The sequence below is a fragment of the uncultured Chryseobacterium sp. genome (genome assembly GCF_936933875.1).
In the GTDB taxonomy this organism is placed as follows: Bacteria; Bacteroidota; Bacteroidia; order Flavobacteriales; family Weeksellaceae; genus CAKZIK01.
In genome coordinates this window covers 57,672-149,839 of record NZ_CAKZIK010000030.1, presented here as the reverse complement: position 1 = coordinate 149,839, position 92,168 = coordinate 57,672, and the positions used below count along the sequence as shown (strand labels likewise).

Annotated in this window: 93 protein-coding genes (1 of these 93 only partly in view); 50 read left to right on the top strand and 43 right to left on the bottom strand. The window is 36.3% G+C overall.

What is annotated here, in order from left to right; genetic code table 11:
* The 8 genes from Q0252_RS05870 to Q0252_RS05835 all read right to left on the bottom strand — a co-directional run.
* Positions 1-956: acyl-CoA dehydrogenase family protein (locus Q0252_RS05870; protein ID WP_297984602.1), on the bottom strand; the 956-nt coding region annotated here is incomplete at its 3' end.
* 99 nt (positions 957-1,055) lie between these two features.
* Positions 1,056-2,237: an acetyl-CoA C-acyltransferase gene (locus tag Q0252_RS05865; protein ID WP_297984601.1), complete on the bottom strand. Its 1,182-nt coding sequence runs from the start codon at positions 2,235-2,237 to the stop codon at positions 1,056-1,058.
* A gap of 147 nt (positions 2,238-2,384) precedes the next feature.
* On the bottom strand, positions 2,385-4,790 hold the full coding sequence (locus tag Q0252_RS05860) for a 3-hydroxyacyl-CoA dehydrogenase/enoyl-CoA hydratase family protein (protein WP_297984600.1): 2,406 nt from the start codon (positions 4,788-4,790) through the stop codon (positions 2,385-2,387).
* Positions 4,791-4,799: 9 nt separating this feature from the next.
* Positions 4,800-5,243: a MarR family transcriptional regulator gene (locus Q0252_RS05855; protein ID WP_297984599.1), complete on the bottom strand. Its 444-nt coding sequence runs from the start codon at positions 5,241-5,243 to the stop codon at positions 4,800-4,802.
* Positions 5,244-5,410: 167 nt separating this feature from the next.
* A complete protein-coding gene (locus Q0252_RS05850; protein WP_297984598.1) occupies positions 5,411-6,334 on the bottom strand; it encodes an ABC transporter ATP-binding protein in 924 nt (307 codons plus the stop codon).
* A 78-nt stretch (positions 6,335-6,412) separates the two neighbouring features.
* The gene (locus Q0252_RS05845) at positions 6,413-6,790 is read right to left on the bottom strand and encodes a GxxExxY protein (protein WP_297984597.1); all 378 of its coding nucleotides are present in this window, start codon (positions 6,788-6,790) and stop codon (positions 6,413-6,415) included.
* Positions 6,791-6,884: 94 nt separating this feature from the next.
* Positions 6,885-7,856, bottom strand: a complete 972-nt coding sequence (locus Q0252_RS05840; protein ID WP_297984596.1) for an iron ABC transporter permease — start codon at positions 7,854-7,856, stop codon at positions 6,885-6,887.
* Between the two features lie 8 nt (positions 7,857-7,864).
* Positions 7,865-8,470: a TlpA disulfide reductase family protein gene (locus Q0252_RS05835; RefSeq protein WP_297984595.1), complete on the bottom strand. Its 606-nt coding sequence runs from the start codon at positions 8,468-8,470 to the stop codon at positions 7,865-7,867.
* A gap of 34 nt (positions 8,471-8,504) precedes the next feature.
* Here Q0252_RS05835 and Q0252_RS05830 point away from each other — a divergent pair, with 34 nt between their 5' ends.
* The 12 genes from Q0252_RS05830 (at position 8,505) to Q0252_RS05775 (ending at position 19,918) form a co-directional block, all read left to right on the top strand.
* Positions 8,505-9,629: a 2Fe-2S iron-sulfur cluster-binding protein gene (locus tag Q0252_RS05830; protein ID WP_297984594.1), complete on the top strand. Its 1,125-nt coding sequence runs from the start codon at positions 8,505-8,507 to the stop codon at positions 9,627-9,629.
* A gap of 30 nt (positions 9,630-9,659) precedes the next feature.
* Positions 9,660-10,280 (top strand): ElyC/SanA/YdcF family protein, encoded by a 621-nt coding sequence (locus Q0252_RS05825; RefSeq protein WP_297984593.1) that lies wholly within the window; start codon positions 9,660-9,662, stop codon positions 10,278-10,280.
* 82 nt (positions 10,281-10,362) lie between these two features.
* Positions 10,363-10,980, top strand: coding sequence for a uridine kinase (gene udk, locus Q0252_RS05820; RefSeq protein ID WP_297984592.1), 618 nt, complete (start codon positions 10,363-10,365; stop codon positions 10,978-10,980).
* 2 nt (positions 10,981-10,982) lie between these two features.
* Entirely contained in the window at positions 10,983-11,336 is a 354-nt protein-coding gene (locus Q0252_RS05815; protein ID WP_297984591.1) for a septum formation initiator family protein, read from the top strand.
* Positions 11,337-11,341: 5 nt separating this feature from the next.
* Complete coding sequence (locus Q0252_RS05810) at positions 11,342-12,508, top strand: methylmalonyl-CoA mutase family protein (RefSeq protein WP_297984590.1); 1,167 nt, start codon at positions 11,342-11,344, stop codon at positions 12,506-12,508.
* Positions 12,509-12,585: 77 nt separating this feature from the next.
* The gene (locus tag Q0252_RS05805) at positions 12,586-13,656 is read left to right on the top strand and encodes a class I SAM-dependent methyltransferase (RefSeq protein ID WP_297984589.1); all 1,071 of its coding nucleotides are present in this window, start codon (positions 12,586-12,588) and stop codon (positions 13,654-13,656) included.
* 56 nt (positions 13,657-13,712) lie between these two features.
* Positions 13,713-14,378: an OmpA family protein gene (locus Q0252_RS05800; protein ID WP_297984588.1), complete on the top strand. Its 666-nt coding sequence runs from the start codon at positions 13,713-13,715 to the stop codon at positions 14,376-14,378.
* 91 nt (positions 14,379-14,469) lie between these two features.
* The gene (locus Q0252_RS05795) at positions 14,470-15,852 is read left to right on the top strand and encodes a dipeptidase (RefSeq protein WP_297984587.1); all 1,383 of its coding nucleotides are present in this window, start codon (positions 14,470-14,472) and stop codon (positions 15,850-15,852) included.
* A 73-nt stretch (positions 15,853-15,925) separates the two neighbouring features.
* Entirely contained in the window at positions 15,926-16,621 is a 696-nt protein-coding gene (locus Q0252_RS05790; RefSeq protein WP_297984586.1) for an SDR family oxidoreductase, read from the top strand.
* A gap of 97 nt (positions 16,622-16,718) precedes the next feature.
* Positions 16,719-17,465 (top strand): electron transfer flavoprotein subunit beta/FixA family protein, encoded by a 747-nt coding sequence (locus tag Q0252_RS05785; RefSeq protein WP_297984585.1) that lies wholly within the window; start codon positions 16,719-16,721, stop codon positions 17,463-17,465.
* A 61-nt stretch (positions 17,466-17,526) separates the two neighbouring features.
* Positions 17,527-18,474 carry an electron transfer flavoprotein subunit alpha/FixB family protein gene (locus Q0252_RS05780; RefSeq protein WP_297984584.1) on the top strand — a complete coding sequence of 316 codons (948 nt, stop codon included), beginning with the start codon at positions 17,527-17,529 and terminating at the stop codon, positions 18,472-18,474.
* Positions 18,475-18,847: 373 nt separating this feature from the next.
* Complete coding sequence (locus Q0252_RS05775) at positions 18,848-19,918, top strand: pseudouridine synthase (protein ID WP_297984583.1); 1,071 nt, start codon at positions 18,848-18,850, stop codon at positions 19,916-19,918.
* 234 nt (positions 19,919-20,152) lie between these two features.
* Here Q0252_RS05775 and pncA read toward each other — a convergent pair whose 3' ends face one another.
* Complete coding sequence (gene pncA, locus Q0252_RS05770; RefSeq protein WP_297984582.1) at positions 20,153-20,758, bottom strand: bifunctional nicotinamidase/pyrazinamidase; 606 nt, start codon at positions 20,756-20,758, stop codon at positions 20,153-20,155.
* A gap of 126 nt (positions 20,759-20,884) precedes the next feature.
* On the opposite strand from pncA, the gene Q0252_RS05765 reads away from it, so the two are divergent.
* From Q0252_RS05765 to Q0252_RS05750, 4 genes are read left to right on the top strand one after another with little or no spacing between them, the layout of a single operon-like run.
* Entirely contained in the window at positions 20,885-21,424 is a 540-nt protein-coding gene (locus Q0252_RS05765; protein WP_297984581.1) for a YfiT family bacillithiol transferase, read from the top strand.
* A gap of 1 nt (position 21,425) precedes the next feature.
* Positions 21,426-21,881, top strand: a complete 456-nt coding sequence (locus Q0252_RS05760; protein WP_297984580.1) for a DUF1569 domain-containing protein — start codon at positions 21,426-21,428, stop codon at positions 21,879-21,881.
* A complete protein-coding gene (gene ytxJ, locus Q0252_RS05755) occupies positions 21,878-22,252 on the top strand; it encodes a bacillithiol system redox-active protein YtxJ (RefSeq protein ID WP_297984579.1) in 375 nt (124 codons plus the stop codon). The genes Q0252_RS05760 and ytxJ overlap by 4 nt, the downstream gene beginning before the upstream one ends.
* 2 nt (positions 22,253-22,254) lie before the next feature.
* Positions 22,255-22,845: a Crp/Fnr family transcriptional regulator gene (locus Q0252_RS05750; RefSeq protein ID WP_297984578.1), complete on the top strand. Its 591-nt coding sequence runs from the start codon at positions 22,255-22,257 to the stop codon at positions 22,843-22,845.
* A 150-nt stretch (positions 22,846-22,995) separates the two neighbouring features.
* Here the strand turns inward: Q0252_RS05750 and Q0252_RS05745 are convergent, their stop codons facing one another.
* Entirely contained in the window at positions 22,996-23,862 is an 867-nt protein-coding gene (locus Q0252_RS05745) for an RNA polymerase sigma factor RpoD/SigA (RefSeq protein ID WP_297984577.1), read from the bottom strand.
* Between the two features lie 514 nt (positions 23,863-24,376).
* Here Q0252_RS05745 and Q0252_RS05740 point away from each other — a divergent pair.
* From Q0252_RS05740 to Q0252_RS05715, 6 genes are all read left to right on the top strand, one after another.
* Complete coding sequence (locus Q0252_RS05740; protein WP_297984576.1) at positions 24,377-25,219, top strand: CPBP family intramembrane glutamic endopeptidase; 843 nt, start codon at positions 24,377-24,379, stop codon at positions 25,217-25,219.
* Between the two features lie 5 nt (positions 25,220-25,224).
* A complete protein-coding gene (locus Q0252_RS05735) occupies positions 25,225-26,565 on the top strand; it encodes a M28 family metallopeptidase (protein ID WP_297984575.1) in 1,341 nt (446 codons plus the stop codon).
* Positions 26,566-26,704: 139 nt separating this feature from the next.
* A complete protein-coding gene (uvrA, locus tag Q0252_RS05730; protein WP_297984574.1) occupies positions 26,705-29,533 on the top strand; it encodes an excinuclease ABC subunit UvrA in 2,829 nt (942 codons plus the stop codon).
* Between the two features lie 19 nt (positions 29,534-29,552).
* Positions 29,553-30,065 carry a DUF421 domain-containing protein gene (locus Q0252_RS05725; RefSeq protein WP_297984573.1) on the top strand — a complete coding sequence of 171 codons (513 nt, stop codon included), beginning with the start codon at positions 29,553-29,555 and terminating at the stop codon, positions 30,063-30,065.
* A 51-nt stretch (positions 30,066-30,116) separates the two neighbouring features.
* The gene (locus Q0252_RS05720) at positions 30,117-30,614 is read left to right on the top strand and encodes a GNAT family N-acetyltransferase (protein ID WP_297984572.1); all 498 of its coding nucleotides are present in this window, start codon (positions 30,117-30,119) and stop codon (positions 30,612-30,614) included.
* Positions 30,615-30,738: 124 nt separating this feature from the next.
* Positions 30,739-31,182 carry a hypothetical protein gene (locus Q0252_RS05715; protein WP_297984571.1) on the top strand — a complete coding sequence of 148 codons (444 nt, stop codon included), beginning with the start codon at positions 30,739-30,741 and terminating at the stop codon, positions 31,180-31,182.
* Positions 31,183-31,240: 58 nt separating this feature from the next.
* On the opposite strand, the gene Q0252_RS05710 is transcribed toward Q0252_RS05715, so the two are convergent.
* The 4 genes from Q0252_RS05710 to Q0252_RS05695 form a co-directional block, all read right to left on the bottom strand.
* Positions 31,241-31,492, bottom strand: a complete 252-nt coding sequence (locus Q0252_RS05710; RefSeq protein WP_297984570.1) for a hypothetical protein — start codon at positions 31,490-31,492, stop codon at positions 31,241-31,243.
* A 51-nt stretch (positions 31,493-31,543) separates the two neighbouring features.
* Entirely contained in the window at positions 31,544-31,852 is a 309-nt protein-coding gene (locus tag Q0252_RS05705; RefSeq protein WP_297984569.1) for a co-chaperone YbbN, read from the bottom strand.
* A gap of 85 nt (positions 31,853-31,937) precedes the next feature.
* The gene (locus Q0252_RS05700; protein WP_297984568.1) at positions 31,938-32,570 is read right to left on the bottom strand and encodes a peroxiredoxin; all 633 of its coding nucleotides are present in this window, start codon (positions 32,568-32,570) and stop codon (positions 31,938-31,940) included.
* 162 nt (positions 32,571-32,732) lie between these two features.
* The gene (locus tag Q0252_RS05695; RefSeq protein ID WP_297984567.1) at positions 32,733-33,932 is read right to left on the bottom strand and encodes a pyridoxal phosphate-dependent aminotransferase; all 1,200 of its coding nucleotides are present in this window, start codon (positions 33,930-33,932) and stop codon (positions 32,733-32,735) included.
* A 79-nt stretch (positions 33,933-34,011) separates the two neighbouring features.
* Here Q0252_RS05695 and Q0252_RS05690 point away from each other — a divergent pair, with 79 nt between their 5' ends.
* Positions 34,012-35,040: an aminotransferase class I/II-fold pyridoxal phosphate-dependent enzyme gene (locus Q0252_RS05690; protein WP_297984566.1), complete on the top strand. Its 1,029-nt coding sequence runs from the start codon at positions 34,012-34,014 to the stop codon at positions 35,038-35,040.
* Between the two features lie 305 nt (positions 35,041-35,345).
* On the opposite strand, the gene Q0252_RS05685 is transcribed toward Q0252_RS05690, so the two are convergent.
* Complete coding sequence (locus Q0252_RS05685; RefSeq protein ID WP_297984565.1) at positions 35,346-35,678, bottom strand: hypothetical protein; 333 nt, start codon at positions 35,676-35,678, stop codon at positions 35,346-35,348.
* Positions 35,679-35,818: 140 nt separating this feature from the next.
* Here Q0252_RS05685 and Q0252_RS05680 point away from each other — a divergent pair, with 140 nt between their 5' ends.
* Positions 35,819-36,376, top strand: coding sequence for a DNA-3-methyladenine glycosylase I (locus Q0252_RS05680; RefSeq protein WP_297984564.1), 558 nt, complete (start codon positions 35,819-35,821; stop codon positions 36,374-36,376).
* A gap of 191 nt (positions 36,377-36,567) precedes the next feature.
* Here the strand turns inward: Q0252_RS05680 and Q0252_RS05675 are convergent, their stop codons facing one another.
* Complete coding sequence (locus Q0252_RS05675; RefSeq protein WP_297984563.1) at positions 36,568-37,422, bottom strand: nucleoside phosphorylase; 855 nt, start codon at positions 37,420-37,422, stop codon at positions 36,568-36,570.
* Between the two features lie 92 nt (positions 37,423-37,514).
* Complete coding sequence (locus Q0252_RS05670) at positions 37,515-37,838, bottom strand: translation initiation factor (RefSeq protein WP_297984562.1); 324 nt, start codon at positions 37,836-37,838, stop codon at positions 37,515-37,517.
* Positions 37,839-37,945: 107 nt separating this feature from the next.
* On the opposite strand from Q0252_RS05670, the gene gpmI reads away from it, so the two are divergent.
* From gpmI to Q0252_RS05630, 8 genes are all read left to right on the top strand, one after another.
* A complete protein-coding gene (gene gpmI, locus Q0252_RS05665; RefSeq protein WP_297984561.1) occupies positions 37,946-39,475 on the top strand; it encodes a 2,3-bisphosphoglycerate-independent phosphoglycerate mutase in 1,530 nt (509 codons plus the stop codon).
* Positions 39,476-39,578: 103 nt separating this feature from the next.
* The gene (locus Q0252_RS05660) at positions 39,579-42,209 is read left to right on the top strand and encodes an ATP-binding protein (RefSeq protein ID WP_297984560.1); all 2,631 of its coding nucleotides are present in this window, start codon (positions 39,579-39,581) and stop codon (positions 42,207-42,209) included.
* Positions 42,210-42,272: 63 nt separating this feature from the next.
* On the top strand, positions 42,273-42,941 hold the full coding sequence (locus tag Q0252_RS05655; protein WP_297984559.1) for a response regulator transcription factor: 669 nt from the start codon (positions 42,273-42,275) through the stop codon (positions 42,939-42,941).
* A 316-nt stretch (positions 42,942-43,257) separates the two neighbouring features.
* Entirely contained in the window at positions 43,258-44,235 is a 978-nt protein-coding gene (locus Q0252_RS05650) for an acyl-ACP desaturase (protein WP_297984558.1), read from the top strand.
* 92 nt (positions 44,236-44,327) lie between these two features.
* Positions 44,328-44,759, top strand: a complete 432-nt coding sequence (locus Q0252_RS05645) for a BT0820 family HAD-type phosphatase (protein ID WP_297984557.1) — start codon at positions 44,328-44,330, stop codon at positions 44,757-44,759.
* Between the two features lie 75 nt (positions 44,760-44,834).
* Entirely contained in the window at positions 44,835-45,350 is a 516-nt protein-coding gene (locus Q0252_RS05640; protein WP_297984556.1) for a hypothetical protein, read from the top strand.
* A gap of 64 nt (positions 45,351-45,414) precedes the next feature.
* The gene (gene map, locus Q0252_RS05635; protein ID WP_297984555.1) at positions 45,415-46,224 is read left to right on the top strand and encodes a type I methionyl aminopeptidase; all 810 of its coding nucleotides are present in this window, start codon (positions 45,415-45,417) and stop codon (positions 46,222-46,224) included.
* On the top strand, positions 46,224-46,988 hold the full coding sequence (locus Q0252_RS05630) for a class I SAM-dependent methyltransferase (protein ID WP_297984554.1): 765 nt from the start codon (positions 46,224-46,226) through the stop codon (positions 46,986-46,988). Before map ends, Q0252_RS05630 begins: the two co-directional genes overlap by 1 nt.
* Here the strand turns inward: Q0252_RS05630 and Q0252_RS05625 are convergent.
* Positions 46,985-47,938, bottom strand: a complete 954-nt coding sequence (locus tag Q0252_RS05625) for an alpha/beta hydrolase (protein ID WP_297984553.1) — start codon at positions 47,936-47,938, stop codon at positions 46,985-46,987. The two genes, Q0252_RS05630 and Q0252_RS05625, sit on opposite strands and share 4 nt — an antisense overlap.
* A gap of 100 nt (positions 47,939-48,038) precedes the next feature.
* Here Q0252_RS05625 and era point away from each other — a divergent pair, with 100 nt between their 5' ends.
* The 4 genes from era to Q0252_RS05605 all read left to right on the top strand — a co-directional run bounded on the left by era (position 48,039) and on the right by Q0252_RS05605 (position 52,496).
* Entirely contained in the window at positions 48,039-48,920 is an 882-nt protein-coding gene (gene era / locus Q0252_RS05620) for a GTPase Era (RefSeq protein WP_297984552.1), read from the top strand.
* Positions 48,921-49,009: 89 nt separating this feature from the next.
* A complete protein-coding gene (locus Q0252_RS05615; RefSeq protein ID WP_297984551.1) occupies positions 49,010-49,432 on the top strand; it encodes a DoxX family protein in 423 nt (140 codons plus the stop codon).
* A 94-nt stretch (positions 49,433-49,526) separates the two neighbouring features.
* Positions 49,527-51,929, top strand: coding sequence for a prolyl oligopeptidase family serine peptidase (locus Q0252_RS05610; RefSeq protein WP_297984550.1), 2,403 nt, complete (start codon positions 49,527-49,529; stop codon positions 51,927-51,929).
* Between the two features lie 69 nt (positions 51,930-51,998).
* Positions 51,999-52,496, top strand: a complete 498-nt coding sequence (locus tag Q0252_RS05605; RefSeq protein WP_297984549.1) for a hypothetical protein — start codon at positions 51,999-52,001, stop codon at positions 52,494-52,496.
* A gap of 417 nt (positions 52,497-52,913) precedes the next feature.
* Here the strand turns inward: Q0252_RS05605 and Q0252_RS05600 are convergent, their stop codons facing one another.
* From Q0252_RS05600 to holA, 4 genes are all read right to left on the bottom strand, one after another.
* A complete protein-coding gene (locus tag Q0252_RS05600; RefSeq protein WP_297984548.1) occupies positions 52,914-53,216 on the bottom strand; it encodes a hypothetical protein in 303 nt (100 codons plus the stop codon).
* Between the two features lie 71 nt (positions 53,217-53,287).
* The gene (gene crcB / locus Q0252_RS05595) at positions 53,288-53,650 is read right to left on the bottom strand and encodes a fluoride efflux transporter CrcB (protein WP_297984547.1); all 363 of its coding nucleotides are present in this window, start codon (positions 53,648-53,650) and stop codon (positions 53,288-53,290) included.
* A 57-nt stretch (positions 53,651-53,707) separates the two neighbouring features.
* Entirely contained in the window at positions 53,708-54,646 is a 939-nt protein-coding gene (gene trxB / locus Q0252_RS05590) for a thioredoxin-disulfide reductase (protein WP_297984546.1), read from the bottom strand.
* 329 nt (positions 54,647-54,975) lie between these two features.
* Entirely contained in the window at positions 54,976-56,013 is a 1,038-nt protein-coding gene (gene holA / locus Q0252_RS05585) for a DNA polymerase III subunit delta (protein WP_297984545.1), read from the bottom strand.
* Between the two features lie 2 nt (positions 56,014-56,015).
* On the opposite strand from holA, the gene Q0252_RS05580 reads away from it, so the two are divergent.
* From Q0252_RS05580 to Q0252_RS05570, 3 genes are all read left to right on the top strand, one after another.
* On the top strand, positions 56,016-56,450 hold the full coding sequence (locus Q0252_RS05580; protein WP_297984544.1) for a type I restriction enzyme HsdR N-terminal domain-containing protein: 435 nt from the start codon (positions 56,016-56,018) through the stop codon (positions 56,448-56,450).
* Positions 56,451-56,525: 75 nt separating this feature from the next.
* A complete protein-coding gene (locus tag Q0252_RS05575) occupies positions 56,526-57,815 on the top strand; it encodes a Na+/H+ antiporter NhaC family protein (protein ID WP_297984543.1) in 1,290 nt (429 codons plus the stop codon).
* Positions 57,815-58,426 carry an HAD family phosphatase gene (locus tag Q0252_RS05570; protein WP_297984542.1) on the top strand — a complete coding sequence of 204 codons (612 nt, stop codon included), beginning with the start codon at positions 57,815-57,817 and terminating at the stop codon, positions 58,424-58,426. The genes Q0252_RS05575 and Q0252_RS05570 overlap by 1 nt, the downstream gene beginning before the upstream one ends.
* 39 nt (positions 58,427-58,465) lie before the next feature.
* On the opposite strand, the gene Q0252_RS05565 is transcribed toward Q0252_RS05570, so the two are convergent.
* The 5 genes from Q0252_RS05565 to ccsB all read right to left on the bottom strand — a co-directional run bounded on the left by Q0252_RS05565 (position 58,466) and on the right by ccsB (position 65,386).
* Positions 58,466-60,355: a peptidase M61 gene (locus Q0252_RS05565; RefSeq protein ID WP_297984541.1), complete on the bottom strand. Its 1,890-nt coding sequence runs from the start codon at positions 60,353-60,355 to the stop codon at positions 58,466-58,468.
* 136 nt (positions 60,356-60,491) lie between these two features.
* Entirely contained in the window at positions 60,492-60,851 is a 360-nt protein-coding gene (locus Q0252_RS05560; RefSeq protein WP_297984540.1) for a cupin domain-containing protein, read from the bottom strand.
* Between the two features lie 20 nt (positions 60,852-60,871).
* Positions 60,872-61,024: an Arc family DNA-binding protein gene (locus Q0252_RS05555; RefSeq protein WP_367174821.1), complete on the bottom strand. Its 153-nt coding sequence runs from the start codon at positions 61,022-61,024 to the stop codon at positions 60,872-60,874.
* A 51-nt stretch (positions 61,025-61,075) separates the two neighbouring features.
* The gene (locus Q0252_RS05550; RefSeq protein ID WP_297984538.1) at positions 61,076-61,942 is read right to left on the bottom strand and encodes an SPFH domain-containing protein; all 867 of its coding nucleotides are present in this window, start codon (positions 61,940-61,942) and stop codon (positions 61,076-61,078) included.
* 156 nt (positions 61,943-62,098) lie between these two features.
* On the bottom strand, positions 62,099-65,386 hold the full coding sequence (ccsB, locus tag Q0252_RS05545; RefSeq protein WP_297984603.1) for a c-type cytochrome biogenesis protein CcsB: 3,288 nt from the start codon (positions 65,384-65,386) through the stop codon (positions 62,099-62,101).
* Between the two features lie 160 nt (positions 65,387-65,546).
* On the opposite strand from ccsB, the gene Q0252_RS05540 reads away from it, so the two are divergent.
* From Q0252_RS05540 to Q0252_RS05530, 3 genes are all read left to right on the top strand, one after another.
* Positions 65,547-68,069 carry a DNA translocase FtsK gene (locus tag Q0252_RS05540; RefSeq protein ID WP_297984537.1) on the top strand — a complete coding sequence of 841 codons (2,523 nt, stop codon included), beginning with the start codon at positions 65,547-65,549 and terminating at the stop codon, positions 68,067-68,069.
* 71 nt (positions 68,070-68,140) lie between these two features.
* Entirely contained in the window at positions 68,141-68,788 is a 648-nt protein-coding gene (locus tag Q0252_RS05535) for an outer membrane lipoprotein carrier protein LolA (protein WP_297984536.1), read from the top strand.
* Positions 68,789-68,895: 107 nt separating this feature from the next.
* Positions 68,896-70,347: an LptF/LptG family permease gene (locus Q0252_RS05530; RefSeq protein ID WP_297984535.1), complete on the top strand. Its 1,452-nt coding sequence runs from the start codon at positions 68,896-68,898 to the stop codon at positions 70,345-70,347.
* A gap of 57 nt (positions 70,348-70,404) precedes the next feature.
* Here the strand turns inward: Q0252_RS05530 and frr are convergent, their stop codons facing one another.
* Positions 70,405-70,959, bottom strand: coding sequence for a ribosome recycling factor (gene frr / locus Q0252_RS05525; RefSeq protein ID WP_297984534.1), 555 nt, complete (start codon positions 70,957-70,959; stop codon positions 70,405-70,407).
* Between the two features lie 26 nt (positions 70,960-70,985).
* Complete coding sequence (gene pyrH / locus Q0252_RS05520) at positions 70,986-71,693, bottom strand: UMP kinase (protein WP_297984533.1); 708 nt, start codon at positions 71,691-71,693, stop codon at positions 70,986-70,988.
* A 123-nt stretch (positions 71,694-71,816) separates the two neighbouring features.
* Between pyrH and porQ the strand changes: the two genes are divergently transcribed.
* The 5 genes from porQ to Q0252_RS05495 all read left to right on the top strand — a co-directional run bounded on the left by porQ (position 71,817) and on the right by Q0252_RS05495 (position 74,898).
* A complete protein-coding gene (gene porQ, locus Q0252_RS05515) occupies positions 71,817-72,821 on the top strand; it encodes a type IX secretion system protein PorQ (RefSeq protein ID WP_297984532.1) in 1,005 nt (334 codons plus the stop codon).
* A 16-nt stretch (positions 72,822-72,837) separates the two neighbouring features.
* Entirely contained in the window at positions 72,838-73,512 is a 675-nt protein-coding gene (cmk, locus tag Q0252_RS05510; RefSeq protein ID WP_297984531.1) for a (d)CMP kinase, read from the top strand.
* 105 nt (positions 73,513-73,617) lie between these two features.
* Entirely contained in the window at positions 73,618-74,001 is a 384-nt protein-coding gene (locus Q0252_RS05505; protein ID WP_297984530.1) for a YtxH domain-containing protein, read from the top strand.
* 86 nt (positions 74,002-74,087) lie between these two features.
* Positions 74,088-74,396: a hypothetical protein gene (locus Q0252_RS05500; protein WP_297984529.1), complete on the top strand. Its 309-nt coding sequence runs from the start codon at positions 74,088-74,090 to the stop codon at positions 74,394-74,396.
* A 4-nt stretch (positions 74,397-74,400) separates the two neighbouring features.
* Positions 74,401-74,898 (top strand): phosphoribosyl-ATP pyrophosphatase, encoded by a 498-nt coding sequence (locus Q0252_RS05495; protein ID WP_297984528.1) that lies wholly within the window; start codon positions 74,401-74,403, stop codon positions 74,896-74,898.
* Between the two features lie 278 nt (positions 74,899-75,176).
* On the opposite strand, the gene Q0252_RS05490 is transcribed toward Q0252_RS05495, so the two are convergent.
* Both Q0252_RS05490 and Q0252_RS05485 read right to left on the bottom strand, forming a co-directional pair.
* On the bottom strand, positions 75,177-76,106 hold the full coding sequence (locus tag Q0252_RS05490) for a diacylglycerol kinase family protein (RefSeq protein ID WP_297984527.1): 930 nt from the start codon (positions 76,104-76,106) through the stop codon (positions 75,177-75,179).
* The gene (locus Q0252_RS05485) at positions 76,084-76,830 is read right to left on the bottom strand and encodes an RNA methyltransferase (RefSeq protein ID WP_297984526.1); all 747 of its coding nucleotides are present in this window, start codon (positions 76,828-76,830) and stop codon (positions 76,084-76,086) included. Before Q0252_RS05485 ends, Q0252_RS05490 begins: the two co-directional genes overlap by 23 nt.
* On the opposite strand from Q0252_RS05485, the gene Q0252_RS05480 reads away from it, so the two are divergent.
* Together Q0252_RS05480 and Q0252_RS05475 are read left to right on the top strand one after the other, a co-directional pair.
* Positions 76,816-79,386, top strand: coding sequence for a BamA/TamA family outer membrane protein (locus Q0252_RS05480; RefSeq protein ID WP_297984525.1), 2,571 nt, complete (start codon positions 76,816-76,818; stop codon positions 79,384-79,386). The two genes, Q0252_RS05485 and Q0252_RS05480, sit on opposite strands and share 15 nt — an antisense overlap.
* Positions 79,387-79,450: 64 nt before the next feature.
* A complete protein-coding gene (locus tag Q0252_RS05475; RefSeq protein ID WP_297984524.1) occupies positions 79,451-81,658 on the top strand; it encodes a M20/M25/M40 family metallo-hydrolase in 2,208 nt (735 codons plus the stop codon).
* Positions 81,659-81,714: 56 nt separating this feature from the next.
* On the opposite strand, the gene Q0252_RS05470 is transcribed toward Q0252_RS05475, so the two are convergent.
* The 10 genes from Q0252_RS05470 to Q0252_RS05425 all read right to left on the bottom strand — a co-directional run bounded on the left by Q0252_RS05470 (position 81,715) and on the right by Q0252_RS05425 (position 89,320).
* Positions 81,715-82,014, bottom strand: coding sequence for an ATP-dependent Clp protease adaptor ClpS (locus Q0252_RS05470; RefSeq protein ID WP_297984523.1), 300 nt, complete (start codon positions 82,012-82,014; stop codon positions 81,715-81,717).
* Positions 82,015-82,023: 9 nt separating this feature from the next.
* Complete coding sequence (locus tag Q0252_RS05465; RefSeq protein ID WP_297984522.1) at positions 82,024-83,367, bottom strand: hemolysin family protein; 1,344 nt, start codon at positions 83,365-83,367, stop codon at positions 82,024-82,026.
* Between the two features lie 142 nt (positions 83,368-83,509).
* A complete protein-coding gene (gene atpG / locus Q0252_RS05460; protein ID WP_297984521.1) occupies positions 83,510-84,367 on the bottom strand; it encodes an ATP synthase F1 subunit gamma in 858 nt (285 codons plus the stop codon).
* An 88-nt stretch (positions 84,368-84,455) separates the two neighbouring features.
* The gene (gene atpA / locus Q0252_RS05455) at positions 84,456-86,033 is read right to left on the bottom strand and encodes a F0F1 ATP synthase subunit alpha (RefSeq protein ID WP_297984520.1); all 1,578 of its coding nucleotides are present in this window, start codon (positions 86,031-86,033) and stop codon (positions 84,456-84,458) included.
* A gap of 17 nt (positions 86,034-86,050) precedes the next feature.
* Positions 86,051-86,590, bottom strand: coding sequence for an ATP synthase F1 subunit delta (gene atpH, locus Q0252_RS05450; RefSeq protein ID WP_297984519.1), 540 nt, complete (start codon positions 86,588-86,590; stop codon positions 86,051-86,053).
* A 1-nt stretch (position 86,591) separates the two neighbouring features.
* The gene (locus Q0252_RS05445; RefSeq protein ID WP_297984518.1) at positions 86,592-87,089 is read right to left on the bottom strand and encodes a F0F1 ATP synthase subunit B; all 498 of its coding nucleotides are present in this window, start codon (positions 87,087-87,089) and stop codon (positions 86,592-86,594) included.
* Positions 87,090-87,195: 106 nt separating this feature from the next.
* Positions 87,196-87,384: an ATP synthase F0 subunit C gene (atpE, locus tag Q0252_RS05440; protein WP_031503230.1), complete on the bottom strand. Its 189-nt coding sequence runs from the start codon at positions 87,382-87,384 to the stop codon at positions 87,196-87,198.
* 24 nt (positions 87,385-87,408) lie between these two features.
* Positions 87,409-88,536 carry a F0F1 ATP synthase subunit A gene (atpB, locus tag Q0252_RS05435; protein ID WP_297984517.1) on the bottom strand — a complete coding sequence of 376 codons (1,128 nt, stop codon included), beginning with the start codon at positions 88,534-88,536 and terminating at the stop codon, positions 87,409-87,411.
* 120 nt (positions 88,537-88,656) lie between these two features.
* Positions 88,657-89,052, bottom strand: a complete 396-nt coding sequence (locus Q0252_RS05430; protein ID WP_297984516.1) for a hypothetical protein — start codon at positions 89,050-89,052, stop codon at positions 88,657-88,659.
* Positions 89,042-89,320, bottom strand: coding sequence for an AtpZ/AtpI family protein (locus Q0252_RS05425; RefSeq protein WP_297984515.1), 279 nt, complete (start codon positions 89,318-89,320; stop codon positions 89,042-89,044). Before Q0252_RS05425 ends, Q0252_RS05430 begins: the two co-directional genes overlap by 11 nt.
* 160 nt (positions 89,321-89,480) lie before the next feature.
* On the opposite strand from Q0252_RS05425, the gene ffh reads away from it, so the two are divergent.
* Positions 89,481-90,848 (top strand): signal recognition particle protein, encoded by a 1,368-nt coding sequence (gene ffh / locus Q0252_RS05420; RefSeq protein WP_297984514.1) that lies wholly within the window; start codon positions 89,481-89,483, stop codon positions 90,846-90,848.
* Positions 90,849-90,941: 93 nt separating this feature from the next.
* On the opposite strand, the gene Q0252_RS05415 is transcribed toward ffh, so the two are convergent.
* Positions 90,942-91,427 (bottom strand): hypothetical protein, encoded by a 486-nt coding sequence (locus Q0252_RS05415; protein WP_297984513.1) that lies wholly within the window; start codon positions 91,425-91,427, stop codon positions 90,942-90,944.
* Positions 91,428-91,659: 232 nt separating this feature from the next.
* On the bottom strand, positions 91,660-92,168 hold the 3' portion of the coding sequence (locus Q0252_RS05410; protein ID WP_297984512.1) for a PhoH family protein. Its footprint extends 451 nt past the window's final position; 509 of the gene's 960 nt are visible here — the last part of the coding sequence; the start codon falls outside the window, past its right edge — the gene reads right to left on this strand; the stop codon is at positions 91,660-91,662.

Sequence of the window (92,168 nt, the reverse complement as noted above, 5' to 3'; positions counted from 1 at the left end):
GTTGCCATTTCAGCCAGTTTCTTACGGATTGCCCCAAAAGTTGAAATAGAAACGCCAAACTGTTTTCTTTCGTTAGCATAACGGATAGAGTGGTTCAAAATTCTTCTCTGTCCGTCCAAGTTTGCGGCAGCCAGTTTAATTCTACCAACGTTCAAAGCGTTCAAAGCGATTTTGAAACCGTTGTTTCTTTCACCCAAAAGATTTTCAACAGGAACTTTCATATCGTTGAAGAAAACCTGACGAGTAGAAGAGGAACGGATTCCTAATTTGTGTTCTTCCTCGCCGAAAGTCAAAGATTCAGGATTCTCTAATTCGCTTCTGTTTACAACAAAACCAGTAATGTTTTTATCGTCATCAATTTTCGCGAAAAATGTGAAAGTATCTGCAAAACCTGCATTGGAAATCCACATTTTCTGTCCGTTGATGATGTAGTGTTTTCCGTCTTCAGACAATCTTGCTTTTGTTTTTCCTGAATTGGCATCAGAACCTGCATCAGGCTCAGTTAAACAATACGCCCCGAATTTTTCGCCCATTGCCAAAGCCGGAAGATATTTTTTCTTTTGCTCTTCAGTTCCGTAAAGTAGGATAGGAAGCGTTCCGATTCCGGTGTGTGCTCCATAAGCCGTTGCCAAAGAACCGTTTGCTCCGGAAGCCACGTCGCAAGCCAACATTGTGGTTACGAAGCCCATTCCAAGTCCACCGTATTCTTCTGGAACTGCAACTCCCAAAACGCCCATTTCGCCCAATTTACGCATACATTCTTCAGTCAATGCATAATCTTTATGTTCGAAACGTTCGTGGTGAGGAACTACTTCTCTGTCAATAAATTCGCGAATAGAATCGCGAAGCATTTTTTGTTCTTCAGAAAGTTCTTCAAGTGTGAAGATTTCTGCAGCCGGAGTTTCTGTTATTAAGAAGTCACCTCCAACTAATGATTTTTTTGTTGATGTATTCATTTTTTGTAATATGTACAAAGTACAAAGTACAATGTACGATTAGTTGTTAATAATTTTTTATAGAAAATACTTGTACTTAGTACATTTTACATTGTACAATTATAGTAGTTCAAAAATACTCGCCGCTCCTTGTCCTGTTCCAACACACATGGAAACCATTCCGTATTTGTTGCCGCGTCTTCGCATTTCATCCAACAATTGAACAGTTAATTTCGTTCCTGTGCAACCAAGTGGATGTCCAAGTGCGATTGCGCCTCCGTTTACATTTAAAATTTCAGGATTTAAATTCAATTCTTTTTTAATCGCAACGGATTGAGAAGCAAATGCCTCATTCAGTTCAATTAAATCAATATCTTTCAGTTCTAAGCCTGCCTGTTTTAATGCTTTTGGAATGGCGTAAATTGGTCCCATTCCCATAATTCTCGGTTCTAAACCTGCGGCTGCATAAGCAACCAATCTTGCTTCGGGTTCCAAACCTAATTCTTTCACCATTTCTTCCGACATTACCACTACGAAAGCTGCACCGTCCGACATTTGCGAAGAATTTCCTGCTGTAACAGAACCTCCCGCTGCGAAAACTGGTTTTAATTTTGCCAAACCGTCAATTGAGGTTCCCTGTCTTGGTCCTTCATCCTGAGCAAAATCAAACTTTTTAGTCTGAACTTTTTGATTTTCATCCAAGTAATTGTATTCTACAGGAATTGGAACAATTTGGTTTTTGAATTTTCCATCTTCCAGGGCTTTCAACGCTTTTACGTGAGACTGAAAAGCAAATTCATCCTGTTCTTCACGCGAAATATTGAATTCTTTTGCTACGGCTTCTGCGGTGTAACCCATTCCCCAATAATAATCAGGGTTGGATTTTGCAGTATCTGGTTCGGGAACCGGTTTGTAACCGCCCATCGGAATGTAACTCATTGATTCTGTTCCACCTGCAATAATGCAATCCGCCATTCCTGCCTGAATTTTTGCAGAGGCAATTGCAATCGCTTCCGAACCGGATGCACAATATCTGTTTACGGTAACTCCCGGAACTTTGTCGGTGTTTAATCCCATTAAAGAAATTAAACGTGCCACATTCAAACCCTGTTCTGCTTCAGGCATTGCGTTTCCTACGATAAGGTCGTCAATTCTGTCTTTGTAGAGTTGTGGAACTGCAGCCATCAATTTTTCAATGACTGTCGCCGCCATTACATCGGGACGCGTAAAGCGAAGAGAACCTTTCGGTGCTTTTCCCACCGCTGTTCTATATCCTTTTATTATGTATGCTTGTTTTGACATTTGTTATATTTTAATAATTTTAATATCGCCACTTCGTGGCTTTTTAACATTGGCTTTTTTGATTTTTCAAAGGGCTTCACCCTTTGCTAATGATTTCGCCACTTTGTGGCTCCTCAAAACTTGTATCTTTTGCCTTGTATCTTGTTCTTAATTACGAAGCGGTTTACCGTTTTGAAGCATATACTGAATTCTCTCTAAAGTCTTTCTCTCGCCGCAAAGTTGCAAGAATGCTTCTCTTTCCAAATTCAATAAATACTGTTCGTTCACCACTGTTGGTTCTGAAAGATTTCCGCCGACCATTACATACGCTAATTTGTCTGCAATTTTTTTATCGTGTTCAGAAATGTAATTTCCGGTCAACATTTGGTCGGTTCCCACGTAGAACATTCCCAATGCATCTTTACCAAGAACGGTTACTTTTTGCTCAATTGGTTGCGTGTAACCCTGTTCTGCCAACAATTTTGCGACTTTTTTCGCTTCAGCAATTTGACGGTTTTTATTCACAACAACGATATCTTTATGCTGTTCTAAAATGTGCATATCGTAGGCTTCGTAAGCAGAAGTCGCCACTTTACCCATCGCAATATTCATAAAGGCATCACGAAGACGGTTGGTTTTTACGTCGTCTTTTGCAAAATCTTTGCACGTTCTCAACGTTAATTCTTTCGTTCCGCCGCCACCAGGAATTACACCAACTCCTGTTTCAACCAAACCAATGTAAGTTTCTGCGGCTGCCACAACTTTGTCGGCGTGCATCGTCATTTCGCAACCACCGCCTAAAGTCATTCCGAAAGGCGCCACCACAACAGGAATTGAGGAATAACGAACTCTCATCATCGATTTTTGGAAGTAGGCAATTGCCATATTCAAATCGTCCCAATCTTGGTCGATTGCCATCATTAAAATCATCGCTAAATTCGCTCCAACAGAGAAATTCGCGCCTTGATTTCCGACAACCAAACCGTCGTATTCCTTTTCAGCAAGGTCGATTGCACGGTTCAAGCCGTCTAAAACGCCGCCTCCAAGTGAGTTCATTTTGGAACGGATTTCAAAATTGATAATTCCGTCGCCCAAATCTTGAATGGCACTTTCGGAGTTGCTCCAAAGTGTTTTATTTTTTCTAATATTATCTAGAATGATAAATGCATCTTGTCCCGGAATATTGCTGTAATTTCCTGAATTTTTATCAAAGAAAATGCTTTGTCCTTCGTCGTTTACCTTATAGAATGTTTCGCCTTTTTGAGCCATTTCTTTCACCCAATCCGAAACTTCGTAACCGGCTTCTTTAGCCAGTTCAATTCCCTTCTGAACTCCAACAGCGTCCCAAATTTCAAACGGACCGTTTTCCCAACCAAAACCGGCACGCATCGCGTCATCAATTTTGTAAACTTCGTCAGAAATTTCAGGAACTTTATGCGAAACATAAGCGAACAATGCGCCTAAAGATTTTCTGTACAATTCGCCTGCTTTATCTTTTCCACCAATCAAAACCTTAAATCTGTCGATTGGTTTGTCGATATTTTTGGTTAATTCAAGAGTAGGGAAGTTGGATTTGCCCTGAAGTTCATATTCCATTGTATCCAAATTCAGTCCGTGAATTTCAGATTTTCCTTCAGCGTTTTTCACTTTTTTGTAGAAACCACCATCAGTTTTAGAACCTAACCATTTGTTATCTACCATTTTCTGGATGTACTCCGGCAACTTAAATACATCATTGAAATTTTGTGCTTCAACACCCGATTTTTCAACACCTTGAGCAACATGAACCAACGTATCCAAACCAACCACATCCGCAGTTCTAAACGTCGCAGATTTTGGGCGACCAATTACAGGACCTGTTAATTTATCAATGTCGGAAACATTCAAACCCAAATTTTTCACTTCGTGAAGCAAATTCATCATAGAGAAAACACCGATTCTGTTCGCAATAAATGCAGGTGTATCTTTTGCTAAAACGGTAGTTTTACCCAACATTTTTGCACCATATTCCATGTAGAATTTCACGATTTCCGGATCCGTTTCTTTGGTTGGAATAATTTCCAAAAGCGGAAGATATCTTACCGGATTGAAGAAGTGCGTTCCCGCAAAATATTTTTTAAAATCGTCGCTTCTGCCTTCTACAAGCATGTTAATCGGAATTCCGGAAGTGTTGGAGGAAACCAAAGTTCCCGGTTTTCTGAACTGCTCAATTTTTTCATAAACCGATTTTTTGATATCCAATCTTTCAACTACCACTTCAATAATCCAGTCTGTATTTTTGATTTTTTGCAAATCATCATCGAAGTTACCCACCTTAATTCTGTCCGCAAATTTTGGTGTGTACAAAAGTGCAGGACTGGCTTTTTTCAGTTTTTCAAAATTTTCTGTGGCGATGCGGTTTCGCACGGCTTTGTCGTCTTTGGTAAGACCTTTTTTCTGTTCCGTTTCTGTCAGTTCAAAAGGAACAATGTCAAGCAAAAGAACTTCAACGCCAATGTTTGCAAAGTGCGCTGCAATTCCGCTTCCCATAATTCCCGAACCAAGAACTGTAACGTGTTTAATTCGTCTTTTCATTTAAGTATATTATTTCTTTTTATTCAGTTCATTGGTGATTCTCTGGATTTCTCCCATCACTTCTTTGAAGGTTTCCAACTTTTCAGCAGGAATTCTTTCTACAATCCTTTTATTGAAATTCACTACAACTTCTTTAGACATGTTGCGCGAATTCAAACCTTTATCAGTTAATTTAATAATCACTTCACGCTTATCATTTGTCGTTTTTTCTTTGTAGATATATCCGTTATCTTCCAGAAGTTTGATGATTCTGGTGAGAGAAGTGGGCTCAATTGCCATTTTCGGACCTAAGTTCGTGCTTCTTGTTCCTTCTTTTGGATCAATTTTTAAAAGAGTTAATCCCTGTACAACGGTTGCATCGTGGTCTTGCGCTAAATCGGAGTACATTTTAGACACAGCAAGCCATGTCTGTTTTAGAATTAAATCGATTTCAAATTTTTCTTTGATATCCATATGTAAAAATTAAAATGTGGATTAGCCAAATATAATAAATATTATGCATGCATAGTATTTATGAAAGTTAAAATTTGTTAAATATTTAATAATCAATCATTTAAAATTTATGACAAGCATAATACTATGCATGCATAATAAATCAAACAACTACTTAAAATTTAGAATTAATGAAGGTTTTGAACTAAATCAGCGATTTGAGCAAAATTTTCTGCCTTTTGTTGAAAATTATCAGTTGAAATCACCCAAAATGTTTCCTGAAATTCAAATTTGAAATTGGAAAGGTCTTTTTTGAAGTTTTTTTGCAGAAAAGAGTAGAGCAATTCTTTCTGAAAATCAGTAGCAAAAATTTGAGGTGCCACAAAATTTTCGTGAATATCGAAAAGATGTGGGGAAGAAAGTTCCTGATTTGAGATTAAAATATCTTCAGCAATTCCCGACTGCAGTTTTTGGTCTTTTACATACCAGATTTTATCCGAAAATTCTTTTGCTAATCGCCAATCATGGGAAGAGAAAAGAATGAGTTTGTTGTGTTCTTCGGCAAGTTTTCGAAGTATTTTCAGAATGATGATTTTGTTTTCCTCATCTAAATGAGTTGTAGGCTCATCCAGAATAATCATGGGAGAATTCTGCGCTAAAGCACGACCAATAAATGCTTTCTGAAGATTTCCGTCGGAAAGTTTATTTAATGTGAAATTTCGGTAATGGCTTAAATTTAGACTTTCAATGATATTTTCAACTTCCTGTTTATCCGCATCATTTAATTCAAAATAATAAGGATAATGAATGTATTTTCCGAGCGAAATTAAATCCACCAAAGTATAATTCACCGGAATTTGTGCTTTAGAGAAAACGACTGCGATTTGTTCTGCGATTTCCTTTAATGAAACATTCTTAATATTCTTTTGATTCAGGAAAATTTCGCCTTCCAAAACTGGTATTTGAGTAAGAATACTCTTAATTAAAGTGGTTTTCCCAACACCGTTATTTCCAATAAGCAGACAAACTTCTCCTAACTTCAAAGAAGTTTCAACTCCTTTTATTAAAGGAGTTTTGTAACCAATGTCTGTATTTTTTAGTTGTAAAAACATTAATTCAACGCAATGGCGCTATTTTTCCTTTTGTTTTTTTTATGCTTTTAAGGCGCAAGAAAATCAAAGATTTTCATTTTAAAGTCCATTCACTACGCGTTTTACTCCATCTTTAAAAACGTCAGTTCTGAAATTTACGATTAAGCCTAATTTACAATTTGTCAGTTTTAGATAGGTTAAGATTTGCGCTTTATGGACCTCATTAATAAAGTCTACAGTTTTAATTTCAAGAATCAGTTTGTCTTCAACAATGATATCAATTCTGAACGCATTTTCTATTCTTAATTCTTCGTAAATGATAGGAAGAATTTTTTGCTTTTCAACTTTCAAACCTGTTTTTTTCAATTCATAGTGCAAACATTCTTCATAAACATTTTCAAAAAGTCCCGCTCCAAATTTTTTGTGAATTTTTAATCCTAAATTAAAAACCACTTTTGATAATTCATTTTCATTCATATTACTGTTATATTTTTCTAAATTGTCATTTTCAATGACTTGCGCCTTGAAGACGGAATTTTATCAAATAAAATTTGCGCCTTTGCGATAAAAATTAAACATTTTTATTCTTTAAAAGCATCATCAATATCACGGGAATTCCAAACAGTGAAGTAATGACATTCAAAGGAAACTGTGAAATTTCCGAAACGGATGAAAAAACTTCCATGATTAAAATTCCCAAAACCATATTCAAAATCCATTGCTGCCATAATTTTGCGGGATTGTAAATCATTCTTGCAAAATGCGGAACGACAATTCCTATAAACAAAACAGGTCCTAAAAACGCCGTAACTGACGCAGAAAGCAGGGAAGAAGCAATGATAATTAAATATTTTAAAGCGTGAAGATTAACACCCAAACTTTGTGCGTAATTCGTTCCTAAAGCATTTCCAATCAAAGGTTTGATGGATTTAAAACTTAGAAAAAGTCCAACCAAAACAATAATCGTCAAAATCAAGATTTGATTTCTCGTCACCGAATTATTCGCACCAAAACTCCATAAAATGTAATTTTTTAAACTTTGATCATCTGCGTAAAATTGTAAAACAGAAACAATTGCTCCCGCTAAAGCAGAAACTAAAAACCCGAAAATAATCAGGAAAGATTTATCCTGAAAACGGTTCGAAAAAGCCAACAAAACCAACATCAACAAAAGACTTCCAATAACGGCTGAAATACTCAGAAAACTGTTCTGCAAAAATTCGGGAAGAATAAGATTCTGCGAAAAGAAAATGTAAAAAGCGACACTCAAACTCGCCACAGAAGTAATTCCCAAAACCGATGGTCCTGCCAAAGGGTTCTGAAAATATTCCTGCAGCAAAAACCCGGAAGTTGGAATGGAAATTCCTGCCAAAAGCATTACTAAGACACGGTTAATACGCAATTCAGCAATTTGTGAGTTTTCTGTATTTCCGAAAAAATCCAAAAAAGAAAGTTTTAGAAATCCTATGTTAAGGTTGAGCAAAATCGACAATATGACAAGCGCAACCAGAACAGCAATAAGATTTCTAAAACTTAAAGACATTTACAAAATTATTTTGTAGCTTCTGTTTTTGAAGCTTCGTTGGATGCCAAGAACAAATTAATTTTTTCATCCAACATTTCCTTGCTCATCATTCCCACCGTTTCGTCTGTTTTGTCGCCTTTTCTGATAAAGGTGAAAGGAATAGAACCACCGTCCCATTGTTTAAAATTGGTTCTGAAAAATTCCGGAGCCAATTGAGCACCGTCTAAAAGAACAATATTATTAGATAAATTATTTTCTTCTGCAAAGTTCTTTACCGCTTCAGGCCAATCAGTTTTTTGGTCTAAACTGATGAAGGTAAATTTCACAGGTTTGCCCTGAAGTTCAGCCATTTTTTCTTTGAAATGTGGGATTTCACGCATACAAGGTCCACACCAGGTTGCAAAAAAATTGTTTACATACAACGTATCATTTTGTTTAGCAGCCAAATATTCAGAAGCTTGAGCCGGAGAAAGTTCTACCTGTTTGAAAGGTGCGGTAACCTCCGTAATTTCGTTGGATTCGGGTACCACTACAGAATCGGTTTCATAGTTTTCTTCAGCAGCGACAGTTTTTTCCTTCTTACAGGCTGTTAAAACTCCCAATAATGCAAATCCGAGTATCAGTTTTTTCATTTTATTTTTATTACTTTTGATTTTGAAAATCGATATGGAAAAACTTCTACCGAAGCAAAAGCAAGCCCGTTTTCATCGGCTAAAAATAACGAAAAAAAAACAACTGACCAAAAGCACTTTCGGGCTAGAATTCGAGGTTCCGGAAAGCCTGAAATCTTTGTATCATTTTGAAGCAGGACAGTTTGTTACTTTAAAATACCTTTCGGACGGTAAAGATTTTTACAATGATTATTCCATTACTTCCGCACCTTTTGAGGAGAAGATTTCACTAGGAATTAAAATCAATTCCGAAAAAAGTTCCACTAAAGATTTATTTGAAAATTATCAGATTGGTGATGAACTAGAAGTTTCCGAACCACAGGGAAGGTTTACTTTGGTTTCCAAACCGCACGAATTCCGAACGATTATTGGTTTTGCGGGCGGAATTGGAATTACTCCGGTTTTAAGTCATTTCAAAAATATTCTTCACAACGAACCAAGATCGAGGCTTTTGCTTTTTTACGGAAACAAAAGTATGGATGAAGTCGTTTTTAAAAAAGAACTCGACGAACTGCAGAGCAAATATTCCAACCGACTAGAAATTCATTACTTTTTTTCAAGGGAAAAAATTGGAAACGCCCTATTTGAGGGCAGACTCAACGAAAAAAAACTTAACCTGATCATTAACCAAATGATGATGATTGATGACACGGATGAGGAAGTTACGCTTTGGGATTCTGTAGACGAAGTGTTAATTTGCGGAAAAGGAGAGATGATAAAATCTCTGGCTAATGCCTGTTTCAATAACGGAATTCCAAAGAAAAATATTCATTTTGAACTGTTTGAAGAATTTAATGAAGATATTTATCCTCAGGAAAAAGAATTTCCTTTGGTAGAAGATATTTCGGTGGATTTTAAGATTTTTGGGAAACAATATCAAACCCAGCTACAAGACAATAAAACCCGACTATTACAGCAACTTCTCATTCAGAAATTTCCGGTTCCTTATTCCTGTAAATCGGGAATTTGCGGAAGCTGCGAATGTAAATTAATTGAAGGCGACGTTGAACTGTTGGAAAATGAATACCTTACCGAAAAAGAAGAAGAAAAAGGACATATATTAGCTTGTATGTCAGTAGTTTTAAGCAAATCTGTTAAAGTAGATTTTGATTTAATTTAAAAGAAATTTTGATTTAATTTAAAAGAAATTTTGAAAATAATTCTCGACATATTCAAATCATTTTTTGCGACCATTGAGTTGGCTGTTTTGCTGATGCTTTTGGCAAATATTTGGGTATTTGCTTTAACGAATGGTAGAAGTTATAACAAGATTTCTAAAATTCCACCTCGCGAAACTGCCTTAGTTTTGGGAACATCTCCGAAAATGAAATCCGGACTGGCAAATCCTTATTTTGTTTACCGAATGGACGCTGCAGCATTGTTGTATCATCACGGAAAAGTGAAAAAAATTATCGTAAGTGGTGAAAAATCGAAAGGCTATGACGAACCAACTGCGATGAGAAATTATTTGGTTTATCAGGAAGGCGTTCCGGAAGAAATTATAACGATGGACACGAAAGGCTTTAAAACTCAGCTTTCTGTTAAAAGATGCAAAGAAATTTACGAGCAGAATAATATCATCATTGTTTCACAGGGATATCACAATCTTCGTGCGTTGTTTTTCGCGCGTTCTATTAATATGAATGCGCTTGCTTTCGACGCTCAAGAAAGTCAAAGACCTGAAAGTTTTTACCGGAACCAATCGCGAGAATTTTTAGCCAGGGTTTTGGCTGTTTTCTATTATATTTTGGGGCTTGAACCGAACGGTTAAACCTATACTTTTTCAGCCCAAAAAACTGCTGCTTTTTATTTGCGGAAGTACTGCAAAATACTATATTTGTAAAAACTTATCAATGCTTGTAATAGGAATTGCAGGAGGCACCGGTTCCGGTAAAACTACTGTTGTTAATAAAATTCTTCAGCAACTTAATGTCGAAGGCGTGAATGTTCTTTCTCAGGACAATTATTATCATGACAATCAACACCTTACCCTTTCTGAAAGAGAAATGCTGAATTATGACCATCCAAAATCCATCGATTTTGACCTTTTGATTTCCCACGTAAAAGCTTTAAAAAACAACGAAGCCATTGAACAGCCTTTGTACAGTTTTGTAACCCATTCCAGAACCGGAGACCACGTTACAGTGGAGCCTAAAAATGTTCTGATTGTGGAAGGAATTTTGGTTTTAACCAACAAAGAGCTTTTGAAGGAATATGATTTGAAAGTTTTTGTACACGCAGACTCAGACGAAAGGTTAATCCGAAGAATTCGTCGCGATACGCAGGAAAGAGGTAGAGATTTGCAGGAAGTTTTACACCGCTATCAAACGACTTTGAAACCAATGCATCAGGAATTTATTGAACCTTCAAAAAACGAAGCAGATTTAATTGTTCCGAACATGAAGCAAAATACGGTTGCGATTGATTTTCTATCAACGGTTATCAACAATACCCTCAAAAAAACACACTAAAAATGGAAGAGAACCTAATTAAAGATATCAAACCGAGGACACCACTCATGAAATTTGCCAGGAAATATGTTCTGAACAAATATTTCATCACGATTTTTTTATTTTTAGTTTGGATGGTCTTTTTCGACAGCACTTCATTCCTCGTAATTAATGAGTTAAACGGCGAAATTAACAAATATGAGGAACAGCTGGATTATTACAAAACCGAATACAAAAAGAACGACGATTTCTATAAAAAACTCATGAACAACAAATCCGAGAAGGAGAAATTTGCCCGTGAAAATTATTTCATGAAAAAACCGAATGAAGAAATCTTTATTTTGGTTGTGGACAGTTCTAAAATTGCAAAAAAATAACAAAAATGTCTTCGAAAATTTCACTTCAGGATTGGGAAAGCCTCGTACAGAAACAGTTGAAAACTGATGATATTTATGCAGTACTGAAAAAGGAAAATCTTGAAGGTATCACTGTAAAACCCTACTACGATAACGTTTCAAAGCCTTTGAAAAATCTTCCGAAGGTTGAAGAATCCACGCAGTTGGTTTCTACCTATCACGAAGGTGCCGAAGAAAATATTTTCGCTTTTCTTTTGGATGAAAATGTTGAGGATTTAGACGAAAAATCAATATTCATCAATAATAAAGATTTAGCAGAACACCTTACACCGGACGATAACAACAGCTATTTTTGTTTGGTTGACCTTTTTTCTGATAATGAAAAAGGCGAAATCAATCTCAATTTAGGAAAGGAACTTTTAGCAAAATCTTTTGACAGAAATATCGGCGTTGATGTTTCACTTCATCAAAATTCGGGAGCTGCAATTTACCAACAGCTTGGAATTGCTTTAGCTAAAACAAAAGAACTGACAGAGAATTTCGGTTCGGAAGTTTTGCGACATATCGTTTTCAGATTTGCTGTTGGTGGAAATTATTTCTTTGAAATTTCTAAAATCCGGGCTTTTAAACTCGTTTTCAATCAACTTTCCAAAGAATTTGGCTTGAATGAAGTTCCGTATATTTTTGCGGAGACTTCTTTAAGGAACAAAGCGAAAAACGACGAAGAAAATAATCTCATCCGTTCTACACTTGAGCTTTCTGCAGCCATGATTGGAGGTGCAGATGCAGTGTTTTCCAATAATTATAAATTAGAAAACCAAAACGAACTTTCTGAAGAAATTTCTTTCAAGCAGCAGATTGTTTTGGCTTACGAAAGTATCATTAATGTATTTGAAGATGCCGGAAACGGAAGTTATTACATTGAAGATTTAACGATGCAGTTCGCAGAAAAATCTTGGCAATTCTTCCTTGAAATCGAGGAAACAGGAGGTTATTGTGAAATTTTGAAAACAGGTTTGATTCAGAAAAAAATATATGAACAAGCTGTAAAAGAACAAAATTGGGTAGAAGAGGGGAAACTGAAAATAATTGGTGTCAACTTATACCCAAAACTTAACAAAACAAAATCTGCAGGAGATTTATATTCTGAAAGAGAAATAAAATCCGTGCGTTTGGCTGAAATGTTTGAGTAGTGAATTCCAAAATTTTAAATACAGAAATACAAAAATTTATCAATGCAAATCTTAACACGGATTTGCATTCTTTGTTATTGAAAAAATCGCCTTTTCCGGACGTTACGATGCAGGAAATTGTTCAGCAGATTAAAGGAAAAAAAGTCGCTGTCAAAAAGTTTCCATTTTTAATGAAAGACGACATCATTTTTCCACCAAACCTCAATCTGGAGCAGGCTTCTTCAGAACCAACAGCCATATACAAAGCCACAAATCTCAAAGGAAAAAATTTTATCGATTTAACTTGTGGTTTCGGGATTGATGCTTATTTTCTGTCTGAAAATTTTGAGAATATTACTTTAATTGAAAAAAATCCTGAACTCATCAAAATCGTTGAAAACAACTGGAATATTTTAGGTCGAAAAGCCCAATTTCTAAATACCAATCTCGAAGATTTTTTAGAAAATAATAAAGAAAAATTTGATTTAATTTATCTAGATCCGGCAAGACGCGACGAAAATAAAAACAAGAAATTTCTGCTCGAAGATTTATCGCCAAATATTATTGAAATTCAGGATAAACTGTTTGAAATTTCGGACGAAATAATGGTGAAACTATCGCCACTGATTGATATTTCCTATCTCATTTCAGAAATAAAAAACATCTCGGAAATACACATTATTGCAGTTCGAAACGAAGTGAAGGAATTAGTTCTTTATCTCAAAAAAGAATTTAAAGGTTCTATTGCAATTAAATGTATTAATTTAGAAAGCGATGATGCTGATTTTGAATTCAATTTTGATGAAGAAAAACGCGCACAATCCGAATTTTCAGAACCATTGAAACACCTTTATATTCCTAATAATTCAGTTTTAAAATCAGGTGCATTCAATTCGGTTTCTGAGAAATTTAAAGTGAAAAAACTTCATCCCAATACTCATTTTTATACCTCAAATGAAAAAATAGAAAATTTCCCGGGAAGAATTTTGGAAGTTGAAGCAGTAGATTCAAAACTAATCAAGAAAGGAGAGAAGTATAATATTATTTCGAAAAATCATCCTTTGTCGCCGGAAGAAATCAAGAAAAAATATAAAATTTCGGATGGAGGAAGTTCTTATCTCATTTTTACCCAGAGTACAAAAGGAAAAATTATTTTAAAATCGAGATAAAAATTTTGTTGAAAATTGCAATATTTCGTAGTTTTGGGGCAATCAAAATAAACAGAATGAAAAAAGTAATATTGGCTGTAGCCGTTGCAGGATTGGTATTAAGCTGTAAAAAAGTTCCTCAAAGCGGAAACAAAGACGTTCTTAAACTTGAACCGGGTGTTGAAAGATACAGTGATGATCATCAAGTTGGTGGTGCTCACGGAAACACTGCTGCACAAGGACACGGAGAACATGGTTCTGCTGAAGCTGCACCCGAAAAAGAAATTGAAATTGAAGGTATTACTTTGAAAGCTCACGCGAATGGTCTTGAAGACAAAATGGCAACTTACCTGAAAGGTGGAGCTTACGCAACTGCAACTGAAGAAGGGTTGAAAGATGTGTGGTACAATTTCGATCAGGTAAATTTCAAAATGGGTTCAGCAAATCAGTTGGAAGCAGGTTCTCGGGAACAGTTGGATAACCTTGCAAAAATTTTGAAAGCTTATCCTGATGCAAAAATCAAAATCGGTGGTTATACTGATAAAACCGGTAACGAAGCTGCAAACGTAAAACTTTCTCAGGACAGAGCCAACTTCATCAAAGGAGAGCTTTCTAAATTGGGCGTTGGTGGACAGGTTGTTTCTTCAGAAGGTTATGGAAGCAAATTTGCAACCGTAGATGCTAAAGCTTCTGATGCTGAAAGAGCAGTTGACAGAAAAATGGCAGTAAGATTTACCAAGTAAATCACTCTTAATAAATATTAAATGTCTTGCTTCTGCAGGACATTTTTTTTATTTTTACAACACTTCAAATAATTAAAAAATTAAAGTAAAAATGCAGGAAACACTTAATTACATTAACGAAAATAAACAACGCTACGTTGACGAACTTTTCGAGTTGATAAAAATTGCATCCATCAGTGCAGACCCGGCTTACAAAAACGATGTTTTAAAATGCGCTGAAGTTTGTGCTGAACATCTTAAAAATGCTGGAGCAGACAACGTAGAAGTTTGTCATACAAAAGGAAATCCTATTGTTTTCGGTGAGAAAATCATCAATAAAGATTTGCCAACTGTTTTGGTTTACGGACATTACGATGTACAACCTCCGGATCCTTTGGATTTATGGAAAAAACCTCCTTTCGAACCTTATATTGAAAAGACAGAACTTCATCCTGAAGGTGCTATTTTTGGGCGTGGTTCTGCGGATGATAAAGGACAGTTTTTTATGCACATTAAAGCTTTTGAAGCGATGATGAAAACCAACGGCGTTCCTTGTAATGTTAAATTTATTTTGGAAGGCGAAGAAGAAGTTGGTTCTGTAAGTTTGGGAGATTTCGTCAATGAAAACAAAGAAAAATTATCGTGTGATGTTATTCTGATTTCCGATACTCACATTTATTCTTTGGAACAACCGACGGTTACAACTGGTTTGCGTGGTTTAAGTTATATGGAAGTGGAAGTGGAAGGTCCTAACAGAGATTTGCATTCCGGGCTTTATGGTGGTGCAGTTCCGAATCCAATTCATGTACTTTCGAGGATGATTTCAAAACTAATTGATGAAGACGGACACATCACGATTGATGGTTTCTACGATAACGTTTTGGTAGTTTCTGACGAAGAAAGAGCCGAAATGAACAAACTGAAAGACAACCCTGAAGAATTCAAAAATTCTATTGGTTTGAAAGGCGTAGAAGGTGAAAAAGGATATACTACTTTAGAAAGAACTTCTATCCGTCCAACTTTAGATTGCAACGGAATTTGGGGAGGTTACACAGGAGAAGGTGCGAAAACGGTTATTCCAAGCAAAGCTTTTGCAAAAATTTCTATGCGTTTAGTTCCTTACCAAACGGATGATGAAATCACAGAAAAATTCACCAAATATTTTGAGAAAATCGCTCCGGACAATGTGAAAGTAAAAGTAACCCCACATCATGGTGGAATGCCTTATGTTTTACCAAGCGATACTAAAGAATTTTTAGCAGCTAAGAAGGCTATGGAAACTGCTTTTGGTAAAGAAGTTTTGCCTTACAGAAGTGGTGGAAGTATTCCGATTACTTCGATGTTCGAAAAAGTTTTGGGAGCAAAATGTGTTTTGATGGGATTCGGTTTGGATTCTGATGCGATACACTCTCCAAATGAACATTATGGATTATTTAATTTCTATAAAGGAATTGAAAGTATTCCATTGTTCTTTGAAAATTACGCAAAAATGTAATTTGCAGATATTAAAAAACGTTAAAACGTCCCACAATTGGGGCGTTTTTTTTATCTTTAGGGAAATTAAGAATATGAAAGTAGCATACATTACAGGAGGTACAAAAGGAATCGGATACGGCGTTGCAGAAGTGCTGTCGAAAGCCAATATTGCAGTTGCGATTAGCGGAAGAAAAGAAGAAGATGTTGCAAAAGCAGTTCAGGAACTGCAAAAAATTTCACCCAATGTTATAGGCATCGTGTCGAATGTAAAAAATCTTTCGGATGAAGAAAACGCTGTTGCTCAAATCAAAGAAAAATTCGGAAGCTTAGATTATGTCATCGCGAATGCCGGAATTGGAATTTTTAAGTCGGTGGAAGAACTTTCCTCGGATGAATGGAACCAAATGATTGATACCAATCTCACCGGAGTTTTTCATACTTTAAAAGCTTCTCTTGAAGAATTAAAAAAAGCTGAAGGTTATTATATTACGATTGCAAGTTTAGCCGGAGCCAATTTTTTCGAAAACGGAACGGGCTACAATGCATCAAAATTTGGGGTGGTTGGTTTTACACAGGCAGCAATGCTCGATTTAAGGAAGTACAACATCAAGGTTTCTACGATTATGCCGGGTTCAGTTTCCACCAATTTCAATGGAAATGAGCCTTCCGAAAAAGACGAATGGAAAATTCAGCCCGAAGATATCGGCGAATTAATTTTGGATGTATTGAAGATGAATCCTCGAACGTTACCAAGTAAAATAGAGGTAAGACCATCAAAACCAAAATGATAACCTATGTATCAAATAAAAATTTATGAAAATATTATGCATGCATAGTACTTTTATTTTTATCTTAGCGAAAATTAAAAAGAATAATTATTAAAACATGAAAATATTAGTTTGTATCAGTAGTGTTCCGGATACTACTTCCAAAATCAACTTTACAGCAGACAAGTCTGCTTTCGACAAAAACGGAATTCAGTGGGTTATTAATCCGTTGGACGAATTTGCTTTAACAAAAGCGATCAAGTTGCAGGAATCTCAGGGAGCAACCGTAACGGTATTGAACGTTGGAGGTGCAGAAACGGAGGCTGTTATCAGAAAAGCTTTGGCCATCGGAGCAAATGACGGAGTTAGAGTAAACGTTGAGCCGAAAGACAGTTTCCAAACTGCAAAAGAAATTGCTGCGATCGCGCAAAACGGAGGTTACGATTTAGTACTTTGTGGAAAAGAATCTATTGATTATAACGGAGGTTCAGTTCCGGGCATGTTGGCTCAGTTATTAAACCAGCCATTTGTAAACGCTGCTGTAGGTTTAGAAGTTAACGGTGCAGAAGCAACTGCTGTAAGAGAAATCGAAGGCGGTAAAGAAACCATTTCTGTAAAACTTCCTGCAGTTATTGCCGGACAAAAAGGCTTGGTAGACGAAAAAGAACTCATTATCCCAAACATGAGAGGAATTATGTCTGCAAGAACGAAACCTTTGCAGGTTGCAGAACCAACTTCTTCTGAAGTAAAAGTTCAGGGTGTTTCTTTCGATGCAGTTCCACCAAGAGCAGCAGTGAAATTGGTTTCTCCTGATAATTTGGACGAATTGGTAAGATTACTTCACGAAGAAGCAAAAGTAATCTAATTGTCATCCTGAGCGAAGTCGAAGGATTTTTAATTAAAACTAAAATTTAAAAAATCAAAAAATGGCAGTATTTGTTTACGCAGAAAATATAAACGGAGTATATAAGAAAGCAGCATTAGAAGCTGTTTCTTATGCAAAATCTATTGCAGACCAATTGGGAGATACCGTAACAGCAGTTTCAGTAAATCCTACAGATTCTTCAGACAATCTTTACAAATATGGAGCGTCTAAAGTCATCAATATTAAAGATGAAGGACTTAAAAACTTCAGCGCAAAAGCTTATGCACAGGCTGTAAATGAAGTTTCAGACGGAAACATCATTGTTTTCCCTCATACTACAGATGCATCTTCTATTGCACCAATGTTGGCAATTCAAAAGAATTTTTCATTAATCACCAATGCATTGGCTGCTCCGGAAAGCCTTTCTCCGTTCCAGGTAAAGAGAAGAGCGTTCTCCGGAAAAGGATTTATGCATGCAAAAGCAGAGGGAACAGGCGTTATCGTTACGGTTTCTCAAAACGCTTTCGGTATTAGGGAAAATGCGGTTGCAGGAACTGAAGAAGTAAAAGATTTGGCAGTTGCCAATGAAGATACCAAAGTTCTATCTCACGAGCAAAGTTCAGGGAAATTGGATTTGAAAGAAGCTGAAGTGGTAGTTTCTGCAGGTCGTGGTATGAAAGGTCCTGAAAATTGGGGAATGATTGAAGATTTGGCGAATACTTTGGGAGCGGCAACAGCTTGTTCGAAGCCGGTTTCAGATATCGGTTGGAGACCTCACACGGAGCACGTTGGACAAACCGGAAAGGCAATTTCTCCAAACCTGTATATTGCGGTTGGGATTTCGGGCGCAATTCAGCATTTGGCGGGAGTTAACTCTTCAAAAACCATTGTAGTAATCAATAACGATCCAGAAGCTCCTTTCTTCAAGTCCGCGGATTACGGGGTTGTAGGAGATGCGTTCCAGATTATTCCTGCATTGAACGAGAAAATCAAAGCACTGAGAGGATAATTTTTCCATCATAAAATTTCAAAGTCCGGACTTCCTGTTCGGACTTTTTTTGTGACTTTTTTGGGCGGACAATTGACTTCGTCGAATGACATCTTCTACTATTTTTATGGCGGTCATTTCCGGCTGTACGCTCATACTCCTCGTTTCGCCGCTCCGCTTCGCTCCGCGGCTTCACTGTGGGGTAACCGCTTCCATCCGGGCCGCAGTTCCGTCTTCAAAACAATAATTTGGCTTTTTAAAAACCACTTTTCACATCAGAACTTTTTTCTTTCCGCTTCATGCTCCAAACTTCCATCACCCTTCATCAAGCACCCAACATCCAACATCCATCGTTCCTCACAAAAAATCCCTATCTTTGCAAAAATTTCAGAACATGAGCCGAGATAAAAGCAGTAACGAGAGACCAAGAAGACCAAGAGTTTCCAAAACAGGAAGTTCGGGACCATCACGTGCTCCAAAATCTGAAACATCAAAACCCAAAACATCTTCAAAGCCGCCACGCGAACCAAGATTAATGTCCGAATCTGAGGCAAAATCTTTCGAAAAATCTTTCAGGAAACCTACTACAGGCAGAAAGACAGGAAGAAATTTCGATTCCCGCGAGAAGTACGAAAAAGGCGACCGTAAATTCGGTCCAAAAAAACCTTTCAACAAATTTGGAGATAAGGATGAAGACCGCGCAAAATCTTTCGTACAGCGTCGTAAGCTGAACAAAATCGATAAAGATTTACATAAAGACACCATCCGTCTTAATAAATACATTGCTAATTCCGGAATTTGCAGCAGGAGAGAAGCTGATGAACTAATCGAACAGGGATTGGTAACAGTCAACGGAAAAGTGGTGAACGAAATGGGTTACCAAGTTCAGAAAACTGATAAAGTAGTTTTCGACGGACAAAGCATCACTCCTGAAAAACCGGTTTATGTTTTATTGAACAAACCTAAAGGTTATATTTCCACAACAAAAGACGAAAAAGCAAGAAAAACGGTAATGGATTTAGTTGCCAACGCTTCTCCATACAGAGTTTTCCCAGTCGGGAGATTGGACCGTTCTACCACCGGAGTTATCTTGTTGACGAATGATGGACATTTAACCAAAAAATTAACGCATCCTTCCTTCAACATGAAGAAAATTTACCATGTTACTTTGGACAGAAAATTGGACAGAGCCGACATGAATTCAATTCTTGAAGGAATTCGTTTGGAAGAAGGTGTAGCAGAAGTGGACAGCATTTCATATATTGACGGTAAACCGAAAAACGAAATCGGTATCGAAATCCACATTGGTTGGAACCGCGTTATCAGAAGAATTTTCCAAAAATTGGGTTATGAAGTGGAAGCTTTGGACAGAGTAATGTTTGCAGGTTTAACCAAGAAAAACATCAAGCGTGGACATTGGAGAATCCTTACCGAATTGGAAGTTAACAACTTGAAAATGCTTTAGAAAAAATTGCATTGCACAGCATAATAAAAGAGTGGAAAATTTGGTTTTTCACTTTTTTTATTTTTAACTTTACTACAAGAAATTTGGGGATTATAAGAAAAGAGCAATCCGAAAACGAACAATGCAGAAAGTAGTTCTGCTTATTACAAACGAATTCTATATTTGAATTCATCCCTTGAAACGGGAATTAAAAGAGAAGTCCGACATTAATGAAAAATGCCGGACTTTTTTATTTTATCCTAAAACCGTAACGCCGTTTTCAACCATCTGATAAACCGCATCACGACCATTTTCAGGTTTTACGTTGACCGCTTTTGTTCCGTTGAAATGAAGACACGTAATATAACCGTTCTGAACAGCATCAAGACACGTAAATTTTACGCAGTAATCCATCGCCAAACCTGCAATTTCAACTAACTGAATATCATGATATTTTAAGAAATCGTCCAAATCAGTTTTAACAAAATGGTTATTGTCCTGAAATCCGCTGTAACTGTCAAACTCCGGATTTTTTCCTTTCTGAACGATGTGTGCACCTTCAGGAATTTTCAAATCTTTATGAAATTCAGCGCCAAAAGTTCCCTGTACACAATGGTCTGGCCACATAAATTGTGGAACTCCGTTTAAATTAATGGTGTCACCAACTTTTTTTCCATTCGTGGAAGCAAAACTTTTATGGTTTGCAGGATGCCAATCCTGAGTAAAAATGATCTGGTCGTATTCGTTTTGTTCAATCAGTTCGTTGATGTAAGGAATTACAGCATCTGCTCCCGGAACCGCCAAAGCGCCGCCTTCACAAAAATCATTCTGAACATCAACTACGATAAGTGCTTTTTTCATTTAAATAATAATTAAATTTAATATTTTGTAAATGGATACAAAATTTTTCAGGTAAATTTACGCATCAAAACTCAAAATTGCTGCCAAAGAAATTTTACAGCCAAAAAGTCAAACTTTACAATAAAAATGGACAATTTAGAACATAAAAAATATCCCATCGGGAAATTTGAGATTCCAAACAATATTTCAGACATTGATATTGATGACAACACTAAAATCTTGAAAAACTTTCCGTCAAAACTAAAAAATTTGGTAGAAGACTGGAACGATGAGCAACTGGATACACAATATAGAGAAGGTGGTTGGACAGTTCGTCAATTGGTCAACCATCTTTCGGACAGTCACATGAATTCTTACATTCGTTTCAAACTGGCTTTAACGGAAAATAATCCAACGATTAAACCTTATGACGAAGCAGCTTGGGCAGAACTTCAGGATAGCATAAATATGCCTATTGAACCGGCATTGCAAATTCTGAAAGGTTTGCATAAACGTTGGGTAAAAGAGCTAAAATCTTTAACCAACCGCGAGTTTGATGAAAGCACTTTCTTTCATCCTGAACAGAAAAAATCGATCACTTTGCGCGAAAGTTTGGCTTTTTACGCATGGCATTGCGACCATCATTACGCGCACATCGAAAACTTGAAAAAAGAGAAAGGCTGGTAAAATGAAAAGTCTTTTTAATCCAAAAGATTTTGAGGAAATTAAACGTAGGATTTCTTTGGTTTCTGAAAAATCTGAACCGACGTGGGGAAAGATGAATTCAGCGCAAATGTTTCGCCATTGCGATAAAATTTTGCAGGTAGGTTTAGGGAAAATTATTTTACCGAAAAGAAATTTCATCATCAAGACAATCGGAACCATCACAAAATGGGAAATGAAAATCTTCAACAACGGAATTCCACATAACATGCCTACTTTTAAGGAAGTAAAAGTCTCGGAAAACTGTAATTTTGAAAAAAGCAGAGCAGATTTACTGACCACTTTGGACGAATTTTTAGAAAGATCAGAAAAAGGAAACCTGCTTTCACATCACGAACTTTTCGGGAATATGACGAAATACGATTGGGGATTTTTAGAACACAAACATTTAAATCATCACTTAAAACAATTTGGGGTATGAGCTTTTTAGATAAAATTTTTGGAGGAAGCAGCGAAGAAAATTCGAAACCTGATTTCTGGAAAAACATTTCATCAGAAGCAGATCTGGAAACAGCTGTGAAAGAATCTTTCGGGAAAAAAGTGGTGCTTTTTAAGCATTCAACAAGATGTTTTATCAGCAAGACGGTGTTGAAAAATTTTGAAAGGGAAGTACAGAATTCAGATAAGGCTGTTTCATTTTACTTGCTGGACTTATTGGCTCACAGAAACATTTCAAACAAAATTGCGGACGATTTTGAAGTAGAACATCAAAGTCCACAAATGATTGTTCTGGAAAACGGAAAAGCCGTGAAAGACGCATCGCATCAAAGTATTTCGCTATCTTTGGTTTAGCTATGACGAATATTCATCATTATTTATCCGAGATTCTGGACATTCCTTTGGAAAGTGCAGCTCAATGTCAGTCGCATTACACCGAAAAGCAGGTGAAAAAAGGCGAATTTTTGCTGCAGGAAGGCGATGTTTGTCATCACACTTTTTTTGTAGAAAAAGGCTTGTTGAGAATGTATTCCATCGACAAAAACGGGAAAGAACACATCATTCAGTTTGCACCGGAAAAATGGTTAATAAGTGACCGTGGTTCTATGTTTTTCAGCGAAAAATCCAAATATTATATTGAAGCAGTGGAAGATTCAACCATTATGCTTTTGGAACCGGAATTTTTCCCGGAATTAAAATTGAATTTTCCCGGAACCATTATCAATAATGATTTGTTGCTTCAAAAACACATCCGAAATCTTCAAAATCGCGTGAATTCTTTACTCGCGGAAACAGCCGAAGAACGCTACATGAATTTCATCAAAATGTATCCGGATTTAATGCTGCGCGTTCCACAATGGATGGTCGCATCATATCTGGGAATTACGCCGGAAAGTTTAAGCCGCGTTAGAAAAGAACTGGCGAAGAAAAATTTCCAAGTGGGGTAAAAAGATTCTGCACAATCAGCGGGAGGAATGATTGCCACGTCATTCCACTGCGTTTCATTCCTCGCAATGACAAATCCGTTAAAATCTGTTCAGTCTGTGGAAAAATAAAAAAGCCGCGATAAATCGCGGCTCCTCAATATTTTCTGAAAATTATTTCCCAAGATAAGATTTCAAAATCTTGCTTCTTGTGTTATGCTTAAGTCTTTTGATTGCTTTTTCTTTAATCTGACGAACACGTTCTCTCGTCAAATCGAAAGTTTCACCAATTTCTTCCAAAGTCATGGGATGTTTACCGTTCAAACCGAAATACAGTCTTACCAAATCTGCTTCTCTTGGCGTTAAAGTTTGAAGTGCTCTTTCAATCTCGATTTGCAGAGATTCCAACATCAAATCTTTATCCGGACTTGGAGATTCACCCGAACGCAAAACGTCGTAAAGGTTAGAATCTTCACCTTCCACCAATGGAGCATCCATTGATAAGTGACGACCGGAATTTTTCATAGATTCCTTAATGTCTTCCTCGCTCATATCCAAAACTTCAGCCAATTCTTCCGGAGAAGGTGGTCTTTCGTTTTCCTGCTCCAGGTGAGCATAAGCTTTGTTGATTTTATTGATGGAACCAATTTTATTCAGTGGCAATCTTACAATTCTCGACTGTTCAGCAAGTGCCTGCAAAATACTTTGACGAATCCACCAAACGGCGTAAGAGATAAATTTGAAACCTCTTGTTTCGTCGTATCTTTTTGCAGCTTTCATCAAACCTAAGTTCCCTTCATTAATTAAATCCGGAAGAGAAAGTCCCTGATTTTGGTACTGTTTCGACACAGAAACCACGAAACGAAGGTTGGCTTTAATTAATTTTTCAAGAGCGGCTCTGTCTCCGGCTCTAATGCGCTGTGCCAATTCCACTTCTTCGTCGGCTGTAATTAGATCTACTTTACCAATTTCCTGAAGATACTTGTCTAATGATGCAGTTTCCCTGTTGGTTACCTGCTTTGTAATTTTAAGCTGTCTCATTCTAAAAATTCGCCCTGTTTTAGGGTTACAATTTATTATACGATGAATAATTACAAAAGGTTACACATTCTGCTTTTATTTTTAAATTAAATGATTTTTCTCTCATTAAATTCTCATTTTATCATTCTGAACAAAAAGTAAAAGTTTGCGAACGAAGTTCAGAAGTAGAGTGAAGAATCTGTTATTATTAAAAGATTCTTCCTACGTCAGAATGACAAATTTTATCCATATATTCTTTATTTTACCCCGATGTGCATTTAGAAAAAAAATAACTTTCTGATTAACAGAATTATAACGCAAAGGACGCTAAGGCATTTTAAAAAATACTTTAGAAGAGTTCGCAAAGTTAGCAATTGAAATTTTTTCTTTTGATTCTTAGTTTTGCTGAACGAAGTGCCTTTGCGACCTTAATATAATGATTTACAATAAGATAAATTCTTTGCAAACTTTGCGTTAATATTTAATCTTAAATGCACAAAAGGTTTTATTTTATACATTTAAATAAAATTTAAAAATGAAACTCTTTCTCAGAATCTTTTTATATATCATCGGTTTCTTTATTTGCTTCGGATTAGGGCAATCGCTTGGAGCTTTGATTAGTGGTTTGTCTTATAAAGAAATGATGGCAAAATCGTTTGACAGCAATCCCTTTCAAATGATGTGGATGGAAATTTTTGGGGCTGCTTTCACACTGCTTTTAACCTGGCTTTTTCTGAGCTTTGATAGAGAAAAACTGAACAGTTTAGGCTTTAGTTTTAATCCAAATCAATGGTTGCAGGGTTTTGTTTTGGGCGGAATTTTTATCTGGCTGTTTTTTGTTCTACTTTTATTTTTGAATCAGATTGAATTGAAAGATGATTTAGTTTTTAATTCAGATTTTATTTATATTTCAATTGCACTTTTCTTCGCAGCTTTTATCGAAGAAATCGTCTTCCGTGGGTACATCATGACCAAATTCTTTCAGAAAACTACTGAAATTAAAGCATTGTTATTTTCTTCCTTCATATTCGCAGCATTTCACTTAATGAATCCCAATCTAAGTGTTATTGCCATTCTCGAAATATTTTTCGCAGGAATTATTATTGGTTATGCTTATTTAAAAACAAAAAACATTTGGTTCGTTACCTGTCTTCATTGGGGTTGGAACTGGCTTCAAACCATGGTTGGCTACAATGTTTCGGGCCAAGATTTTTATTCGGTTCTGAATTTTTCTCATCTCGAACAGAATGTTTGGACGGGAGGAAATTTTGGTTTTGAAGGTTCTATTCTTTCAGTCATTTCAATGATTTTAATGTATGGAATTTTAGCCACGATGAAAACCAAGAAATTGACTAATTTTAATGATTCAAACTACTAAAAAAAATGAAAAAGCTTTGCGTCCTTTTATTATTTCCAACTTTACTTTTCGCTCAAACTAAAACTGATAACGATGCGGAAATCCGTCAATACGTTTCGCAAGTCAATGCAGATTCTTTAAAATCTCACATTACAAAACTGGTTTCTTTCGGAACACGACATACATTGAGCTCAACAACCGATAAAAAGCGGGGAATTGGTGCAGCAAGAAATTGGGTTTTAAAAAAATTCAGAGATTATTCTAAAAATTCGGGTGGAAGAATGGAAGTTTTTCTACAAAATCAAGACATTCAACCCGATGGAAAACGCGTTGACAAAGCCATTAATCTTGGAAATTCTGTTGCTATTTTAAAAGGAACAAATCCAGAAGACAAAAGAGTGTTTATTATTGGCGGTCATTTGGATTCCCGTGTTTCTGATGTAATGAATTCCACTGCAATTGCACCCGGCGCAAACGACGATGGAAGTGGAGTTGCTGCTGTTATTGAAGGTGCTAGAGTTTTAAGCAAATCCAAATTTCCAGCGACGATTATTTTTGTAGCATTTTCCGGTGAAGAACAGTCGCTTCTTGGTTCGAAAATGATGGCCGAAAAATACAAAGCGGAAAACTGGCAAATTGAAGGCGTCTTAAATAACGACATGATTGGAAATACCAAAGCCGGAGAAACGGGAGAAATTAACGATAAAGTTCTTCGTGTTTTCTCCGAAGGTTTACCTCAATTTGAACTCGATAATAGAGCACAAGCGGTCAGAAATCTAGGTTTGGAAAACGATGGAGATTCCCGACAGTTGGCTCGATACATCAAAGAAACCGGAGAAAATTATGTGAAAAATATTGAAGTGAAACTCATTTACAGAAACGACCGTTTTCTTCGTGGTGGCGACCATACTTCATTTGTAAATGCAGGATTCCCAGCTGTTCGCTTAACCGAGTATTTTGAAAATTACGACCATCAACATCAGGATTTAAGAACTGAAAACGGCAAAATGTTCGGAGACTTAATCGAGTTTATGGATTTTGAATATTTAAGAAAAAACACTGCCATTAACGTTGCCACTCTTGCCAATCTCGCCAAAGCGCCATCTAAACCCGAAAATGTAAAAATGGATGTGAAAAATTTAACGAACACCACCACGTTGAGTTGGGAACAACCAAAATTCGGAAAAGTTCAGGGGTATCATATTTTGGTCCGAGAAACAGATTCTTCCGTTTGGCAAAAGAAAATTTTCACCAAAGATGTACAGATGAAACTGCCATTTTCTAAGGATAATTACTTCTTCGCTGTGCAAAGTGTAAATGAAACCGGCAATGTAAGTTTGCCTGTAATTCCTGCGGTTTCAAGATAGTATTTTAATGTAATTTCGTTCAGAAGTTATGTAACTTTTCTTCTTAAAATTCCGTATTTTTGCAAGATTCTGAATTTCACTTTGTCAAAGTTTTACCTCTTTGACAAAGTTTGATTTTCGGATGAATTTTAAAGTGAAAATGAAAGAAGAAAAAGAATATATCGAAGTTTACGGTGCCCGTGAACACAACCTCAAGAACATCGACGTTAAAATTCCGCGCAACGAACTCGTGGTCATAACCGGACTTTCAGGTTCGGGAAAATCTTCACTGGCTTTTGATACCATTTTTGCGGAAGGACAAAGGCGTTATATCGAAACGTTTTCTGCCTATGCGAGACAGTTTTTGGGCGGTTTGGAAAGACCGGATGTCGATAAAATTGAAGGACTTTCTCCCGTAATTGCAATTGAGCAAAAAACAACGAACAAAAATCCACGTTCTACCGTTGGAACTGTGACGGAATTGTACGATTTTTTGCGTTTGCTTTTCGCCAGAGTTTCCGATGCTTATTCTTTGACTTCGGGAAAAAAATTGGTGAGTTACACCGAAGAACAAATTCTGGAAACCATCAAAGAAAATTACAAAGGCGAAAAAATTATGCTGTTGGCGCCGGTTGTTCGTTCCCGAAAAGGACATTATCATGAACTGTTCGTGCAAATGGCGAAAAAAGGTTATGGACAGGCAAGAATTGATGGTGAACTTCAGGATATTGAATACGATTTAAAACTCGACCGATACAAAACCCACGATATTGATATTGTGATTGACCGTTGGATTATCGGCGAATCCGCCACAGAAAATCGCATGGAAAAATCGCTGCGAACCGCGATGGAAATGGGAGAAGGAATTATCGGAATTCAAAAACTCGGAAGCGACAATATTGAATATTTTTCAAAAAATCTCATGGACGACGATACCGGTGCTTCTTTAGCTTTGCCGGAACCGAACACGTTTTCCTTCAATTCTCCAAAAGGAAGTTGCCCGAACTGTAAAGGTTTGGGAACCATTAAAAAAGTTAATACCAATTATTTTGTAGAAAACCCGAAACTTTCGGTCAATCAGGGTGGTTTGTTGCCTTTAGAAGATATTAAATCCAACAAATGGATTTTGGCGCAGATTAAAAATATTCTTGAAATCTTCGATAAAGATTTGTCAACGCCTTTCAAAGATATTCCGAAGGAAGCGTTAGAACTAATGTATTTTGGTGCTCAGAAGGAAATCAGCAAAGAACTGAAACACGCCGGAATTTCAAAGAAAATTAAAGTCAATTTTGAAGGGCTTGTTCCGATTATTGAAGAGGTGATTGAGGACAAGGAAAGTTACGACGCCATTTTGCTCGAAAGACATTTCACGACCGAGGAAACCTGTCCGGAATGTAAAGGAACGCGTTTACAACCTTCAAGTTTGAGCTTCAAAATTGACGGAAAAAATATCGCGGAAATCAATGCGTTGAGTTTGGCAGATTTGAAAGATTGGCTTCGTGATGTAAAAGATAAATTTTCCGAAAAAAATAAAATCATCGCCAACGAAATTCTGAAAGAAATTGAAACAAGACTTCAATTTTTATTGGATGTTGGTTTAGATTATTTGAGTTTAAGCCGAAGTTCAAAAACACTTTCTGGTGGCGAATCACAAAGAATTCGTTTGGCTACGCAAATCGGTTCGCAACTCGTAAATGTACTTTATATTTTGGATGAACCATCAATCGGACTTCACCAACGTGACAACGAAAGACTCATCAATTCACTGAAAAATCTTCGTGATATCGGAAATTCAGTTTTGGTTGTGGAACACGATAAAGACATGATTCTGGAAGCAGACGAAGTTCTGGACATTGGCCCAAGAGCTGGAAAACATGGTGGCCAAATTTTGTGGCAGGGAAAACCGAAAGACATTCTGAAGGCCAAAACTATTACCGCAGATTATATTTCAGGAAAAAGAAAAATTGAAATTCCTGCAGAAAGACGAAAAGGAAACGGAAAATCCATCGTTCTAAAAGGTGCTTCAGGAAATAATTTGAAAAACGTCAATCTTGAAGTTCCACTTGGAAAACTGGTGGTTGTAACCGGAATTTCAGGCAGTGGAAAATCTTCGTTGATTAACGGTACTTTGTATCCAATTTTAAACCGACATTTTTACCGCGCAGTTCAGGAACCGTTGCCTTACAAAAAAGTGGATGGTTTAGACAATATAGATAAAATTGTGGATGTGGACCAAACTCCGATTGGTAGAACTCCCCGTTCCAATCCCGCAACCTACACCGGAATGTTTACCGATATCCGTAATCTTTTTGCAGAACTTCCCGAATCAAAAATTCGTGGTTACAAAGCAGGAAGATTTTCTTTCAATGTGAAAGGCGGACGTTGTGAAACTTGTCAAGGGGGCGGTTTGAAAGTCATTGAAATGAATTTCCTTCCCGATGTTTATGTGCATTGCGAAACCTGCAACGGAAAGCGCTTCAACCGAGAAACTTTGGAAGTGCGTTACAAGGGAAAATCGATTTCTGATGTTTTAGAAATGACCATTGATGAAGCCGTAGATTTCTTCGCACCAATTCCGAAAATTTTCAACAAAGTAAAAACTTTACAAGATGTTGGTTTGGGTTACATCACGCTTGGACAACAGTCTACAACGTTGAGTGGAGGAGAAGCGCAACGTATTAAACTCGCAACAGAGCTTTCCAAAAGGCAAACAGGAAATACTTTGTATATTTTGGATGAACCAACAACAGGACTGCATTTTGAGGACGTAAAAGTTTTGATGGACGCGATTAATAAACTCGTTGAACTTGGAAACTCTTTCATTATCATCGAACACAATATGGATGTTATTAAACTCGCTGATTACATTATCGACATCGGTCCGGAAGGCGGAAAACACGGCGGAATGATTGTGGCAGAAGGAACTCCAGAAGAAATTGTGAAAAGTAAAAAATCGTTGACTGGGAAGTTTTTGAAGAAAGAATTATAGTTTTCTTTAATTTTATAAAATGAATTCACTTCTCGATGTTGTCCTGCGTTCTTTATGCGTTTACCTTTTCATGATTTTCGCTATTCGTTTGTTTGGAAAAAACGAGCTTTCCCAATTAAATGCAGGCGATGTAATTTTGCTTTTACTGATTTCGAATGCCGTTCAAAACGCAATGGTAGGTTCGGATACTTCTCTTGAAGGCGGTTTAGTTGCTGCTTTGGTTCTGTTTTTGGCCAATTTTGTCCTGAAGAAATTTTTGTTCAAAAACAAACAGATCCGACATTTTTTGGAATCGGAGCCGAAAGTTTTAATTCGCGACGGCATTGTAAATAAAGAAAATATGAAATCCGAAGATATTTCTCATGCAGAATTGGAAGAAGCTGTTCGTGAACACGGCGTTGAAAAAATTACAGACGTTCGTTTAGCCATGCTGGAAGTGGACGGAAATATCAGCGTGATTTCTTTCGAAAACTCACAAACGAGCTTTTCCAGACACCACCGAAAATTTCCCAGAAAATCTCACCGAATTTAGTTTCAACAATATCAAATCAAACATCTTCAAGCGACTCAAACAAAAAAAATTATGAACTACGAAATGCGCGAAATGCTTCCCCAGGATGGAGCAAGAGTTTTAGAAATTTTTAAGCAGGGCTTGGAAGGCGGAAACGCAACTTTCGACAATGCCGTTCCAACATGGGAAGTTTGGGATACTAAGTTTCATAAAGTTTGCCGCTGGGTTTTGGAAGATGAAAACGAAAAAATTGTAGGTTGGGCTGCGTTACAACCAATTAGTGCAAGAGACTGTTATAAAGGTGTTGCCGAAGAAAGCATTTATCTGGATAACGAAGTTCAGGGAAAAGGTTTGGGAACATTATTGCTCAGAAAATTAATTTTGGATAGCGAGGACCATGGTTTTTGGACTTTGCAGGCCGGAATTTTTCCAGAAAATCAGGGAAGTATTGCGCTTCATCAAAAACTGGGATTCAGAATTGTTGGAAATCGTGAAAAAATTGGGCAAATGAACGGTATTTGGCGTAATGTAACCCTCATGGAAAGAAGGAGTAAACTAGTCGGAAATTGATTTTTTTAAATTTAAATATTAAAGTTTGGCACTAAGATTGAAAGTTTGACGTTAATCTTTTAAATTATAGTGTAAAACGAAAAATCTATTTAAAATACTTACAGTAGCTTCACTAGGATTGGTGATGGTTGCTTGTGGTTCTGCAGATCCTTATTACGGTAACCGTTATCCAAACGGAAGTTACCCAACCAAGAACGGTACAGTGTACAGAGCTCCGGATGGAACTGTTTACGGAAGAAATGATGTGTACAGAGACAGAAACGGAAATGTTTACCAAAACGGTAGAGTAGTTCGTACCGGTGATGTTTACGGAAGGCCGGGAATTCTACAAAGAGGTGGAAACTATCCGGTTTACGGACAAAACCAAAGAAATCTTCCTCCGGGACAGGCGAAAAAGGTTTATGGTGGAAGCGCCAAAGATTACGCTCCTGGACAGGTTAAGAAAAGAAACGGTTATTACAACAATGACAGAAGATGGAATGATGACGACCGTTGGGAAGATGGAAAAAGCCAGGGTAATAAGCAGTACAAAAAGTACAAAAATAAAGGAAAAGGAAAGCATAAATAATCTTTCCATAAAAAAAGCGGGAAATGTTTCCCGCTTTTATTTTTTTATAAAATAAAGTTTAGGCCTTGTCGATGCTGCCTAAAACTTTCTGCGCAAATGCATTCAGCGCATCTTTTTCAGCCATACCGTTTTTTACGTTGTTGTGAACTTCCAAAGCTCCGCAAATATCAGTAATCATTTCACCTACAACATTCATATCTTCATCGGTAGTTCCTCTGAATTCCGAAAAAGATTCTAGAACTTCCAAAGTTTTTTCCAGATTTTCGGGAGTTTGAGTTTGATAAAACTGTCTTATAATTGGGATTTTCATCTTTTTAAAATTTAAAAAATAAGCCTTCCATTGCTGGAAGGCTTTGGGTTGTTATTTCAATTCATTAAATAAATTGTTCAAACTTTCAGCCTGATTGCTCTGAACCTGATTCACAAGTTCGCCGTTTTTGAAAATCGCAAACGTAGGTAAATTATCTACTGTTGCTAATTTTCTGCTTTCAGGAAGTTTTTCTGCATCTACGTAGTAGAACGGAATATCTTCGTTTTCTGAAGCCAGTTTTTTGAATTTAGGCTTCATAATCCTGCAGTTCCCGCACCAAGACGCGCCGTATTGAACTACTACTTTTTCATTTTCCGCCACAATTTGCTGCAGCGTATCTTCTGCTAATTCTGTATACATAATCAGTTTAGAGTTTAATAGTTTAAGGTTCAAATTCTGAAGAAGTTATTAACTCAAAACTCAGAACTCAAAACCCTGAATTTTATTAGTGTTTCGCTAAATATTCCGCTGTAGATTTTCTGTCTGCGTTCATGGCATCTTTACCTTCTTCCCAATTTGCAGGACAAACTTCACCGTGTTTTTGCACGTGAGAATAAGCATCAATTAATCTTAAGAATTCTTTAACGTTTCTACCTAAAGGCATATCGTTTACCGCTTCGTGGAAAATTTTACCTGTTTCGTCAACCAAATAAGTTGCTCTGTAAGTTACGTTCGAACCTGTGAAAGATTCGTTTCCTTCCTCATCATATTCGAAATCCTGGTCTACAATTCCTAAAAGATTAGCCAATTGTCTGTGTGTATCTGCAAGAATTGGGTAGGTAACACCTTCAATTCCTCCGTTATCTTTTGCAGTATTTAGCCATGCAAAGTGTACTTCGTTGGTATCGCAAGAAGCGCCAATTACTTTTGTATTTCTTTTTTCAAATTCTCCTAAAGCTTCCTGAAAAGCATGAAGTTCAGTTGGGCAAACAAAAGTGAAATCTTTTGGATACCAAAACAACAATACTTTTTGTTGGTTGTTTACTGCTTCTTCATAAACATTGATTCTCAAATCGTCTCCCATTTCGCTCATCGCATCGATTGTTACGTTAGGGAACTTTCTTCCTACTAAAGACATAATATTTTTGTTTTTAAATTAATTTTCTAACGCAAATTTACGTAAGATTCGTCTATTAAAAAATTAAAATTAATTTATAATATCTATTAACTTGATTTTAACGATTCACAAATTTTATAATGTTGAACCACGAAAAAGTCCGGAAAAACTGGACTTGAATTTTTAAACAACTTCAGCGTTATCAAGACATTCCTTAATTCGTTTCATCGCTTCCCGAAGTTCTTCTTCCGAAGCGGCGTAAGAAAACCTTATACATTCCGGACTGCCAAAAGAAACACCTCCAACAGAACCAACATGTGCATTATCTAAAAGGAACATGGCAAAGTCATCTGAATCATTAATATGAGTTCCGTTCACAATTTTTCCAACATAATATGAAATATCAGGATAAAAGTAGAAAGCAGATTTAGGAAGTAAAACTTTAAAACCTCTGATTTCTTTCATTAAATCATACACAATATCTCGCCTCTTCTTGAATTCGTCAATCATATAACGGTATTCACTCGGGTCTGTATTTAAAGCAGTAATTGCAGCGCGTTGTGCAACGGTATTTGGACCACTCGTCATTTGTCCCTGAATTTTATCACAGGCTTTTGCCAACCATTCCGGACAGGCAGAATAACCAATTCTCCAACCTGTCATTGCGTAAGCTTTCGACATTCCGTTTACAACTGCAACTTGCTCATACACTTCGGGAAACATCGCCAAAGATTTGTGCGAAGTTTCGTAATTGATAAACTCATAAATTTCATCGGAAATTACCGTAACGTGCGGATTTTTTGCAATGACTGCAGCAATGGATTTCAACTCATCATAGGTATAATAACTTCCGGAAGGATTACAAGGCGAACTGTAAAGCAAAACTTTTGTTTTCGGCGTTATCGCTTCGTGAAGCTGTTCTGCGGTGATTTTAAAATCGTTTACGTAAGAAGTCTTAATGAAGACAGAATTTCCGCCCATCATTTTCACCATTTCATCATAACTTACCCAATATGGAACCGGCAGAATTACTTCGTCACCATCATTCACCAATGACGCTAAAATATTAATGATAGACTGTTTCGCACCGTTGGAAACACAAATTTGTGTTGGTTTATAATCTAATCCGTTATCTCTTTTAAGTTTGTTGGCAACTGCTTGTCGAAGATCCAGGAAACCGGGAACAGGAGAGTAGTGGCTGTAATTTTGATTAATCGCATCAAAAGCGGCCTGTTTTATATTGTCGGGAACATCAAAATCCGGTTCTCCAAGTGTTAAGCTAATTACATCAATACCAGAAGCTTTCATTTCCCTTACTTTGTTGCTCATTACGAAAGTTTGGGAGTAACTGAGTCTTTTTACTCGGTCTGAAAATTTGTCCATGAAAATTTGTTTGAGTTTTTAACAAATATATAGAAGTATTCATTGTAAAAAAAATGAATTGTTTCTTTAATTTTACGGTATGAAATATTCCTTTAAAAATGATTATTCTGAGGGTTGTCATCCAAGAATCCTGGAAGCTTTAACTAAAACCAATTTTGAACAGCAAAACGGTTATGGATTAGATGATTACTGCTTGGAAGCTGAAAAACTTATTCAGCAAAAAATCAAAAATACCGATTCAAAAGTATATTTTGTTTCAGGAGGAACTCAGGCGAATCTCATTGTGATTTCTGCTTTGCTAAGACCACATGAAAGTGTTATTTCCGCAGAAACCGGACATATTTTTACCAATGAAAGTGGTGCGATTGAAGCTACAGGACATAAAGTTCATGGAGTGGTTACTGAAGATGGGAAACTTACTCCTAACCATATTCAGCAGGTTTTGGACAATCATACGAATGTTCCACATCAGTTGAAGCAGAAAATGGTTTATATATCAAATTCTACAGAGATAGGAACTATTTATAAAAAAGAAGAACTTGAGGAACTTTCAAAATTCTGCAAGGAAAAAAATCTATATTTTTTCATGGATGGAGCGAGACTCGGACATGCTTTAACTGCCGAAAACAATGATGTAACCCTTGAAGATATTGCAAAACTGACTGACGCTTTTTATTTAGGAGGAACAAAAAACGGAGCATTAATTGGTGAAGCTATTGTGATTAACAACAAAAATCTGCAGGAAGAATTTGGTTTTCATATCAAACAAAGAGGAGCAATGTTAGCAAAAGGAAGACTTCTTGGGATCCAGTTTTTAGAATTACTAAAAGATAATCTGTATTTTGAATTGGCTTTACATGCTAACGAACAGGCAATGAAACTCAAAAAAACTTTCGAAGAAATCGGCTGCAAATTACTTTCGGAAACCACCACCAATCAAATTTTTCCAATTCTGAATAATTCTCAAATAGAAAAGCTATCAAAAAGTTTCGATTTCTATGTTTGGAAAAAAATTGATGAAGAGAATTCTGCAATCCGAATCATCACCTCCTGGAATACACAAGGCGATATTACGCAAAAATTTATTGAAGAAATAAAATCGCTTTAAACGCAAAAAATCCGTTCAAACAGATGAACGGATTTGTAATGAAAAATTTAATTTGATAGATGTATTTGGTATATACATTTTGATCATGGCAAAAAGTGTGCAAATTTTATTTTTCTCAATAATTTTTCTATTATTTAACAAAAATTTAATAGTTCATCTATTTTTAATATAAACTAAAAAAAATTAAACACTAATAAAAAATGATATTCTAAAATAATAGCCAATTGGCGTTTATTTGAATTAAGAAATTAAATCAAAAAAAAAGAGCCAAAAAATTCAGCTCTCTTTCACTATATCAAAATTGATTAGTTGGTTTGTTTATTCCATTCAGATTTTACATCTTCACCTGCATCTTTTGCAGCATCTAATGCATTATTCGCGGCATCTTTTGTGTTGTCCCAAGCATCTTCTGACCAGTCTTTTGTTTTTTCCCAGGCATCAGAAACAGCATCTTTAGTATCTTCCCAAGCATCCGAAACGTTTGCTTTTGCTCTTTCCAGCCAACCTTCAGCAGTAGGTTCTGCATTATTTTCACGCTGTTCGCGAATATAATCTTTGGCTCTTTCTGCATATTCATTAGCTTTCCACTGTACTTTGTCAACAGCATTTTCTGCTTTGTTGTAATCCTGATTGTCCATGATTTTAAAAATTTAAATTAATATTTTGTGATTTGTTGTTGAATAAAATTATGCAATTTTTGGACTAAAAAAAGTTAACATTATGTTAAATGGGCTATGAAATGGGAATTATGTAAATTTGGAATTTAAATTCTGAAATCATGGAAAAAATACGTTGCGGATGGTGCGAGAAAGACGATTTATACAGAAAATATCATGATGAAGAGTGGGGAACTCCGGTTTATGATGACGAAACTATTTTTGAGTTTCTTATCCTCGAAAGCTTTCAGGCAGGGTTAAGCTGGTACACGATTTTAAGTAAACGTGAAAACTTCAAAAAAGCATTCGACAATTTTGATTATAGAAAAATTTCAACCTATTCTGATGATAAAGTGGAAGAGCTTATGCAAAATCGCGGAATCATCCGAAACAGAATGAAAATTGTGGCCACCATCAACAATGCAAAACGATTTATGGAAGTACAAAAAGAGTTTGGAAGCTTCTCGAAGTATATTTGGGAATTTGTTGAAGGAACACCAATCATTAACCACCACGAAAGTTTGAAGGATGTTCCTGCTACCACCGAAATCTCAGACCGGTTAGCTAAAGATTTGAAAATGAGAGGATTTAAATTTATGGGATCCACAGTTGTTTACGCACATATGCAAGCTACAGGGATGATCAATGATCACCTAACTAACTGTTGGAAGCGAAAATAATTTTTTATTATGTTTAAGTGAACGTTAGTTAGCTAAAATGAAAATTTATTTTTCTCATCATATTCTTCTATAACTCTTGGTTATGCTCAACAAAGTCCTTTAAAAACACAAATGAATAACTTTATATAACAAAAAATCAGTCAAAAGCCCGGCAAATTTGCCGGGCTTTTGTTTTTATGATGAAATGACTCTTATTTGATAATTCTATCCAAAACCCATTCGATCATATTTTTTTCAGAAGTATGATGATCAGCAGAAAATTCTCCACGCCTTCTGTTGGCGATAACGCAGTTTACTGTTAAGGCTTTATGTCCTAATAATTTTGCTAAGCCATAAATTGCAGATGTTTCCATTTCGAAATTGGTAACACCCAAATCATTTAAAGTTTCAAGAAATTGATCATCCAAAGCTTTCAAACGCAACTGTCTACCTTGTGGAGCATAAAAGCCCGGGAAAGTTGCTGTATTTCCGTGGTATTTCGCATCCTTATAATAATCTGCAATATCTTCTGCCCAATCCGAGAAATAAAGCATTGGCTTGATATTTTGATACGGGAATTTTTCAAGGAAATTTTTAGAGAATTCATTTTCAAACTGATAATCAGAGTAAAAATGCAGAAGCCCATCCAAACCAACTACGTTTTGTGTAACAAGCATATTGTCCACTTCCACATCCGGATTTACGCTTCCACAGGTTCCCAAACGGAAAAGTTGAAGCGATTGATGTTCGCTTTTAAACTCTTTCTTTTTTAAATCGATATTCACCAAAGCATCCAGTTCATTCATCACAATATCAATGTTTTCCGTACCAATTCCGGAAGACATTACGGTAATTCTTTCTCCGCGCAAAGTTCCTGTATGCGTATAAAATTCTCTTTTATTTTTCTTGATTTCTATCTTGTCGAAATATTTGGAAACCTTCGGAACTCGATCAGGGTCACCAACAAGGATAATTTTTTCAGCAATATCTTCGGGAAGAAGATTGAGGTGATAAACGCTTCCATCCTCATTAAGAACCAATTCGGAAGCTGCCAGTTTATTTAACATAGTTTTGACTTTTTTAAATTGAAAATCCCCCAAAAATTGAGGGATTTAAAGATATAAAGTTTTTACGGATTGGGAAAATTAATCACAATGATTTATCCTCCAACGCGTTTTGTTTTGTAGCCCATTTCATGCAGTATTTTCATGATTTTATCGCGTTTATCACCTTGAATAACAATGACTCCATCTTTTTCTGATCCACCAATTCCTAAAGTTGTTTTAATTTTTTTGGAAATATTCTTCAGTTCTTCGTCACTGCCTTCAAAGCCTTCGATGAGCGTTACCGGTTTACCGTTTCTGCCTTTCTTTTCGAATTTACAGATTAAAGGTTCTTTCTGCTCAAATTTTTCTTGCGGCATTTCAAAATCCTGCTCTTCATGGTCAGGAAAAAGGTTTTTCAATTGGTCTCTCAAATCCATAATCAAAAATAATCATTTAAAATTAATTACAGATAATTTCCTGCTTTCAGATACTATTATCAATAAGGAATTCAGTAAATTTGTATGTTAAAACTAAAAAACGTAAAATGGCTAAAAAAGCGATACTTGCAATACTTGATGGTTGGGGTTTGGGTACAGATCCAAATATATCCGCAATTGATCAGGCGAATACACCTTTTATTGATTCTTGTTACGAAAAATTTCCTCATACAACACTGGAAGCCAGCGGAATTGCGGTAGGACTTCCTTTCGGGCAAATGGGAAATTCTGAAGTTGGCCACATGAATTTGGGAGCAGGAAGAGTAGTGTATCAAAATCTTGTAAAACTGAATATGGCAGTTGATAATGCCACTTTAGGAAAGGAAAACGTTATTACTCAAGCTTTTGAATACGCCAAAATCAACAATAAAAAAGTTCATTTTATTGGTTTGGTTTCTGATGGAGGTGTTCACTCTCATATTAATCACCTGAAAGGTCTTCTAACTGCAGCACATGAATTTGGTTTGGATAATCATGTTTTTGTACATGCTTTTACAGATGGTAGAGACTGCGATCCGCATTCCGGAAAAGGTTTTATTGAGGATGTTTTAAACCATATGAAAGCGACTACTGGAAAGTTAGCTTCCGTTACAGGCAGATATTACGCAATGGATCGTGATAAAAGATGGGAGCGTGTAAAATTGGCTTATGATGTAATGGTAAAAGGAATTGGCGAAGAAACAAGAGACGTTGTTGCAAGCATCCAAAAATCTTATGAAAACCAAATAACAGACGAATTTCTAAAGCCAATGGTTTGCATTGGTGAAAGCAACCTTCCAATCGCAAAAATTGAGGACAACGATGTTGTTTTCTGCTTTAATTTCCGAACGGACAGAGGTAGAGAAATCACAGAAGCTCTTTCGCAACAGGATTTTCCAGATTTTGGTATGAAACATCTTAATCTTTATTATGTTACCATGACGAACTACGATAAAGATTTCAAGAATGTGAAAGTTGTTTTTGACGAAGAAGTTTTAACCGAAACCATTGGTGAAATTTTGGAAAGAAACGGTAAAACGCAAATCCGCGTTGCAGAAACAGAAAAATATCCACACGTAACGTTCTTCTTTTCAGGAGGTAGAGAAGCAGAATTTTTAGGAGAAAGAAGAATCCTTTGTCCAAGTCCGAAAGATGTTCCTACTTACGATTTCAAACCTGAAATGTCCGCTTACGATATTACAGAAAAAATTCTTCCAGAAATAGAAAACGAAACTGCTGATTTTATCTGTCTCAATTTCGCAAATACAGATATGGTTGGTCATACCGGCGTTTTTGAAGCCGCTGTAAAAGCTGCTGAAACTGTTGATAAATGTATTGAAAAAGTTGCAACAGCAGGTTATGAGCATGGTTATACGGTTTTCATTCTTGCAGACCACGGAAATTCGGATGTAATGAGAAATCCTGATGGATCACCAAATACGCAGCATTCTACCAACCTGGTTCCATTAATTGTGATGGATAAAGAACGAAACTGGAATCTTAAGCCTGGTAAACTGGGCGATGTAGCTCCATCAATTCTAAAAGTAATGGACTTACCAATCCCCGAAATTATGACAGGAGATATATTAGTGAGTTAGCCAAAGTTCATTGAAAAATTTTTATTAAATTTAGCCAACTGATAATTATTTTATTGTGTTGGCTATTTTTTTTAGTGTAAAAAACAGCATCCTTCATTTTAGGATGTGTTTTTTTCTGCTTTTTTCTATCAATTATCTTTTTGGACAGGCCAATAACGAAGTTGAAAATATTACAGAAGACGAAGGTTTAGTAAGTAATTATATTTTTGGGATTGTTCGTGATCAGGATAATTTTATGTGGGCTGCAAGTGATAAAGGTCTTGCCAAATATCACGACAAAAAATGGCATGTTTTAGATGCGGATAGTGGAATGCCCGGAAATTATGTTAACCAGATGGCTTCTGACCATAAACAGGGTTTGCTGCTTTATTTTTCAGAGAAAGGTCTTTTTTATTTTGATACACGTCTTAATAAAATCATCAGAAAATATAATTATCCCATTAAAAACTCTGTAAAACTTTGCAATTCGGATATTAACCCAAATTACTTGATCGTCATTGGAGAGAATGGTAAAATACAAACCATTAACCGATATGATATCAAGAATTTAAAAACGCTTTCTTACAGTAAAAATTCAAATGGTTCTTTAACATTTTTCTTAATGGAAAATGGCAAAAAAATAAATGTTGCAACAGATAAAATTTTTAAAAATAAGGTTTATGGTATCGGAAAAAATACCTACGAACCAATATATGGTCTTGGTATTTTAGTAAAGGAAAATGGTAAGGTTAGAGACACGATCACCGAAAATGAAGGTTTAGGAAGCAACCTGCTTTCCGGAGTGTACCAAACACCATCCAAAGATTTAATTTTTACTACTTTAGGAGGAGGGGCATCCGTCATTAGAAATTTTAACAGCAGGAAAACTTTTAAACTTGAAAATTCTTCTGTAAGAAGTTTACAATATGAAAATGGGATATATTATATTCTGGCAGATGGATATCTCAAAATTTTGGATGACCGGAAGTTCATCAAAAAAATAAAACTCAGCAACGATGCATTGTCTTTTTTAGTAAAAGGGGATATACTTTATGTTGGAACTTTCAGCAATATCAGCAAATACAGCATTAAAAATTTTGAACTGAAATTGTTGGAATCTACCGTTTTTACATTCGGAGTTTCAAAAATTTTCGAAAATCAGGGAAAGATATATTTTACAACATACGGTGGTGGAATTCAGCAATATCCACGAGGACAAATTGCCAACGATTATCCTTTTTTAACCATCGAAAATTTCTTTCGAATGAAAGATGGATTTGCCGCTATTTCTTATGAAAACGGTTTGTTCACTACCGATAAAAACCTGAATATTAAAACTTTTCACAATAAAAACAATGGGCTTAAAAGTAATTACGTAGCCAATGTATTTTCGGATGATGATACCATTTGGGTAGGATCCAAAAATCAGGTTTCAGGTTTATTAAATGGGAAAGTTGTTACCAATTATAACAGCTCCAATGGTTTTACAGGAAATATGGTAAAGAATATTTTCCGTGGCAAAAACGGTTTTATCTGGGTAGTGAGTGATAGAATGATCATGAAGAAAATTGGCAAAAAGCTAATTCCTTTAGGTTCATTAAATTTTTTGGGAGCAGAAAGAGATATTACTTTAAGCAGTATTTATGTAAAAGAACTCAATAAAATTGCTATTGTCTCGAAATCTCAGTTTTCAACTATTGATTTGGATAAAATTCATCCAAAACAAAACCCGGAAATGCCTAAAATTCTGTCGATTTCATCAGATGGAAACGAAATTACAGACTGGGAAAAAATTGTTTTGCCACACGAAAACAAGTATATCAATTTTTATTTTGATTCTGTTGATAAACAATTACTTACATCATCTGCACTATACTACAAGGTAAACAATGGAGACTGGGAAAAATTTGAGGATCCGCAAGTACTTCAGTTCCAGCATTTGGATCAGGGGAAATATAAAATCAATTTTAAAACAATCAATTCTGATGGTTACGAAAAACTTTTGGCAGAAACCATTACCGTAAAAGTTGATGATATTTTTTATAAAAAATGGTGGTTCTTCTTGCTTTCGTTGCTTCTTACTTTTGGTGTAGCAGCATTGTTTTTTTACGAAATGAGTCAGAATAAAATCAAGAAAAAATTTGAAGAAATCAGGATTCAGTCGGAACTTGAGGCAGAGCGTAAAAGGATTTCAAGAGATCTTCACGATAATATTGGGGCTTATACAACAAGTTTAATTGCGAAAGTGGACAATATTCGTCCGGATGATCAGAAGGATGTAAACCAGTTATTCGAAATCCGTGAAGATGCGGAATATATTATGAGTTTACTCCGCCAAACAATTTGGGTTTTAGGAACAAAAGAATCTCCGGTTTCTACTTATATAGACAGTTTCAGGAATTATATACACAAATATCTTATTCCATATCCACATATCAGTTATGAACTGATTGAGGAGATTGATGATCCGAATAAAATGTTCGAGTCCACTAAATTATTATCCCTGTTCAGAATTGTTCAGGAAGCCCTGCAAAATGCTGTAAAACATTCGGGAGCGGATAAAATTACGGTTAAGTTCAATTCAAAAAATAAAATTAAACTTGAAATTAGAGATAACGGGAAGGGTTTTGATGTATCTGAAAAGCATTTTGGTTACGGCTTAAAAAACATGAAGGTAAGAGCTGAAGAGTTGAATTTTGATTTGCATATCAATACCGACATCACCGGTACATCTATACAGCTGCAAGAAAAATAATTACGTTGATTTACGTAGGATAATGTTAATCTTATTGCTTTAATTTTGTATAAAAACACAGAAATGGTAAAGTTGGGAATTGTTGATGACAACACAATGAACCGGAAGACAATCCGGGAAAAACTGAAGCCTTATGCAGATTTCGCCATAACAGTTGAGGCAGATAATGGTGAAGATTTTTTTGAAGAACTGGCCAACTGTAAGCAGGAAGAATTACCGGATGTCGTATTAATGGATTTGGAGATGCCCGTTTTGGATGGTATTTCTACCATTTCGTTAGCATCAGTAAAACATCCAAAAATAAAATTTATCGTTCTCACGATTTTTGAGGACAACGATAAAATTTTTGAGGCAATAAAAGCAGGAGCAAGCGGTTATTTGCTTAAAGAAGATAAAGCCATTAATATTGTTGAAGCGATTACGAACGTAGTAGAATTCAATGGAATTCCTATGAGTCCTGCCATTGCAAGAAGAGCAATGAAATTACTCAGTGAAGCTCCAAAACCCGAAGTTACAAAAAATGGAGCAGAAGCTTTAGACGTACAGTTAAGCGATCGGGAAATGGAAATTTTACGTGAAATTGTAAAAGGAAATTCGCATCATACCATTGCTGAAAATCTTTTTATTAGCCCAAACACAGTTAGAACACACGTAAATAATATTTATAAAAAACTCCACCTCAATTCCCGTAGCCAGATTATAAATTTGGCCTACAAGAAGAACTGGGTATAAACTGATAGACCATTTTTTTCAATACTCTTTATTAGTAATACGCCTTCTGGCGTATTTTTTTTAGACAATTTAAAAAGTATAGCAAAAATACGCAGTTGTGCGTATTTTACATTTATTATAATACTTGCACCTTTGTAAAACAGATTCTAAAACACATCCAAGATAACAAGCATGAGAAGGTAATAAATGCAGAAGTAATTTTTTTCAATTTTTTTTTTTCGGCTGAGGAACTTTTGTTCTTCAGCTGTTTTCATTTTACATGTAAATTATGCTGTAAATAATATTTAACTTACCTTTATCCCGTAAAAATTGAAAGATGTACGATAAACTTGTAAGAAAGGAAGTAATGAGAAGCATGGCAGATCAGGTGGAGAATTTTATCTCTTCCTATTTAACGCCGGTAGAAAAAATTTGGCAGCCAACCGATTTTTTACCAGATCCTTCTTCAGAAAATTTTAAATACGATGTAGAAGAACTCCAGACCTATGCTCAGGAAATGGATTATGAGCTGTTTGTAACCTTAATTGGGGATTGTATTACCGAAGAAGCACTTCCAAGTTATGAATCTTGGATTATGGATATTGATGGAGTAGATCAGGAAAACCGAGATGGTTGGTCGAAGTGGGTTAGAAGCTGGACAGCAGAAGAAAACCGACATGGCGATTTACTCAACAAATATCTTTATCTGTGTGGAAGAGTAAATATGCGCGAAGTAGAGGTCACCACACAATATTTAATTCAGGATGGTTTTGATTTGGGAACTTCAATGGATCCTTACAGAAACTTTGTGTACACGAGTTTTCAGGAAACTGCAACGAATATTTCGCATAGAAGAGTGGCTTCACTTTCGAAAACAACAGGAAATAAAAAACTTTCGAAAATGTGTGGCGTAATTGCTGCTGATGAAGCACGACATGCGAAAGCTTACAAACATTTTGTAACGAAAATTTTCGAAATCGATCCATCAGAAATGATGCTTGCTTTCGAAGATATGATGCGCAAAAAAATCGTGATGCCTGCACACATGATGCGAGAATCCGGACAAAAAGCCGGTGAACTTTGGGGACATTTTTCCGATGCCGCACAAAGAGCAATGGTTTATACAGGACAGGATTATATTGATATTTTGAAAGGACTTCTGGACGACTGGAAAATCGATCAGATTAATGGTCTTAACGAAAAAGCAGAAAAAGCTCAGGAATATTTGATGAAACTTCCGGGAAGACTTCAAAAAATTACGGACAGAATTGCAACTCCGGATCTGCAATATCAGTTCAAATGGGTTAAATCCTAATTTTATTTAATATTTTTAAGGGTGGTTGGTTTTATCAATCACCCTTTTTTTTGGTATCTTTGCCGGAAACACAATTTTTTTTAAGGACAGTTATGAAAAGTAATAAAAAACTAGCCATAGATTTTGACGGAACTATTGTAGATGACGCATATCCCGGAATTGGAAAACCCAAAACTTTTGTTTTTGAAACATTAAAAAAATTGCAGAGTGAAGGTTACCGTTTGATTTTGTGGACTTACAGACATGGCAAAACTTTGGATGAAGCCGTAGAATTTTGCAGAAAAAACGGCGTTGAATTCTATGCTGTAAACTCCAGTTTTGAAGGCGAAGTTTTCGATTCTGCCGAAGCTTCAAGAAAAATTGATGCAGATTTGTTTATTGATGATAGAAATTTGGGTGGTTTCCCGGGTTGGGGAGAAATCTACAATATCATCAACGAAAAAATCGAGTTCAGAGTAGAAGGAGGAGAAGTTTTAGCGTATTCAAAATTAAAAAAAGAAAAGAAAAAAGGACTTTTTTGGTAAAAATACCCAATTGAGGGTATAAAAAGTTTTCAGGTGGAAAATATCTTTGGTAAACAAACTTAAAAATTTTATACTATGAAAACTTTAAAAACATTTTTCTACTTCTTTTTAGGATGTCTTTTGGTGGGATTAACTTCCTGCAACAACGACGATGATACCGCAGGAAACTCTGTAAACGCGGGACAAGCAATGGTAAATGCCAATATCACGGGGGCTTTATCAAAAAATTTTCGATCAGAAACTACTACTAGTACCTGCGTTAATATGCAAGGATACGTTATGATTGTGGGAAACAAAGTAGAAAGTGGAACCACTGTTTCCTCATTCCAAATTTCCCTTCCTGAAGGAATTGCTGTCGGCACATTTACACCTTCGCAGCTTGAAGATCTTGTATTTCCCGGCACTTTGGTTTATGTTGATGCCTCCAATCCATCTTTGGGATTTGTTGCCGGTGCTGAAGAAAACAATAATTTTACACTAAAAATTACAAAATCCGGAGGTGGTAAACTGGAAGGAACATTTGAGGGTCAAATGATTAATATTAAGGATCAGATTATTAATGTAAATGGTGATTTCAAAGCAGCTTATTAACAAAAAATATCAATAGATAACCATCCTGCAGAAAATTTTCTGTAAGATTTTTTATCTTTGCAGCATGATTCAATTAAAATCAGTAGACGAGCTCCGTTTAATGCGTGAAAGCGCTCAACTTGTTTCTAAAACTTTAGGAATCGTTGCGAAAGAAATAAAGCCTGGTGTTACCACCAATCACCTCGATAAAATAGCCGCTGAATTTATCCGCGACAATGGAGGAGAACCTGCTTTTTTAGGAATGTACGGTTTCCCGAAAAACTTGTGTATTTCTCCAAATTCAGAAGTTGTTCATGGGATTCCTAATGACAAACCTTTGGTAGAAGGCGATATTCTTTCCGTAGATTGCGGCGTTTACATGAATGGATTTTATGGCGACCACGCTTATTCTTTCGAGGTTGGAGAAGTAGCTCCTGAAACCAAAAAACTATTGCAGGTTACCAAAGAATCTTTGTACAAAGGTATCGAGCAGTGTGTTCGAGGAAAAAGAGTAGGAGATATTTCTTACGCCATCCAAAATTATTGTGAAAAACATGGTTACGGCGTTGTTCGCGAGCTTGTTGGACACGGTTTGGGAAGAAAAATGCACGAAGACCCACAAGTTCCCAATTATGGCAGAAAAGGCAGCGGAAAAGTCCTGAAAGACGGAATTGCTTTAGCCATCGAACCGATGATTAACCTGGGAACTCACGAAGTAATTTTCCATTCCGATGGTTGGACAGTTACTTCTAAAGACAATACGCCTTCCGCACATTTCGAACACGATGTGTGTATTATCAACGGAAAACCGGTTTTGCTTTCTACCTACAAATATATTTACGAAGCTTTGGGAATTGTAAGTGACGAAGAAAAACCTTTTACTTTGGATTTTTAATGGGATTTGTAAAAACCATTCTCAACAAAATTCCCCGTCCTTTGCTGATAAATCTGAGCATTGCAGCGCGTCCTTTAATTGATATGTATTTTAAAGGAAATCAATTCTATGACCCTATCAACGGAAAATCTTATCGGAAATTTTTGCCTTACGGTTACGGAAAACAGCGTGAAAATGCGCTTTCTCCGGGAACTTTAAGTTTGGAGCGCCACCGTCAAATGTGGTTATATCTTCAGATTGAAACCGATTTTTTCACCAAAAATTACAAAGTGCTTCATATCGCACCGGAGCAGGAATTTTTGAGACGTTTCAAAAAAATGAATAACCTCGATTATACTTCCGCCGATTTATTTTCTCCGATTGTAGATGTAAAAGCGGACATTCTGGATTTGCCTTTTGAGGATGAAAGTTTTGACATCGTTATCTGCAACCACGTTCTGGAACACATTGAAGACGACAGAAAAGCAATGCGCGAACTGTATCGTGTGATGAAAAAAGGAGGTTGGGGAATTTTGCAGGTTCCTCTGAAGAATTCTTTGGAAAAAACGTACGAAGATTTCACGATTAAAGACCCAAAAGAACGACAAAAACATTTCGGACAATACGATCACGTTCGTTGGTATGGAATGGATTATTTCGACCGCCTGAAAAGCGTTGATTTTGAAGTAGAAGCCAATTTCTACTCTCAGGAATTTTCGGATGCAGAAATTAAGCGTTTTGGGTTGAACCGAAATGAAATATTGCCGGTGGTGAGGAAAAATTAATTTTTCTTCAACCAATTATCTAAAGCTTCAAAGAAAACGGAACTACTTTCAATCCAAGGGAAATGACCGGATTTATCAACAATTACAATTTCAGAATTGGGTAAATTTTGATGCAATTTTTCAGCAAATTCCGGAGGATTGTTCGTATCATATTTTCCATTGATGATGAATGTTTTCGCTTTTATTTCATTAAATCTTTTCTGGATTTTTAAATACTTTTCACGCTCTTCAGGAGTTTCAGTATAGAAATTTCCATTCACAGGTTTTCTTCGCCCCGCTTCAGAAATTTTCAGAATAAATGGAAGCACTTTTCTATAACTTTCTTCATCGTACATCCACCATTTCATCGGAGCTTCGGATAAATCGCGACCATTTTTGCCAACAGTAGTTTTATGCTCAATCATATAATCCCAATCTTTGATAATTTGTGAAAACCAAGCAGATTCAGCCATTCTTTTTTGCTCACTTACTTTTCTTCTTGCGATACTTTCTTCAATGTCACCCACAAAACTGGTGCCTGTAAGAATGAGTCCTTCCGTATTTTTAGGATATTTTAGTGCATATTCTAAAGCAATCCCACTTTGGTCGGAATGGCCGAAAAGCCATATTTTTTCAACACCAATTTTCTTTCGCAACAATTCAATTTCCTCAACATTTTTTTCAGGGCGATAATCAAAAATATTTTTTGGAGCTTCACTGTTTCCCGTTCCTCTCGGATTATAATAGACCGCTGTAAAATGCTTTTCCAGTGGTTGAAGCGTTAATTCATACCCAATTTTACCGGAATTGGGATGTCCCACAAACATTACAGGACCTTTGCCTTTTATTGAGTAAGAAATATCCAAACTATCTATTTTTGAGACAAAATCTCCGTTCTTCAAGTTATTATTGGAAGAACAGCTCATTAAAACAATAGTTAAAAGAAATAATAATTTCCAACCGTTTTTCATGCTATTATTTTCAACTAAATTATTAAATATATCCACAAAAGTAGGTCTCCAAATTACATTTCCTTAACTTTGCAAAACTTTCAACTTTAAACTTTGAACTTTGAATAATCACAGAGCAGGATTTGTAAATATCGTAGGAAAACCCAACGCAGGAAAATCAACGCTTCTTAACCAGTTAATGGGAGAGAAGTTGGCTATTGTTACGCAGAAAGCGCAAACAACGCGTCACCGTATTTTCGGAATTTATAATGAAGACGATTTACAGATTGTTTTTTCGGACACGCCCGGAGTTTTGGACCCGAAATATGGACTTCAGGAAAAAATGATGGAATTTGTGAAGGATTCTCTTCAGGATGCCGATGTTTTTCTTTTTATTGTAGATGTTTCAGACAAAACAGAACCGAATGCTTTCTTGGTTGAAAAACTGAATAAAATTCCGGTTCCCGTTCTTATTTTGGTGAATAAAATAGACCTTTCCAACCAGGAAGCGTTGGAAAAAACAATGGAATTTTGGCATGAAAGAATTCCTAAAGCAGAAATTCTTCCGATTTCTGCGTTGAATGGTTTTAATACAGATATTATTCTACCAAAACTGAAATCTTTACTTCCGGAAAATCCGCCGTATTACGATAAAGACCAATATACAGACAAACCTGAACGTTTCTTTGTCAACGAAACCATCCGTGAAAAAATCCTTCTGAACTACGATAAAGAAATTCCTTATTCGGTAGAAGTCGTGACGGAACAGTTCAAAGAAAAAGAAGGAATAATTTTCATCGATTCTATTATTTACGTTGAAAGGGATACACAGAAAGGCATTATCATTGGTCACAAAGGTGAAGCCATCAAAAAAGTAGGAACTGAAGCTAGAGTAGACCTGGAGAAGTTTTTTGCCAAGAAAATTCACCTTAATCTTTTCGTAAAAGTGAAAAAAGACTGGCGTAAAAACGACCGCGACCTTAAGAATTTCGGTTACAGATAAGGATAAGTAGTTGTTAATTAGCTGAAAATCCCCTTTACGAGGAATAATTTTTAATTTTTTTCGTTAGATTTGAATAAAATATTGAAAAAGTGAAGATAAATTCCATCGAATACAACCAGACTTTATTGGATGTTGGTTTATTAATTTTCCGTGTATTTTTAGGTGTTGCGCTTATTACACATGGACTTCCAAAATTAACGATGCTTTTTTCGGGCGAAAAAATCGAATTCATGAGTTTCTTGGGTTTAAGCCCAGAATTTTCTTTGGGTCTTGTTGTTTTTGCAGAATTTTTCTGTGCTATTTTTCTTATTTTAGGGCTTTTTACAAGAGTTTCTTTAATTCCACCAATCATTGTGATGCTCGTTGCAGCATTTGGTGTTCACCTGAAAGATGGTTTTGGTGAAATGGAACACGCACTTTTATTTTTGGCAGGCTTTATTATCCTTCTAATCACCGGTCCCGGAAAATTTTCGGTGGACGGAATGACGTATAAAAAGAACGACGGCTGGTAAATTTAATTTCAGAATAAGTATAGAAGCAGTAACATTTTGTTGCTGCTTTTTGTTTTAAAATCAGTAAATTCGTCAAAATTCAAAAAAAATAAATATGAAAATCAGATTAACCATTTGTCTGCTTGCCTTCCTGAATTTTGGAAATGCACAGGAAAATATTATGTACCAAAAACCATCTGCGGAAATTCTTCAGCTTGCAGATTTCCAGAGAGCACCTTCTGTTTTTATGGACAGTAAAAAAGAATGGCTTATTTTTTCTTACCGAGATACTTATAAATCTTTGGACGATTTGAATCAGGATGAAATGAAACTGGCTGGGTTGAGAGTAAATCCGGTTACCAATATTTCGAGCACAACGACTTATATCAACAATCTGAAAATCAGAAAAATAAATGACAAAACTGAAGTTCAGGTTAAAGGCCTTCCTGCCAATCCAAAAATTACAAATATTAATTTTTCACCCGATGAAAAAAAGATAGCCTTCACGAACACGGTTAGCAATGGAGTAGAGCTTTGGGTTTTAGATTTGGCAACAGCTACAGCAAAGAAAATTTCGGGTGCAAATCTTAATGCGAATTTGGGAACTCCTTATACTTGGTTTAAAGATTCTGAAAATCTTTTGGTAAAAACATTGGTTCCAAACAGACCTGCACTTTTGGACAGCAAAAAAGATTTACCAACCGGACCGATTGTTTCCACATCGGACGGAAAAGTTTCCCAGAACAGAACGTATCAGGATTTATTGAAAAATCCTCAGGATGAAGCTAATTTTGAAACTTTAACGAATGCAGAACTTCAGAAAATTAATATTAATGGGTCTTCAACAAAATTCAAAGACAAAGATATTTACGCAGGACTGAGTTTTTCTCCGGACGGAAATTATCTGATGACCACTACCATCAAAAAACCATACTCCTACATCGTTCCGCTGAACAGATTTCCGATGACAGCGAATGTGTATGATAAGAATGGAAATCTTGTGAAAACGGTTAACGAAGTTCCTCTGAACGAAATTATGCCCAAAGGTTTTTCTTCTGTAAGAACCGGAAAACGTTCCATGACGTGGAGAGATGATCAACCTGCGACTTTGGTGTATGCAGAAGCATTGGATGGAGGAGACCAGTCGAAATCAGCTGATTACCGCGATGAAATTTTCACGTGGGAAGCGCCTTTCAATAATGCGCCGAAGACTTTCTTCAAAACAAAACAAAGATATGGCGATGTAACCTGGTCTAACAATGATTATGCTGTGGTTTCTGAAAACTGGTATGATACTAGAAATCAAAAATCATATTTAATTGATTTAAAAAATAACAGCTCGAAAGTTATTGAAGACCGAAATTATCAGGATGTTTACAGTGATCCCGGTCATTTTAATCTAACAAGAAATCAGTACGGAAAAAATGTAATTGATGTTGAAAACGGAAAAGCCTATCTTGTTGGAGACGGTTTCACCAAAGACGGACAGAAGCCTTTTATTGATGAACTTGATTTAAAAACACAGCAAAAGAAAAGGCTGTACACTTCCAATCTGAAAAATTCTAAAGAAGATTTAAGTGATATTATCGACATCAAAAAAGGAGATGTTTTGGTGGTTCAGCAAAGTTCGAATCAGTATCCAAATTATTTTGTAAGAAATATTAAAAGCGGAAAAGCTTCTCCTGTAACAGCATTTGCGAATCCTTTTGAAAGCATCAAAGATGTGTATAAAGAAGTCATTAAATACAAACGAAACGATGGAGTAGAACTCACCGGAACGCTTTATTTGCCGGCCAATTACGACAGAAAAAATCATAAAGAAAAACTTCCGTTGCTGATTTGGGCTTATCCAACCGAATACAAAGACAAAAATACAGCGGGACAAAATACGCAGAATCCGAACGATTTTACATTCCCAAGCTATGGTTCCTTTATTTATTGGGTAACAAAAGGTTATGCAGTTTTGGATGACGCAGCGTTTCCTATTATTGGAGAAGGAAAAACCGAACCGAATGATACCTTCATCACGCAATTGGTTGCCAACGGAAAAGCCGCAATTGATGCAGTAGATAAATTAGGTTACATCGACAGAAATAAAGTTGCTGTTGGAGGACATTCTTACGGTGCATTTATGACGGCAAATCTTTTAACGCATTCCAAAGATTATGCATGTGGAATTGCAAGAAGTGGCGCTTATAACAGAACTTTGACGCCTTTTGGTTTCCAAAGTGAACAGAGAAATTATTGGGACGTTCCGGAAATTTACAATACAATGTCACCATTTATGAATGCTGATAAAATGAAGACACCTTTATTACTGATTCATGGCGATGCGGACAACAATCCAGGAACATTTACCTTGCAGACAGAACGTTATTTCCAGGCTTTGAAAAATTTGGGAGCACCTGTAAGAATGGTACTTTTACCAAAAGAAGCGCATGGTTATGTTGCCAAAGAAAATATTTTGCACGTTTTGTGGGAAGAAGACCAATTCCTCGAAAAATGCCTTAAAAAATAGAAAAGAAAGTCTTCCAATGCGGAAGACTTTTTTGTTTTAAATCTTTATATTTGAGTAAAGCAAAATGATATGAACGAACATTATTTAGACTCTGAATTCGACAGAGCCGACGAATTAATAGGTCAGGATTTAATAGAAGAGGGAAAAGCCGTTTTGAACAGCATTCTTGAAGACGACCCAAAATACGGAAAAGCACACAACCATTTGGGATGGATTTATAAAACCAAAGAAAGCAATGCAAGAGTTGCCGAAAATCATTATAAACAGGCTTTGGAACTCACTCCGGAATATGGCGCAACGTACATGAATTACGCTTATTTGTTATCCGAAGAAAAAAGATATTATGAGTTGGAACAGCTTCTTAAAACAGCTGAAACCATCACTGATGTTAACAAATCCAATCTTGCAAGAGAGTGGGGTTATCTGTACGAAGACACGAAGCAATACCAAAAAGCGATCGAAAAATATAAGGAATATGCACTTTCGCTATACGACAATAATTTAATTGAAAAAGCGAAAGAAGGAATTTTACGCTGCAAAAATAAAATGGATATTCTGAATTTGTAATGCCAATCATTTCTCATCATCTTACCATAAAATCCTCTGATGAAAAGGTTTTTTAAGCGGTTTCAACGCTAGAAGGTATGAATTCCTGTGGACTTTAGACTGCAAAGGAAATCCAGGTTTGGAAAATGAATATGATTTAATTTTTCAAGAACCATATCATTGGAAAGCCGAAATTTCAGATTTATTCTGAAAGAAAATTTTGGGCAAACTGATTAATTTTTTATCAGAACGACTGGAAAGAGAATTCTGACCATTACAGAATCAGTTCGTATTGTTGGGGCTTTACCTGAGATTATTAAAGCGATAGCTGGAAAAAGGTGAAGTTTTAGAATATGCTTTGAGAAACGATTAACATTAGATTTATCACTTTCCTAAGAAATATCCAATTTAACATAATATAAATTATAGGACAAAATACTAATCTTTAACTTTACTCAGTTTTGCAATGGTTCCGTATTTCTTATTCCTTAAAACAATTAAATCATCTTTTATCGATAAAACCTCAAATTCCTGATTATTGATGGTTAAAGTTCCTGAAAAATATGAATACGGATAATACAGAATTGTTTCAGTTTCAAAAACGTATCCGTTATTTTTGAACATCAGTTTTGCTGTCGATAAACTTTCGGGATTATTAAAATCCTGTTTAGAAAAAACCCATGTCGAATTATTGGCAACTAAAGTTTCTTTCACTTCATTGGAACAACTAGTCAAATTCATAAAAAAGAAAATCAGAATTAAAATTCTGAAAATTCCTAATCGCTGAGAATCCGATATTTTTATTTTTCTTATCATTTTCCCAATTCAAGACCAAAATAAACAGCCAAAGCTCCAACCATTAAACTTCCAAAAATGTACAGCCCAAGAACCAAATAATTTCCGGATTGCCATAAAGAAATATTTTCAGCCGAAAAAGTTGAGAATGTTGTGAAGCCGCCACAGAATCCTGCAATCAATAAAAACTTCAGAACGCTGTTGGATTTCATAAAATAAGCAGAGAAAATGCCAATCAGAAAACATCCGATGATGTTCACCAAAAAAGTTCCCATCGGAAAACTGTTGAAATTCCAAAGTTTCTGGGTATAATTGGAAACCATAAAACGCAGCACACTTCCCAAACCGCCTCCAAAAAAAACATACAGCAATTGTTTCATTGGTTGAAATTAAAAAAAATGAGCCGAAATATTCGGCCCTCTGTATATTATGTTAAATTACTTCAGTTCTCCCAAATATCTTTCTGCATCCATTGCAGCCATACATCCGCTTCCCGCAGCGGTGATTGCCTGTCTGTAAATGTGGTCCTGAACATCACCCGCAGCAAAAACGCCCGGTAAATTTGTTTTTGAAGAACCCGGAACAGTTTTGATATAACCGTTTTCGTCCAAAGTTATTTGCTCCTTAAAAATATCTGTATTTGGTTTGTGACCAATGGCAATAAAAATTCCGTGAACATCAATTTTTGACGTTTCCTGAGTTTGGTTGTTAATGACTACAGCGCGTTCTACCAAACCATTTTCTCCTTCAATTCCAATTAATTCGTGGAAGAATTTTACTTCGATATTCGGTGTATTTTCAACGCGGTGAATCATTGCTTTTGAAGCACGGAACTCATCTTTTCTTACCAACATCGTCACTTTTGTACACAAATTTGCTAAATAAGTAGCCTCTTCAGCTGCGGTGTCTCCACCTCCAACAACAATTACTTCTTTTCCTTTGTAGAAAAATCCGTCGCAGGTTGCACAAGCAGACACTCCTCCTCCACTGTATTTTTTCTCGTCATCAAGACCAAGATATTTCGCCGTTGCTCCTGTAGAAATAATCACAGATTTGGCATTGATTTCCTTATTTCCGGCCCAAAGTTTATGAACACCACCCACTTCACCCGAAAATTCGGCTTTCGTAATCATTTCGTAATGAACTTTAGTTTCGAATCTTTCGGCCTGTTTTTGTAAGTCCATCATCATGGCAGGACCTGTAACTCCATCAGGATATCCAGGAAAATTATCAACTTCTGTAGTGGTTGTCAACTGACCTCCCGGTTCGAGTCCTGTGTATAATTCGGGTTTCAAATCTGCTCTTGCAGCGTAAATTGCAGCCGTAAATCCGGACGGTCCGGAACCAACGATAACACAGTCTAAAACATTTTCCATAGGAATTTCTTTGTTATTTTTAAATTTTTATTGATTCCCAAAAATCGTAATTTATTTTGGGTTCTGAAATTTTTTTGTGATGAATTTTGTCAATGACATTGTTGCATGTTGGATGATGAAAGCCGGATGTTTTGATTACCCACGGATTACAAAGAATTTCACGGATTCAAGAGTTGATTAAATTAACTATTTTGCCAACTTTTGTCATTCTTATCTAGTCAAAAAAAACCTTTTGCTCGTTTTGTTGTTATAAATGAACGTGAAACTTGATAAATGGCCTCTCTACAGGGCATCCGACATCCATCCTCCATCATCCAACCTAACTACAATTACACTTTCACTTTCGTCTTATCAACATTCAAAATTTTAAAAACCATTTCCTTCAGCAGTTCACCTTCATCCACGTTGACGGCTCCTAAACCTTTGTTTTTCAAATCTATTTCGCGAAGTATTGAAATAATTCTTGTGGTATGTTTCAGGTTGTAAAATCTTGATGCTTCGGCGTAATCTTTAACGTAATATGGAATTACACCCATTGCAGAAGCCATTTCCTGTTGAGAACGTCCTTGCATCGTGTGAAAAATAATCAAGTTTGAAAAAAAGGTGTATAAATTTCCCATCATCATCACAAAAGAATTTATTTTGGGCGTTTTACCAATATAATGTGCAATCCGGAACGCATTTTCGCCATCCTTTTTTCCTAAAGCTTTAATCAGTTCAAATACATTGAAATCTTTGCTGATTCCGATGTGGGTTTCTATGAGTTTTTCGTCTAAAACCTCGCCCTCTTTCAGAATAATTTTAAGCTTGTTGAGTTCATTGGAAATCCTTGAAAGGTCGGTTCCCAAATATTCGGAAAGTACGACAGGAATATTGGGTTTTGCTTTTATTCCCATTACAGAAAGTTCGTTTTCAATCCATTTCGGAACTTCCCAGTCTTTCATTTTTTCGCTTAAAAAAAGCATTTTGTTTTTGCTGAGTGTTTTTGCAAAACTTTTTCGGGAATCTACTTTTTTGTATTTATGGGCAATAACGAGAAGTGTGGATTCAACAGGATTTTCAACATACGCTTTCAAAGCGTCCAATTCTTTCTCGGTAAGTCGAATTTCTTGTGCTTCCTTCAGGATAATGACCTGCTTTTCTCCCATCATCGGAAACTGACGCGCCAAAGCCAAAACTTCTGCATACGTGGCATCTTTTCCGTAAACCACTGTTTGGTTAAAAGCCTTTTCATCCTCTTCCAGAACATCATTTTCAAAAGATTTCACTGCAACATCCATAAAATAAGGCTCTTCGCCATGGAAAAAATAAATCGGTAAAAACTCCTTATTTTTAATATTTTTGAGGACATAATTCAACTCTTTCATAAATGCAACTTCCGAAACTTAATTTTGAGAATACTTTTGATTTCCAAATCAGGACAGACAAAGATAAGTTTTTTATTTATGATTTGGTGCGCAAAAACTGGCTTTTGCTCACGCCTGAAGAATGGGTTCGGCAACACTGGATTCACTATTTCCACTTGGTTGAAAAGCGAAATCTTTCCTCTTTAATACTCGAAAAAAAGCTTGAACTTAATAAAACGACCAAAAGAATTGATTTGCTTGTTACCGAAAAAACTCAACCCAAAATTCTGGTTGAATGCAAAGCTCCGGAAGTGAAACTAACCGAGAAAACTTTCGAGCAAATTGCGCGTTACAATTCAGTGATTGGAGCTGAAAAAATTTTGTTAACGAACGGGTTAAACCATATTTCAGCGACGCTTTCCGAAGGTCAATACAGTTTCAGTCCGTTCCTGTTTTAGTATTAATCTGATATTTCCTAATTTTGCAGCATCTAAGCGGAAATTCTGCTGCATTTATTTTTAATTTAGGTTTTTATGTTGAAGGCAAATCCGGGAATTGTTTCGATTCTCCCCTTTCTGATATTTATTTTCTCCTTTCTAGGTTTCGGAGTTTACAATAACGATTTCTACGCAATGCCGTCTCCAATTGCTGCGTTGTTGGGAATTGTAGCTGCTTTTTTAATTTTTAAAGGTTCAGTTCATGATAAAGCTGATATTTTTCTGAAAGGCTGCGGCGACGGAAAAATTCTAACAATGTGTATCATTTACCTTTTGGCCGGAGCTTTTGCGACAGTTTCGAAAGCTTCGGGAAGTGTCGACAGCATTGTGAATTTGGGCTTAACTTATATTTCTCCACAATATTTTGCAGCCGGCGTTTTTGTCATTGCATCTTTTCTTTCTTTTGCGTCTGGAACTTCGGTGGGTTCTATTGTAACGCTGGGTCCGATTGTGATTGAACTGGCGGAAAAAAGCGGATCTCCACTTGGCTTGATTGGTGCTGCTTTACTTTGTGGCGCGATGTTTGGCGACAACCTTTCAATTATTTCAGATACTACGATTGCGGCGACACAAAGTTTAGGTTGTGAAATGAAAGATAAATTCAGAGCAAATTTTAAACTTGCGCTTCCTGCAGCAATTTTAGCGTTAGTTATCTTTCTGGTTTTAGGTTTGAATTCCCAAGTTGGGAAAACCGATTTCAATGTTGGAGATTTCAACCTTTGGCTTATTCTTCCCTACCTCGTTGTGATTGTACTGTCACTTCGCGGCGTAAATGTTTTTGTAACCCTTTTCGCAGGATTGTTGGCTGCCGGAATTTTCGGATTGTTTAATGGAAGCTTTGATGTGATGCAACTTGCTAAAACAACATACGAAGGTTTCACATCTATGACCGAAATTTTTCTGCTTTCATTATTAACGGGAGGTTTGGCAGCAATGGTGGAAAAAGCAGGCGGAATTCAGTTTTTGCTGAATAAAATTAATTCTTTTATCAACGGACAGAAAAGTGCTTTGCTCGGAATTGGAGGTTTGGTAAGTGTAGCCAATCTTTGCGTCGCAAATAACACAATTGCCATTCTCATCAGCGGAAAAGTAGCCAAAGAAATAAATGATAAATATGACGTTGAACCGAAAAATTCCGCTTCAGTTCTCGATATTTTCGCATGTTATATTCAGGGTTTGATTCCTTATGGAGCACAAATTTTAATCCTGATTTCTTTAAGTAAATTTAAAATTGATTATTTGGAATTACTTCAAAATGCTTACTATCTTCACATCCTGATTGTGGTGACAATTGGGTTTATTCTATTCAAAAAAATTAAAAAATAATGGCAATAAAAAATATCATTTTCGATTTTGGTGGTGTGGTGATGGACTGGAATCCGCGTTATTTCTTTAAAGATTATTTTAACGATGACGAAAAGATGGAATATTTCCTGAAACACATCGCCGAAGATGAGTGGAATGCAGAACAGGACCGCGGAAGAACTTTGGCTGAAGGAACCGAAATTCAGGTGGCAAAACATCCGGATTGGGAAAAGGAACTTCATGCGTATTACGATAACTGGACAACAATGCTTCGCTCTGATATTCCTGCAAATGTAGCTGTTTTAAGAAAACTTGAAAATACAGATTATGAACTTTTCGGATTGACAAACTGGTCACACGAAACATTTCCGTATGCTTTGGAAAATTATGATTTCTTCAAAGCTTTCAAAGGGAAAATTGTAGTGTCGGGAGAAGAAAAACTCATCAAACCCGATCCAAAAATTTGGGAAGTCTTATTAGAACGTTACAATATTAAAGCTGAAGAATCTGTCTTTATTGACGACAACGCTAAAAATATTGAAGTGGCGAAATCTTTGGGATTTATCACCGTTCATATTACTCCAACAACTGATTTAGAAAAAGAGCTGAAAGATCTAGGACTTAACTTTTAAAAACAAAAAAGCCCGATTAATTTCGGGCTTTTCTTTTAATTATTTTCCGGTTAACCACCATTCGCGAACCTGCTTTTCTTCAGTAGTTGCACTTGGTTTAAACTTCAAATTCACAAAACTTTGTGATGAAAGTATGGCTTTACCTTTCAAAGTCATTTTGTCCCACTTATCACCGTTCTTCCTGAGAATTTCTGCGGTAACATCTTCCCCACTTTTAATGGAAGCAATAAACCTCACAAAATCCTGAACATTGGCAATATTGATGGTTTTTCCATTGACAGACACAATTTCGTCAGACAGTTTCATGCCCAAACTTTTTGCGAAAGGCGAAAGTTCTGCCACTTCCGGAAATTTGAAAGCATTGTTAGCTTGGTCGTAATCGGTCATATTTGGGTCGGTAATAAACCACATCATTGGTGGGGTTTCCTGCTTGACGGTTTCAACTCCTGCCATCGCCAAATATTTTTCATAAGGCGTTGGCTGATTTCCTGCGATGTAGGCATTGTAGAAATCTTTCACTTGTGGATAACCGCTTATTGTTACCAATTCGTCAATCAGTTCAGCGTCTTTGAAAGGTTTGTTTTCACCAAATCTTTGCGCCAAACCACGAATCATATCGCGATACCCCATTTTTCCGCCTGAAAGTTTGCGAAGTTCGATGTCAAGGCACATCGCTAGCAAAGCTCCTTTTTCGTAAACGTTGGTATATTGGTCTTTGTAGCCTTCCTTCAGAACGTTTTTACTCATTTCTGTGAAAGGCATTGTATCGTTATATTTTTTCAGATTGTTGATTTTGTCGCTCATTCTTTGCAGGAATTCATTTCTGTCAATCAACCCTTGCTGAATTTGGAATAAGTTCGCAAAATACTCTGTTCCGCCTTCGTACATCCACAAATGCTGCGACATTTTCGGGTCTGCATAATTGAAATAATGAATCTCTTCAGAATGCGTTTTCAAAGGATTTACAGTGTGGAAAAACTCGTGAGAAACAACGTCCACCAAAGTTTTGTCGATGGCATCTTTCGGCATCATTTCCGGTAAAACCACTGTTGTAGATTCATGATGCTCCAAAGCTCCGAAACCTTTTACCTGTGGTCCTTCCCCTCCTGAAAGATAAAGCAAAACCGCATATTTTTTGTTGGTGTTCATATCGCCCAAAAATTTCTTCTGCGCTACCACCATTTTTTCAAGATTACCACGAAAATCTGTTGCTTTATATTTTCCGGTTGGAGAATAAACGCCTAACAAAAAGTCCATTCCACCTGCGTTAAACTCCATGATGTCTGGTTTTGCATACATCAAAGGAGAATCTGTAACTTTTGCATAATTGGCTAAAACAAAAGTATCGGTGTCATCAGATTTGTCCTGGTCCACCAAAGCTGTTGTTCCGTAGAAATCTTTTGGTTTTTCAATCTTCAGTTCGTAAGGAACATCCTGCATATTTTCGACATAACCGATGAAACCATGCGTGTTAATCATAAAAACTTTTCCGGCTTCAATGTCGGTTCCGGACGGAGAAAATACCGCCTTTCTTTGTGAAGTCTTTTCTTTGTTCTGATTAAAACTGTCGGTTTCATTAATTTCAGTATCGAAACTGTCGTTTACCCAATACGTCACTTTCGAAAGCATTTGAGCGTTTTTCAGTACATATGAATTGTCACCGACTTTAGTGTATTTCAGTTCTGTACCTTTGTTGTCGAAAAATTTAATTCCTTCAACAAATCTTCCGTAATCGTCCGTAGAATAAGTTCCGGGGACGGTTTTAGGGAAATTGAAAGTTACCGTTGAAGATTTCATTTTGGGGAAAATCAAAGTCACAGGGATTTTATCATCCTTTACCTGATTAAGATTGATCTCCGCTTTTATCATTTGAGCCTGAACCGCAAAAACCGCAGACAAAGCCAATATTGAAAAGAGTTTCTTTTTCATTGAATCATTTTGTTATATGTAAACATTTTGTGTGAAATGTTACATGAAAACTGTGCCATTTCCTTAAACTTTATAAAATGAAAAAGCAGAAAACGGATGATTTCTGCTTTTTATGAAATTTAAATAATCGCTTTGTCTATTCTTCCCTGTTCACCAAATCCATCGAAAAAGCCGGCAAGCAAATCGCCATGTATTCACAGGGCTCGTCAAAAGGATTGCTGTAACGGATTCTTGCGCCTTTCTGAATCAAAATACTCTCTCCTTTTCCGAGTTCAATTATTTCGCCATCAATCTCAAACTGTTTTTTGCCGGAAATAATGTAAGTAAATTCATCAAATTCCGGGGTTTGATGCGGTTCGCTCCATTTTGGTGGTGCAATCATGTGAGCTATGGAAATTTCTGAATTTCCGGTGGAGTTTCCCCAAATTTCTTCAATGAGTTTTCCGTCGGTTGTTGGAACGACGAAAGGCGATTTTTGGATTTTATATTTTGACATATCTGTAATTTTTTTAATAACTATTTCTTTTTCCTCCCCGATTTCAACAAACTTTCATGAAGTAAAAATTCAATCTGTCCATTGACCGAACGGAATTCATCTGCAGCCCACTTTTCGAGAAGTTTGAATGTCTCATCATCAATTCTTAGGACGAAATTTTTCTTCGCAGGCACTTTTTCTTTGGTTGAATTTTGAGTTTTTTTATCGCTCATCACTCAAAAATTTTAATTGTACAAAGTTCCTGCATTCAAGATTGGTTGTGCTGCTTTTTCGCCGCAAAGAACCACCATAAGATTAGAAACCATCGCTGCTTTTCTTTCGTCGTCGAGTTCCACAATATTTTCTTCAGACAGTTTTTTCAAAGCCATATCTACCATTCCAACAGCGCCTTCCACAATTTTAGAACGTGCGGCAACAATTGCTGTAGCTTGTTGTCTTTGAAGCATGGCACCCGCAATTTCTGATGCATAAGCCAAATGCGAAATTCTCGCTTCCTGAATTACGATTCCTGCATCGGCCAATCTTTCGGTTAATTCCTGCTCTAAAATTTGATTGATTTTATCACCACCATCTCTTAAAGTTAACTGAGCACCTTCGTCTTCCAAATTATCATACGCAAAACTCATCGCCAAATGACGAACTGCAGCTTCACTTTGAATTCTTACATATTCCGCATAACGCTCAACATCAAAAGCTGCTTTATAAGTATCTCCTACTTTCCAAACGATTACGGCGCCGATTTCGATGGGATTTCCCATTTTATCGTTTACTTTCAACGTTTGTCCCTGCAAATTTTCCGAACGTAATGACATTCTTTGCGATGAATAAAACGGATTGATGAACAGCAAACCATTTTCCTTCACCGTTCCGACATATTTACCAAAAAACGTCAAAACTCTTGAGTGATTTGGTTGAATAATCATTAAACCTTTCATAAAAAAAGCAAAAGCAAGAAAACAAAGAATTCCTACTATTACAAATACAGCATTTCTGTCTGCTCCCATAACGAGACAATAAACTCCCGCAACAAAAAGCAACAGCGCCAAAACTAAAGTAAGATAACCGGACATGGGTTTCATTAATTTTTCCATTGTATTCATTTTTAATTTGTGATATTATTTTGATATCATAAAGATATAACAAATTTTAATTCAAAATCAAAAGGAAAAGAAAAAAATTAAAAGATGTTTCGCCGCGCTGGTAATGACGAATCATAAAAAATCCCGGTCGAAACCGGGAATGTATTTTTAAGGATTAGTCTTTAACGAATTTTTGAGATTTTTGAATCTGAAATAAGAAACGGCGGCTAAAGTGATCATCGTTCCAATTCCTATATAAACCCAAGCTGGAACCGGAACCGGATCTCCAGCTGCGTAAGAGTGCAGTCCACTCAAGTAATAATTCACTCCGAAATACGTCATTACCATCGAACAGAACGCGAACATTGCCGCAACGTGGAAAGACCATCTTCCGCGCAATCCAGGAACTAATCTCATGTGAAGCACAAATGCATACACCATGATGGAAATAAATGCCCAAGTTTCTTTCGGGTCCCAACTCCAATATCTTCCCCAAGATTCATTCGCCCAAATTCCACCCAAAAAGTTTCCTACAGTAAGCATGAATAAACCAATGGTTAAAGACATTTCAGAAACAATCGTCAGTTCCTTAATCGTCGTATCGTGATGGATTTTATACAGTTCTTTCGAAGAAATGATATAATATACCAAAGTAATTACGGCAATAATCATCGATAATGCGAAGAAACCGTAACTGGAAGTAATAATCGCCACGTGAATAATCAACCAATATGATTTCAGAACCGGAACCAGCGGCGTAATTTGTGGATCCAAAGCTGAACCACCATGCGCAAATCCCATCATAATTACGGCTACCATAAATCCTGCAGCCGGAATCAACGCGTTGGAATTTCTGTACAGAATTAAACCTGCCGTAATTCCCACCCAAGAAATAAAGATAATCGCCTCGTAACCGTTACTCCAAGGAGCGTGACCCGAAATATACCATCTTGCAACCAAGCCCAGGAAATGGAAGAAATATCCAACAACTCCAATCCAAATAGTAACTTTAATGGCTTTATGCAAAATTTTGTTTGGTTTGAATAATTCAACAAAACCAAGGATCAAAAGCAATCCACCAATTAAAGTATAGAAAATAAGGAGTTTGAAATTCAAGTTCACTTCATTCATGAAAACCTCCAAATCTACTTTTGATTTTGCTGGAACTACATTTTTACCCCAAGTTTGCTGATAATCTGAAAGTTTTTTCAACTGTTCATCAGCTTTGCTCCAGTTTCCGGATTGCTGTGCTGCCAGAACTTCTGCGAAATATGGCCCCATTACTTCTTGAGATTTCATATCCGGTTCAAAATTTTGGTCTAGCCAAGAATGCCAAGTTGAATTCGGGTCATTCTGTACCGGAACAATTCGCATAAACTGTCCGCTGAAAAATTCGTTGAAAGCCTGAACACGGTCATTTACAGCAATAACTTCTTTATCGTAATTGGTTTGTTCGGACGGTTTTTTACGGAAAGCCGTGTTGTAGTCTTCCTCTAAAACATAGTGCAACTGACCGTTAGAATCTGCCGGGAAAAGTGACATTAAAGTGGTATAACCCTCTTCATTGGCTTTTGTTTTTACTTTCAGCTCGTCTCCTCCTTTTGTTCCTACTTTAATCAATGGAACCATCGTCCAGCTTGCTGTATCTGTATTAGCTGATAAAAACCACTGGTTTGCTGTTAAAGATTTTCCATCAGTTCCCTTAAACTCATCATGTTTGTACAGTTTTCTTAAAACATCCAAAGCCTGAGTGTTTACCGGTACTATTCTACCTTCATAATTCTGTACTAAAAGATATCCGAATTTGTCTGCATGTTCTTTTGAAATTTTATTTCTTGCAATAATTTCATCAGCAGTAATGGCTTTTGGAGATTTTAAAGCTAAAGAATTCTGTTTCTTTTTTGGGGCTAAATCTTCCCCTTGCATTAAAGCAGCATCTTGTGCAGAATGGTCGTGTCCGTCATGTTCGGAATGCGCAGACTGTTGCGCAGAACCGTCTGTTCCGTGCATATCAATTTTTTCCTGTGCATTTAAGCTTAAAGTGAATAAAAGCAAAAGAATTCCCGCAGCTTTTTTAGCGGTAACTGATTTTAAATTTTTGTTCAACTTCCAGAAGTGAGAACCTTTCCAGAAGAAGGTTACGAACATTCCTAAAAACAAGAAAGCATAACCGATATAAGTAACCAAAGTTCCCCAATAATCATGGTTTACAGAAAGAACAGTTCCTTTTCTGTCGCCATCAAAACTTGCCTGGAAAAATCTGTATCCACCGTAGTTCAAAACGTGGTTCATGTAAATTTTATAAGGCGTTTGTTTTCCTTTGTCGATAATCTGAACATGGCTTTCATAAGCACTTGGCGAAGAACTTCCCGGGTAAGTTTCCATTACAAATTTGTCTAATTTTAAAGCAAATGGCGTATTGTAAATTTTCGGGCCGAAACCAAGAATAACATTCATCCCGTCGATTGCAATTTGTTTGTATGCATTCGGATTTCCTTTTTCAACAGATAAATCTACTGTTTGTTTCGTTTTCGGACCCTGAACTTCTACTGTTAATTGATCCGGAACATCTTTGTCTTTTTTTCTGTCGCCTTCGTAAGCGATGAGTTTTCCTTTTTTCAAACCTTCAGGAACAACGAGTTTCAATTCGTTCACTGTGTATAAACTTCTTAAAGCCAAAGGCTGAAATTCGTCTTTCTTGGTAGTTCCGGTTGCCTGTGTTGCCATCGTCATATAACTCGCATCAACAGGAGTTTTAATCATCAGTTGTCCGTTTTCGTTTTTGAATTCTACAGCGCCATCAATCGCTCTGTTGTACGTAACTAAAGTTCCGTTAACCGATTTTGCTTCCCCATTTTTGATGTAATAATTTTCTCTTCCGGTTTGTCCTGCAGAAACTACGTGTAAATATTCTTCACCGTTTCCGGCAACCAAACTGTCTTTTTTACGCTGAATAAAATCAAGAGCTTTTACTTTTACTTTTTTACCGTGATAATCGTACTGTGCCTGAAAATTTTTGTGAAGCGGAGACATTAAATACTGTATATCCTGATAATTTAATACATCTCCTTTTTCTTCAATCTGAATTTTAAAAAAGTTTTTATCTGTTACTACTTCGTTTGAAGTTTCTCCTTCACGAATATGCATAATACCTTCGTAACTGATATATCTTGTAATAGCACCACCAATAAAAATAAGGATGAAAGCCAAGTGAAATACCAAAATTGGCCATTTTTCTTTTCTCCAAAGTCTGTAACGTGCAATGTTTCCAATGAAATTAATAATCAAAAGAAGCATAAGGAGTTCAAACCATTTTGCCTCATAAATTAAAGCTTTTGCGGTAGGAGTTCCGTAATCGTTTTCGAGAAAAGTAGCGTAAGCCATCGAAAAAGCAAAAATCAACAGCAAAACTGCCATTGTTCTGGTAGAAATTAGGATATTCTGAAGTTTTTCCAACATAGTAAAATGATCAGATTTAAATGTAAAATTCAACGAATTGCAAAAATACAATCTATAAATTGAAATGACGAATTTCAGCGTCGTTATTCTCGCTTTTTTTTGTTTGTTAGAATATGATTTTTCGCATAAAAATATTAAATTTGCCCTCATTGATATTATGGAAAAGACTACACAAAAAACACAGGGTAATTTACCGGAAAACAGTAAAATACTTTCTAAACCACGCATATTTTTCGGAGTTTTATTTTTATTAACATCTGTTGTTCTTACTTTTTCTTTCGTTTCTTATTTGCTGAACTGGAAGGCAGATCAAAGCCAGGCCGGAACAATGCTGGATAAAACTGTAAAATCTTCAAACGTTTTCGGAAAGGTTGGAGATTGGCTGGGAAATATTTTCCTTTTTGAAAGTATTGGGATTGCAGGATTTATCGTGGCTTTCCTTTTCTTCGTGTTCGGGATGATTATTCTGAAAAAAAACTACTTCAAACCTTGGAAAACTATTGGTCATTCTTTGTTTTTCATTTGTTGGCTTCCGATTTTTATGGGAGCAGTAACGAAAGGACAAGGTGTTTTAAGCGGCGTTTATGGTTTCCAGATTATGGATTTCCTGAACGCTGTAATTGGAAGTGTAGGTCTTTGGCTGATTCTTTTTGTAAGTATCGCTTTGTACTTTATTCTTGAATTTAATTTGAATCCCAATAACGTTAAATCTAAACTCAACGATTTAAACGAAAACACACTTGGTCGCGTAAAAGCTATGATGCCAAGTTCTGACGAAAAATTTGAAGCCGACGAACAATTGGAAGAAATGACTGACGATGGAAACGAACTTGAAAAAGTAGCTCCACAATCTGTTGTTTCAACACCGAAAGCTGCAGCAGTTGCGGCTACGGACATTCCTGTAAAAGGTTTCCCGGAAGTGGAGATTTCCAACAGTTTTGAAACCATCAAAACTCCTAATAAAACATCTTTTGATGATGAACTTTCTAATGTAGCCCTCACGGAAACTGTTGCACAATCAGTAAGCTTAAGTCCAACTGCGGCGGTTGCTTCAACGCCAAAAGCTGCTATTAATACCGAAGATATCGATTTTAAAGTAGAAGTAGCTGAAGTTGTTGATGAACTGGATGAAACCGACAAAAAATCTCAGGAATTAGTTGAAAAACACGGTTTATATGATCATAAACTGGAGTTGGCAAAGTTTCAAATGCCTCCTATTGAATTGTTGAAAGACTATGGGAACGAAGAAATCTCTATTAATAAAGAAGAACTCGAAGACAACAAAAACAAAATTGTTGGTCTTCTGAAAAATTTCAACGTCGGAATTGCTGAAATTAAAGCAACCATTGGTCCAACTGTTACTTTGTACGAAATTGTACCTGAAGCCGGAATTCGTGTTGCTTCTATCAAAAAGTTGCAGGACGATATTGCTTTGAACCTTTCAGCTTTAGGAATCAGAATTATCGCACCAATGCCAGGAAAAGGAACGATTGGGATTGAGGTACCTCGTAAAAATCCGTCGATGGTTTCCATGAGAAGTGTGATTGCTTCCCATAAATTCCAAAATACAGATATGGATTTGCCGGTAGTTTTTGGAAAAACCATTTCTAATGAAATTTTCATGGCCGACCTTTCCAAAATGCCTCACCTTTTGATGGCGGGAGCAACAGGACAGGGAAAATCTGTTGGAATTAATGCCATTCTTACTTCATTACTTTATAAAAAACATCCAAGCGAACTGAAATTCGTCATGGTGGACCCGAAAAAAGTGGAACTTTCTCTTTATTCTAAAATTGAAAGACATTATTTGGCAAAACTTCCGGATGGAGATGATGCGATTATTACGGACACTCATAAAGTAATTAACACGTTGAATTCCCTTTGTGTAGAAATGGATACGCGTTACGATTTGCTGAAAAACGCTTTCTGCAAAAATTTAAAGGAATACAACAAAAAATTCAGCGAAAGAAAACTGAATCCTGAAAATGGTCACCGTTATCTTCCTTATATTGTTTTGGTGGTTGACGAATTTGCAGACTTAATTATGACTGCCGGAAAAGAAGTTGAACTTCCAATCGCACGTTTGGCACAGTTGGCAAGAGCGGTCGGAATTCACTTGATTGTGGCCACGCAAAGACCTTCCGTAAATGTAATTACGGGTATGATTAAAGCGAACTTCCCTGCAAGAGCTGCTTTCCGTGTAATTTCGAGTGTGGATTCCAGAACGATTTTGGATTCTCCGGGAGCCGACCAATTGATTGGTAAAGGAGATATGCTGTACTTCAACGGAAACGAAATTTTAAGATTGCAGTGTGCCTTTGTTGATACGCCGGAAGTTGAAAAAATCGCAGAATATATTGGTGCTCAGAAGGGATATGCAAGTGCATTTATGCTTCCTGAATATGTAAGCGAAGAATCCACTTCTACGGTTGGAGCTTTCGACCCGAATGAAAAAGATGCCCTTTTTGAAGATGCGGCAAGAATTATTGTGTCTACACAGCAAGGTTCAACTTCCATGCTTCAAAGACAGCTCAAATTAGGGTACAACAGAGCCGGAAGAATAATGGACCAGCTTGAAGCAAGCGGCATTGTTGGAGGTTTTAACGGAGCTAAAGCAAGGGAGGTTTTGATATCGGATTTAAATTCTTTGGAACAGTTTTTGGAAGAATTGCGCAAGTAATGTAAAATATTAAACAAGAGTTTGACATTGCGGCAATTCGTAAATCCAATTAATAAATAAAAAGAATTAAAATGAAAAATATTATTACAAAATTTTCGCTTGCAGTTTTATCTTTGGGAACGGTCGGAATGGTTTCTGCCCAAAAAGCGGACGCCAAATCAAAATCAATCCTGGATGCTGTAGCTGCAAATTATAAAGACAATGCGAACACCTATTTCAAATTTGCTTACGGAACCGGAGCCAACGGAAAAGTTACTAAAACCGAAACCGGAATTTTCTACACCACTCCATCTCAGTACAAACTGAAAATTATGGGAACGGAGCAGATTTTCGACGGAAATAAAGTGTACAACATTAGTGCAGAAGATCAGGAAGTAACTGTTGCAAAAGCAAACGGTGGCGAAATGATGTTCTCTCCTACTAATTATTTAACATCATACAAGAAAGAATTCAATACTTCGTATATTGGAAAAAGAACGGTAAACGGTGTTAGTGCAGATATGATTAAACTGACGCCTGTAAAGAATAACGGTTTGAAAAATGTTTACATTTTTGTGAATTCACCAAAGAAACAAATCGTAAAAATCGAGCAGTATTCTTCCAATAACGATGTTGCAGTAATTGCCATTAAAGAATACAGGGAAAACCAAAAATTGGCGAACGGAATGTTTACTTTCGATAAAAACCAGTATAAAAATTATATTGTTACAGAACTTTAATTTTGGTGAATTGTCAATTTTTAAAATTGAATCAAAAAATTTAAATTACAAATATTGAAAGTCACAGAGTAATTTTACTTTGTGACTTTTTCTGTATTTTTGAGCCCATGAAACTTCTCGACCGCTACATCATCAAAACTTTTTTCGGACCGTTTCTGTTCATCTTCAGCGTACTGTTCTTCATCTTTATTGTGAACATTATCTGGATCCAGATGTCGCAGTTTGTGGGGAAAGGATTGAGTTACTGGGAAATCATCAAACTTTTGTATTATATGGGAGTGAGCGTTGTTGCCATGGTTTTACCATTAACCATTCTGCTCGCTTCTATTATGACTTTTGGTGATTTTGGAGAACGGTACGAACTTGCCGCCATGAAAGCTGCCGGAATTTCGCTCACAAGAATTATGATGCCGCTTTTTCTAACAGTTTGTGGATTAGCGTTTATTCTTTTCCTATTTCAGAATAATATTACACCCAATTTTCAGCGGAAGGCGAAAAACATGCTTTATAATATTGCAGCAACGAAACCCGCCTTGAATTTCAAACCGGGACAGTTCATCAACCAAATTCCGGGATATGCTGTAAAGTTTGATAAAATTGAAGGTGAACAGGGACAAAATATCACCGGCGTTTTTGTTCATAAAGTGGCCAATACTTTCGATAATCAACAGACCATTGTAGCAGAAAAAGGAAAATTTGTTTCTGCAACAGATAAAAATTTTCTTAAACTCGTTCTTTTCAACGGGTATATTTATGAAGACAATCTGAAGAATAAAGATTATAATCAAAGGTTAAAACAACCCAATCAGGCGATTAAATTTGACACGTTGGTTTCCCATTTTGACGTTTCGGAAATCATCAATAAAGCCATCGAAAAAGAACAGATTACCGATGATTACCGTTTTCAAACGTATAATCAAATCAATACCACCATTGATAAAAAGAAAAAAGAAAACGAAACGGTTTTCAATTCTTTAAGCAATTCTTTGGTAAGCAACACCAATAATTATGTTGGTTATTTGGAATTCAACAAAGCAAAAAAGAAAATTGAACCTCAGTACGATTTGGAAAAGGTAAAGAAGGACAGAAAACTGGAAGCTTTATATGCAGCCTATTCTAAAATCAATGCTTTGAAATCTGACAAAGAAACCAAAACACCGCAGATTAACGACATTGTGAAATATCAAAACAAGATGATTATGTATCAGCAAAGGATTTTCTCCTACTCTTTTACATGTATTATTTTCTTTTTGATTGGAGCCAGTTTAGGAAGCATCATCCGAAAAGGTGGAATGGGACTTCCTGTGGTTATTGCTATTGTGATTTTTATTATTTTCTACGTTTTAAATCTTTCTGTTGAAAACTTGTCGTGGAAAGGAAAAATGGATCCGTATCTTGCAGCGTGGCTTCCGAATATTGTTTTATTTCCGTTCGGAGTTTGGCTCACATACAAAGCATTGACAGATTCTCAGCTATTCGATATTGAAAAGTATCGGGCATTGTTTAAACCAATTATAGAAAGATTTCAGAAACCGAAAGAACATTCCCGATATCAATAAAACCAAAAAGATTCAGAAATTCTGAATCTTTTTTTGTATTTGATAAAACCTGAAAGATTACACTTTCAAGATTTCTGCTTCTTTTACTTTTAGGTGCTCATCGCACATTTTAACGTATTGGTCCGTTAAATCCTGAATATCTGCTTCAACTCCTTTAATAAGGTCTTCCGAAACGCCGTCCAGTTTTTTAAGTTCTTTCATACCGTCTTGTCTTGCATTTCTTACAGTTACTTTAGACTGTTCAGCTTCAGCTTTAGCGGCTTTTGCAAGTTCCCTTCTTCTTTCTTCTGTTAAAGGCGGTACATTCAAAATAATATTATCCCCGTTGTTAGATGGCGCAAAACCAAGGTTAGAATTGATGATGGCTTTTTCAATCGCACCAATAGCAGTTCTGTCCCATGGTTGAATTGCAATCGTCATCGCATCTGGAACCGAAACATTCGCTACCTGATTAAGAGGAGTTGGAGCTCCGTAATATTCTACCATTACATCCTGAACCATCTGTGTAGAAGCACGTCCGGCTCTGATTTTTTGAAAAGCGTGGTCCAAATGCTTCATTGCAGCATCCATCTCTTCTTTTACCGATGCTACGATTAAATCTAATTCTTCCATTATAATTATGCTGTATTTTTAATTAATTATAGGTCCACTAAAGTTCCTACATTTTCACCTTCCACAATTTTTTTTAGGTTACCTTCTTTATTCATATCGAAAACGATGATAGGCAAGTTATTTTCGTGGCTTAAGGTGAAAGCCGTCATGTCCATTACTTTCAAACCTTTATCGAACACTTCATCAAAAGTAAGGGAGTTGAATTTTACTGCGTTTTCGTTCTTTTCAGGATCCATGTCATAAATTCCGTCTACTCTTGTTCCTTTCAGAATTACATCTGCACCAATTTCAATTGCTCTTAATGTTGCTGCTGTGTCTGTCGTAAAATAAGGGTTTCCTGTTCCAGCTCCAAAGATGACAACTCTACCCTTTTCTAGATGACGAACTGCTCTTCTTTTAATGAATGGTTCCGCAACTTTATCCATCTCGATAGCACTTTGAAGTCTGGTTTTAATTCCTGCATCTTCTAAAGCTCCCTGCAAAGCCATGCCGTTAATTACGGTAGCCAACATTCCCATATAATCTCCCTGAACTCTGTCCATTCCTTTTGCAGCGCCTGCCAAACCACGGAAAATATTTCCTCCGCCAATTACAATTGCTACTTCGCATCCTCCGTCTACAACTTTCTTAATTTCGTGGGCATATTCCTTCAGTCTGTCATTGTCAATTCCGTATTGTCTGTTGCCCATTAAAGCTTCTCCACTTAGTTTCAGCAGGATTCTTTTGTATTTCATTGATGCTTAAATTTAGATTGATGCAAATATAATGAAATGAAAAGAATTCCGTTAATAGAAATATATTTCCGGGAGATATATTTTGAAACTTTTTAAAATAAACTATTTTTGCACTGATAATTGATGGCCTTGAAGAAAATTTTCCTTGCTTCTTTCGGATGTTTATCGCTGTTTTGGCAAGCACAAAGCGGCCAAAACGTCTATCCATTCCTCAATATTCCGGTTTCTGCGAGACAGGCTGCTCTTGGTGGAGATGCTGTTTCTGTGAGAGATTTTGATGCTGGTTTAGCATTGGTAAATCCCTCTTTGATGAATTTGGAAATGGATGAAAGAGTTTCCATTAATTACGCCTCTTATCTTGCAGGTTCTAACTATGGAACTATTTCTTATGTAAAAGATTTGGAATACGGACATTTACTCGGAATCAACGCCAGATATATGGATTATGGAAATATGCCGAGAACAGATGAAAGTTCAACAGTTTCAGGAGAATTTGGTGCTTCCGATGCTGCGATTGGAGTAAGCTACGCATATCAGTTTGAAGAAGACTGGACTGTTGGCGGAAATGTAAGTTTCATCACTTCAAAAATTGACAATTATTCATCGATGGCAGTTTCCGGAACCGGAGCTGTTACATATCACATTGATGAGGACAAAGAAACCGTTTCTTTGGTAGCCCGAAATTTCGGTTATCAGTTCAAAACATTTAACGGAACCAGAGAAAAACTTCCTTTCAGAATCGATTTAGGTTATACTAAAATTCTTGATGATTTTCCGGTTTCTTTAACTGTTACAGCACACGATTTACAGCAGTTCAATATTTCTCAGGATTATAACAACAACGGACAGGAAGTAAAATTTCTGAGAAAAGTTGCAGACCATTTTTCCGTGGGAGCAGAGTTTTTTCCGGAACAGGCCTTTAATATAAGATTGGGATATAACGTAAAAAGAGGAAACGAACTTGCCGTTCTCGACCAAAGAAGTTTTGCCGGACTTTCTGCAGGTTTCGGAGTGAAGATTTCTTATTTCAGGTTCGATTATTCGCATGTGCGTTATCATAATGCTTCCAATGTTAATATGTTTGGGATTGCAATGGATTTAATAGAATTAGGCGGAAACAGAAGATAAATATTTATTAAATTTGATGAAAAGATTACCGGTTATTGCTATCGACGGCTACTCTTCAACGGGAAAAAGTTCAATCTCAAAGCAGATTGCTAAAAAACTTGGGCTCATCCACATGGACACAGGTGCATTGTACAGAGGAATTACTTTATTTGCACTTCAAAACTGTTCCGCTGATGGAAAAATAGACAAGGACATTCTTTTCAAAAATTTCGATAATATGAAACTCGAGTTTCGTGAAGAAAGTGGCGTTTTGGTTCTGTATTTAAATGATAAAAATATTTCAAGCGAAATCCGTTCTCTTGAAGTTTCCAATAATGTAAGTTTCATCGCAAAACAATCTGAAGTAAGAGATTTCCTCATGGAAACTCAGCGTTCTATCGCTTCCAACGGAGGTGTTGTAATGGACGGAAGAGATATTGGAACCGTTGTGCTTCCAAACGCAGATTACAAATTTTTCCTCACCGCAAGTGTGGAAGAACGTACAAGAAGACGACATCTTGAATTAATTTCCCTCGGAGAAGAAGCTGATGTAGAATCCGTAAAAAATAACCTTGTAACCCGCGATAAAATAGACAGCGAACGCGAATTTTCTCCTTTAAAACAAGCCGAAGACGCCATTTTAATCGACAATACCAATCTGAATCAGGAGGAAACATTAAAGCTGATTCTCTCGTACATCAAAGAGTTTTAACAAAACTTTAATATTCATATTTACCCATTTGGCATTTTTGTTGTAAATTTATTGTATCTATAAACGCTGAATTAATTTAATCTTTAACATTAAAAAATAAACAAAATGTCAAAAAAAAGTAATAATGCTGCTGGAATTTTAGCAGGTTTGTTAGCTGGTGCAGCTGCAGGTGTAGTTTTGGGTATGCTTTACGCTCCTGAAGAAGGTAAAGAAACCAGAAAAAAAATCAAAAGTAAAGCAAACGATTTGAAAGATCAGGCTGTAGATCAATACGGACAACTTTCAGAGAAAGCTAAAGAACAGTACGGACAGGTTTCCGAACAATTGAAAGATCAGTATAAAAACATTTCTTCTACAGTAAAAGAAACTGCAAACAATGTTGCAAGTTCCGTAAAAGACGGTTATGACAAATACAAAGACAAAGCTGTAGATACTGCTGCTTCTGTTGCAAAAAATGTAGAAAACGAATTAGACGGTCTTAAATCTTAAGCATTTAAATTCCGTTTTTAATTGAATAAAAAGGGAACTTAAAAACTTTAAGTTCCTTTTTTTGTAACTTTATAAAAAATTAAGCAATGTTAGATCTTTTAAAAGAATACGCAACGAAAAGAGCGGATTTGCTGAAAATGGAAGCCACAGAAAAAACTTCCATTACCGCAGGAACATTTACTTATATTTTGCTTGCAAGCATTGCCGCACTGTTTTGTATTGTTCTGCTAAACATTGGTTTGGGCATCCTCATTGGTTCTTATCTCGGAAATTACGCATATGGATTGCTCATTATGGCCGGTTTTTATTTTCTGCTCCTTATTATTATTATGTTGAGTAGAAATGCAATAAAAAATGGTATTGCAAATAAGATCATCAAAGCAATAAACGGGTAAGATTATGGGTACAAAATACAACAGTCTTGAGGAACTTCGCAGAAAGAAAGCACTACTGAAAAGTGATGTTGCCGAAATGGAAAAACTAATCTCTTTCGATAACACTAAACAAAGTTTAAGCGCTTTAACCAACGGTTTTACTGACCAGTTCCTTAAAGAAGAAACCGACGAAAATGGTGAGAAAAAATTAGCTTTGAGGAAAGACGAAATCGTTCGCGAAATTTCTACAGGAATTAAAGACAATTTAATCAGCAAAAATGCTGTTTTCGGATTAGCAAATACTGCAATGAAAGGCGGCGTTGTTGAAAATGCTTTGCAATTGGGAACTGCTGCTTTAGTAGGTAATTTTGCCAAAAAAAGTTTGAAAAATCCAAGTTGGAAAAAGAAACTCATCGGTTTTGCACTGATTTACCTCGCTCCTTTCCTATTACGCTTTATCCGCCAAAAACTGGAAGCTTATCAAAAGCAGCGCAGCATTTCGAGCATGGAACAGTTGATATAAAATTTAAAACCGCAGATTGCGGTTTTTTTTGTGGAAGACTTTGCGTGAGGGGCGCGAGCGAAGCGAGCGCCAAAGATTGTTGAAAGGAAAAATTTAAACCACAAAAGTCACAAAAGATTTAAGTTTAATTGGCTTCGATGTAAAGTAAAAATAAGGTAAAATCTGCGTGATCCGCAAAATCTGCGAGAGAAAATACCACAAGATTTTTAAGTGGAAAATATATGTAGAAATACAATCTTTCCCAAATAAATCTGCAAAATCTGCGTAATCCGCGAGAGCTAAACAATAAAATTCACCGTCTTCTCCAAAATCTCAAACTTCGCAGGAGAAAATCCCGAAACTTCACCATCAATATCTATTAGCGCTTCTTCTCCGGAAAGGGTTTTCACTTCGAAAGATTTTCCTTTAAAATAATGAATCTCTCTATGTTCAAGCGGTTTCGATTTTTTTACTTTTCCAATATTCAAAGCATAATCAACTAATGAGATATTTCCGACAACTGTAATATCAAATTTTCCGTCTGAAACTGATGCTTTCGGAGCAATTCCCAAACCGTTTCCAAAATATTTTCCGTTGGCAACAACCAAATTCAGGCATTTTCCTTTCCATTCAAAATCATTAGAAATAAGCTGAAGTTCTTTCTTTTTATAAACCAAAAGTGTTGAAAGTATCGAGAAGAAATACCTGAACTTCGCGCCACTCCAAACCGGAATTTTTTCTTTCACCTTCATTGTTTCTGCACCCATTCCCAAATCTGCGATGTTGATGAAATATCTGGTTTCCTCTTCCCTTTTTTCATTCTGAAAAGTACATTTCCCAATATCAATACTTTCAAAACTATTATTCTGAATATTAATTTTTAAATGCTTTACATCAAATTCTTGGGAAAAATTTCGGACAAAATCATTTCCGCTTCCACAAGGCAGAACTCCAATTTTAATTTTCCTCAGACTTTCAAAATCAACAGTTTTATTTTGTGAAAAATAATGGATGGTTCCATTCAGGACCTCATTTAAAGTTCCATCTCCGCCTACTGCAATTAAATTGGTGAAACCTTTGCTCAAAACATCATCACAAAGCTTCATAAAATGACCATGATATTCCGAAACGAAAATTTCATAATTCATTCCATTAAACTCATTTTCAATTGAATGGAGGATTTTTTTGTAATGTAAAATGGTTGGATTAATCAGGAAAGCTGTTTTCATCACGCGAAAATATTTCTCCTAAAATAATTCCAGTTGCCATTGAAACGTTAAGGCTTTCTGTAGATTGCGATTTTCCAAACCTGGGAATGGTAATTTTTTGTGACAATAAATCTTCCGTTGCAGGACGAATTCCGTTGCCTTCATTTCCTAAAATAAGATTCATTTTTGTGGGGAAATGGTATTGATAAATGCTTTCACCAATCATATCTGTTCCAATATTTTCGTGATCCGAATCTTTTAGAAATTCATTAATGTTTTTATAAACGATGTTCACTCTGGTAAAAGAACCCATCGTCGCTTGAATTACTTTCGGATTGTACAAATCCACCGTATCATCACTGCAAATAATCTGCGAAATCCCGAACCAGTCTGCGAGTCGGATAATTGTTCCAAAATTTCCCGGATCCTGAATTCCGTCTAAAACCAAATTGATGTCAGATTCAATTTCTTCTTCATTTTCGGGAAGTTCTACCAATGCTACAGCATCTTTGGGATGTTGCAAAAAACTGATTTTCTTTAGTTCCGCTTCAGAAATTGGTGTTACTAAATTTCTATCAATTGTTTCAACATTATCGTTTACCGAAAATATTTCTTGAATTTTATAGTTAGAATTCGTAAGTTCACGGATGGTTTTATAACCTTCAACCAAAAACAAATTGTATTTTTGTCTGAACTTCTTTTTGTCTAAACTCTGTATAATTTTTATTTTATGAGCGGTAAGCATTTTTCGAAATATTTTCAAAAATATTACTTTATTTTTTCCTCTGCAACGGCAGCCTTTTTTCTTTACGCCTGCAGCACGACAAAGAAAGTTCCGGAAGGCGAATTTTTACTCACCAAAAATAATTTTAAATATACCGACAGTAAAGATCATTCGGACGAATTACCTGGTTATGTAAGCCAAAAACCCAACAAAAAATCTCTCTTTCTTTTTCCGGTTGGTTTGTGGATGTACAATCTCGCAAATCCTAAGTACGACAGTATTTTAACGGAATACATGACGTACCCTTCCGAAATTCGTAATCAGGACTTAAGGGATTCTCTTTTCGTAAAATACAATCATCCCGAGTATAAAGGGAAAAATCTTTTCTTCAACAGATTTTTGCATACTATTGGAAGTCCACCAGTAATTTTAGAACAGGCAAAAACGGAAAACAGTGCCGAAAATATCAGAAAAAGACTGGTTTACAGAGGTTATTGGGATGCCGATGTAAAATACAAACACAATTTAGATTCTTCAGCTAAAAAAGCAACGGTAGATTATTTGGTAACTCACAAAGATCCAACGATTATTAAGGATTATTATTACAATATTCCTGATGACAGTATCCGGATGGTATATGAAGAAAATCTTGCAAAAAGTGAAGTGCGTTCTGCAGAAAAACTGGATCAGACCAAACTGGAAGCCGAAGTAAGGAGAATTAATGCTTTAATGCGAGATAGAGGATACTACAAATTCAATTCTTCTAATGATGAAATTTATTTCACAGCCGATACTTTGGATAGCAGAAAAGATGTTCCTCTAACAATGGACATTCACAGAGATTCTGCAGATGCTCCGTATAAAAGAGCAACTATTGGTGATATTAGAGTCTATTTGTTGGAAAAAATGGCCGATGTTCCGGAAACTGAAAAGGATTCTTTACTGAGAATTAATTTCTACAAGCTGGACGATCAGTACAAAACAATGGCACTTTGGCGACCTATTATTTTAAGACCGAAAGAAATTTACAGCCAAAAAAATCTGGATCTTACTAAGAGAAACATCACTTCTATGAACAACTTCAGCATTATTAATTACGAAGAAGGTCTTAGAAAAGGTTCCGACAGTATTTTGGATGTAAGTTATTATCTTGCTCCTCTTCCTAAATATGAACTGAAAATTGCTACGGATATTAATTATTCCCAGATTCTGAATTTTGGTATCTCTCCATCAGTAGATTTAACAACTAGAAACGTTTTTGGAGGCGCTGAAAACCTAAGTACCAGTATTTCTGGAATTTTTGGAAGCGTAAAAAACTCAAAAAACCCGGATAAAAGATCTTTGGCATACGAAATTTCAGCTCAGGCAAATCTTTCATTTCCAAGACTTTTGATGCCTTTCAAGACATGGAAACTAATTCCTAAAAAATATTCGCCAACCTCCACCATTAATTTAGGAGTTTCCGCCCAGGATAATATTGGCTTAGGCAGAATTAACTTTAACGCAGGAATCAATTATTTTGCAAATGTTAACGATATTGTTACTCACCGTCTTTCCATTGCGAATATGCAGATGAGTTTAACGAGAAATAAAGACCGTTATTACGATTTCTTCCCGAGAGATGGAGACATTCGTAATGATATGTTCCAGCTTTATTCACCAACGCTTTATCAGGATTTTGAGAATGGAATAGTATCTTCAGACGATGTTTCCTCAATAATTATACACGACACTTCGTTCCAAAGTTCATTAACAGGGGATGATCTAAATCTCTTCAACAACTTTAAGCAGTCGCTTTTAAATAAGGACAGACAAACGCAGGACGTCTTTATTTCATCATTAATTTACAATTTTATCTATAACGAAATCGGTAAAAAAGACCAGATCAATCCTTTCTATGTGAATGCAAAAATAGAAACTGCAGGAAATTTGGTTGGAATTTTCAGTAAAAACTCAGAAGAAGAAGGTGTTGCGTTAGATAATCAACAAAAGAAAATTTTCAGTGTTCCTTATTCTCAATTCGTGAAATTCGACTTTGATGTGCGCAAATATATTCAGTTTTTCGATGGAAAGCACACTTTAGCACTTCGTCAGGTTGTTGGAATTGGAATTCCATACGGAAATTCTTCCTCAATGCCTTTTGTAAGGTCATATTTCAACGGAGGTTCCAACGACATCAGAGCTTGGAGGGTTTTTGGAGGTTTAGGTCCTGCAGATTCTCAGTTGGATGAAAGAGTTCGTTCTTACGTTATGGATAATGTAAAATTAACTACCAATGTTGAGTATCGAGTTCCCTTCACTAAAATGTTTGAAGGTGCTGCTTTCGTAGATGCAGGTAATATCTGGAGCTTAAAGGACAATGGTTTTGGAGATCAGTTTAAATTCAAAAAGTTTATTTCGCAAATGGGGGTTGGAACTGGTGTTGGTTTAAGAATTAACGTTGCGTATATCACTTTAAGGCTTGACGCTGCAGCAAGAGTTTATGATCCGAACCGAGCTGTTGGTGACCGCTTTGTTCTAGGAAATTGGAAAAACATGAAACCCGTACTCAACTTTGCATTCGGTTATCCTTTCTAAAATATTGGCCGCAGAAATTTCTGCGGTTTTTTATTTATATTTGGTAAATATCAAATATCAGAACATGATTCCGAAAAGAATACTTCTTCTTTCTGCATTTGCAGGAATTTCTACAGTGAGTTTTGCTCAGGAAAAACATCTTAAAAATATTCAGAAACTTACTTTTGGCGGCGATAATGCCGAAGCTTATTTTTCTCCGGACGGTAAAAAACTTACGATGCAGGTTACCAATCCTGCCATTGGTTCGCAATGTGACCAGATTTATCTTTTAGATTTAAATCAGAAAAAAGGGAACATAAAAGATTTGCAATTGGTTTCAACCGGAAAAGGTAGAACGACGTGTTCTTTTTTTATGCCCGATGGAAAACATTTGATTTATGCATCCACGCACGAAAGTTCTGCAGAATGCCCTCCAAAACCGGCTCCTAGAACCGACGGAAAATATTTGTGGCCAATTTATTCTGAATTTGATATTTATGAAGCAGATTTAAATGGAAAAATCACCAAAAAATTAACGGATTCTCCCGGTTACGACGCCGAAGCGGTAGTTTCTCCTAATGGAAAATATATCGTTTTTACTTCCACCAGAACAGGTGATTTGGAACTTTGGAGAATGGATATCGACGGAAAAAATCTGAAACAACTCACCAACGGTTTAGGTTATGACGGTGGTGCATTTTTCTCTCATGATTCTAAAAAACTGGTGTTCCGTTCATCAAGACCAAAAACGGAGAAAGATATTAAGGAATACAAAGATTTATTGGCGGAAAATTTGGTTGCTCCAACAAATATGGAGATTTACACCATCAATATCGACGGAACAGATTTAAAACAGGTAACGAATCTCGGAAAAGCAAACTGGGCGCCTTATTTCCACCCTTCGGATAAGAAAATTATTTTCGCGAGCAATCATCATTCTACAAGAGGTTATGATTTTCAGTTGTATATGATTGATACAGACGGAAAAAATTTGGAACAAATCACTTACGAAAGTGAGTTCAACGCCTTTCCCATGTTTTCAAAAGACGGAAAAAAATTGGTTTTTGCCAGTAACAGACAAGGCGAAAAATCGCATGAAACCAATGTTTTTATTGCAGATTGGGTTGAAGGAGATTCCAATGAATTGGTTTCTGAAAATAATTTGAAAAATGCTATCAATTACTTGGCTTCTGATGATTTGCAAGGACGATTAACGGGAAGCAAAGGTGAAACTTTAGCCGCAGCTTTCATCGCAGAAAATTTGGCTTCATCAAAACTAAAACCTGAAATTCATTTATTTGAATATGGTGTGAAACTAAATCCTCATGAGGAAAAATCAATTCAAAATAAAGGAAAAAACGTCATTGCTTATTTGGACAATAAAGCCGACAAAACCATCATCATCGGAGCTCATTATGACCATCTTGGTTTGAACGAGCATCACAACTCGACTTTGATGAATTCCGCAGGACAAATCCATAACGGAGCTGATGACAATGCTTCCGGAACTTCCGCAGTTTTGGAATTGGCGAGAATGTTTTCAAAAAATAAGAAGAAAGAAAAGGCGAATTATGTTTTTGCATTATTTTCGGGAGAAGAAGACGGTTTAATCGGTTCCAAAAAGTTTGCAGAAAACGTGAAAACAAAATATCCAAACGTTACTGCCATGATTAATCTCGACATGATTGGAAGACTAAACAAAGACAAAGATTTAACTGTTGGTGGTGTTGGAACTTCTCCAATTTTTGCTGAAATTCTGAACAAAAATAAACCTGCAGGTTTTAATATCGCCATTGACAGTTCCGGTGTTGGACCAAGCGACCACACGAGTTTTTATCTGAAAGATATTCCTGTCTTGTTTATGTTTACGGGAACTCATGCAGATTATCACAAACCAAGTGACGATGCAGATAAAATTAATTTTGAAGGTTTAAAAAATATTACCAATTATGTTTTCGGAATTGCCAATGAACTGGCTGAAACGTCTTCTGTTCCGTTTACTAAAACCAAAGTTCAGCAAAGCAAAGCAGTTCCGAAATACAAAGTTACCTTAGGAATTATGCCAAGTTACGCCGACTCTAAAGACGGAATGATTATTGACGGTGTCTCAGAAAACCGACCTGCTGCAAATGCGGGAGTTCAAGCCGGAGATGTTCTTGTTGGAATCGGGAAATGTGAAGTGAAGGAAGTTTACAGTTATATGGAATGTCTTTCCAAGCAAAATTCCGGAGACGAAACAACGATTACTGTCCGAAGAAATGGCGAAATAAAAACAATGCCTATAAAGCTTTAAAAACAATTCGGCGCGATTTCATCGCGCCGGAATTGCTTTTTTTTAAGAGAATATTTTTACACAATCTCGGAAGTCAAACCTCTGGAAAGCAGTTTTTCATGCATAGGTTTCAGCTTTTCCATGCTTCCGGATTTTACGGTGCATTTTCCTTTGTAATGAACTAAAATGGTACACTGTTCTGCCTGTTCCGGTGTATGTTCGCAAATTTCTATCAAGCATTCGATAACGAAATCAAAAGTGTTCACATCATCATTCCAAAGAACGATTTTGTAAACTTCGTCTTCCATAACCAGAACATCACTTTCTTCCTGATGTTCACGCTTTGGGTTGTCGTAAAATTTTATGAATTCAATCATCGTAAAAAATTATTCACCAACAATAATGTCGGTAATATCGTCGGCAAGGCTAGGTTCTTCGTATGTTAATTCTACCAACTCGACACTTTTGTTATTCATTTTCAAAATTTTGAAGTGGTAGTGATCTATTTTAAATTCCTGATTTTCTTCGGGAATATCTTCCAGGGCGTGAAGAATATAGCCTGCTAATGTATTGTACTCTCCTTCCTCAGAAATTTTCTTCGGTAAAGATTCGTTGATTTCTTCCAAAGGCTGCGTAGCTTTCACCCAGAAAACATTCTCGCCTACCTTGTCCACAATTTTGTCTTCATCGTCCTCTTCATCCTGAATTTCGCCCACCAATTCTTCCAGAATATCTTCCAAAGTAATAATTCCTTCCGTTCCTCCAAACTCATCAATTACAACGGCCAAATGCTGCTTTTTTTGCTGGAAAACACTAAGTAAGTCTGAAATTTTCTTGCTTCCTACCACGAAAAATGCTTCCCTAAGGAATTTACGGAGTTCCACATCCTTATTTTTGATATATTCCCTCATGATTTCCTTTGTGTAGAAAATACCAATCACATTGTCGATCGAGTTTTCGTATACCGGAAGTCTGGAATATCCACTTTCTATAATTTGTTCAAGGATTTCTTCTTTGGAATCTTCTATATCGATGGATACAATATTTTGGCGAGGGATCATCACCTGCTTGGCAGTATGGTCGGTAAAATCGAATGCGTTCTTGATGATCTCGTAGTTTTCCTCTTCAATTTCTCCGCTGTCTGCAGACTGTTTAACCAAAAGCTGAAGTTCTTCCGTAGAGTGAATTTCGTGTTCTGAAGCAGGAGCCATACCAATCATCCTAAGAAATGAATTGGAAATCGCATTCATCGACCATATAAAAGGCTTGAAAATATTGTAGAACGCAATTAATGGCCATGCTATCGCCATCGTAGTTTGTTCAGCTTTTCTAATTGCAATGGACTTTGGTACCAATTCACCAAACACAATATGCATAATGGTAATGATCATGAAGCTTAAAACCAGGGAAACCGTTGTAACGGTAGTTTGTGCAACATCTATATTAAAATAATGGAAAAGCTCCTCAATAACGTGATGAAGTGCGCTTTCTCCTACCCAACCTAAAGCAAGTGAAGCAAGGGTAATCCCGAGTTGTGTTGCGGAAAGATAGGAATCAAGACTTCTGATAATCTGTTCTGCTTTCTTGGCCAAAGCATTTCCTTCAGCAGCTTTCAGCTGGATTTGCGAGTAACGGACTTTAACGATGGAGAATTCTGCGGCTACGAAAAAACCATTCAGAAGTACTAGTAAGAGGGCAATGAGAAGTTTTATAAAACTGTCGGATTCCATTAAGATTTGTTAAACAATATTCTGCAAATATAGGCAAAATAAATTTACTTAATCTGAGGGTGTATAATTATTTAAAGTATTGATTTTAAAATAAAAAAGCACCAAAATATGGTGCTTTTACTATTGAGTTTTAAAACTATTGTTAAGAATTTTTCAATGCTTCCGCTCCGGAAACAATTTCCAAAATTTCGTTGGTAATTGCAGCCTGACGTGCTTTGTTGTAGGTAATAACCAATTCATTCTTCAAAGCCTGTGCGTTGTCTGTCGCTTTGTGCATCGCCGTCATCCTTGCTCCGTGTTCTGAAGCTACAGAATCCAAGATTGCTTTATAAACCTGTGTTTTGATTGATTTAGGAATCAAGTTTTCCAAAATTTCTTTTGAGCTTGGTTCGAATATATAATCAAGGTTTACATTACTTTGTTTTTCCGGCATCGCAATTGGAAGCACCTGTTCAGTTTTTACTTCTTGCGTTGCAGCATTGATGAACTTGTTGTAAACAAGATACACTCTGTCGAATTTTCCTTCTGCATAATCTCTCATTATCTGCTCCGTAAAGTTTGCTACAGCATCAAAGCTCAATTTGTCGTAAACACCACTTTCGTTACCGTAAACCGTTCTGTTACGTTTTACAGCATCGTAAGCTTTTTTACCAACAGTAAGGATTTCCACTTCGTATGGACTGTTGTTTAACTGATGATTCAGTTCTTTTGCCACAGAAGAGTTGAATGCTCCGGCCAAACCTCTGTTAGAAGTTACCATAATGTAAAGCACTCTTTTTACTTCTCTTTCTGCTGTATAAGTTCCTACTTCTTCCAAATCTGCTCCTGCACTTACGTTTTCGATAAGTTGAGTGAGTTTTTCAGAATAAGGTCTTAACATGACAATAGCGTCCTGAGCTTTTTTCAGTTTTGCAGCAGAAACCATCTTCATTGCACTGGTAATCTGCATTGTAGAACCGATTGAAGTAATTCTTCCGCGTATTTCCTTTAAGTTTGCCATTCTTTAAATGGTTTGATATTGTTTGAAAGTTTGATTTGGTTTGATATTGCCCAATGTGAACAATATCAAACCTTCAAACAATTAAATTTTAGTTATATTTTCCTGCTAAATCTGCTGCAGCCTGCTTCAATACTCCCGTTACAGAATCATCGATTTTTCCGGCTTTAATTGCAGACATTGTTTCAGGGTGTTTCGTTCTCAAGAATTCTACGTATTCTTTAGCGAACTCTTTTACCTTTCTTACAGGAACGTTTCTCAACAAGTTTTCAGTTCCGGCGTAAACCATTGCTACCTGATCTTCAACACGAAGTGGAGAGTTAACCGGTTGCTTCAAGATTTCTACGTTTTTTTCTCCTTTAGAGATTACAGAAAGTGTAGAAGCATCAAGGTCAGAACCAAATTTCGCGAACGCTTCCAATTCTTTGTACTGAGCCTGGTCTAGCTTCAAAGTACCGGAAACTTTCTTCATAGATTTAATCTGAGCATTACCACCTACTCTGGATACAGAGATACCTACGTTAATTGCAGGACGAACCCCAGAGTTGAACAAATCAGATTCCAAGAAAATCTGTCCGTCTGTAATAGAGATTACGTTAGTTGGAATATATGCAGAAACGTCACCCGCCTGAGTTTCGATAATTGGAAGTGCAGTAAGAGAACCGCCACCTTTTACCATTGGCTTTAAAGATTCCGGAAGGTCGTTCATCTGAGCAGCAATTGCATCATCTTTGATTATTTTTGCAGCTCTTTCAAGAAGTCTTGAGTGAAGATAGAAAACGTCTCCAGGATAAGCTTCACGTCCCGGTGGTCTTCTCAAAAGTAGGGAAAGCTCACGGTAAGCTACCGCTTGTTTTGATAAATCATCATAAATAATTAGAGCCGGACGTCCTGTGTCACGGAAATATTCACCAATTGCAGCTCCTGCCATTGCAGAATATACCTGCATCGGAACAGGGTCTGAAGCATTTGCAGCTACCACTACAGTGTAAGCCAACGCTCCTTTATCTTCCAGTGTCTGTACAATCTGCGCTACTGTAGAAGCTTTCTGTCCGATTGCTACGTAGATACAGAATACAGGTTCACCTGCATCGTAAAATTCTTTCTGGTTAAGAATGGTGTCAATTGCAACGGTAGTTTTACCCGTCTGTCTGTCCCCAATAATAAGCTCTCTCTGTCCTCTTCCTACTGGAATCATAGAGTCGATAGCTACGATACCGGTTTGAAGTGGTTCGTTTACCGGCTGTCTGAAGATTACACCAGGAGCTTTTCTTTCCAATGGCATTTCGTAAAGGTCACCTGTGATGGGACCTTTTCCGTCGATTGGGTTACCAAGAGTATCAACAACTCTTCCCAACATTCCTTCACCAACTTTAATTGAAGAGATTCTCTGCGTTCTTTTTACAGTATCTCCTTCTTTTACCAATTTAGATTCACCAAGAAGTGCAACACCTACGTTGTCTTCTGCAAGGTTTAGTACAATACCTTCAATACCGCTTTCGAATTTAACCAATTCACCGTACTGAACATTTTCCAAACCGTATACAAGAGCGATACCATCACCAATTGTTAATACAGTTCCAACTTCTTCAACATTCGATTGAGTATCGAAATTTGCAAGTTGCTGTTTAAGAATTGCAGATATTTCTGCCGGATTTATTTCTGCCATTTTATGGTTGTTTTATCTTAGTTTAATTGAAATTCTTTTTTAAGCTGGCTCAGTTTTGTTTTTACCGAAGTATCTATTTGCTGGTCTCCAACTCTTAGGATGTAACCTCCTAAAATTTCAGGATTAATAATTGTTTTTACATCAAACTTATTGTTATGGTTAACCAAATTGGTTGAGCCCAAAATACTGTTGATGTTCTCGTTTGAAAGATTTGTAGCAGTAGTGATGGTAATTCTCTGAACACCGTTCATGTCTTCTACCTTGTTTACAAATTCCTGAGCGATATTCTGCAACTGTTTTTCACGGCCGTGCTTAATCACCAACTGGATAAGATTCTGTGTTACCGGAGAGAAACTTTTGAAAATTTCACCTGCAACACTCGCCTTCTTTTTTGCGTCGATAATCGGGGAAGCAAAGAAATTTATTAACTCCTTAGAATTACCGATAGTTTTTACAACGTCCTGCATTTCACCGAAAACCGAAGATGTATTTCCAACTTCCTGCGTGAAATCCAACAAACCTTGTGCGTATCTTTTTGCTACCTTACTTGTAAGCATTTTAATTCAAATTAGATTTGTTAAGAATATTTTCTACCAAAGCGTTCTGAGCATCGTCGTTGTTTAGTTTTTCTTTAAGGATAGATTCTGCGATGTTAACAGACAAAGCACCAATTTGGTTTTTAATATCTGCCATTGCCGCAGTTTTCTCTGCTTGGATTGATTGTCTTGCCTGCTCGATAATTTTATCAGCTTCGGTTTGCGCAACATTCTTGGCATCACCTACAATTCTTTCTTTGATTTCTCTTGCTTCTTTCAAGATATTGTCGCGCTCAATTTTAGCCTCACGGATAATGTTTTCGTTTTCAGCTTTCAAATTCTGCACTTCTTGTCTTGCCAATTTAGCCTGATTAAGAGAATCAACGATGGTGACTTCTCTTTCATTCACAGCATCCATAATTGGTTTCCATGCGAATTTTCTTAGTACCAACAATAGAATGATAAAAACCACCGATTGTATGATGAATAAACCTGATGAAAAATTTTCTAATAATCCCATAATGAGTTATGATATATATTGTAATTGTTTTTAATTTCTTTTGAAAAAACATCTGCCGTAACCAACCGTTCCCGGCAGATGATTTTTGGGTGGCTGAAAAGCTTGATTAAACTGCGAAAAGTGCAGCAAATGCAAGACCTTCAACAAGTGCAGCAGCAATAAGCATTGCAGTTTGAAGTTTACCAGCTTGTTCTGGTTGTCTAGCCATACCTTCTAGAGCCGCAGCACCGATTTTACCGATACCAAGACCTGCTCCGATTACTACTAAACCTGCTCCTACTAATTTAAGATCCATAATATAAAAATTTAAAAGGTTTTATTAATGATGTGCTACTCCTTCTTCGCCTTCATGCGCATGTTCTTCGTTTGCCATACCGAAATATACGGCAGAAAGCATGGTGAAGATATATGCCTGAAGGAATGCAACTAATATTTCAAGAAGATAAAGTACAAAAGTTAAGAATGGGAACGCAACACCCGCGATTACATTTTTGAAAACATAGATCATCGCGATAAGTGACATGATTACAATGTGTCCCGCTGTCATGTTCGCAAAAAGACGGATAAGCAGTGCGAATGGCTTAATGAACATTCCAATGATTTCAATTGGCATCATTACAATTTTCATTGGCCAAGGCAATCCCGGCATCCAGAAAATATGTTGCCAGTATGTTTTGTTTGCTGTAAATTGGGTAATAAGGAATGTAAAAATTGCCAAAGCAGCAGTAATTGCGATATTCCCAGTTACGTTAATCCCGAAAGGCAATAATCCGAAAATGTTCAAGAACAAAATAAAGAAGAAAATAGTGAGCAAATAACCCATGTATTTTTTATATTTCGGACCAATATTTGGTTTAGCGATGTCATCTCTAATGAAAAGAATCAAAGGTTCCAAAATTTTTCCAGCACCACTTGGTACTAAAGAATTTTTATAGCTTCTAGCGATTCCACCAAAAATAAAAATCATTAATAAAGATACCAAAACAATCATGAGTACACTTTTAGTAATGGATAAATCCAAGACTTTTTCATTGGTTGGATGGTGCTCTGCATCTAGGTTAATTGTTCCTGAAGCATCGGTTTTGTAGATTTTTTCGTGGAAAAGTTTGTAGTGTCCACCTTTACTTTCTACTACTTTTTCACCGTGGTGAAAAGCAGAACTCATCATTGCGTGAAATCCGTTGGCTTTATCATAAAAAATAACAGGAAGCGGAAAACCAATATGCTTTCCCTCTTTAGTCACCATGATATCGAAGCTGTGCGCATCCAAAAGGTGATGATTAATAAAGTCCTTGTTTTCTTTTCTTACTTGATCAGCTTCAGAAACTACAACAGGAGCTTCTACCCCGTGGGTATTTGCTTCTTTTACTTCACCAGCCTTATGTTGTGCAAATGTTGTAGAAAATATCGATAAAAAACTCAGTACAAGAACTACTCTTTTCAGCATTGCTATATCTTATTTTAAAGTTTTGCAAAAATAGGATAATTAATCATAATATGAAAATCAATTTTAACTGATTTTTTTCATCTTTTTTGAGAAAAATTCAGTTAAAGTTCAGCTCAAATTTTACTCCTCGGATTCTTCCCTTTTTTCAGCAGAAGAGGCGTCATGTTCTTTAATGATATTGATGGAATATAAAGTTTCCAATACCAACGAAATTAAATACGGAATGATAAAGTGAAGTTTGTAGTTCGGAACTGCGCCAAGATTCAGTTTTTTCATGATTAAAAACATCAAAATTAGTTTAAACATCACCAATCCCATAAAGGCAAAACCGATATATTGGGGATAAATCTTTTTCATGATGGAAATAATAGTAATTACCATACTGAAAAGCACTGTAAGAAACAGATAATACTTGACGAAAGTTGTTTCGAAACCTGTTTTCCAAAGCATAAAGATTCCGAAATGCACAAAAAACATCAGGAAATAGAGGGCTATATATATAGTATTACTTTTCATTTTTGCTGTTTTGAACATTTTTAAGTTGGTGAATTAAAAAATAAAAAGCAATCCCCATCCCGATAAAACCCACACCAATGGTCAGCAAATTATTCTGAAGACCAAAATGGTCATTCAACTTCTTACCGCCCCAGAATGCAAGTCCCATTGTTGCCAACATTTGGAAAACAATAGCGGAGTAAATTCCGTACTGCCGCATTCCGCTTTGTTCGAATTTTTTTTCGTCTTCTTTGGAGAATTCCTGGTCTGTTGGATTTTCTTCTGACATTATTTTAAAATTGATGCAAAAATAATGATTTTGAAATGAAATTCCCTGTGCAGTTCTTTTGCTGAACTAAACTCTTTATGCGTTTAAAACGCTGAAAGGGTTCTCAATTTTCGTCACTCTATTTTTTTGTTTATTTTTGCAGTTCTTAAAAATTTGAAAAATGTTCAACAGTTTACAGGACAAATTAGATAAAGCGCTTCATAATATTGCAGGACGCGGAAAAATTACCGAAATCAATGTTGCGGAAACCGTTAAGGAAATTCGTAGAGCTTTGGTAGATGCCGATGTTAACTATAAAGTTGCGAAAGATTTAACAAAAAGAGTTCAAGACAAAGCTTTAGGTCAAAATGTTTTGACGAGTTTAACTCCGGGACAGTTAATGACTAAAATCGTTCATGACGAATTGGTAGATTTAATGGGTGGAACTCATGAAGGAATTAATCTTTCGGGAAAACCTAGCGTTATTTTGATTGCAGGTTTACAAGGTTCTGGTAAAACTACTTTTTCAGGAAAATTGGCGAACTATTTAAAACAAAAAAGAAGCAAAAAACCTCTATTGGTAGCTTGTGACGTTTACAGACCTGCTGCAATAAATCAGTTGAAAGTTTTAGGAAGCCAAATTGATGTTCCTGTTTATACTGAAGAAGGCGCTACCAATCCTTCTGCAATTGCAGAAAACGCTGTAAATTATGCAAAACAAAACGGTTTTGATACCGTAATTGTAGATACAGCAGGACGTTTAGCTGTAGATGAACAAATGATGAACGAAATTAAATCGGTGCATTATTTCATCAAGCCTCAGGAAACGCTTTTCGTTGTGGATTCCATGACAGGACAGGATGCGGTAAATACAGCAAAATCTTTCAACGATGCCTTGAATTTTGATGGAGTTGTTCTAACGAAATTAGACGGTGATACAAGAGGTGGTGCTGCTTTAACGATACGTTCTGTGGTTGAAAAACCAATCAAGTTTATTTCTACAGGAGAAAAAATGGAAGCTCTGGACCTGTTCTATCCGGAAAGAATGGCGGACAGAATTTTGGGAATGGGTGACGTTGTTTCCTTAGTAGAAAGAGCTCAGGAACAATTCGATGAAGAAGAAGCAAAAAAACTTCACAAAAAAATTGCGAAAAATGAATTCGGTTTTGATGACTTTCTGAATCAAATCAATCAAATCAAAAAAATGGGTAACATGAAGGATTTGATGGGAATGTTACCTGGAGTTGGAAAAGCAATAAAAGATGTGGATATTAATGATGATGCTTTCAAACATATTGAAGCAATTATTCACTCGATGACGCCGGAAGAAAGAAGAAGACCTTCCATCATTAATACTCAAAGAAAAAACCGTATTGCAAGAGGTGCTGGAAGAAAAATTGAAGATGTAAACCAACTGATGAAGCAGTTTGATCAAATGGGCAAAATGATGAAAATGATGCAGGGACCACAAGGAAAACAAATGATGGAAATGATGAGCAAAGGAATGCCTAAAATGCCAGGAATGAGCGGAAATCTTTTTGGAAGATAATTAAGGTGAATTGTCAATAGTGAATTGTCAGTTTTGAAAATAAAAAATCCTGAATCTTGCGATTCGGGATTTTTTTTCTCTTATCTGCCTTTATTATAGCTTAAATCCTACACCTAAGTTAATAGAACCTAAAGTACCGTCATTGCTTACACCTTTGTAACCAAGGTAAAATTCAGTTTTTCCGCTCTCATAACCAACTTTTGGCTGGAAGTAGAATCCACCGTCCGCACCTTCGTTAGTGATAATTCCATATCCCAAATCTGTTCCAATAAAGAAATTAGGAGCTACAGTATATTTTGCAGTTGCTGCAATTGGAATTAATCCTACATCTTCAAAGCCCATGTCTTTATACTCAGACTTTAAAAAATAATGTGAATAGCCAGAAGCAAGCCCTAAATCTAAACTTGGAGCAACATTCCAAAGATAAGCAGCATCAACACCAACGTTAAAACTATATCCATCTGCAACATCTCCGACAGGAAGACCAATGTGGAAACCAAGTTTCGGATAACCCGACTGTGCATTTACTGCCGAAACACCTAATACTGCGAATGCCGCAGCTAAAATTAATTTTTTCATAACATTTAAATTTTAAATTAACATAACAAATGTAGAAAATAATTTTACAAAACCAAATTTTTTTTGAATTATTTTTAATAAAACAAATAATTCATTACGAATAATTTATTAATATAATGTTAAACATAATTTATGATAGAGCAAATAACTAAGTAAAAATCAGCCAATTATATTAGCTGATTTAAACCTGTTGTTAAACTTTAAATTTAACATAATTTTATCGATTTGATAATTACTCTTCTCGTTGTCTTTTTTCTTCGCTATTGTACGCTTGGATGATTTTTTTAACCACAGGGTGTCTTACAACATCCTCCTCTGTTAAATGCACGAAACCAATTTCATTTACATCTTTTAATATTCTCATCGCTTCCTTAAGACCGGAGTGCTGTTTAGGCGGAAGGTCAACCTGGCTGGGATCTCCCGTTATAATAAATTTCGCATTCATCCCCATTCTCGTTAAAAACATTTTCATTTGAGAGTGCGTTGTGTTTTGGGCTTCATCCAAAATAACAAAAGCTTCATCCAAAGTTCTACCACGCATAAAAGCCAATGGCGCAACCTCAATTACTTTTTTCTCCATAAAGCCCTCCAATTTTTCATGAGGAATCATATCACGAAGCGCATCATACAAAGGTTGTAAATATGGATCCATCTTTTCTTTGAGATCTCCCGGCAAAAATCCAAGGCTCTCTCCTGCTTCAACTGCGGGTCTTGTTAAGATAATTCTTTTCACCTCTTTAT

Bases quoted from the DNA above. Each gene is read 5' to 3' on its own strand.
- Q0252_RS05865 (WP_297984601.1), bottom strand. From the start codon at position 2,237: ATGTCAAAACAAGCATACATAATAAAAGGATATAGAACAGCGGTGGGA.
- Q0252_RS05860 (WP_297984600.1), bottom strand. From the start codon at position 4,790: ATGAAAAGACGAATTAAACACGTTACAGTTCTTGGTTCGGGAATTATG.
- Q0252_RS05855 (WP_297984599.1), bottom strand. From the start codon at position 5,243: ATGGATATCAAAGAAAAATTTGAAATCGATTTAATTCTAAAACAGACA.
- Q0252_RS05850 (WP_297984598.1), bottom strand. From the start codon at position 6,334: ATGTTTTTACAACTAAAAAATACAGACATTGGTTACAAAACTCCTTTA.
- Q0252_RS05845 (WP_297984597.1), bottom strand. From the start codon at position 6,790: ATGAATGAAAATGAATTATCAAAAGTGGTTTTTAATTTAGGATTAAAA.
- Q0252_RS05840 (WP_297984596.1), bottom strand. From the start codon at position 7,856: ATGTCTTTAAGTTTTAGAAATCTTATTGCTGTTCTGGTTGCGCTTGTC.
- Q0252_RS05835 (WP_297984595.1), bottom strand. From the start codon at position 8,470: ATGAAAAAACTGATACTCGGATTTGCATTATTGGGAGTTTTAACAGCC.
- Q0252_RS05830 (WP_297984594.1), top strand. From the start codon at position 8,505: ATGGAAAAACTTCTACCGAAGCAAAAGCAAGCCCGTTTTCATCGGCTA.
- udk (WP_297984592.1), top strand. From the start codon at position 10,363: ATGCTTGTAATAGGAATTGCAGGAGGCACCGGTTCCGGTAAAACTACT.
- Q0252_RS05815 (WP_297984591.1), top strand. From the start codon at position 10,983: ATGGAAGAGAACCTAATTAAAGATATCAAACCGAGGACACCACTCATG.
- Q0252_RS05810 (WP_297984590.1), top strand. From the start codon at position 11,342: ATGTCTTCGAAAATTTCACTTCAGGATTGGGAAAGCCTCGTACAGAAA.
- Q0252_RS05800 (WP_297984588.1), top strand. From the start codon at position 13,713: ATGAAAAAAGTAATATTGGCTGTAGCCGTTGCAGGATTGGTATTAAGC.
- Q0252_RS05795 (WP_297984587.1), top strand. From the start codon at position 14,470: ATGCAGGAAACACTTAATTACATTAACGAAAATAAACAACGCTACGTT.
- Q0252_RS05790 (WP_297984586.1), top strand. From the start codon at position 15,926: ATGAAAGTAGCATACATTACAGGAGGTACAAAAGGAATCGGATACGGC.
- Q0252_RS05785 (WP_297984585.1), top strand. From the start codon at position 16,719: ATGAAAATATTAGTTTGTATCAGTAGTGTTCCGGATACTACTTCCAAA.
- Q0252_RS05780 (WP_297984584.1), top strand. From the start codon at position 17,527: ATGGCAGTATTTGTTTACGCAGAAAATATAAACGGAGTATATAAGAAA.
- Q0252_RS05775 (WP_297984583.1), top strand. From the start codon at position 18,848: ATGAGCCGAGATAAAAGCAGTAACGAGAGACCAAGAAGACCAAGAGTT.
- pncA (WP_297984582.1), bottom strand. From the start codon at position 20,758: ATGAAAAAAGCACTTATCGTAGTTGATGTTCAGAATGATTTTTGTGAA.
- Q0252_RS05765 (WP_297984581.1), top strand. From the start codon at position 20,885: ATGGACAATTTAGAACATAAAAAATATCCCATCGGGAAATTTGAGATT.
- Q0252_RS05760 (WP_297984580.1), top strand. From the start codon at position 21,426: ATGAAAAGTCTTTTTAATCCAAAAGATTTTGAGGAAATTAAACGTAGG.
- ytxJ (WP_297984579.1), top strand. From the start codon at position 21,878: ATGAGCTTTTTAGATAAAATTTTTGGAGGAAGCAGCGAAGAAAATTCG.
- Q0252_RS05750 (WP_297984578.1), top strand. From the start codon at position 22,255: ATGACGAATATTCATCATTATTTATCCGAGATTCTGGACATTCCTTTG.
- Q0252_RS05745 (WP_297984577.1), bottom strand. From the start codon at position 23,862: ATGAGACAGCTTAAAATTACAAAGCAGGTAACCAACAGGGAAACTGCA.
- Q0252_RS05740 (WP_297984576.1), top strand. From the start codon at position 24,377: ATGAAACTCTTTCTCAGAATCTTTTTATATATCATCGGTTTCTTTATT.
- Q0252_RS05735 (WP_297984575.1), top strand. From the start codon at position 25,225: ATGAAAAAGCTTTGCGTCCTTTTATTATTTCCAACTTTACTTTTCGCT.
- uvrA (WP_297984574.1), top strand. From the start codon at position 26,705: ATGAAAGAAGAAAAAGAATATATCGAAGTTTACGGTGCCCGTGAACAC.
- Q0252_RS05725 (WP_297984573.1), top strand. From the start codon at position 29,553: ATGAATTCACTTCTCGATGTTGTCCTGCGTTCTTTATGCGTTTACCTT.
- Q0252_RS05720 (WP_297984572.1), top strand. From the start codon at position 30,117: ATGAACTACGAAATGCGCGAAATGCTTCCCCAGGATGGAGCAAGAGTT.
- Q0252_RS05715 (WP_297984571.1), top strand. From the start codon at position 30,739: ATGGTTGCTTGTGGTTCTGCAGATCCTTATTACGGTAACCGTTATCCA.
- Q0252_RS05710 (WP_297984570.1), bottom strand. From the start codon at position 31,492: ATGAAAATCCCAATTATAAGACAGTTTTATCAAACTCAAACTCCCGAA.
- Q0252_RS05705 (WP_297984569.1), bottom strand. From the start codon at position 31,852: ATGTATACAGAATTAGCAGAAGATACGCTGCAGCAAATTGTGGCGGAA.
- Q0252_RS05700 (WP_297984568.1), bottom strand. From the start codon at position 32,570: ATGTCTTTAGTAGGAAGAAAGTTCCCTAACGTAACAATCGATGCGATG.
- Q0252_RS05695 (WP_297984567.1), bottom strand. From the start codon at position 33,932: ATGGACAAATTTTCAGACCGAGTAAAAAGACTCAGTTACTCCCAAACT.
- Q0252_RS05690 (WP_297984566.1), top strand. From the start codon at position 34,012: ATGAAATATTCCTTTAAAAATGATTATTCTGAGGGTTGTCATCCAAGA.
- Q0252_RS05685 (WP_297984565.1), bottom strand. From the start codon at position 35,678: ATGGACAATCAGGATTACAACAAAGCAGAAAATGCTGTTGACAAAGTA.
- Q0252_RS05680 (WP_297984564.1), top strand. From the start codon at position 35,819: ATGGAAAAAATACGTTGCGGATGGTGCGAGAAAGACGATTTATACAGA.
- Q0252_RS05675 (WP_297984563.1), bottom strand. From the start codon at position 37,422: ATGTTAAATAAACTGGCAGCTTCCGAATTGGTTCTTAATGAGGATGGA.
- Q0252_RS05670 (WP_297984562.1), bottom strand. From the start codon at position 37,838: ATGGATTTGAGAGACCAATTGAAAAACCTTTTTCCTGACCATGAAGAG.
- gpmI (WP_297984561.1), top strand. From the start codon at position 37,946: ATGGCTAAAAAAGCGATACTTGCAATACTTGATGGTTGGGGTTTGGGT.
- Q0252_RS05660 (WP_297984560.1), top strand. From the start codon at position 39,579: ATGTGTTTTTTTCTGCTTTTTTCTATCAATTATCTTTTTGGACAGGCC.
- Q0252_RS05655 (WP_297984559.1), top strand. From the start codon at position 42,273: ATGGTAAAGTTGGGAATTGTTGATGACAACACAATGAACCGGAAGACA.
- Q0252_RS05650 (WP_297984558.1), top strand. From the start codon at position 43,258: ATGTACGATAAACTTGTAAGAAAGGAAGTAATGAGAAGCATGGCAGAT.
- Q0252_RS05645 (WP_297984557.1), top strand. From the start codon at position 44,328: ATGAAAAGTAATAAAAAACTAGCCATAGATTTTGACGGAACTATTGTA.
- Q0252_RS05640 (WP_297984556.1), top strand. From the start codon at position 44,835: ATGAAAACTTTAAAAACATTTTTCTACTTCTTTTTAGGATGTCTTTTG.
- map (WP_297984555.1), top strand. From the start codon at position 45,415: ATGATTCAATTAAAATCAGTAGACGAGCTCCGTTTAATGCGTGAAAGC.
- Q0252_RS05630 (WP_297984554.1), top strand. From the start codon at position 46,224: ATGGGATTTGTAAAAACCATTCTCAACAAAATTCCCCGTCCTTTGCTG.
- Q0252_RS05625 (WP_297984553.1), bottom strand. From the start codon at position 47,938: ATGAAAAACGGTTGGAAATTATTATTTCTTTTAACTATTGTTTTAATG.
- Q0252_RS05610 (WP_297984550.1), top strand. From the start codon at position 49,527: ATGAAAATCAGATTAACCATTTGTCTGCTTGCCTTCCTGAATTTTGGA.
- Q0252_RS05605 (WP_297984549.1), top strand. From the start codon at position 51,999: ATGAACGAACATTATTTAGACTCTGAATTCGACAGAGCCGACGAATTA.
- Q0252_RS05600 (WP_297984548.1), bottom strand. From the start codon at position 53,216: ATGAATTTGACTAGTTGTTCCAATGAAGTGAAAGAAACTTTAGTTGCC.
- crcB (WP_297984547.1), bottom strand. From the start codon at position 53,650: ATGAAACAATTGCTGTATGTTTTTTTTGGAGGCGGTTTGGGAAGTGTG.
- trxB (WP_297984546.1), bottom strand. From the start codon at position 54,646: ATGGAAAATGTTTTAGACTGTGTTATCGTTGGTTCCGGACCGTCCGGA.
- holA (WP_297984545.1), bottom strand. From the start codon at position 56,013: ATGAAAGAGTTGAATTATGTCCTCAAAAATATTAAAAATAAGGAGTTT.
- Q0252_RS05580 (WP_297984544.1), top strand. From the start codon at position 56,016: ATGCAACTTCCGAAACTTAATTTTGAGAATACTTTTGATTTCCAAATC.
- Q0252_RS05575 (WP_297984543.1), top strand. From the start codon at position 56,526: ATGTTGAAGGCAAATCCGGGAATTGTTTCGATTCTCCCCTTTCTGATA.
- Q0252_RS05570 (WP_297984542.1), top strand. From the start codon at position 57,815: ATGGCAATAAAAAATATCATTTTCGATTTTGGTGGTGTGGTGATGGAC.
- Q0252_RS05565 (WP_297984541.1), bottom strand. From the start codon at position 60,355: ATGAAAAAGAAACTCTTTTCAATATTGGCTTTGTCTGCGGTTTTTGCG.
- Q0252_RS05560 (WP_297984540.1), bottom strand. From the start codon at position 60,851: ATGTCAAAATATAAAATCCAAAAATCGCCTTTCGTCGTTCCAACAACC.
- Q0252_RS05550 (WP_297984538.1), bottom strand. From the start codon at position 61,942: ATGGAAAAATTAATGAAACCCATGTCCGGTTATCTTACTTTAGTTTTG.
- Q0252_RS05540 (WP_297984537.1), top strand. From the start codon at position 65,547: ATGGAAAAGACTACACAAAAAACACAGGGTAATTTACCGGAAAACAGT.
- Q0252_RS05535 (WP_297984536.1), top strand. From the start codon at position 68,141: ATGAAAAATATTATTACAAAATTTTCGCTTGCAGTTTTATCTTTGGGA.
- Q0252_RS05530 (WP_297984535.1), top strand. From the start codon at position 68,896: ATGAAACTTCTCGACCGCTACATCATCAAAACTTTTTTCGGACCGTTT.
- frr (WP_297984534.1), bottom strand. From the start codon at position 70,959: ATGGAAGAATTAGATTTAATCGTAGCATCGGTAAAAGAAGAGATGGAT.
- pyrH (WP_297984533.1), bottom strand. From the start codon at position 71,693: ATGAAATACAAAAGAATCCTGCTGAAACTAAGTGGAGAAGCTTTAATG.
- porQ (WP_297984532.1), top strand. From the start codon at position 71,817: ATGGCCTTGAAGAAAATTTTCCTTGCTTCTTTCGGATGTTTATCGCTG.
- cmk (WP_297984531.1), top strand. From the start codon at position 72,838: ATGAAAAGATTACCGGTTATTGCTATCGACGGCTACTCTTCAACGGGA.
- Q0252_RS05505 (WP_297984530.1), top strand. From the start codon at position 73,618: ATGTCAAAAAAAAGTAATAATGCTGCTGGAATTTTAGCAGGTTTGTTA.
- Q0252_RS05500 (WP_297984529.1), top strand. From the start codon at position 74,088: ATGTTAGATCTTTTAAAAGAATACGCAACGAAAAGAGCGGATTTGCTG.
- Q0252_RS05495 (WP_297984528.1), top strand. From the start codon at position 74,401: ATGGGTACAAAATACAACAGTCTTGAGGAACTTCGCAGAAAGAAAGCA.
- Q0252_RS05490 (WP_297984527.1), bottom strand. From the start codon at position 76,106: ATGAAAACAGCTTTCCTGATTAATCCAACCATTTTACATTACAAAAAA.
- Q0252_RS05480 (WP_297984525.1), top strand. From the start codon at position 76,816: ATGAGCGGTAAGCATTTTTCGAAATATTTTCAAAAATATTACTTTATT.
- Q0252_RS05485 (WP_297984526.1), bottom strand. From the start codon at position 76,830: ATGCTTACCGCTCATAAAATAAAAATTATACAGAGTTTAGACAAAAAG.
- Q0252_RS05475 (WP_297984524.1), top strand. From the start codon at position 79,451: ATGATTCCGAAAAGAATACTTCTTCTTTCTGCATTTGCAGGAATTTCT.
- Q0252_RS05470 (WP_297984523.1), bottom strand. From the start codon at position 82,014: ATGATTGAATTCATAAAATTTTACGACAACCCAAAGCGTGAACATCAG.
- Q0252_RS05465 (WP_297984522.1), bottom strand. From the start codon at position 83,367: ATGGAATCCGACAGTTTTATAAAACTTCTCATTGCCCTCTTACTAGTA.
- atpG (WP_297984521.1), bottom strand. From the start codon at position 84,367: ATGGCAAACTTAAAGGAAATACGCGGAAGAATTACTTCAATCGGTTCT.
- atpA (WP_297984520.1), bottom strand. From the start codon at position 86,033: ATGGCAGAAATAAATCCGGCAGAAATATCTGCAATTCTTAAACAGCAA.
- atpH (WP_297984519.1), bottom strand. From the start codon at position 86,590: ATGCTTACAAGTAAGGTAGCAAAAAGATACGCACAAGGTTTGTTGGAT.
- Q0252_RS05445 (WP_297984518.1), bottom strand. From the start codon at position 87,089: ATGGGATTATTAGAAAATTTTTCATCAGGTTTATTCATCATACAATCG.
- atpE (WP_031503230.1), bottom strand. From the start codon at position 87,384: ATGGATCTTAAATTAGTAGGAGCAGGTTTAGTAGTAATCGGAGCAGGT.
- atpB (WP_297984517.1), bottom strand. From the start codon at position 88,536: ATGCTGAAAAGAGTAGTTCTTGTACTGAGTTTTTTATCGATATTTTCT.
- Q0252_RS05430 (WP_297984516.1), bottom strand. From the start codon at position 89,052: ATGAAAAGTAATACTATATATATAGCCCTCTATTTCCTGATGTTTTTT.
- Q0252_RS05425 (WP_297984515.1), bottom strand. From the start codon at position 89,320: ATGTCAGAAGAAAATCCAACAGACCAGGAATTCTCCAAAGAAGACGAA.
- ffh (WP_297984514.1), top strand. From the start codon at position 89,481: ATGTTCAACAGTTTACAGGACAAATTAGATAAAGCGCTTCATAATATT.
- Q0252_RS05415 (WP_297984513.1), bottom strand. From the start codon at position 91,427: ATGAAAAAATTAATTTTAGCTGCGGCATTCGCAGTATTAGGTGTTTCG.